At 60.7% G+C, this 112,914-nt stretch carries 103 protein-coding genes, 1 rRNA gene and 2 riboswitches (1 of these 106 only partly in view); of the genes, 49 read left to right on the top strand and 55 right to left on the bottom strand.

The annotated features are described in order from the left end of the window. A protein-coding gene (locus B6S08_RS14820; RefSeq protein WP_094201585.1) for a methyl-accepting chemotaxis protein crosses the window boundary here: on the bottom strand, positions 1–1,465 show its 5' portion. It extends 89 nt beyond the left edge of the window; only the first 1,465 of its 1,554 coding nucleotides appear in the window; its start codon is at positions 1,463–1,465; the stop codon falls past the left edge of the window. Between the two features lie 348 nt (positions 1,466–1,813). Here B6S08_RS14820 and B6S08_RS14815 point away from each other — a divergent pair, with 348 nt between their 5' ends. The 6 genes from B6S08_RS14815 (at position 1,814) to B6S08_RS14790 (ending at position 8,794) form a co-directional block, all read left to right on the top strand. Next, complete coding sequence (locus tag B6S08_RS14815; RefSeq protein WP_094201584.1) at positions 1,814–4,045, top strand: NADP-dependent isocitrate dehydrogenase; 2,232 nt, start codon at positions 1,814–1,816, stop codon at positions 4,043–4,045. 150 nt (positions 4,046–4,195) lie between these two features. Continuing rightward, positions 4,196–4,951 (top strand): MipA/OmpV family protein, encoded by a 756-nt coding sequence (locus tag B6S08_RS14810; protein ID WP_094201583.1) that lies wholly within the window; start codon positions 4,196–4,198, stop codon positions 4,949–4,951. A 372-nt stretch (positions 4,952–5,323) separates the two neighbouring features. Then, positions 5,324–6,352: a TRAP transporter substrate-binding protein gene (locus B6S08_RS14805; protein ID WP_094201582.1), complete on the top strand. Its 1,029-nt coding sequence runs from the start codon at positions 5,324–5,326 to the stop codon at positions 6,350–6,352. A gap of 70 nt (positions 6,353–6,422) precedes the next feature. Further along, a complete protein-coding gene (locus tag B6S08_RS14800) occupies positions 6,423–7,019 on the top strand; it encodes a TRAP transporter small permease (protein WP_094201581.1) in 597 nt (198 codons plus the stop codon). A 12-nt stretch (positions 7,020–7,031) separates the two neighbouring features. Continuing rightward, positions 7,032–8,318 carry a TRAP transporter large permease gene (locus tag B6S08_RS14795; protein WP_094201580.1) on the top strand — a complete coding sequence of 429 codons (1,287 nt, stop codon included), beginning with the start codon at positions 7,032–7,034 and terminating at the stop codon, positions 8,316–8,318. 32 nt (positions 8,319–8,350) lie between these two features. Further along, positions 8,351–8,794: a universal stress protein gene (locus B6S08_RS14790; protein ID WP_094201579.1), complete on the top strand. Its 444-nt coding sequence runs from the start codon at positions 8,351–8,353 to the stop codon at positions 8,792–8,794. 43 nt (positions 8,795–8,837) lie between these two features. Here B6S08_RS14790 and B6S08_RS14785 read toward each other — a convergent pair whose 3' ends face one another. From B6S08_RS14785 to B6S08_RS14770, 4 genes are all read right to left on the bottom strand, one after another. Next, positions 8,838–9,692: an ABC transporter substrate-binding protein gene (locus B6S08_RS14785; RefSeq protein WP_094201578.1), complete on the bottom strand. Its 855-nt coding sequence runs from the start codon at positions 9,690–9,692 to the stop codon at positions 8,838–8,840. Positions 9,693–9,882: 190 nt separating this feature from the next. Beyond that, positions 9,883–11,103, bottom strand: coding sequence for a serine/threonine transporter SstT (gene sstT / locus B6S08_RS14780; RefSeq protein ID WP_094201577.1), 1,221 nt, complete (start codon positions 11,101–11,103; stop codon positions 9,883–9,885). Between the two features lie 232 nt (positions 11,104–11,335). Further along, positions 11,336–11,920, bottom strand: coding sequence for an HD domain-containing protein (locus tag B6S08_RS14775; RefSeq protein ID WP_094201576.1), 585 nt, complete (start codon positions 11,918–11,920; stop codon positions 11,336–11,338). Further along, the gene (locus tag B6S08_RS14770; protein WP_094201575.1) at positions 11,914–13,014 is read right to left on the bottom strand and encodes a TauD/TfdA family dioxygenase; all 1,101 of its coding nucleotides are present in this window, start codon (positions 13,012–13,014) and stop codon (positions 11,914–11,916) included. Before B6S08_RS14770 ends, B6S08_RS14775 begins: the two co-directional genes overlap by 7 nt. A gap of 198 nt (positions 13,015–13,212) precedes the next feature. Here B6S08_RS14770 and B6S08_RS14765 point away from each other — a divergent pair, with 198 nt between their 5' ends. From B6S08_RS14765 to B6S08_RS14715, 11 genes are all read left to right on the top strand, one after another. After that, a complete protein-coding gene (locus B6S08_RS14765; protein ID WP_094201574.1) occupies positions 13,213–14,124 on the top strand; it encodes a LysR substrate-binding domain-containing protein in 912 nt (303 codons plus the stop codon). Positions 14,125–14,276: 152 nt separating this feature from the next. Continuing rightward, positions 14,277–15,755 carry an ABC transporter substrate-binding protein gene (locus B6S08_RS14760; RefSeq protein ID WP_094201573.1) on the top strand — a complete coding sequence of 493 codons (1,479 nt, stop codon included), beginning with the start codon at positions 14,277–14,279 and terminating at the stop codon, positions 15,753–15,755. Between the two features lie 56 nt (positions 15,756–15,811). Next, positions 15,812–16,969, top strand: a complete 1,158-nt coding sequence (locus B6S08_RS14755) for an alkaline phosphatase family protein (protein WP_169716415.1) — start codon at positions 15,812–15,814, stop codon at positions 16,967–16,969. Beyond that, positions 16,950–17,888 (top strand): ABC transporter permease, encoded by a 939-nt coding sequence (locus tag B6S08_RS14750; RefSeq protein ID WP_094201571.1) that lies wholly within the window; start codon positions 16,950–16,952, stop codon positions 17,886–17,888. Before B6S08_RS14755 ends, B6S08_RS14750 begins: the two co-directional genes overlap by 20 nt. Before the next feature lie 2 nt (positions 17,889–17,890). Beyond that, positions 17,891–18,766 (top strand): ABC transporter permease, encoded by an 876-nt coding sequence (locus tag B6S08_RS14745; RefSeq protein ID WP_094201570.1) that lies wholly within the window; start codon positions 17,891–17,893, stop codon positions 18,764–18,766. 9 nt (positions 18,767–18,775) lie between these two features. After that, the gene (locus tag B6S08_RS14740) at positions 18,776–20,842 is read left to right on the top strand and encodes an ABC transporter ATP-binding protein (RefSeq protein WP_094201569.1); all 2,067 of its coding nucleotides are present in this window, start codon (positions 18,776–18,778) and stop codon (positions 20,840–20,842) included. A gap of 65 nt (positions 20,843–20,907) precedes the next feature. After that, complete coding sequence (locus B6S08_RS14735; RefSeq protein ID WP_094201568.1) at positions 20,908–24,915, top strand: patatin-like phospholipase domain-containing protein; 4,008 nt, start codon at positions 20,908–20,910, stop codon at positions 24,913–24,915. A 74-nt stretch (positions 24,916–24,989) separates the two neighbouring features. Then, complete coding sequence (gene osmF, locus B6S08_RS14730) at positions 24,990–25,901, top strand: glycine betaine ABC transporter substrate-binding protein OsmF (RefSeq protein WP_094201567.1); 912 nt, start codon at positions 24,990–24,992, stop codon at positions 25,899–25,901. A gap of 208 nt (positions 25,902–26,109) precedes the next feature. Continuing rightward, positions 26,110–27,246 carry an ABC transporter permease gene (locus B6S08_RS14725; protein ID WP_094201566.1) on the top strand — a complete coding sequence of 379 codons (1,137 nt, stop codon included), beginning with the start codon at positions 26,110–26,112 and terminating at the stop codon, positions 27,244–27,246. Then, on the top strand, positions 27,243–28,181 hold the full coding sequence (locus B6S08_RS14720; protein WP_094201565.1) for an ABC transporter ATP-binding protein: 939 nt from the start codon (positions 27,243–27,245) through the stop codon (positions 28,179–28,181). The genes B6S08_RS14725 and B6S08_RS14720 overlap by 4 nt, the downstream gene beginning before the upstream one ends. Continuing rightward, positions 28,178–28,906 carry an ABC transporter permease gene (locus tag B6S08_RS14715; protein WP_094201564.1) on the top strand — a complete coding sequence of 243 codons (729 nt, stop codon included), beginning with the start codon at positions 28,178–28,180 and terminating at the stop codon, positions 28,904–28,906. Before B6S08_RS14720 ends, B6S08_RS14715 begins: the two co-directional genes overlap by 4 nt. A gap of 127 nt (positions 28,907–29,033) precedes the next feature. Here B6S08_RS14715 and B6S08_RS14710 read toward each other — a convergent pair whose 3' ends face one another. Both B6S08_RS14710 and B6S08_RS14705 read right to left on the bottom strand, forming a co-directional pair. Continuing rightward, on the bottom strand, positions 29,034–30,332 hold the full coding sequence (locus B6S08_RS14710) for an LLM class flavin-dependent oxidoreductase (RefSeq protein WP_211284243.1): 1,299 nt from the start codon (positions 30,330–30,332) through the stop codon (positions 29,034–29,036). Continuing rightward, entirely contained in the window at positions 30,332–31,105 is a 774-nt protein-coding gene (locus B6S08_RS14705) for a 3-oxoacyl-ACP reductase (protein WP_094201563.1), read from the bottom strand. Before B6S08_RS14705 ends, B6S08_RS14710 begins: the two co-directional genes overlap by 1 nt. Positions 31,106–31,154: 49 nt before the next feature. Then, positions 31,155–31,251: riboswitch (TPP riboswitch) on the bottom strand. Between the two features lie 197 nt (positions 31,252–31,448). Here B6S08_RS14705 and pyrC point away from each other — a divergent pair. Next, the gene (gene pyrC / locus B6S08_RS14700; protein WP_094201562.1) at positions 31,449–32,480 is read left to right on the top strand and encodes a dihydroorotase; all 1,032 of its coding nucleotides are present in this window, start codon (positions 31,449–31,451) and stop codon (positions 32,478–32,480) included. A gap of 52 nt (positions 32,481–32,532) precedes the next feature. Here pyrC and B6S08_RS14695 read toward each other — a convergent pair whose 3' ends face one another. Next, positions 32,533–33,435: a LysR family transcriptional regulator gene (locus tag B6S08_RS14695; protein WP_245849874.1), complete on the bottom strand. Its 903-nt coding sequence runs from the start codon at positions 33,433–33,435 to the stop codon at positions 32,533–32,535. Positions 33,436–33,527: 92 nt separating this feature from the next. Here B6S08_RS14695 and B6S08_RS14690 point away from each other — a divergent pair, with 92 nt between their 5' ends. From B6S08_RS14690 to B6S08_RS14670, 5 genes are all read left to right on the top strand, one after another. Beyond that, positions 33,528–34,130 carry a nitroreductase family protein gene (locus tag B6S08_RS14690; RefSeq protein ID WP_094201561.1) on the top strand — a complete coding sequence of 201 codons (603 nt, stop codon included), beginning with the start codon at positions 33,528–33,530 and terminating at the stop codon, positions 34,128–34,130. A 37-nt stretch (positions 34,131–34,167) separates the two neighbouring features. Further along, a complete protein-coding gene (locus tag B6S08_RS14685) occupies positions 34,168–35,088 on the top strand; it encodes a DMT family transporter (RefSeq protein WP_211284242.1) in 921 nt (306 codons plus the stop codon). 45 nt (positions 35,089–35,133) lie between these two features. Continuing rightward, a riboswitch (TPP riboswitch) is annotated at positions 35,134–35,240 on the top strand. 79 nt (positions 35,241–35,319) lie between these two features. Beyond that, positions 35,320–36,759: a sodium:solute symporter family protein gene (locus B6S08_RS14680; protein ID WP_094201560.1), complete on the top strand. Its 1,440-nt coding sequence runs from the start codon at positions 35,320–35,322 to the stop codon at positions 36,757–36,759. A gap of 181 nt (positions 36,760–36,940) precedes the next feature. Beyond that, on the top strand, positions 36,941–38,599 hold the full coding sequence (locus B6S08_RS14675) for a GGDEF domain-containing protein (protein ID WP_169716414.1): 1,659 nt from the start codon (positions 36,941–36,943) through the stop codon (positions 38,597–38,599). Positions 38,600–38,658: 59 nt separating this feature from the next. Continuing rightward, on the top strand, positions 38,659–39,084 hold the full coding sequence (locus B6S08_RS14670) for a hypothetical protein (RefSeq protein ID WP_094201558.1): 426 nt from the start codon (positions 38,659–38,661) through the stop codon (positions 39,082–39,084). A gap of 181 nt (positions 39,085–39,265) precedes the next feature. Here the strand turns inward: B6S08_RS14670 and B6S08_RS14665 are convergent, their stop codons facing one another. Continuing rightward, the gene (locus B6S08_RS14665; protein ID WP_094201557.1) at positions 39,266–40,879 is read right to left on the bottom strand and encodes a BCCT family transporter; all 1,614 of its coding nucleotides are present in this window, start codon (positions 40,877–40,879) and stop codon (positions 39,266–39,268) included. Between the two features lie 239 nt (positions 40,880–41,118). On the opposite strand from B6S08_RS14665, the gene B6S08_RS14660 reads away from it, so the two are divergent. After that, on the top strand, positions 41,119–42,000 hold the full coding sequence (locus B6S08_RS14660; RefSeq protein ID WP_094201556.1) for a pirin family protein: 882 nt from the start codon (positions 41,119–41,121) through the stop codon (positions 41,998–42,000). Positions 42,001–42,108: 108 nt separating this feature from the next. Further along, the gene (locus B6S08_RS14655) at positions 42,109–43,092 is read left to right on the top strand and encodes an NAD(P)/FAD-dependent oxidoreductase (RefSeq protein WP_094201555.1); all 984 of its coding nucleotides are present in this window, start codon (positions 42,109–42,111) and stop codon (positions 43,090–43,092) included. Here the strand turns inward: B6S08_RS14655 and B6S08_RS14650 are convergent. The 4 genes from B6S08_RS14650 to B6S08_RS14635 are packed head-to-tail and all read right to left on the bottom strand — an operon-like array spanning position 43,087 to position 46,939. Continuing rightward, complete coding sequence (locus B6S08_RS14650; RefSeq protein WP_094201554.1) at positions 43,087–43,902, bottom strand: ABC transporter ATP-binding protein; 816 nt, start codon at positions 43,900–43,902, stop codon at positions 43,087–43,089. The two genes, B6S08_RS14655 and B6S08_RS14650, sit on opposite strands and share 6 nt — an antisense overlap. Further along, positions 43,899–44,960 (bottom strand): FecCD family ABC transporter permease, encoded by a 1,062-nt coding sequence (locus tag B6S08_RS14645; protein ID WP_169716413.1) that lies wholly within the window; start codon positions 44,958–44,960, stop codon positions 43,899–43,901. The genes B6S08_RS14650 and B6S08_RS14645 overlap by 4 nt, the downstream gene beginning before the upstream one ends. A gap of 18 nt (positions 44,961–44,978) precedes the next feature. Further along, the gene (locus tag B6S08_RS14640; RefSeq protein ID WP_094201553.1) at positions 44,979–45,995 is read right to left on the bottom strand and encodes a FecCD family ABC transporter permease; all 1,017 of its coding nucleotides are present in this window, start codon (positions 45,993–45,995) and stop codon (positions 44,979–44,981) included. Next, the gene (locus tag B6S08_RS14635) at positions 45,995–46,939 is read right to left on the bottom strand and encodes an ABC transporter substrate-binding protein (protein ID WP_245849873.1); all 945 of its coding nucleotides are present in this window, start codon (positions 46,937–46,939) and stop codon (positions 45,995–45,997) included. Before B6S08_RS14635 ends, B6S08_RS14640 begins: the two co-directional genes overlap by 1 nt. A gap of 220 nt (positions 46,940–47,159) precedes the next feature. Between B6S08_RS14635 and B6S08_RS14630 the strand changes: the two genes are divergently transcribed. Further along, entirely contained in the window at positions 47,160–47,573 is a 414-nt protein-coding gene (locus B6S08_RS14630) for an arsenate reductase/protein-tyrosine-phosphatase family protein (RefSeq protein WP_094201551.1), read from the top strand. Continuing rightward, entirely contained in the window at positions 47,567–47,923 is a 357-nt protein-coding gene (locus tag B6S08_RS14625) for a metalloregulator ArsR/SmtB family transcription factor (protein ID WP_094201550.1), read from the top strand. Before B6S08_RS14630 ends, B6S08_RS14625 begins: the two co-directional genes overlap by 7 nt. A gap of 16 nt (positions 47,924–47,939) precedes the next feature. On the opposite strand, the gene B6S08_RS14620 is transcribed toward B6S08_RS14625, so the two are convergent. The 11 genes from B6S08_RS14620 to B6S08_RS14570 form a co-directional block, all read right to left on the bottom strand. Then, entirely contained in the window at positions 47,940–48,839 is a 900-nt protein-coding gene (locus B6S08_RS14620; RefSeq protein ID WP_094201549.1) for a LysR family transcriptional regulator, read from the bottom strand. Positions 48,840–49,027: 188 nt separating this feature from the next. Continuing rightward, a complete protein-coding gene (locus B6S08_RS14615) occupies positions 49,028–51,103 on the bottom strand; it encodes a TonB-dependent receptor domain-containing protein (RefSeq protein WP_094201548.1) in 2,076 nt (691 codons plus the stop codon). A 201-nt stretch (positions 51,104–51,304) separates the two neighbouring features. Next, on the bottom strand, positions 51,305–52,090 hold the full coding sequence (locus B6S08_RS14610; RefSeq protein WP_094201547.1) for a hypothetical protein: 786 nt from the start codon (positions 52,088–52,090) through the stop codon (positions 51,305–51,307). Beyond that, positions 52,087–52,965 (bottom strand): metal ABC transporter permease, encoded by an 879-nt coding sequence (locus B6S08_RS14605; RefSeq protein ID WP_094201546.1) that lies wholly within the window; start codon positions 52,963–52,965, stop codon positions 52,087–52,089. Before B6S08_RS14605 ends, B6S08_RS14610 begins: the two co-directional genes overlap by 4 nt. Continuing rightward, positions 52,965–53,660 (bottom strand): metal ABC transporter ATP-binding protein, encoded by a 696-nt coding sequence (locus B6S08_RS14600; protein WP_094201545.1) that lies wholly within the window; start codon positions 53,658–53,660, stop codon positions 52,965–52,967. The genes B6S08_RS14605 and B6S08_RS14600 overlap by 1 nt, the downstream gene beginning before the upstream one ends. Beyond that, positions 53,660–54,541: a metal ABC transporter solute-binding protein, Zn/Mn family gene (locus tag B6S08_RS14595; RefSeq protein ID WP_094201544.1), complete on the bottom strand. Its 882-nt coding sequence runs from the start codon at positions 54,539–54,541 to the stop codon at positions 53,660–53,662. The genes B6S08_RS14600 and B6S08_RS14595 overlap by 1 nt, the downstream gene beginning before the upstream one ends. 2 nt (positions 54,542–54,543) lie before the next feature. Continuing rightward, positions 54,544–55,020: a DUF6162 family protein gene (locus tag B6S08_RS14590; protein WP_094201543.1), complete on the bottom strand. Its 477-nt coding sequence runs from the start codon at positions 55,018–55,020 to the stop codon at positions 54,544–54,546. Further along, positions 55,007–55,306: a hypothetical protein gene (locus B6S08_RS14585; protein ID WP_094201542.1), complete on the bottom strand. Its 300-nt coding sequence runs from the start codon at positions 55,304–55,306 to the stop codon at positions 55,007–55,009. Before B6S08_RS14585 ends, B6S08_RS14590 begins: the two co-directional genes overlap by 14 nt. Before the next feature lie 10 nt (positions 55,307–55,316). Then, a complete protein-coding gene (locus B6S08_RS14580) occupies positions 55,317–56,126 on the bottom strand; it encodes a DUF4198 domain-containing protein (protein ID WP_094201541.1) in 810 nt (269 codons plus the stop codon). Position 56,127: 1 nt separating this feature from the next. Further along, entirely contained in the window at positions 56,128–56,613 is a 486-nt protein-coding gene (locus B6S08_RS14575) for a DUF2271 domain-containing protein (RefSeq protein ID WP_094201540.1), read from the bottom strand. 12 nt (positions 56,614–56,625) lie between these two features. Next, positions 56,626–57,246: a PepSY-associated TM helix domain-containing protein gene (locus B6S08_RS14570; RefSeq protein ID WP_094201539.1), complete on the bottom strand. Its 621-nt coding sequence runs from the start codon at positions 57,244–57,246 to the stop codon at positions 56,626–56,628. Positions 57,247–57,417: 171 nt separating this feature from the next. Here B6S08_RS14570 and B6S08_RS14565 point away from each other — a divergent pair, with 171 nt between their 5' ends. The 4 genes from B6S08_RS14565 (at position 57,418) to B6S08_RS14550 (ending at position 62,939) form a co-directional block, all read left to right on the top strand. Then, positions 57,418–58,254, top strand: coding sequence for a putative metalloprotease CJM1_0395 family protein (locus tag B6S08_RS14565; protein ID WP_094201538.1), 837 nt, complete (start codon positions 57,418–57,420; stop codon positions 58,252–58,254). A gap of 173 nt (positions 58,255–58,427) precedes the next feature. Continuing rightward, positions 58,428–59,582: an efflux RND transporter periplasmic adaptor subunit gene (locus B6S08_RS14560; RefSeq protein WP_094201537.1), complete on the top strand. Its 1,155-nt coding sequence runs from the start codon at positions 58,428–58,430 to the stop codon at positions 59,580–59,582. Further along, positions 59,582–61,510: a MacB family efflux pump subunit gene (locus B6S08_RS14555; protein ID WP_094201536.1), complete on the top strand. Its 1,929-nt coding sequence runs from the start codon at positions 59,582–59,584 to the stop codon at positions 61,508–61,510. The genes B6S08_RS14560 and B6S08_RS14555 overlap by 1 nt, the downstream gene beginning before the upstream one ends. A gap of 4 nt (positions 61,511–61,514) precedes the next feature. Further along, positions 61,515–62,939 carry an efflux transporter outer membrane subunit gene (locus tag B6S08_RS14550; RefSeq protein WP_094201535.1) on the top strand — a complete coding sequence of 475 codons (1,425 nt, stop codon included), beginning with the start codon at positions 61,515–61,517 and terminating at the stop codon, positions 62,937–62,939. Here the strand turns inward: B6S08_RS14550 and B6S08_RS14545 are convergent. Further along, positions 62,842–64,290 (bottom strand): aminotransferase-like domain-containing protein, encoded by a 1,449-nt coding sequence (locus B6S08_RS14545; protein WP_094201634.1) that lies wholly within the window; start codon positions 64,288–64,290, stop codon positions 62,842–62,844. The two genes, B6S08_RS14550 and B6S08_RS14545, sit on opposite strands and share 98 nt — an antisense overlap. A 153-nt stretch (positions 64,291–64,443) precedes the next feature. Between B6S08_RS14545 and B6S08_RS14540 the strand changes: the two genes are divergently transcribed. The 3 genes from B6S08_RS14540 (at position 64,444) to B6S08_RS14530 (ending at position 66,781) form a co-directional block, all read left to right on the top strand. Then, positions 64,444–64,965: a M48 family metallopeptidase gene (locus B6S08_RS14540; RefSeq protein WP_094201534.1), complete on the top strand. Its 522-nt coding sequence runs from the start codon at positions 64,444–64,446 to the stop codon at positions 64,963–64,965. A 132-nt stretch (positions 64,966–65,097) separates the two neighbouring features. After that, the gene (locus tag B6S08_RS14535) at positions 65,098–65,712 is read left to right on the top strand and encodes a c-type cytochrome (protein ID WP_094201533.1); all 615 of its coding nucleotides are present in this window, start codon (positions 65,098–65,100) and stop codon (positions 65,710–65,712) included. 1 nt (position 65,713) lies between these two features. Then, positions 65,714–66,781 carry a c-type cytochrome gene (locus tag B6S08_RS14530; RefSeq protein WP_094201532.1) on the top strand — a complete coding sequence of 356 codons (1,068 nt, stop codon included), beginning with the start codon at positions 65,714–65,716 and terminating at the stop codon, positions 66,779–66,781. A 63-nt stretch (positions 66,782–66,844) separates the two neighbouring features. Here the strand turns inward: B6S08_RS14530 and B6S08_RS14525 are convergent, their stop codons facing one another. The 8 genes from B6S08_RS14525 to B6S08_RS14490 form a co-directional block, all read right to left on the bottom strand. Continuing rightward, the gene (locus B6S08_RS14525; protein ID WP_094201531.1) at positions 66,845–67,828 is read right to left on the bottom strand and encodes a transporter; all 984 of its coding nucleotides are present in this window, start codon (positions 67,826–67,828) and stop codon (positions 66,845–66,847) included. Positions 67,829–67,830: 2 nt separating this feature from the next. Next, positions 67,831–69,078, bottom strand: a complete 1,248-nt coding sequence (locus B6S08_RS14520; protein WP_094201530.1) for a VpsR-related response regulator — start codon at positions 69,076–69,078, stop codon at positions 67,831–67,833. A gap of 218 nt (positions 69,079–69,296) precedes the next feature. Continuing rightward, entirely contained in the window at positions 69,297–69,740 is a 444-nt protein-coding gene (locus B6S08_RS14515; RefSeq protein WP_094201529.1) for a hypothetical protein, read from the bottom strand. Positions 69,741–69,755: 15 nt separating this feature from the next. Next, positions 69,756–70,430, bottom strand: coding sequence for a C39 family peptidase (locus B6S08_RS14510; protein WP_094201528.1), 675 nt, complete (start codon positions 70,428–70,430; stop codon positions 69,756–69,758). A gap of 1 nt (position 70,431) precedes the next feature. Then, the gene (locus B6S08_RS14505; RefSeq protein ID WP_094201527.1) at positions 70,432–70,749 is read right to left on the bottom strand and encodes a hypothetical protein; all 318 of its coding nucleotides are present in this window, start codon (positions 70,747–70,749) and stop codon (positions 70,432–70,434) included. Positions 70,750–70,799: 50 nt separating this feature from the next. Continuing rightward, entirely contained in the window at positions 70,800–71,639 is an 840-nt protein-coding gene (locus tag B6S08_RS18305) for a hypothetical protein (RefSeq protein ID WP_141202205.1), read from the bottom strand. Between the two features lie 567 nt (positions 71,640–72,206). Continuing rightward, on the bottom strand, positions 72,207–73,469 hold the full coding sequence (locus B6S08_RS14495; RefSeq protein WP_094201525.1) for a mechanosensitive ion channel family protein: 1,263 nt from the start codon (positions 73,467–73,469) through the stop codon (positions 72,207–72,209). 57 nt (positions 73,470–73,526) lie between these two features. Further along, positions 73,527–74,204, bottom strand: a complete 678-nt coding sequence (locus tag B6S08_RS14490) for a glutathione S-transferase family protein (RefSeq protein ID WP_094201524.1) — start codon at positions 74,202–74,204, stop codon at positions 73,527–73,529. A 149-nt stretch (positions 74,205–74,353) separates the two neighbouring features. On the opposite strand from B6S08_RS14490, the gene B6S08_RS14485 reads away from it, so the two are divergent. Further along, positions 74,354–75,811 carry a DUF3360 family protein gene (locus tag B6S08_RS14485; RefSeq protein WP_240919704.1) on the top strand — a complete coding sequence of 486 codons (1,458 nt, stop codon included), beginning with the start codon at positions 74,354–74,356 and terminating at the stop codon, positions 75,809–75,811. Between the two features lie 105 nt (positions 75,812–75,916). On the opposite strand, the gene B6S08_RS14480 is transcribed toward B6S08_RS14485, so the two are convergent. After that, on the bottom strand, positions 75,917–79,315 hold the full coding sequence (locus B6S08_RS14480; protein ID WP_094201522.1) for an AAA family ATPase: 3,399 nt from the start codon (positions 79,313–79,315) through the stop codon (positions 75,917–75,919). Next, complete coding sequence (gene sbcD, locus B6S08_RS14475; RefSeq protein ID WP_094201521.1) at positions 79,312–80,526, bottom strand: exonuclease subunit SbcD; 1,215 nt, start codon at positions 80,524–80,526, stop codon at positions 79,312–79,314. Before sbcD ends, B6S08_RS14480 begins: the two co-directional genes overlap by 4 nt. A 122-nt stretch (positions 80,527–80,648) precedes the next feature. Here sbcD and B6S08_RS14470 point away from each other — a divergent pair, with 122 nt between their 5' ends. Next, positions 80,649–81,545, top strand: a complete 897-nt coding sequence (locus B6S08_RS14470; protein WP_094201520.1) for a DMT family transporter — start codon at positions 80,649–80,651, stop codon at positions 81,543–81,545. A gap of 7 nt (positions 81,546–81,552) precedes the next feature. Here the strand turns inward: B6S08_RS14470 and B6S08_RS14465 are convergent, their stop codons facing one another. Together B6S08_RS14465 and B6S08_RS14460 are read right to left on the bottom strand one after the other, a co-directional pair. Continuing rightward, positions 81,553–82,173, bottom strand: a complete 621-nt coding sequence (locus tag B6S08_RS14465) for a glutathione S-transferase family protein (RefSeq protein WP_094201519.1) — start codon at positions 82,171–82,173, stop codon at positions 81,553–81,555. Positions 82,174–82,344: 171 nt separating this feature from the next. Continuing rightward, a complete protein-coding gene (locus B6S08_RS14460) occupies positions 82,345–82,878 on the bottom strand; it encodes a MarR family winged helix-turn-helix transcriptional regulator (protein ID WP_240919703.1) in 534 nt (177 codons plus the stop codon). Between the two features lie 160 nt (positions 82,879–83,038). Here B6S08_RS14460 and B6S08_RS14455 point away from each other — a divergent pair, with 160 nt between their 5' ends. Next, entirely contained in the window at positions 83,039–83,500 is a 462-nt protein-coding gene (locus tag B6S08_RS14455; RefSeq protein ID WP_094201518.1) for a c-type cytochrome, read from the top strand. A 104-nt stretch (positions 83,501–83,604) separates the two neighbouring features. On the opposite strand, the gene rep is transcribed toward B6S08_RS14455, so the two are convergent. Beyond that, complete coding sequence (gene rep / locus B6S08_RS14450; protein WP_094201517.1) at positions 83,605–85,620, bottom strand: DNA helicase Rep; 2,016 nt, start codon at positions 85,618–85,620, stop codon at positions 83,605–83,607. A gap of 122 nt (positions 85,621–85,742) precedes the next feature. Between rep and B6S08_RS14445 the strand changes: the two genes are divergently transcribed. Together B6S08_RS14445 and csdE are read left to right on the top strand one after the other, a co-directional pair. Then, positions 85,743–86,957 (top strand): aminotransferase class V-fold PLP-dependent enzyme, encoded by a 1,215-nt coding sequence (locus tag B6S08_RS14445; protein WP_094201516.1) that lies wholly within the window; start codon positions 85,743–85,745, stop codon positions 86,955–86,957. After that, the gene (gene csdE / locus B6S08_RS14440) at positions 86,957–87,379 is read left to right on the top strand and encodes a cysteine desulfurase sulfur acceptor subunit CsdE (protein WP_094201515.1); all 423 of its coding nucleotides are present in this window, start codon (positions 86,957–86,959) and stop codon (positions 87,377–87,379) included. The genes B6S08_RS14445 and csdE overlap by 1 nt, the downstream gene beginning before the upstream one ends. A gap of 455 nt (positions 87,380–87,834) precedes the next feature. Here csdE and tcdA read toward each other — a convergent pair whose 3' ends face one another. After that, entirely contained in the window at positions 87,835–88,626 is a 792-nt protein-coding gene (gene tcdA / locus B6S08_RS14435) for a tRNA cyclic N6-threonylcarbamoyladenosine(37) synthase TcdA (RefSeq protein WP_094201514.1), read from the bottom strand. A 365-nt stretch (positions 88,627–88,991) separates the two neighbouring features. Between tcdA and B6S08_RS14430 the strand changes: the two genes are divergently transcribed. The 4 genes from B6S08_RS14430 (at position 88,992) to B6S08_RS14415 (ending at position 93,459) form a co-directional block, all read left to right on the top strand. Next, on the top strand, positions 88,992–90,614 hold the full coding sequence (locus tag B6S08_RS14430) for a BCCT family transporter (protein WP_165661970.1): 1,623 nt from the start codon (positions 88,992–88,994) through the stop codon (positions 90,612–90,614). Between the two features lie 145 nt (positions 90,615–90,759). Further along, positions 90,760–92,136 (top strand): NAD(P)/FAD-dependent oxidoreductase, encoded by a 1,377-nt coding sequence (locus B6S08_RS14425; RefSeq protein ID WP_094201512.1) that lies wholly within the window; start codon positions 90,760–90,762, stop codon positions 92,134–92,136. Positions 92,137–92,263: 127 nt separating this feature from the next. Then, positions 92,264–92,641, top strand: a complete 378-nt coding sequence (locus B6S08_RS14420) for a nuclear transport factor 2 family protein (protein ID WP_094201511.1) — start codon at positions 92,264–92,266, stop codon at positions 92,639–92,641. A gap of 215 nt (positions 92,642–92,856) precedes the next feature. Further along, positions 92,857–93,459: a helix-turn-helix domain-containing protein gene (locus tag B6S08_RS14415; protein ID WP_094201510.1), complete on the top strand. Its 603-nt coding sequence runs from the start codon at positions 92,857–92,859 to the stop codon at positions 93,457–93,459. An 88-nt stretch (positions 93,460–93,547) separates the two neighbouring features. On the opposite strand, the gene ilvC is transcribed toward B6S08_RS14415, so the two are convergent. After that, positions 93,548–95,032 (bottom strand): ketol-acid reductoisomerase, encoded by a 1,485-nt coding sequence (gene ilvC, locus B6S08_RS14410; protein ID WP_094201509.1) that lies wholly within the window; start codon positions 95,030–95,032, stop codon positions 93,548–93,550. 135 nt (positions 95,033–95,167) lie between these two features. On the opposite strand from ilvC, the gene ilvY reads away from it, so the two are divergent. After that, complete coding sequence (gene ilvY / locus B6S08_RS14405) at positions 95,168–96,067, top strand: HTH-type transcriptional activator IlvY (protein ID WP_094201508.1); 900 nt, start codon at positions 95,168–95,170, stop codon at positions 96,065–96,067. Between the two features lie 48 nt (positions 96,068–96,115). Beyond that, a complete protein-coding gene (gene ubiK, locus B6S08_RS14400; protein WP_094201507.1) occupies positions 96,116–96,382 on the top strand; it encodes a ubiquinone biosynthesis accessory factor UbiK in 267 nt (88 codons plus the stop codon). 63 nt (positions 96,383–96,445) lie between these two features. Here ubiK and fre read toward each other — a convergent pair whose 3' ends face one another. The 4 genes from fre to trxA all read right to left on the bottom strand — a co-directional run bounded on the left by fre (position 96,446) and on the right by trxA (position 100,532). Then, positions 96,446–97,141, bottom strand: coding sequence for an NAD(P)H-flavin reductase (fre, locus tag B6S08_RS14395; RefSeq protein ID WP_094201506.1), 696 nt, complete (start codon positions 97,139–97,141; stop codon positions 96,446–96,448). A 2-nt stretch (positions 97,142–97,143) separates the two neighbouring features. After that, positions 97,144–98,643, bottom strand: coding sequence for a 4-hydroxy-3-polyprenylbenzoate decarboxylase (gene ubiD, locus B6S08_RS14390; RefSeq protein WP_094201505.1), 1,500 nt, complete (start codon positions 98,641–98,643; stop codon positions 97,144–97,146). 115 nt (positions 98,644–98,758) lie between these two features. After that, positions 98,759–100,024 carry a transcription termination factor Rho gene (rho, locus tag B6S08_RS14385; RefSeq protein WP_094201504.1) on the bottom strand — a complete coding sequence of 422 codons (1,266 nt, stop codon included), beginning with the start codon at positions 100,022–100,024 and terminating at the stop codon, positions 98,759–98,761. 181 nt (positions 100,025–100,205) lie between these two features. Continuing rightward, entirely contained in the window at positions 100,206–100,532 is a 327-nt protein-coding gene (trxA, locus tag B6S08_RS14380) for a thioredoxin TrxA (RefSeq protein WP_094201503.1), read from the bottom strand. Positions 100,533–100,648: 116 nt separating this feature from the next. On the opposite strand from trxA, the gene rhlB reads away from it, so the two are divergent. From rhlB to B6S08_RS14360, 4 genes are all read left to right on the top strand, one after another. Further along, positions 100,649–101,953 (top strand): ATP-dependent RNA helicase RhlB, encoded by a 1,305-nt coding sequence (gene rhlB, locus B6S08_RS14375; protein ID WP_094201502.1) that lies wholly within the window; start codon positions 100,649–100,651, stop codon positions 101,951–101,953. A gap of 7 nt (positions 101,954–101,960) precedes the next feature. Then, positions 101,961–103,442 (top strand): guanosine-5'-triphosphate,3'-diphosphate diphosphatase, encoded by a 1,482-nt coding sequence (gene gppA, locus B6S08_RS14370; RefSeq protein ID WP_094201501.1) that lies wholly within the window; start codon positions 101,961–101,963, stop codon positions 103,440–103,442. Between the two features lie 130 nt (positions 103,443–103,572). After that, the gene (locus tag B6S08_RS14365) at positions 103,573–104,829 is read left to right on the top strand and encodes a D-serine ammonia-lyase (RefSeq protein WP_094201500.1); all 1,257 of its coding nucleotides are present in this window, start codon (positions 103,573–103,575) and stop codon (positions 104,827–104,829) included. Positions 104,830–104,831: 2 nt separating this feature from the next. After that, on the top strand, positions 104,832–105,713 hold the full coding sequence (locus B6S08_RS14360) for a LysR substrate-binding domain-containing protein (protein WP_094201499.1): 882 nt from the start codon (positions 104,832–104,834) through the stop codon (positions 105,711–105,713). Here the strand turns inward: B6S08_RS14360 and hemB are convergent. The 11 genes from hemB to rrf all read right to left on the bottom strand — a co-directional run bounded on the left by hemB (position 105,704) and on the right by rrf (position 112,909). Further along, the gene (gene hemB / locus B6S08_RS14355; RefSeq protein ID WP_094201498.1) at positions 105,704–106,717 is read right to left on the bottom strand and encodes a porphobilinogen synthase; all 1,014 of its coding nucleotides are present in this window, start codon (positions 106,715–106,717) and stop codon (positions 105,704–105,706) included. The two genes, B6S08_RS14360 and hemB, sit on opposite strands and share 10 nt — an antisense overlap. Before the next feature lie 2 nt (positions 106,718–106,719). Then, positions 106,720–107,505 carry a 3'-5' ssDNA/RNA exonuclease TatD gene (gene tatD, locus B6S08_RS14350; protein WP_094201497.1) on the bottom strand — a complete coding sequence of 262 codons (786 nt, stop codon included), beginning with the start codon at positions 107,503–107,505 and terminating at the stop codon, positions 106,720–106,722. Continuing rightward, positions 107,502–108,248: a twin-arginine translocase subunit TatC gene (gene tatC / locus B6S08_RS14345; RefSeq protein ID WP_094201496.1), complete on the bottom strand. Its 747-nt coding sequence runs from the start codon at positions 108,246–108,248 to the stop codon at positions 107,502–107,504. The genes tatD and tatC overlap by 4 nt, the downstream gene beginning before the upstream one ends. After that, positions 108,245–108,598 (bottom strand): Sec-independent protein translocase protein TatB, encoded by a 354-nt coding sequence (gene tatB / locus B6S08_RS14340; RefSeq protein ID WP_094201495.1) that lies wholly within the window; start codon positions 108,596–108,598, stop codon positions 108,245–108,247. Before tatB ends, tatC begins: the two co-directional genes overlap by 4 nt. 3 nt (positions 108,599–108,601) lie before the next feature. Further along, positions 108,602–108,850 carry a Sec-independent protein translocase subunit TatA gene (gene tatA / locus B6S08_RS14335; protein WP_094201494.1) on the bottom strand — a complete coding sequence of 83 codons (249 nt, stop codon included), beginning with the start codon at positions 108,848–108,850 and terminating at the stop codon, positions 108,602–108,604. A gap of 83 nt (positions 108,851–108,933) precedes the next feature. Next, positions 108,934–110,571, bottom strand: coding sequence for a ubiquinone biosynthesis regulatory protein kinase UbiB (gene ubiB / locus B6S08_RS14330; protein ID WP_094201493.1), 1,638 nt, complete (start codon positions 110,569–110,571; stop codon positions 108,934–108,936). Further along, on the bottom strand, positions 110,568–111,188 hold the full coding sequence (locus tag B6S08_RS14325; RefSeq protein ID WP_094201492.1) for a ubiquinone biosynthesis accessory factor UbiJ: 621 nt from the start codon (positions 111,186–111,188) through the stop codon (positions 110,568–110,570). The genes ubiB and B6S08_RS14325 overlap by 4 nt, the downstream gene beginning before the upstream one ends. After that, a complete protein-coding gene (gene ubiE / locus B6S08_RS14320; protein WP_094201491.1) occupies positions 111,188–111,943 on the bottom strand; it encodes a bifunctional demethylmenaquinone methyltransferase/2-methoxy-6-polyprenyl-1,4-benzoquinol methylase UbiE in 756 nt (251 codons plus the stop codon). Before ubiE ends, B6S08_RS14325 begins: the two co-directional genes overlap by 1 nt. Positions 111,944–112,001: 58 nt before the next feature. Next, a complete protein-coding gene (gene crcB, locus B6S08_RS14315) occupies positions 112,002–112,388 on the bottom strand; it encodes a fluoride efflux transporter CrcB (protein ID WP_094201490.1) in 387 nt (128 codons plus the stop codon). A gap of 71 nt (positions 112,389–112,459) precedes the next feature. Then, on the bottom strand, positions 112,460–112,675 hold the full coding sequence (locus B6S08_RS14310) for a tautomerase family protein (RefSeq protein WP_281254941.1): 216 nt from the start codon (positions 112,673–112,675) through the stop codon (positions 112,460–112,462). A gap of 119 nt (positions 112,676–112,794) precedes the next feature. Next, positions 112,795–112,909, bottom strand: a 5S ribosomal RNA gene (gene rrf, locus B6S08_RS14305). Between the last annotated feature and the right edge of the window lie 5 nt (positions 112,910–112,914).

The following is a 112,914-nucleotide window of genomic DNA, read 5'->3' as shown; positions in this document are numbered from 1 at the left end:
ACAGGCCCGCGTCCGACAGGCTGGCCATGTTCACCGCCTGCTGATTGATGTCTTCCGCCACCCGCGCCTGCTGCTCTACCGCCGTGGCCATCTGCATCGACATGTCGGCGATGCGGGACACCGCCGAGGCGATGCCACTCAGGGTGTTTTCGGTTTCCACTACCCGCGCCAGTCCCGACTCGGCACTGATCTTGCCCTGCTCGGCCACGTCCACCGACGAGCTCGCCCTGTCGGTCAGGTCCGCCACGATGCGCTGAATCTCCCCGGTGGATTCCCGCGTGCGTCCCGCCAGCTGGCGTACCTCATCGGCCACCACCGCAAAGCCCCGGCCCTGCTCGCCGGCACGGGCGGCCTCGATGGCGGCATTAAGCGCCAGCAGGTTGGTCTGCTCCGAGATCACCTCGATCATATTGGCCACCTGGGCAATGCCGGCGGTCTTCTCCGCCAGCCGCTGCACCTCACCACTGATGTCGTCGACGGTGTTCTTCAGCTCGGCAATGGCTTCCCGGGTCACCCCGGCCACTTCCAGGCCTTCACGGGCCATGCGGCTGGCGTTGTCGGCCTGGCTGGCGGTTTCCTGCACATGGGCGGTCACGTCATTGATGGTGGCGCTCATCTCATTCATGGCGGTGGCCACCTGTTCGGTTTCCTGACGCAGGCTGGCCATGCCCTCCCGTGCCTGGCGGGACTGCACATGGCCGTTGTCGGAACGGCTACTGACCCTGGCGGCGGCGTCTTCAATACGGGTGATAATGGCCATCAACCGCGCCTTTTCACTGCGAATACCCACCTTGAGCCGACCCAGCATGCCCAGATCCCGGCTGTGGGTATGCATGGCCAGTTCATGGCGAAAGGCGCCCCCCAGCAGCACATCGAGGCGCTTCAGGGCCTGGCCGTGCAGGTAACTCACCCAGCCGCCAAAGGCGGCCAGCGATAACAGCTCCAGGGCAATGCCCTCATTGCGGTAACCGCCCAGCAACAGGCCCGCCACCAGCACCTGCGCCGCCACCAGCCAGGGCCAGGGCCGGCTCAACAGACCCTTTCCGGGCAAGGCCTTGCCCGCCCGCAAACGGGCATACAGCCGTTCGGCCCGGGCCACGTCTTCCCGGTCGGGACAGGAGCGCACCGACTCAAAGCCAACCACGTTGCCATCCTTGGTGATGGGCGAGACATAGGCATCAACCCAGTAATAGTCGCCGTTCTTGCAACGGTTTTTCACCAGTCCCATCCAGGGCTGTCCCGTCTTGAGGTGCTCCCACATGATTTTGAACGCCAGGGGAGGCATGTCCGGGTGACGCACCAGATTGTGGGGCTGACCAATCAGTTCCTCGCGGGTATAACCGCTGACGCTCACAAAGGCATCGTTGCAGTGAAGGATGGTGCCATGCACATCCGTGGTGGATATCAGCCGCTCGGCGGCATCAAAGGTACGTTCGTTGCTGGTGACGGGAAGATTTTTTCTCATGCCAAATCCTTGCCTGATGCTGATACCACAAACCGAAACAGGGTGAACCCGCGTGAATTGTAAGGCATAACGACATCAATCCCTTCCGGCTTGACCGCAAATTACCGGGCCTCTGACCTGGCCCCGCCGAAAGGAAGCAACCGATTTAGTATGGTTCCAAACAGACCATTGTGCCGACTATTTCTTTCTTATTTGAAGTTGAACACTTAAGTCCCGGCGCCCAAGTGTCATACAATGAGCGCCTGAAGTTCCGCGCGGCGGATTCAAGTCCAGCGCCAGTACCGGTTATCCTTCGGTACCAGGTGCAACCGCTGCTCCCCCAACATCAACCTGGGAAATAGGGAAATAATGACCACCAAACAATCGACCATCGTCTACACCCTCACCGACGAAGCCCCCGCTCTGGCCACCTACTCTCTGCTGCCCATTATTCGCACCTTTACCGACGCCGCCGGCATTGATGTCACCCTGAGCGACATCTCCCTGGCCGGCCGTGTACTGGCTGCCTTTCCCGAGCGTCTGACCGACGAGCAGCGCGTGGCCGACGGCCTGGCCGAGCTGGGTGAGCTGACCCAGGATCCGCACGCCAACATCATCAAGCTGCCCAACATCAGTGCCTCCGTGCCCCAGCTGCGTGCCTGTATCAAGGAGCTGCAGTCCCAGGGTTATGACGTGCCCGATTTTCCGGAAAATCCCAAGACCGATGAAGACAAGGCCATTCGCGAAGCCTACACCAAGGTGTTGGGCAGCGCCGTGAACCCGGTGCTGCGTCAGGGTAACTCCGACCGTCGCGCTCCGGCCGCGGTCAAGGCCTTTGCCCGCAAATACCCCCACTCCATGGGTGCCTGGAACAAGGCGTCCCGCTCCCACGCCGACTACATGAACGGCGGTGACTTCTTCTCCAGCGAGCAGTCCGTCACCATGGACAAGGCCCAGACCGTGCGCATCGAGTTTATCGGTCAGGACGGCAAGCCCCAGCTGAAAAAAGAGCTGGCGCTGCAGCAAGGTGAAGTGCTCGACAGCATGTTCATGAGCGCCAAGGCGCTGGAAAGCTTCTTTGAGCAGACCCTGCAGGAATGCAAGGAAGCCGGCGTGATGTGGTCCCTGCACGTCAAGGCCACCATGATGAAGGTGTCTCACCCCATCGTGTTCGGTCATGCGGTCAAGGTGTTCTACAAGGAAGTGTTCGACAAGTACGGCAAGCTGTTTGACGAGCTGGGGGTCAACCCCAACAACGGCATGAGCAGCGTGTACGACAAGATCAAGAGCCTGCCCCAGTCCACCCAGGAAGAAATCGAAGAAGCCATTCACGACTGCTACGAGCACCGGCCGGAGCTGGCTATGGTGGACTCCGTAAAAGGCATCACCAACCTGCACGTACCGAGCGACGTGATCGTGGATGCCTCCATGCCCGCCATGATCCGCAACTCCGGTCAAATGTGGGGTCGCGACGGCAAGCTGAAGGACACCAAGGCAGTAATGCCCGAGTCCACCTATGCCCGCATCTATCAGGAAGTGATCAACTTCTGCAAGACCAATGGCGCCTTTGATCCGCGCACCATGGGCTCGGTATCCAACGTGGGCCTGATGGCGATGAAGGCCGAAGAATACGGCTCTCACGACAAGACCTTTGAACTGACCGAAAACGGCACCATGCGCGTGCTGAACGAGGCCGGCGAGGTGCTGATGCAGCACGACGTGGAAAAGGGCGACATCTGGCGTGCCTGCCAGACCAAGGACGCGGCCATTCGCGACTGGGTCAAGCTGGCAGTGAACCGCGCCCGCAACTCCGACACCCCGGCGGTGTTCTGGCTGGACGACGAGCGCGCCCACGACAACGAGCTGCGCAAGAAGGTGGAGCACTACCTGCAGGAGCACGATCTGAACGGCCTGTCCATTCACCTCATGTCCTACAACGAGGCCATCCGCTTCTCCATGGAGCGCATGAAGCGCGGCAAGGACACCATCTCCGTGACCGGCAACGTGCTGCGTGACTACCTCACCGATCTGTTCCCGATCATGGAACTGGGCACCTCCGCCAAGATGCTGTCCATCGTGCCCATGCTGGCCGGCGGCGGCATGTACGAAACCGGTGCCGGCGGCTCCGCGCCCAAGCATGTGCAGCAGCTGATGGAAGAAAACCACCTGCGCTGGGACTCCCTCGGTGAATTCCTGGCCCTGGCGGTGTCGCTGGAAGAGCTGGGCATCAAGGAAGGCAACGACCGCGCCAAGGTGCTGGCTGCCTGCCTGGACAAGGCCACCGAGCAGTTGCTGGACAACGGTAAGTCGCCTTCTCGCCGTGCCGGTGAGCTCGACAACCGGGGCAGCCACTTCTATCTGGCCATGTACTGGGCCCAGGAACTGGCCGCCCAGGGCGACGACGCCGAGCTGGCCGCCCACTTCGCGCCCCTGGCCAAGTCCCTGGCCGATAACGAAGACAAGATCGTGAGCGAGCTGAACGCGGTGCAGGGCAACTCTGCCGGCGTACAGGGCTACTACCACGCCGATCCGGCGGCGCTGGAAAAGGTAATGCGCCCCAGCGCCACCCTGAACCAGACCCTGGCCCAGCTGAACGGCTAATCCGCTCTGCAATGCCTTCATGCAAACCCGGCTTCGGCCGGGTTTTTTATTTCTATTCTCGGCCCGCCCAATCTGGACGCTCACCCTGACGACAATGGCGAACGGCATGCTAGACTCATACCGGCCTTAATCTCAGGAGGTGAGCCCTTAATGTGCAGATCCCTTGTGTATTGTTCTCTCGCCGCCCCGTTCCTGCTGGCCACTTCGGCCATGGCTCAAACCCTGAACGGCAGCATAGGCGCTTCCGTTATTCAGGCTCCCGACTATCTTGGCAGTGACGATGACGAGGCTAGGGTGCTGCCGGATCTCAACCTGCGCTATGGCGATCAGCTTTACCTCAACCTGAGAGACGGCCTGGGCTGGAATCTTTACCGGCAGCGGAACTGGACCCTGTCTCCCTTTCTGGGGTACCAGCCCGGCCGCGACAACACCGGTGATCTGAGCCGTTTTGACGAGGTAGACGACAGCCTCACCGGCGGCCTGCGACTGAGCTACCAGCCCGCCCCCTGGAACCTGAGCCTACAGGCGGAAACCCCGCTCAGCGGTGATGTGGACGGCTACAAGCTTACCCTGCGGGCAGGCTGGCGTGGCCAGCCTGCCCCGAACTGGTCTGCCGGCATAGGCCCCAGCCTGGTATACAGCAGCAAGGCGTGGACTCAAAGCTTGTTTCGAGTGTCGGCCCGCGACGCCGCCCGCAGCGGCTTCAGCCGCTATGAACCCACCGACGGTTACTGGCGCCTGGGACTGAGCGGCAACCTCAATTACCGTTTTGCCGCCCGGTGGTCGGTGACCGGCCTGGCCGGCATCACGCAACTGACCGGCGATGCCAGAGACAGCCCCATAGTGAAAAATGCCGGCGACGCCACTCAGAGCTTGGCCGGCATGGTGCTGAGCTACCATTTTTGATCTTTTGGCCGGCAGACCGCTAGGTATGTCGGCCTGATTACGTCATGCGAAGCAACAGCAGGGTTGCCTGTTTGGCTTGATGACGACTAGTCTGCTGTTGGGGCCAGGGCGAACGCTTTAGTTACCACTGTAATATTTAGCCCCCAACCCTTTAGCAGTGCTCACCCAACTTAGCCCACCACCATCAAAAACACACAAAAGTCACAAAAACACCAAAATTCACACAACACATGCCGGGATATGGCGTCACTCCTTTCTCGATGAATCATCAAAACAGATATAAACGAGCCCATCTTCTTGCGTCTTTTTTCTTATTTTGCCAGTCTATAAGCGGATTTAAAGTTAGAACACGAAACCATAATGGAGCACCAAATGGATATGCAAAAGGGATTCAAGTTCAGGCTCAAGCAACTGGCCGGCGTCTCCGCCCTGGCCCTGTTCACCTGCGGCGCCGTCCAGGCCGACACCTGGCGCTATGCCCACGAGGAGTACGAAGGGGATGTGCAGGATGTGTTCGCCCACAAATTCAAGGAATACATCGAAGACAACTCGAATCACCAGCTGCAAATCTACCGCTTTGGCGAGCTGGGCGAGTCCGATGACATCATGGAGCAGACTCAGGCAGGTATTCTGAATTTCGTGAATCAGTCCCCCGGCTTTACCGGTGCCCTGATCCCCGAAGCGCAGATCTTTTTTATTCCCTACCTGATGCCCACCGACATGAAGGACGTGGTGAGCTTCTTTCGGGAAAGTGAGGCCATCAACGAGAAGTTCCCGGCACTGTACGCGGAAAAGGGACTGGAACTGCTGCAAATGTACCCGGAAGGCGAGTTTGTGGTCACCCTGGACGAGCCCATCACCACTCCCGAAGAGCTCAAGAACAAGAAGGTACGGGTGATGACCAACCCGCTGCTGTCGGAAACCTACTCCGCCTTTGGCGCCACCCCTACCCCCCTGCCCTGGGGCGAAGTCTATGGCGCACTGCAGACCAACATGATTCAGGGCCAGGAAAACCCCATCTTCTGGATCGAATCCGGCGGCCTGTACGAGGTGTCGCCCAATCTGATCTTTACCGGTCACGGCTGGTTCACCACCGCCATGATGGCCAACCAGGACTTCTACAACGGCCTGTCTGACGAAGACAAGCAGCTGGTGCAAAAGGCATCCGATTACGCCTTTGAAGAGATCCTCACCCACATCGACGGCCTGGCCGAACGCTCCCTGGAGAAGATCACCAGCAGCAGCGACGAGGTGACTGTCACCCGCCTGAACGAAGAGCAGATTGCCGCCTTTCGCGAGCGCGCCCCCCAGGTGGAAGCCAAATTCATCGAGATGACCGGTGAGCGTGGCCAGGATCTGCTCAACACCTTCAAGCAAGACCTCGACGCCATTACCAACTAACCACACGGGGCGCTCACCGCCCCTTTCTTCTTACCCTGGCCGGCGATCCATGCCGGCCAAGGAGCACGGAATGTCTGATAAATCCAAGGAAACCGTCGAAGACGACACCGCCAGTTACCACTCCGGCCTGCCCGGCGTACTGGGCTGGGTCGACGAAGGAATAGCCCGCCTTGAGGCGGTGCTGCTGGCCGCCGGCGTGCTGCTGATGGCGGTCAATACCTGCGCCAATGTTATTGCCCGCTTTGTGTTTGGAGAGGGTTTTTTCTTCTCCGGCGAAATCAACCGTATCCTGATCATCCTCATCACCTTTGCCGGCCTGGGCTACGCCGCCCGCCACGGCCGTCACATTCGCATGTCGGCGCTATACGACTCACTTTCGGTCGGGCCACGCAAGGTGCTGATGGTGCTGATCGCACTGTTCACCTCGATAGTGATGTTTTTCCTCTGTTACCACGCCTACGGCTACATCGAAACCCTGTACAGCCGCGGCCGCATTCTGCCGGCGCTGGGGTTCGAAATCTGGTGGATTTACCTGTGGGCGCCGGTGGGCTTTGCCATTACCGGTATTCAGTATTTTCTGACCGCCGTCAAAAACATCACCAGTCGCGGCGTGTATCTCTCAACCGGTGTGCCGGACGGCTACGACGACACCGAAACCGAAGTGTAAAGGGCTGATTCCATGGCAACACTGTTAATGTCGATCATGATTGGCCTGCTGCTGCTGGGCTTTCCCATGATGATTCCGCTGATCACCGCCGCCGTGGTTGGCTTTGTAATGATGTTCGACGGCTTTGGCCAGATGGGCACCTTTATTCAGCAGATGATGGGCGGCATTCGCCCGGCCTCGCTGATTGCCGTGCCCATGTTTATTCTCGCCGCCGACATCATGACCCGGGGCCACTCCGCCGACCGGCTGATCAACATGGTGATGGCCTTTATCGGCCACATCAAGGGCGGGCTGGCCATCAGCACCGCCACCTCCTGCACCCTGTTTGGCGCCGTGTCCGGCTCCACCCAGGCCACCGTGGTGGCGGTGGGTTCGCCACTGCGGCCCAAGATGCTCAGGGCCGGTTATTCCGATCCCTTTACCCTGGCGCTGATCATCAACGCCAGTGACATCGCCTTTTTAATCCCCCCCAGCATCGGCATGATTATCTACGGGGTGATCTCGGAAACCTCCATCGCCGAGCTGTTTATTGCCGGCATCGGCCCGGGACTGCTGATCCTGTTTATGTTCTCGCTCTACTGCCTGTATTACGCCCACAAGAACGAGGTGCCTACCGAGCCCAGGGCCAGCTGGCGTGAACGCGGCCGGGCGGTGCGCATGGCGCTGTGGCCGCTGTTCTTTCCGGTGATCATTGTGGGCGGCATTTACGGCGGCATTTTCAGCCCTACCGAGGCCGCCGCGGTGTGTGTGCTCTACGCCTTTTTGCTGGAGTTCGTGGTGTTCCGCTCGCTGAAACTGCCCGACATCTACCGCATTGCCAAGTCCACGGGTCTGATCACCGCCGTGGTGTTTATTCTGGTGGCGGTGGGCAACGGCTTTTCCTGGATACTGTCGTTTGCCCAGGTGCCCCAGACCATTCTGGAATCGGTGGGCGTGAACGAAGCCGGCCCGGTGGGCGTGCTGATCGCCATTTGCGTGGCCTTCTTTATCGCCTGCATGTTTGTGGATCCCATCGTGGTGATCCTGGTGCTCACCCCCATTTTTGCCCCGGCCATTCAGTCCACCGGGCTGGATCCGGTACTGGTGGGGGTGCTGATTACCCTGCAGGTGGCCATTGGCTCGGCCACGCCCCCCTTTGGCTGTGACATTTTCACCGCCATCGCCATTTTCAAGCGGCCCTATATGGAAGTGATCCGCGGCACGCCCCCCTTTATCTTTATGCTGGTGGTGGCCGCCGGGCTGATTATCGCCTTTCCCGACATCGCGCTGTACTTTCGGGATCTGGCCTTTGCGGACTGACTCCCGTTTGCCGCACACAGAAAGGAGGCTATGTGTTTCAACGAATCGTGGTGGCCGTGGACGGCTCCGACACCGCGCTCAGGGCGGTAGACAAGGCGGTGCAGCTGCAACGGCTGCTGCCCGAGGCCGAGATATTGCTGATTTGTGTGTACAAGCATCACAGCCTGTTTGAGGCCAGCCTGTCCATCGGTCGTCCGGTGGAGATGGACATTCCCGACAAGGTGCTGTCGGAGTACGCCCGTGAAGTGGTCAACTTCGCCAAGACTCACGCCCGGGAACGGGGTGCCACTCATCTGCGTGGTTTTGTGCGCGGCGGCCGCCCTTCAAAAATCATCGTGAAGTTTGCTCGGGAAAAGGAGGCGGACCTGATTGTGGTGGGCACCCGCGGCACCCATAGCGACAAAGAAGGCATGCTGCTTGGCAGCGTCTCTCACCGGGTCACCAGCGCCGCCAAATGCCCGGTACTGGTTGTGTAACCGGACAGCTATGCTCCGGCGGCCAAGCCGCCGGAGCATGGACTCAGAGAACCGCCGCCACTTCTTCCGCCTGCAGGCGCACGCTTTGCAGGCCACCGCCGGAAAGGTACCAGAGGGCGGGGCTCAGGTAGCCCAGGCGAATGTCCTGACCACCGGCCGCGTCCAGGGCCTGACGCAGGTTGGCCTGCTCCAGCGGCTCACCGCCAATGGCGGCGCTGCGATCCACCACCAGCACGGCGGCGGGTTGCATTTGGGCCATCAGGGCCGGCGTGAGCGGAGTAAAGCTGCGGGCACCATGAGTGACACTGTCCACGCCGTCCGGCAGTTCGGGTGCCTTCAGCTTCAGCAACTGCTCGACCACGGCCTCATGGCGCAGGGAAAACTTGCCCTCGTTATGGGTCACCACCAGTACTTCAGGGTCGCCGTTAATGCCGGCCCTGAGTTCGGCCAGCCGCCGCTCCAGCTGGCCCAGGGCCCGTTCGCCCCCGTCGGCGGCACCCAGCTCGCCGGCCAGGCTACGCACCCTGGCGCTGAAGGCTGACCAGTAGTCGTCTCCCTGCAGGGTCACATCGCGCACCGGAGCCACCGTTTCCAGCTGTTCTCTACTGCCACCCTGCCGGCCTGTGATCAGGATCAGGGACGGTTCGGCCGCTTTGAGGGCATCAATATCAGGCTCTTTCAGACTACCCGCATCGTTGAAGGCGGCACCGGTGTAGGCCGACAGGTAGGCGGGCATGGCCTGTTTGGGCACGGCCACCACCTGCTTGCCAAGGCCGAGGGCGTCGAGCGTATCCAGGCTGCCGTGGTCAAAGCTAACGATACGGGCCGGTGCGGCGGCCATGGCCAGCTGGCTGGCCAGCACCAGGCCGGCGGCCGACAAGACGGTTGCCAATTTCATCAGAATCTCCTTTGCGCGCTGTTTGTTATCAATAATAATTCTCATTATTGCATGATTAACAGGCTCCGTTTGCGCCTGAATGTGGCACTGTTCGTTGCAAAAACAGCAACGGCGAAACCGAGTACCCATACGGGCAATAAAAAAGGCCGGTGAGTTTGCACTCACCGGCCTTTTCCGTTCAGGAGGTTATTTAGCCTCGTTGCTCGTCGGCAATGCAGGCCGCGGCGGTAAACAGCACGTCGGTGGAGCTGTTCAGGCCGGTTTCGGCAGAGTCCTGCAGCACGCCAATAATAAAGCCCACGGCCACTACCTGCATGGCCACCTCATTGGGAATGCCAAACAGGCTGCAGGCCAGGGGGATCAGCAGCAGCGAGCCACCGGCCACGCCCGAGGCGCCACAGGCCGACACCGCCGCCACCACGCTCAGCAACAGGGCGGTCATGATGTCCACCTCAATGCCCAGGGTATTGACCGCCGCCAGGGTCAGCACGGTAATGGTGATGGCGGCCCCACCCATGTTGATGGTGGCGCCCAGGGGAATGGACACCGAGTAGGTGTCTTCGTGCAGCTTGAGCTTTTTGCACAGCTCCATGTTCACCGGAATATTGGCGGCGGAGCTGCGGGTGAAGAAGGCGGTCACGCCACTTTCACGCAGGCACTGCAGCACCAGCGGATAGGGGTTACGTCCAATCTTCAGGTACACCAGCAGCGGGTTCACCACCAAGGCAATGATCATCATGGCGCCAAGCAGCACCGCGAGCAGCTGGGCATAACCCCAGAGCGCGTCAAAACCGGTGCTGGCGATGGTATTGGCCACCAGGCCAAAAATGCCCACCGGTGCCAGGCGAATAACAAACTTGACGATGGCCGACACGCCCATCGACAGGTCGCCCAGCAGGGTCTTGGTGCTGTCGCCGGCATGGTGAAATGCCAGTCCCAGGCCCACGGCCCAGGCCAGCACGCCGATAAAGTTGCCGGTCAGCAGGGCATTTACCGGATTGTCGACAATGTTGAACACCAGGGTCTGCAGCACTTCGCCAATGCCTTCGGGGGGCGACGCTTCGCCGCCATGGCTCACCAGCACCAGCTCGGTGGGAAAGGCAAAGCTCAGCAGCACGGCGGTGAGTGCGGCGGCAAAGGTGCCCAGCAGGTAGAGATAGAGAATGGGCCGAATGCTGGTCTGCTCGCCTTTCTTGTGATTGGCGATGGAGGACATCACCAGCACGAACACCAGCACCGGGGCCACGGCCTTGAGCGCGCCCACAAACAGGCTGCCCAACAGGCCGGCCGACTCGGCCGCAGAGGGAGCCAGCACCGCCAGCAGGGCACCGGCCACAATACCGATCAAAATTCGAGTTACCAGGCTGCCGCCATAGACCATGCGCAGCATCAGAGGTTGGGTTTGGTTCATAGTCATCCTTTGTGGCCTGAGAGCCATCTTATATCCTAAAAACCACGCAACTCTATAGCATGACCGCTCACAAACAAACCAAAAATGCAATATTTTGCAATACATGACACAGTTGTAGCGCCTGCTGCCCGGCTTTATCAACACCCCCATCGAATCGATTTTCTTCGCTTGAATCCCTCATGCCCCATAGGCGACCCCTTGGGACCGCGCGGCACAAATAAGTGCCAGACAATTATCGCTCGGGGTCACCGGGCAGCAGCCAGCGGGCCAGCCTGGGTTTGAAATGGCCGAAGTCCGGCGTGGTTAACTCCGGATCCTTGCCCTGATCATCCAGCCGGCGCACGCGAATGGCCATGTCCAGGTAAGGACTGGCTTCCATTTGCTCCACCTCTGCCGCCGACATGTTGCCGCCCTGCAGGATCAACGAGTCCAGGGATGCCTGTGACAACTGTGCTCGATAGTCCGGGTCCACCGTGACCAAATATCGCTTGGCAGCCACATGCAGGCGAATGGGCTCGATGATCTCGGCGGGAAAAAACGGGGCCAGCCAGGCCGAGGCCGACTCCTGATGACGATTGTCCGTTCCCGACATCAGCACTTCCGGCGGCAGCTTGTTGGCATAGTGGCCCACATCATGGAGCAGGGCCGCCAGCACCACGGCCTCACTCTCTCCCTGCCGCTCGCCCAGCCAGGCCGCCTGCAACATATGCTGGGCCATGGTCACTTCTTCGCCCAGGTAGGAGTCGGCGCCATGGAGCGTGAAGATAGCTTCGATCATGTCGAGAATATTCTCCCGGGTCGGGGCCTGGTTCAGCATGATTGGGCTCCTGACTGATACAGGGAGGAGTAGAGCCCGTCCAGATCGCTGTAGGCGCCCTGCAGATGACGGCGACCGCCATCGGTAAAGGCGGTGCGGGCATGCATCACTCGCGTGTTGTCAAACACCAGGCAGTCGCCGGGCTCCAGGCGAAAGGTGAGCGCCAGCTCCGGGTCAGACAGGACTTCCGCCCAGAGCCGATAGGCCTGGTAGAAGGCCCGCTGCTCATCAAACGGCAACATAAAGGGAGCAATGGAGCGGTTGTTGTAACGCACCTTGAGCACATTGCCGGCCTGGTCGGTTTCGATAAAAGGCACTCGGCTGCGCAGATCGGCCTGGCCATCGCTGAACCGATAGGGCAGTCGAACCTGAGTCAGCAACTCAAATGCCTCGGGGTACTCTTGCCGCAACATGGCAGCCGCCTGAAAGCCGTCGACCAGCAGATTCTCGCCGCCGTCCACCTCATTGGCCAGGCAATGCAGCAGCTGTATGCCGGGCACCGGATCCCGGTAGGGGTTGTCGGTATGCGGGCCCAGTCCCAGGTTGCTGAATGCCAGGTTGCTGGGTGAGACCACGGTCTGCACGTCAAACAGGCGGCCATAATTGGTTTCCCGCACAAAGCCAAAGGTCTCGATGACCTTTAATACCTGTCCCGGCTCACAGGGCACGCCCCGCAGCAGCACCAGTCCGCTGTCGGCCACGGCGGCCAGCGCCCTTCGGCGCGCGTCATCCTGACTCTGATAGGCCTGCCAGTCGACGGTGGGCACTTGAAAGTCCTCCCCTCGCCACAGGGTTTTTCCAGACCAGCCTCTGTCGTCCTGCTGGCTCACCAGGCCGTCCTGGTGCAGTCGTGCCAGCGAATAATGCAGCCGGCGGTCATTGCTCAGCCGAATCACCAGTTCGTCGTCCTGCCGCTCCACCGACTGGATGGTGGCCTGCCAGTCCAGATCCAGCACCGAGATCAGCCGCTGGCCATTGGCATGCCGTCCGGCAGGATCATGATCCTGCAGCCACAAAACATCGAGCCGGGTCACCCGGCCGTCATGCCAGTTCAGGGTCAGGCTGTTCTGCTCAAATTCGAAGTCGTTCAACATATGGTCGCTCCCTTTGGTTTGTCGCTACTCTAGCGACGCGGCAGCGTCGGCAACATCGATCATTTCTGTGGCTTGGCCTTAGAAATGCTGAAGCCCATGTCATCAAAACGTCACTCATTCCGGGTACTAGGGAGTAGCCCCGAGCACGCCCATTTGGCCGTGCCTTGTCCGTAACAACTGATTCAGGTCTGAAAGGTGATGCAATACAAAACCAACCGTTTACCTCCCCTCAATGCCCTGCTGGCCTTTGAGACTGCCGCCCGCTATCAAAGCCTGACCCGGGCCGCCGAAGAACTGTGCGTAACCCAGGGCGCCATCAGCCAGCGGGTAAAACAGCTTGAAGACTTTCTGAATGTCAGGCTGTTCATTCGCAAGGGCAGCCGCATCGAACTCACCGACGAGGCCCGGTCCTATCTGCCGCTGTTAAGCTGGCTGTTTGAATCCCTGAAGAAGGGCACGGACGATCTGTTTCACGGCGAGCAACAAACCCAGCTGACCTTGCGGGTGGCCCACAGCTTTGCCGAGCACTGGCTGATCCCTCGGCTGGCCCGTTTTCGCGAGGCTTACCCGGGCATACTGCTGAGGCTGCTGGCCACCAACCATGCCATACCGGACGAACCGGGCGAGGTGGATGCGGAAATCATCAATGGTTACGGCAACTGGCCGGATCGGGACGCCGAGCAACTGACCAACGACGACTGGGTAGTAGTGGCCAGTCCGTCACTGCTGGTGCACTACCCCGCCGATGCCCCGCTGCATTTGTTGTCTTCCTACCCCAAGCTGGGATGCTACGGCTACCGTGAAGGGTGGCGGGACTGGTTTCGGCAGCAGGATCCTCAGCAGGGCTATACCATGCCGCCGATGGAATTTAGCACCTCCAGCCTGGCCATTGCCGCCGCCCTTCAGGGGCTGGGCCTGCTGCTGGTGCGCTACCCACTGGTCAGGCAGTTGCTGGCCCGCCGCGAACTGATCCAGGCCCATGCCTACCGCATGCCGAGCCAGAGCAACCACTTTCTGCTGATTCCGCCCCACAAGCGGGAGCTGGAAAAAATTCGAGTGTTCAGACACTGGCTGCTGCAGGAGCTGGAGCAGGAAAATGCCGCCAGGTAGGAAATCGTTCGAGTCTTGCCCCGGTTTTGCTAAGGCTCTCCCTTAGCAACCCTGCCTGCAAACTCGAAAAAAGGGCGTACCTGCATCAAAAAACCGTCACGGCCCCCGGTTAATCTCACTGGCAATCCCCATACCGTTAGTGAGACGTCGATATGAACTGGAAGCACAGCCTGGCCGGATTACTCCTTATCTCCGGCACCACCCTGGCTCAGGCCGAAACCCTGAAGACCCCCTACTGGCTGGAATATAACGGCAAGGAATCCCTCGACCCCATCTCTACCACCCGCTATTACGATGCCGTGCAGGTGCTGTACAACCGGCTGGTGCGCCAGGGCGAACAGGGCGAGCCGGTCGCCTCCCTGGCCAGCGGCTGGAGTGCCAATGACAGCGCCGACCAGTGGACCTTTACCCTGCGCCCAAATGTCAAATTCCACAATGGCAACATCATGACCGCGGAAGACGTGGTCTACAGCTTCAACCGCATTCTGGATCCCCAGCGTGACGCACCGGCCCGCGCGGCCCTGTCGATCATCAAGCAGGTCACCGGCACCGAAGACGGCAAGGTGATTTTTACCCTGAACCAGGCCCATGCCGACCTGCCCATCCTGCTGATGGATTACCGCGCCAAGATAGTGCCGGTAGGCTTTGATGAGGATCCGGCCCTGATGGGCGTGGGTACCGGTCCTTTCAAGCTGACCAAATTCCAGCCCAAAGGCACCACCTCCTTTGATGCCTTTGCCGACTACTGGGAAGGCAAACCCAGGCTGGATGGCATGGAGCTTATCGCCATTGCGGATGAAAACGCCCGTACTCAGGCGTTGCTGGCGGGCCAGGTCGACTGGGCCGGCTGGAACGGCGTTAACGGCCAGCAGCTGCGCATGTTTGAGGGCAACAAGCACTTTCATTACGACGCCATTCCCACCGGTGACTGGCGCGGCATTGTATTTCGCAACGACGACCCGGCCCTGCAGGATCCCAGGGTCAGAAAGGCACTGCGCCTGGTGGTAGATCGCCAGGAAATGATTCAGCTGCTGTTTGGCAAGGGGGGCGCCACCGTGGCCTGCGACAACCCGGTATGGGCCGGAGATCAGTACCGACTGGAACAAACCTGTGAGCAGGACATCGACGGAGCCAGGGCACTGCTGAACGAAGCCGGCTACCCAAATGGCCTGACCCTGGATCTCTATACCAGCACCGTTGACGGTTACTTTCGACCGATGTCGGAAATTTATCAGCGTCAGGCAGCCCAGGCCGGCATCACCATCAATATTCACACCGTGCCCGCCTCCGATTACTGGAACACCATCTGGATGAAAAAGCCCGCGTTCAATACCGCCTGGGGCCAGCGTCCTGCCGATCAGGTGCTGAGTGAAATTTTTGGCAGTACGGCCCCATGGAATGAATCCGGCTTTAACAATCCGGCCTTCGATCAACTGCTGACTCAGGCCCGGCAGGAGCTGGACAAGGACAAGCGCGCCCGCCTCTATCAGGAGGCCCAGACCATGCTGACCGAGCAAAGCGGAACCCTGATCCCCTTCCACCTGAACAACAACCGGGTGATGCGGGCCAATGTATCAATTCCCGCCGTTGAGCACTTCGCCATTCGCTGGCACCTGGTGGACAAGTCCTGAGCCCTGCGCTTTCCCCCATGCGCCCGAGTGGGCGCATGGCCATTTCGGAGATAACCATGTCCGGTAAATTGATTGTTGTTCTGCTGGATGGTGTCGGTGCCAGCCTGTTCGCCCACTATCGCCATCGCCTGCCCCACCTGCATCACCTGGCCCAGGAGGGCTGCCTGGTGCAACGGCTGGGGGCCGATGCCAACGCCAACTCCATGCCCGCCCGGGCCGGCATGCTGACCGGGGTGAACGCCTCCCGGCATGGCATTTACGCCAACAACCTGTGGAATGGCCAGCACTTTCCACCGGCCTGCGCCGAAGACCTGTGTGCACCCACCCTGGCCGAACTGGCCCGGCGGCAGGGTAAAACCGTCGCCTCCGTCGGCTTTGGCATGGTCGGTGCCGATGATTGCGACTGGTATCTGTCTCCCTGGTGGGAGGATGGCTGCCGGCGGGCCAAGGCGCTGGAGCGGCCCGACATGCATGCTCTGAGCGGTGCTGCGGAATCCCTGACCCGGGTCGCCGCCAATGATCACCGGCTGCTGCAGCAGGCCTGGCAACTGCTTGAACGGCACCAGCCCGACCTGCTGTTACTGGAACTGAACAGCCCGGACTACTGCCAGCACATTTTGGGTGACGACCGGGAGCTGGTGGCCTGGTCGCTGGAGCTGGTCGATGCCCAGCTTGGCAGCCTGCTGACCCGGTTGCGTGAAAGCGGACTGGCCGACCAGTACCGCCTGGCCATCGTCAGTGACCACGGCCATGCCCCGGTGCAAACGGCGCTGGTGATAGAGCACATTATTCCGGGCGCCAATGCCCATTGTGACGGGGGCCTGCTGTTTGTCGCCTACCGCAGTGCCGCCGAGCTGGATGACATCGGCAGCAAACTGCTCGCCCATGGCGTGACGCGGCTGGATGGCTCGCAATACCTGCCGGCAGCCCACACCGGCCAGCTGGCCGTATTTGTTGCCCCGGCCCACACCAGTTTTGAGCCCGCCGCCAAACACACGGGGAATGCCGCCGTGGCCAGGCCGAAATACGTGTCCACGCACGGCATGGGCCCGAACCATGCCGAAGACGAGCGCATCGCTATCTTTGCCGGGCCCGGAGTACCGGCCCGGCACATTCCCTGGGCGGATTCGCTGAGCGTGACGCCGACCCTGGCCCGGCTGCTGGGCATCACTTATCAATTCGCAGAGAACACCCATGTTGATGCTGTGCTTTAAACGGCTGCTTTACGCCGTGTTCACCCTGGCATTTGTCGCCTGCCTGGTTTTTACGGTCACCGAGGCACTGCCGGGGGATTTCTGCACCGGCTACCTCGGTCGCAGCGCCACCGACAACAACCTGGCCCTGTGCCGGGACAATTTCGGCCTGAGCCAGCCGATGCAGGAGCGCTTCCTGTCCTGGAGCAGCCACCTGGCCGAGGGCAACTTCGGGCTTTCCCTCTCCAGTGGCCGGCCAGTCAACGATGAACTGCTGCCCCGCCTCGCCAACACCGCCCTGCTGGGCGGACTGGCGGCCGTGCTGGCGATTCCGCTGGCCCTGCTGCTGGGCATGGTCACCGCCATCTATCGGGACTCCTGGCTGGATAACCTGGTGTCCGGCACCACCCTGCTGGCCATGACCATTCCCGAATTTATCACCGCCACCCTGCTGACCCTGGTATTTGCCGTCTGGCTGCCCTGGTTTCCGGCCATCACCCTGGCGGATGCCCATGCCGGGCTGGATGTACTTCTGCCCAATGCCTGGCTGCCGGCCCTGACCCTGGTGCTGATCAGCACCGCGCACATGATGCGCATGATGCGCAGCAGCACCATAGACGTGCTGTCGGCAGGCTTTGTCAGGATGGCCCGTATTCGGCGCATTCCCACCGCCAGCCTGCTGCTGCGCCATGTGCTGCCGGCCGCCGTATTGCCGACCATCACCCTGTCGGCCATGACGGTCGCCTGGCTGCTGGGCGGAGTGGTGATCATCGAGCAGGTCTTCAACTACCCGGGCATTGGCACCCTGATGATCTCCGCCGTTTACGACCGGGATATTCCCGTGGTGCAGGCCTGTGCCCTGACCCTTTCGGCCATTTATATCGCCTGTAACCTGCTCGCCGATCTCGGTGTTGCACTGCTCAATCCAAAGCTGAGATAACCATGTCATTCGCCCAACGCTTGTCCGGCAGGCCGACCTGCCCTGCCATTCTGTCCCGCCTGCTTAATACTCGAGCGGGCCAAATCGGCCTGTTACTGCTGACCCTGCACCTGCTGGTGATGCTGTTTGCGCCCTGGCTTGTCCCTTATGATTTTGCGGCCGCCGACAGCCTGGCCACGCTGCAGGCGCCCAGTACCGAGCACTGGTTCGGCACCGATCAAATGGGCCGGGATGTATTAAGCCGCACCCTGATGGGCGGGCGCGAGGCCATGATCACCACCTTTCCCGCCGCCCTGTTGGCCGTCGCCTGGGGCTCGCTGGCCGGCCTGTTTATCGCCCTGCGTGGTGGCCGGCTGGAGGATCTGACCCTGCGCCTGGTCGATGCGCTGCTGTCCATTCCCTGGCTGCTGTTCATGCTGCTGATCATCAGCCTGGCCGGCCCCGGCCCCCTGGTGTTTATCATCACCCTGGGTTTTTTCTATGGCATTGCCGTGATTCGCGTGGTGCTGACCGCCGCCAGGGAGGTGCTGTGCCGTGACTTCGTCACCGCCGCGCGCCTGCGGGGCGACGGTGACTTCACCCTGCTCAGGCGCGAAGTCATTCCCAATGTCATGGACGTGATCCTGGTGGAAATCGCCATGCGCTGGTCCTGGATGCTGCTGGCCTTCAGCTCTCTTTCCTTTCTCGGCTTTGGCGTCTCCCCGCCGACACCGGACTGGGGCCTGATGATTGCCGACTCCCGCGGCTTTATGTCCATTGCCCCCTGGGCGGTGCTGGCGCCCATTATCGCGCTCAGCAGCCTGATCATCGCCATCAACCTGACCTCAGACGCCCTGGCCAAGACCCTGGGTATTGATAAGTCTTCCGCTGTTCATTAAGGAGCCATCATGCCCAATACGTTACTGACCATCAAGGATCTGCAGCTCGGTTACCAGGATCGGCAAGGCGATTATCGCGCCGTCCTGCGCGGCGTCAGCCTGACGCTGGCACCGCGGGAAATTCTCGGCGTTGTCGGCGAGTCCGGCTGTGGCAAGAGCACCCTGGCCATGGCCATGCTGGGCCTGCTGCGCGGCGGCAGCCAGGTCACCGCCGGTGAAGTCAGGGTGAACGGGGCCCCGCTCACCCTTAATGAGCATCGCCCGGACACGCTGATTCACCGACACGGTATCTGCCTTATTCCCCAGCAGGCGGGGCAGGCCCTCACGCCTCACCTGACCATTGGCAGCCAACTGCAGGAAATGCTGCGCCTGCACCAGGGTTCCGGGGACCACAAGGACGGCGCCATTGCCCTGCTGGAACAGGTGCGGCTGCCCGCGCCGGCCAGCCTGCTAAACCGCTACCCGCACCAGCTCTCGGGCGGACAGCAGCAACGGGTAGTGATCGCCATGGCCCTGGCGGCCAAGCCCCGGCTGCTGCTGATGGACGAGCCCACCACCGGGCTCGATGCCACCACCCAGGTGCATGTGCTGCATTTGCTGCGGCAACTGCGTAACGAACTGAACACCAGCATCGTCTTTATCAGCCATGATCTGGGCGCCGTCTCCAGCCTCTGCGATCGCGTCGCCGTCATGTATGCCGGCCACCTGGTTGAAATCGCCGACAAGGATGCCCTGATCGCCCACCCTCGCCACCCCTACACTCACGCCCTGCTCGCCGCCTCTCCCGGATATCGGAACCAGGGACTGCCTCCCGAACTGCCCGGTGCCCCGCCCGCCGTCGGCAGCCGGTTCGAAGGCTGCCCCTTTGCCGGACGCTGCGCGAGCGTTCAGCCCAAGTGCCGGCAACACATGCCCTCGCTGTCGGCACGGGAGGGGGTGGCCTGCCATTTTCCCCATCAGGTCACGACGGATCTGCCGGCCACCGGGCACACACCGCCGAGGCCGGACTTGAGCCAGGACACGCCCCTGTTGCAGGTCAGTGAGCTGGCCATTCGTTACCAGCGTCCCGGCTGGCTCGACAAGTGGCGGCGGCACACCGTCATCAATACCGTGGACGATGTCAGCTTCAGCCTGAGCCGGGGACAAACCCTGGCCCTGATTGGCGAGTCCGGCAGTGGCAAGTCTTCCATCCTGAAGGCCATCGCCGGCATCAATCCAATTCAGGCCGGGCAAAGCCTGCTCAACGGCGACGTGCTTGGCGCAGGAATAGAGACCCGAACCCGAGCGCAAAAGCGCAATATTCAGCTGATTTTCCAGCACCCGGATGCCGCCCTGAATCCACGGCTGACCCTGTTTCAAAGCCTGGCCCCGGTGCTGCAGACCTGGTTTGGCCTGCAGGGGGACGAATGCCGAAGGCAGGCGGGCCGGCTGCTGCAGGAGGTCAAACTCAACCCCGACTACCTCGACAGGCTGCCGGGGCAGCTGTCGGGCGGAGAGCTGCAGCGCGCCGCCATCGCCCGGGCCCTGGCGGCCAGGCCCGGGCTGCTGCTGTGCGACGAAGTCACCTCGGCACTGGATGTGTCGGTACAGGCGGCCATTCTGCGGCTGCTGGCCCGGCTGCAGCGGGACAGAAATATCGGCATTCTGTTTATCACCCATGATCTCAGCCTGGTCAGGCATTTTGCCGACAAGGTCGCCGTGCTGTACAAGGGCAGGCTGATGCAGCTTTGCAGCACTCGGCAACTGCAATCGGGCCCGCTGCACCCCTATACTCGCCTGCTGCTGAATGCCACCCTGACCCCGGGCACGCCGCTGCCGGCCGCCGACGCGGACGTCGCCCAGGAGCCGGGCCTGCCGGCGCGAGGGTGCGCCTTTCAGGGCCGTTGCCCCCATGCCAGGCCGGGCATCTGTGATCAACGATTGCCACCGATTCAATCCGGCGAAAATGGCTGGCTGCGCTGTCACCTGCCACCGGAAACACTGGCAGCGGAGGCTCCGATGACCCAAGAAGTTTTGCCTGAGCCCGTGACCTTGGGCTTCCCTGAGCGGAAATCGGCGCCATTGAATGTCGTTTGACTCCTTTCTTGCCGGGCCTGCTAGGATAGAGACACGCCGTTTTCGCCGCCATGAAAGGACTCTTGATGCGCCCGTTTCTTTGCCTACTGCTGTTGTGTGTTGTGCCGTCCGTGGCGGCTCAGCTTTCGCCCTCAAAGCAAGTGCCCGCTTCGCTGCAACCCTGGGTAGAGTGGGCATTGCACGGCGAAACCCAAGCCCGCTGCCCGCTGCTGTACCGGCAGCACACCGAGCGCCGCTGTGCCTGGCCGGGACGGCTGGTGCTCGCACTCACCAATGACGGTGGTCGCTTTGAGCAGGGCTGGCAGCTGGATGACGCCGCCAGCATTCCCCTGCCCGGCGACCGCGAGCACTGGCCCCAGGGCGTGACGGTTAACGGCGAGCCCGCCGCCCTGACCGAGCACAAGGGCAGGCCGGCGCTTTTTCTGCCTGCCGGTGAGCACCGAGTGGCAGGCCACTGGCAATGGGCCCGGCTGCCGGTCAGCCTGCAACTGGACGCCGGCACCGGCCTGCTGGCACTCAGCCTGAATGGCCGGGACATTGCCGCCCCCGAGCTGGATCAACGGGGCCGGCTGTGGCCGGCGCGGCGCGATCTGGCCCAAACGCCCGCGGCCAATACCCTGGATATCAACGTATACCGCCATATCGACGACGACATTCCCCTGCGGGTAAATACTCGCATTGAGCTTAGCGTGGCCGGGGAGCCCAGGGAGTTACTGCTGGGCCCGGCACTGCTTGAGCACCATATACCGCTGACGCTGAACAGCCCCTTGCCCGCCCGGCTGGAGCCGGATGGTCGCCTGCGCATACAGGCACGGCCGGGCCGCTGGCAACTGCAACTGGCCAGCCGGCATCCCGGCGAGGTCGGTGCCCTGACATTGCCGGTCATTCCCGCCCCCTGGCCCGAGGAGGAAGTCTGGGCGGTACAGGCCTACCCGACATTACGACTGGCTGAGATCACCGGCCCCCCGGCAAGGGATGCCAGCCAGAGCGGCCTGCCGCCCGAATGGCAGTCACTGCCCGCCTTTCGCATGATACCGGGCAGCACCATGAATTTTCGCGTGCTGCGCCGGGGCAACCCTGAATCCGAACCTGCCCAGCTGGCCCTGCGTCGGGAGCTGTGGCTGGACTTTGACGGTGGCGGCTACACCCTGCAGGACGAATTCACCGGTACCCTTGGCCACCACGCCCGGCTGAGCACGCCCCTTGCCCTGGGGCGAGTGTCGGTCAATGGCGAGCCCCGACTGGTGACCGAGCTTGAGCAGGGCCAGCCCGGTGTTGAACTGCGCCCGGGAACACTGAGCCTGATGGCCGACAGCCGACTCGGCCATCACACCGGCACGTTGCCGGCAGTAGGCTGGGATCTCACGGTGCAACGCTTGAGCAGCCGGCTGCACCTGCCGCCGGGCTGGAGTCTGCTGGCGGCCTTTGGCATGGACAACACACCCCATACCTGGCTGCAACGCTGGACCCTGCTGGACTTGTTTCTGGTGCTGATCGCCGCCGTCGCGGCATTTCGGCTGTGGGGCTGGCACTGGGGCCTGCTCACCCTGCTGACCCTGGGGCTTATCTGGCATCAACCTTCGGGGCTGGGACCACCGCGCTGGGTCTGGCTACATCTGCTGGCGGCCTGCGCCCTGCTCAAGGTGCTGCCGGTGGGCAGGCTGCGCCACTGGGTGGCAGGCTACCGGTTGCTGGCATTGTCAGTGCTTACCCTTATTGCCGTTCCCTTTATGGTGGACGAGCTGCGCACCGCCCTCTATCCGCAGCTGGCACGGCCGGGTGCGGTGGCGCCCGCCGCCGTGGCCGGCAGTCCGCGCCAGGCCAAAACCGAGGCGGAAGCAGTGGCCGATGAGATGATGTCGTTAGCGGATGCTCCCGTTCGCGAGCCCCTTCCCCGGCTGGATCCGAATGCCCTGGTGCAGACCGGCCCGGGGCTGCCGGACTGGCAGTGGCGCAGCGTGGAGTTCGACTGGAACGGCTCGGTCACGCCTCAGCAACAACTGCGGCTGGTGCTGTTGTCGCCCACGATCAACACCCTGCTCAACCTGTTGCGAGTGGCATTACTGTGCCTGTTGGTGCTGCGCATGGCGGGCGTGAGTGTCGGCCGCGGCAAGGGCCTGTATTGGCAACAAAAACTGTGGAGCTGGCTGCCCGCCCTGCTGGTGCTGCCGCTGTTGGCGCTGCCCCAGCAGGCCAGGGCGGAATTTCCCCCTGCCGAGCTGCTGGCGGAGCTTAAAACCCGCCTGCTGGCCCCTCCCGAATGCCTTCCCCAGTGTGCACTCACTAGCGAGATGACGCTTACCGCCACACCACAGTGGCTGACCCTGGCCCTTGAGATTCACACTCAGACCGGCATGGCCATCCCCCTGCCGGCGCAACGGGATTCGTGGCAGCCACAGCGAGTACGACTGAACGACAGGCCCGCGCGCGGTTTGTGGCGCAACGCCGAAGGTGTATTGCATCTGCCACTGCCGGCGGGCATTCACCACATCGAGCTGAGCGGTCCGCTGCCGCCCCAGAGCCGGCTGCAGTTGCCCCTGCCATTACCCCCCAAGCGGGTGAGTGCTCGGCTGGACGGCTGGCGGTTACAGGGCCTCAACGACAATGGTGTGCCCGAGGGCCGGCTGCAGCTCACTCGCCTTGACGCCGATGGCCGACCGGATAACACAGGGTTAAAACCCGGGGCGCTGCCCGCCTTTGCCCAACTGAGCCGCACCCTGCAATTGGGGCTGGACTGGCGGGTAGACTACCAACTGGTTCGCCAGAACGGGCTGGAGCAGGCCCTGCGCCTGGACATACCACTGCTGCCCGGTGAGTCGGTGCTTACCGACGGCATCAGGGTGGTAGACGGCAAGGCACAGATCAGCCTGGCCGCCGGCCAGCGCCAGCTGAGCTGGCAGTCGGCGCTGGATCGCGCAGGCACCCTCACCCTTGAGGCACCAGCCACTCAAGGCTGGACCGAAACCTGGCGGCTGAATGCCAGCCCCATCTGGCATATCAGCAGTCGAGGGCTGGCTTCGGTGCATCCTCGGGGCAGCCCCCTGCCCGAGTGGCGGCCCTGGCCCAGCGAGCGGCTTACCCTGGCCATTACCCGACCCGCCGCCGTGCCCGGCCAGACCCTTACCCTGGACGCCAGCACCCTTCGAGTACAGCCCGGCAAACACGCCACCGATGCTCACCTTGAGCTTATTCTGCGCAGCAGCCAGGGAGGACTGCATACCCTGCAATTGCCCGAAGGCGCCGAGCTGCAGTCGGTCGCCATTAATGGCCGTAACCTGCCGCTGCGCCTGAGTGAGCGCACGCTTACCCTGCCGGTATCACCGGGCACGCAAAACGTACGTGTGCATTGGCGGCAAGCGCCGGGCATCGGCACCTTGTTTACCACGCCACAGGGGCAGCTCAATGTCGACAGCGTCAATCACCGCCTTGAACTGACCCTGGGCCAGGATCGCTGGGTGCTGTTTGCCGGCGGCCCCCGGCTGGGGCCGGCGGTGCTGTTCTGGAGCCTGGTGGCCATTACCCTGTTGCTGGCGGCGGGGCTGGCCCGGCTGCCGCTCACGCCGCTGCGCTTTCATCACTGGCTGCTGCTGGGCCTCGGGCTGACTCAGATTCCGCTGTGGATGGCCGCCACCGTGGTGCTCTGGCTTGTGGCCCTGGGGCTGCGCCAGCGCTGGCAACACCAGCAGGCCGGCGCCTGGTTCAATCTGGCACAAATAGGCCTGGTACTGTTGACTCTGGTGGCGCTGGGCTATCTGTTCACCGCCATTCAGCAAGGGCTGCTGGGCCTGCCTGACATGCAGATTGCCGGCAACGGCTCTTATGGCAATCACCTGAGCTGGTATCAGGATCGCAGCGGCGGCAGCCTGCCTACCGGCTGGGTGCTGTCGGTGCCGCTGCTGGTCTACCGGCTGCTGATGCTGGGGTGGGCGCTGTGGCTGGCCTTTGCCTTGCTGGGCTGGCTGCGCTGGGGATGGCAGGGCTTTACCCGCGGTGGCCTGTGGCGACCGCTACAGTTAATGAAAGCCAGACAAGCCGACAAGGAGCCCGGTAAAACACCAAAAGCACCTGAATAGGGTTCAGATGAGATATGCCATGGGGTACCCTTAAACTAGGTACCCCCGAATTTTGCCGAACGAGGATTCGCTCCATGAAAACGCTGCTGGCTTCGGCCATGTTTACCCTGTCTGCCGCCCTTGCCCTGCCGGCCATGGCGGCAGATCCCATTGTGGTCTCTTCCAAAATTGACACCGAAGGCGGCCTGCTCGGCAACCTGATTTACCAGGCCCTGAACAACGCCGGGCTGGAAGTGGAAAACCGCAGCCAGCTGGGTGGCACCCCCATAGTGCGCAAGGCCATTATCGCCGGTGAAATCGACATCTATCCGGAATACACCGGCAACGCCGCCTTTTTTCACCAACAAGAAGACAGCGACGCCTGGAAACGTTTTGACGATGGCTACGCCCTCGCCAAACAGCTGGATTTTGACGCCCACCAGTTGGTGTGGCTGGCCCCGGCCAACGCCAACAACACCTGGGCCATTGCCGTGCGCCAGGAAATCGCCGATGCCAACGCCCTGGTCACCATGTCTGACTTTGGCCGCTATGTCAGCGAAGGCGGCGAGCTCAAGCTGGCGGCATCCGCCGAGTTTGTGTCGAGCCCCGCCGTGCTGCCCGCCTTTCAGCAGACCTATGGCTTTGCGCTGAGCGACAGCCAGTTGCTGGTGCTCTCCGGTGGCAACACCGCCGCCACCATCAAGGCCGCCGCCCTGCAAACCGACGACACCAACGCCGCCATGGTCTATGGCACCGACGGCGCCATCGCTTCCGTGGGGTTGGTGGTGATGGACGACGACAAGGGGGTGCAGCCGGTATACGCCCCCGCCCCCATCGTGCGGGCGAGCATACTTGAGGCACACCCGGAAATCGCCGGCATTCTCGAGCCGGTGTTTCAGTCTTTGGATATAAAAACCCTGCAACAGCTCAACAGCCGCATCGCCATCGGCGGTGAAAGCGCCGAGGCGGTGGCCGCCGACTACCTGGCCGGACTGACCCAGGACTGAGGGAGTATCATGGGAATGAGCATTCAGGGCGTAGGTTGCCGATGAGCGCAGCGAATCGCAACGTGAAGCCAGCTGCGGAATGTTGGAATTAGCTACGCTCATTCGCAACCTACGGCACTAAAGCGGCGACTACATAAACACAGCGCCGTTTGCTACATGGACCCCCGCCTTCGCGGGGGTGACGGCATTCAGCCATTAAGGAGTATGTTTGACCTTACCCAAACCCGACAAGGTCGGTGGCCTGCTGGCCACGGCGCTGGTGGCCAGCCTGCTGGCACTGCCTTTTGTCGGCCTGCAACCCAACCGCATTTTGCCCGGCGAGGCCCTGGGGCTGCTGAGCGCCGCCGGCGTCACCGGATTATGGCCGCTGCTGTTGCTGCCGTTATGCCTGTTTAACCGCGCCCTCCCCCTGCGACTGACGCTTACTGCCGCCGCCCTGCCCCTGCTGCTGTACAGCGCCGGTCATACCGCCAGCGCCTTGCTGGATAATGCCGGCCCCCTGGCCCGGGTCTCCCTGGGGGCGGGTTTCTGGCTGGGCATGTTCTGGCTGAGCCTGCTGATTACCGACACCGCCCTGCGACTGAAACTCGGGCCCTCGGCCCGGTTGGCGCTGGTGGCTGTCCTTACCGGTGCGGTGCTGGCCCTACTGGCTTCGGGTGGCTGCGACGATCTGTCGTTGCTCAGGGAGTTTCACAACCGCAGCGACTTCTGGCAACAGGGTTTACGCCACCTGCAGCTGGCACTGGGCAGTATTATTCCCGCGGTGCTGGCGGGCATTCCGCTCGGAATCGCCTGCCATCGCTCGCCGGGACTACGGGCGGCGCTGTTTCCGGTGCTCAATATTTTGCAGACCGTGCCCAGCCTCGCCATGTTTGGCCTGCTGATGGTGCCGCTGAGCCTGCTGGCGACCGCATACCCCTGGCTGGGTGAGCTTGGCATTCGCGGCATCGGCGCGGCGCCGGCGGTGATTGCCCTGTTTCTGTATTCACTGTTGCCGATCGTCAGCAATACGGCGCTGGGTTTTGACCGGGTCAGCCCGCCCGTGCGCGAGGCGGCCACCGCCATGGGCATGAGCCGGCGCCAGCGGCTGTGGCAGGTGGAATTTCCGCTGGCGCTGCCGGTGATCCTGAGCGGCCTGCGGGTGGTGGTCACCCTTAATATCGGCCTAGTGGCGGTGGCGGCCCTGGTGGGCGGTGGCGGCTATGGCACCTACATCTTTCAGGGACTGGGGCAAACCGCCACCGACCTGGTGATCCTCGGCGCCCTGCCCACCCTGCTGCTGGCGTTTTTGTTCGCCATGCTTATCGATACCCTGATCGCCCTGCAACAAGGCTTTCGCGAATGATTGAAGTAAAAAACCTGAGCAAGCGCTTTGACACCCAGCTTGCGGTAAACGACCTGTCGTTCCGAGTAGACGGCGGCAAGGTCTGCGCCCTGGTAGGCACCTCCGGCTGCGGCAAATCAACCACGCTGCGCATGCTCAACCGGCTGATTGAACCCAGCGAAGGCGAGATCTTTATTCAGGGGCAAAACGTCACCACGGTTCCCGCCGAGCAGCTGCGCCGGCGCATTGGTTACGCCATTCAGGGAGTGGGGCTGTTTCCGCATCAGACCATCGCCCGCAACATCGCCACCGTGCCGCGCCTGCTGGGCTGGAGCAAAACCGACATCGACGCCCGGGTAAGCGAGCTGCTGACCCTGTTCCGGCTCGACCCCGCCACCTTTGCCGGCAAATACCCCCATCAGCTTTCCGGCGGCGAGCAACAACGGGTGGGCGTGGCCCGGGCCCTGGCGGCGCGGCCCGAGCTGCTGCTGATGGACGAACCCTTTGGTGCCCTGGATCCGCTCACGCGGGAGCACCTGCAGGACGAGCTGCTGCATATACAACGACTGCTGGGCATCACCATCATCATGGTGACCCACGATCTGGAAGAGGCCATTAAAATGGCCGATGTGATTGCGGTGATGGACAAGGGCGAGATGCTGCAGATGGACTCTCCGGAGGCACTGCTGCGCAATCCCAAGCCGGGCTTTGTGCAGAGCCTGGTGGGCGGTCAGGACAGGGCCCTGCGGCTGCTGGCCACCCAAACCCTGGCCGATATCATGACGCCGGTCACGCAGCCCGTCGATCCTGTCATGGCGGCCGGCACCAGCCTGCGGGATGCCATGGCCGAGCTGCTCTGGCAGGGCGCCGACCGGCTGACCGTGGTCAATGACGCCGGCGAGCCCGTGGGCGAAGCGACCCTGAGTGCGCTACTGAAACGGGGGGCCGGCGCATGAGCCAGGCCCTTGGCTGGCTGGTGCCGGCGCTGCTGCTGACGCTGCTTACCCTCAACATGGAGGCACTAACCCCGCTGTTTCGCCCGCTGGTGGATGAGCCCGCTCCGGCCATCTACGCCCGGGACAGCTTTGCCAGCCTGCTGGGCTGGCATATGCTGGCGGTGTTTACCGCCATTGGCGCCGCCACCCTGCTGGCACTGAGTGCCGCCGTGGCCGTCACCCGGCCCTGGGGGCGAGCCTTCTTTCCCCTGGCCCGGGCCGTGGCCAACCTGGGCCAGACCTTTCCGCCGGTGGCGGTGCTGGCGCTGGCGGTGCCAGCACTGGGGTTTGGGCTGATGCCCACCCTGGTGGCGTTACTGCTGTACGGCATGCTGCCGATTTTTGAGAATGCGGTCACCGGCCTGCAGCAAATTCCCCCCAGCGTGCGCGAGGCGGCCAGAGGCATGGGCATGACCCCCTTGCAGCAATTGTGGCGGGTGGAGCTGCCCCTGGCCCTGCCCACGCTGGTGGCGGGCATTCGCATTTCACTGATCATCAGCATCGGCACCGCCACCATCGGTTCCACGGTGGCGGCCAAGGGCTTTGGCGAAGTAATCATTGCCGGCCTGCTGACCGACAATCTGGCCTTTGTGCTGCAGGGGGGGATGATGGTGGCGCTGATGGCCATGGTGCTCGACGCCCTGCTTCGCCGCCTGGAGCAACGGCTGACCCCACCGGGCGGGTGAGCCCCCATCGTCACTCCGGCGAAGGCCGGAGTCCATGGCGGGTTGCACCATAACCTGCAAAATAGACCCCCGCCCTCGCGGGGGTGACGATTTTGGGGTTTCGCGGGGTGACGAACGACGAACCGCCTTACGGATTCGCCAGCCCCAAATGCTCCCGCAAGGTGCTGCCTTCATACTCGGTGCGGAACAGGCCGCGCCGTTGCAGCTCGGGCACCACCTGATCCACAAAGTCCTCGATGCCGGCGGGCAGTGACGGCGGCATCAGGTTAAAGCCGTCGGCGCCTTCGTTGCGGAACCACTGCTCCATGCGATCGGCAATCGACTCGGGCGTGCCCACCATGGTGCAGTGGCCGCCACCGGCGGCGAGCCGTCCCAGCAGCTGGCGCACCGTGGGCTGCTCGGTCTCGATAATGCGCAGCACGGTGGCGTAACGCCCCTTGGGACCGGTAAACACCTCTAAAGACGGCAGCGCCGGCACCGGTGCATCCAGCTCCCAGCCGGAGCAGTCCTGGCCCACATAGGTTCCGAGCTGACGCAGGGAGGCATCGGCGGGCAGCAGCTCGTCCAGCTCCCGTTGCTTGGCCTTGGCTTCGGCCTCGGTAGAGGCCACATAGGTCACCAGCCCGGGCATGATGGGCACGTTCACATTGCGGCCGGCGTCCTTCACTCGGCGCTTGATGTCGCGGTAATAGTCCTGGGCCGCCGGCAGATCATAGGCCACGGCGTAAATGGCTTCGGCACACTGGGCCGCCAGGGTACGGCCCTGCTCGGAGGCACCGGCCTGAAACAGCACCGGATGCCCCTGAGGCGGGCGCGGCACATTGAGCGGGCCGTCCACCAGAAAGAACTCGCCCAGGTGATTGATGGGATTCACCTTGTCGGGGTCGGCATAATGGCCGGCACGATCCATCACCAGGGCGTCTTGCTGCCAGGAGTCCCACAGCTTGAGCACCGCATTCACAAATTCCTCGGCCCGGCGATAACGCTCGGCGTGGGCCGGCATGGTCTCGTAACCGTGGTTACGGGCTTCCACGTCAAACATGGAGGTCACCACGTTCCAGCCCATGCGGCCGTTGGAGATATGATCCAGCGAGGCCATCATGCGGGCGGCGTGAAACGGCGTGAAAAAGGTGCTCGACACCGTGCTGATAAAACCGATGCGGTCCGTGGCCCGGCTCATGGCCGCCATGGCGGTGAGCGGCTCCAGAAACCAGTAGCTGCCGTCCGCCACATTGCCGGTAGACTGGCCGTCGGCAAAGAACACCGCGTCCAACTTGCCCCGCTCGGCGGTTTGCGCCAGCCGCTCGTAATAGCGAATGTCACCCAGCTGCTCTACCGCCGAGTTGGGATGACGCCAGGCCGCCCTGTGATGGCCACAGCCGAACAGAAACAGGTTCAGGTGCATCATGCGTTGATTCATGTTCATCAGTTTTTCACCAGGCCGCCGTCCACCACCAGGTTCTGGCCGGTCACCGAACGCGACCAGGGCGAGGCAAAGAACAGGGTCGCGTCGGCAAATTCCGCCGGCGTGGTCACTCGGCGCAGCGGGGTATTGGCGGCAATGTAGTCAAACACCGCTTCCGGGGTGGCGGCAGAGGCATCTGTGGTGCGCAACAGGCCGCCGGAGACCATGTTGACGGTAATGCCGTCGGGGCCCAGATCCTGAGACAGGGTGCGGGTCAGCGACAGCAGCGCGGCCTTGGCGGCGGTGTAGTCGTGATAGGGCACCACCGGGTTCTGGAACAGGTTGGTGCCCACGTTGACGATACGGCCAAAGCCGGTTTTACGCATGCCGGCCAGGGCCGCGCGGGTGGTGTTGATGGCACCGCCCACCACGCCTTCCAGCTGCTGATTCAGGTGCTCCCAGGCCAGCTCCTGGGCGTGAGTGCGGGCGTCGCCATTAAAGGAAAACGCCGGCAGGGCGTTGTTGATAACCGTGGTCACCGGGCTACCGAAATGGGCCTCGGCCTGATCAAACATGGCCTGCACCGCGGCGGCATCGGTCACGTCGGCCTGAATGGCCAGGGCTTGCTGCGGCGCCTCGGCCGCCAGTGCTTGCGCCGCGTCGGCGCTGCTCAGGTAGTTGATCACCACCCTGGCACCTTCGCGCAAAAAGGCGCGCACCAGATGTTCGCCCAGGCCACGGGCCCCGCCGGTGACCAGCACCAGTTGTTCGTTTAACGGAATGGATGTTTGCATTCTCTACCTCGAAGCTGAGGCGAAGGCATGATGAGGCAGCAATGGCGCAAGGCCGGCAGGCTGACATCCCTTCGCCAGTATGAACTGGATCAGGTTCAACGGGTGTTATCTCAGCCCTGCATTGCAGGACACCCCGTGTCTCGGCAAAGACCATAACATACCCCTGCGCCCAAGAGCGAGAGGCGTGAGGGGGAAGGCGTGAGGAGAAAAAACTCCTTACCAGGCCGTCTGTTTTTCACCTCTCCCTTCACGCCTCACCCCTCACATTTTCAGAAGTTTGGTGAAAAAGGCCCGTGGGTGGATAATAAAGGCCTCGAAAGCAATGGATAACGCCGAGCCGACTATGACCACACTGACCATTACCCGCCCCGACGACTGGCACCTGCACCTGCGCGACGGTGAGCAACTGAAAGACACCGTTCGCGACGCCAGCCGCTATCTGGGCCGCGCCCTTGTGATGCCCAACCTGGTGCCCCCCGTGACCACCACCGAGCTGGCAAAGGAATACCGCGAGCGCATTCTGGCGGTGCGCCCCGAAGGCAGCCGGTTTGAGCCGGTGATGAGCCTGTATCTCACCGACAACACTCAAGCCGAGGAAATTCGCAAGGGCCGTGCCAGCGGTGACATTGTGGCCTGCAAACTGTATCCGGCCGGCGCCACCACCAACTCCGACTCCGGCGTGACCGATGTGAAAAACATCTATCCGGTGCTGGAAGCCATGCAGGAGACCGGCACCCTGCTGCTGGTGCACGGCGAAGTCACCGACTCCCGCATCGATATCTTCGACCGTGAAAAAGTGTTTCTGGAAACCGTGCTGCCCGACGTGGTGCGCGACTTTCCCGACCTCAAGATCGTACTGGAACACATCACCACCGAGCATGCTGTGCACTTTGTAGAGCAGGCCGGCGACAATGTGGCCGCCACCATTACCGCTCACCACCTGCTGTTCAACCGCAACCACATGCTGGTGGGCGGCATTCGTCCGCACTACTACTGCCTGCCCATTCTCAAGCGCAATACCCATCAAGCGGCGCTGGTGCGCGCCGCCACCAGCGGCAGCAAAAAGTTCTTTATGGGCACCGACTCGGCACCGCACTTTCAGCACCGCAAGGAAGCCGCCTGCGGCTGCGCCGGCGCCTATACCTCGCACGCCGCCGTGGAGCTGTATGCAGAAGCCTTTGAAGAGGCCGGCGCCCTGGACAAGCTGGAAGCCTTTACCAGCTTCAACGGTCCCGACTTCTACGGCCTGCCCCGCAACGAAGACACCATCACCCTGGTGAAAGAGTCCTGGACCGTGGGCGAAACCCTGCCTCTGGGCGGCGATAAGCTGGTGCCCATTCGCGCCGGCGAAGAAATTGGCTGGATGGTGAAATAACCCGTTCTCGCCTTGCAAAAACGCGGCTTCGGCCGCGTTTTTTTATGGCGTTTCAGTCCGGTATAAAGTCGGTCCGGCGCTCGGCGATGCGATCCTTGAGAAAGCGGGTAAAGGCCTGCACCTTGGCCGAGCGGTGCATGTCGCCATGGCTGGTCAACCAGAGGTCATGGGCCCATTCCTTCGGGGGCGGCAGCATCGGTTGCAGCTCGGGGGCCAGGGTGGCGTGCCAGCAACTCAGCGCCCCGCAGCCCAATCCGGCCTGCAGGGCAGGAATGAAGCCGGTAAAGTCCTGCACGCGATAGAAAACCTGCTCCGCCGGTACCTTTTGCTCCATCCAGCGCATATACATGCTGCCGGGCCGAGGCTGGGTGGTGCCGATAAAACGGTGTCCGGCAATGTCCTCCAGGGTCGACATGGGACCATGACGACGCAGGTAATCGCGACTGGCGTAAAGGGTGCCCGTGGCCCGGGTCAGGTGCTGTACCACATAATCGGGATCCTTCGGCCTGGATACCGAGCGTATGCCCACATGGGCCTCACCGCGTTCCAGCCGAAAGATTCGGCTGTCGGCGGCGTATTCCAGCCGAATGTTGGGATGCAGGCGCTGAAACTCGGCCAGCAAGGGCGTCAGGTAGGGCACCAGGTTATTGACCGAGGTGAGGATCAGGGTGCCCGCCAGGGCCTCGCTTTCGTCGACCCGGGCCCGCATCACCCCAAAGGCGGCTTCGGCCTGGGCGGCGGCGGCCATCAGGACTCGCCCGGCCTCGGTGGCCACATAGCCCCTGGGGTGGCGATGAAACAGGCGCGCGCCCATTCTCGCCTCCAGGGCGTTGATCCGCCGCAATACGGTGCTGTGATGCACCTCCAGCTGCTGGGCGGCGGCGCTCAGGGAGCCAAGCCGGGCCACCTGATAGGCGGTATAGATTTCGTGCCAGTCATCCACCTGTGCGTTCATGCACATATCCTCTGCACTCACTCTGTTTTTCTTCATTTTTGCACATGGAATACTGAGTTCCAAACCAAGCCCATTCTCTCAGGAGCCAGACCATGCATACCCTAGACGCCATCATGACCCGCCGGGCCATCAAGCATTACGATGCCACCTTTCACATGCCCGAGGCCGATGTGGAACGGCTGTTTCGGCACCTGCTGCAGGCGCCCACTTCCTACAACCTGCAGCACTGGCGCTTTGTGCAGGTGGAAGATCCACGACTGCGCGCCGAGCTGCGCGTTGCCGCCTGGGATCAGGCGCAGATCACCGACGCCTCGTTGCTGCTGGTGCTCTGCGCCGACACTCAGGCCTGGCAAAATGATCCCGGCCATTGCTGGCGCGACGCCCCCGCCGACACCCGCGACCTGATGCTGTCGATGATTCACGACTTTTACGCCGGCAAGCCGCAACTGCAGCGGGACGAGGCGATCCGCTCCGTGGGCATAGCGGCGCAAACCGCCATGCTGGCCGCCAGCGCCATGGGCTACGACAGCTGCCCCATGATCGGCTTTGATGCCGAACGCGTGGCCGAGCTAATTCGACTGCCCCCCGGCCATGTGATCGGCATGATGCTGACCATCGGCAAGGGCACCAGGGCAGCCCATTCCAGGCCGGGGCAACGCTCCCTTGACGCGGTGCGGATCCTGAACCGTTTCTGACCATACGGGGTCGCTGGCCGGCCCGGGGAGAGCAACCATGAACACTCAACACTGGCACGCCCACGGACGCGTGTTACTCGCCACCTTGCTGGTGGCGGGATCCTTCATCATCTCGGCCCGGCTGGCGGCGGTGGCCCCGGCGGCCTCCCTGACGCTGCTGCGCTTTGTGCTGGCCGCCGCCCTGCTGCTGCCCTGGGTACTGCGCCGGGCCGACCGGCGTCGCCAGTTGTGGCGGGCCATGCCCCGCGGCCTGACCATCAGCCTGTTTTATGCGCTGTTTTTCATTTTGATGTTCGAGGCGCTGCACAGTACCACGGCGCTCAATACCGGCACCCTGTTCACCCTGGTGCCGGCACTGACCGGGATCGCGGGCATCTGGCTGCTGCGCACCCGGGTCTCCGCTCGCCAGGGGCTCAGTTACCTGCTGGGCATGCTGGGCGCGCTCTGGGTGATCTTTGAGGGCAGTCCGGACCGGGCGCTGGCGTTGCAGCTCAATGCGGGAGACCGGCTGTTTCTGCTGGCGGTATTCTGCATGTGCGCCTATTCCCTGTGCATGAAGCTGCTGTATCGCAACGACTCGGTGGCGGTGCTTACCTGCGCCACCCTGCTGGGCGGTGCGATCTGGATGGGACTCATGGTCTGGCTGACCGAGACACCACTGCAGTGGCAGGCGCTGGCGCCGGCCGACTGGCTGGCCATGGTCTACCTGGTGGTGTGCGCCACCCTGGCCAGCGGTTACCTCTTTCAGGGAGGCAGCATTCACCTCGGCCCGCAGCGGGTGATGGCCTACACCTACCTCAACCCGGCGGCGGTCGCCCTGCTGCTCTGGCTGTTTGGCGGCGAGCCGGTGGCGGCCTGGCTCTGGCCCGGCATACTGCTCTCCTGCATGGCAACCTGGTGGCTGCAACAACATGCCTCTTCCCGGCCCATGCCCGCTGCACAGAGGGCCGAGCACTGAGCACCGCCACATTGACAACCACGCCGCCGGCCCTTACTCTCGATTCGCTATTCCTGGGGGAGCCCAAACGGGCTGAGACTCCGCCACACCGGCGGTAACCCTTAGAACCTGATCCGGATAATGCCGGCGAAGGGAAGGAAACGAACGATCCCGCACAACCCCGATCCGTCCCGCCTTCCCTTCACCCGTGTTTCCGGCCATTTAGTGCTCTCGGGAGCAAAGGGAGAACACATGCTGGACACTACCACCGCCATTTTATGGCTCTGTTTATTTGCCGCGGTTTTCGCCATTCCCGGCCTGCTTTACGCCCGCCGGCAAAATGACAAACCGGAAGACTTTATCGTGGCCCGCAACAGCCAGGGCGGCAGCGCCACCATGCTGACCCTGCTGGCCACCACCATGGGCACCTGGATTCTGTTTGGTCCGGCCCAGGCCGCCACCTGGGGCGGCATTGGCGCCATTACCGGCTACGCCCTTGGGGTGCTGGCACCCCGCCTGGTGATGATTCCGCTGGGCAAGCGCATTCGCGAGCTGATGCCGGAAGGTCACACCCTCACCGAGTTTGTGCTGGGCCGCTATGGCCGCGGCATGTACGGCTTCGTGCTGGTGATCATGCTGTTCTACATGTTCATCTCCCTCACCGCCGGCCTCACCGCCATCGCCCAGATGGTGGCGCTGCTGGCGCCGGTGCCGCTGTGGGCCACCGCCGGCATTGTGATGGTGGCCACCCTGCTTTACACCCTCTATGGCGGGCTGCGGGTCACCATTTTCACCGACAGGGTGCAAATGCTGGTGATACTGCCGTTTTTGCTCACCCTGATCGTGCTGGGCTGGCAGGCCACCGGCGGCCTGGCCCCGGCCCTGACCGGCCTGCAGGAAAAGGCTCCCCACCTGCTTGATCCGCTCGACACCACCGGGCTGAAATCGGGTCTGACCTTCTTTCTGGCGGTGGTGCTGACCGGCCTGTTCTATCAGGGCACCTGGCAGCGGGTGTTTGCCGCCCGGGACAACAAGGTGATTCGCAACGGCTTTATTCTGAGCGGTGTGCTCAGCTTTCCCATCATCTTTATCATGGGTTTGTTCGGCCTGGCCTTTGTGGGCCTGGGCCTGCCCGGCGACGGCTCGGTGGCGCTGTTTAGCGTGCTGATGCCCAACATGCCGCTGTGGTTTGCCATTGGCCTGTTGCCCTTTGGTCTGGCACTGATCATGAGCAGCGCCGACTCCACCATCAGCGGCCTGACCAGCATGCTGGTGGTGGACCTGCGCCGGCTGTTGCCCAACACCAGTGTGCACCGCCTGCTGGGGCTGTCGCGCTGGTTGATCGTGCTGGTGTCCATTCCGGTGCTGTATGTGGCCTCTCAGGGCTTCAGCGTGCTCTATCTGTTCCTGCTGGCGGATCTGCTGTGCTGCGCCGCGGCCTTTACCGTGTTCTTTGGCTTTTACAACGCCCGCTACCAGGGCTGGAACGCCATGCTCAGCACGCTGGGGGGCCTGGTGGCCGGCCTGATGCTGTTCCCCGCCCCGGGCGAAGCCGCCACTCACCTGCTGGAGTCCTTCCTGCTGGCCACCTTTGTGCCGGTGGCCATCTCCGCCCTGCTGCTGCTGGTGCCCGCCCGCCAGCCCTTTGACTTTGCCGCCCTGGCCAGCCGGGTACGCAGCCTGGAAAGCTGATTTCGTTTCGTTGCAACCGTTTCGTCGAAAAAATCACCGGCGCGCCGTCAGGCCGCCGGTTTTTTGTGTCTGAAATAGAGGTGCTGCCACCAACAAACGCCGGTACCCGCTGTTACCTGAAGTCCAACGGGCATAAACTTGTTTGATCGACAAACAGGCTCCGTCAGGGATGAAAATAATAATGCACTTGGTCTGCCGGCTGATGCTGGCGCTTTGGCTTATGGCCGGAACCGCCATCGCCTCCCCCGTGGTATTAACGGACCACACAACCACGTCGCCGGCAGAAGCCAACCTGTGGCGGGCCCTGCCCACAGGCAGCACCATCACGGATTTTAACCAGTTGCGTGCCGCCATCTTGAGCGCCGGCACCGTGGCCAGCACCCTGGGAGGCGAAGGTGCCTTTGGCCTGCGCATGCAAGTCACCTCGTTGTCAGAGCAGCCGGGCACCTGGTTTGTGCGCCTGCCCGCCAACTATCTTGATCGTGGCCAGGCCTACTGGCAGAGCGACAATGGCCGCACTGTACCCTTGCCTGGTTTTGGTCAGCGTACGGGGCAAAGTGTGCGGCTGCTGCATCAGCAGGCATTCCCACTGACCCTGAATGCCGGTGAAACCGGCGTGCTGTGGCTGATGATTGATGCCAAAAAATTTCCGGCACCGGTTCAGCCTCACTTTGTGCCGCAATCCCGCTTTTACCAGCAGCAGTTTTTAACCAACGCCGCCACACTACTGGGCACAGGAGTGATGTTCACCCTGGGGCTGATTGCCCTGTTTGCCTACTTTCGCACTAAAACACCGGTCACTCTGGCCTGTGCCGGCTATGTGGGCCTGCACGGCATTGGCTGGTTTGCTGCGTCCGGCGCCTGGGGCTTTATCTGGGGGGAGGGAAACAGCAATCCGGCCTACTGGGGCATGCTGCTGTTTCCCTTTGCCATTGCCTGTGCCAGCCAGTTTACCCGTCTGCTGTTTAACTGCCGGCTGCGACATTCGCGCCTGAACCACTTCTTCCACGGGCTCTCTGTGCTGTGCCTGGGGCTGGGCCTGCTGATGCCCTGGCTGCCCTTTGTGTGGGGCTATCAGGTCTCTCATGCCATCGCTTTGCTGTGGGTGCCCACCGCCATTGTCACCGGCATAATGATGCTGAGCAAAAAGGACTTTCGCGCCAAGTATTACCTCACCGGCAACCTGCTTTACGGCGTGGCCCTGCTGGCCTATATGCTGCTGCACGTTGGCCAGCTCGATCTGGCCGGTTATGCCGAAGGCATGGTGGTGATCGCACTGGCACTGGACTGCTTTTGCATTTTGCTGTCGGTGGCCGAATGGCTGAGCCTGCAGCAACAGGAATACCGCCGCAGTTATCTGATGTCGCGCCGGGACACCCTTACCGGCATTGGCAACCGCCACGCCTTTCATGAGCAGATTGACGAGCTAGGCGACCAGCCTTATGGCCTGGTGTTTATTGATGTAGACGGCTTCAAGGCCATTAACGACACCCATGGTCACGACCAGGGCGATCGCTTTCTGGTGTTTGCCGCCGAGCAGATGCAGACCCACCTGGGCAGGCTGGGCACCGTGTATCGCACCGGCGGCGACGAGTTTTTGTGGCTGGTGCCCATTTGCCACCCCGGGCAGTTGGCCGGCCTGCCGGCGCAGCTGGCACAGCGCCTGCAACAATCCGAAGCGGCATTTCACAGGGCCGGCTGGAAAAATGCCGGTCTGAGCCACGGCATGGCCACCAGCCTGGAAAGCGACAGCCTGTCTCAGTGCCTGTCACTGGCCGACGAGCGCATGTATCAGCACAAACAGGGGAAAAACCATACCCTGGTTCGCCGCCCGTCCTGAATGGTGCCGGTTACCGCGCTGTTTAGCAGGCATGTTTACGTTAAAGAGCCAGTGTATCCGTGAATGAACTTTTTGAATTATTCAGCAATCCGGCCCTGATCTGGGCACCGGGCGTCTCCAGAGGTGTGTGCTTTATCGGCTCGCTGCTGGTGATCCCCTGGCTGGTGTTGCGCATTCCGGAGAATTATTTTTCCGATGACTCTCGCCATCGAGTGCCCTGGGCCAGACGGAATCCGCTGCTGCGCTGGTTGCTGCTGATCCTGAAAAGCCTGCTGGTGCTGGTGTATCTGCTGATGGGCATTGCCATGCTGGTGCTCCCCGGGCAGGGACTGCTGACCATACTGATCGCCTTGGTGCTGCTGAACTTTCCGGGCAAATATCGGCTGGAACGCCGCCTGTTTATGGTGCCCACGGTGCGCAACACCGTGAACTGGCTGCGCAGAAGAGCAGAGCGTCCACCCCTGATATTTGATGGTGAGGCATAACCGACCCTCTTTCTTACAAAAAACGCGCCCCTGATTCGAAGCGCGTTGTTGCTGACCTTCCTGAACAAACGGCCGCGAATGCGGCACCGAGACCTAATTATCACTAATTAATATGTTGGCAAAACCTTCGTCAATTTCGTTATAAAATGACGCTGCCGTTTGAGTGTTGTCGAACCGCTTCCTAGCGTGGTTCGCTACGCAAGCCTTGAAAGATCGTATAACACATGACCAGCATGAGGGCAGAGAATGGCAGCCCGGTTGCGGTTACACCCGCTTGTAGCGCCGTTAACCCCCCTCCAATCAAGAGCACAATCGCAATCAAACCTTCGATCACACACCAGAATATACGCTGGGGCACCGGTGCATCAATTTTGCCTCCAGCCGTGATGGTGTCGACGACAAGTGATCCCGAATCCGACGAGGTAACGAAGAACACAAGCGCCAGAAAAATGGCTATCGTCGATGCTGTCTTGGTGAACGGCAATTCGTTGAGCATGCCGAAGAGAGAGAGCTCGGGCGAGTAGTTGTCGATCACATTGGCTTTCACCAGCGAGGTTTCCGGACTGACGAGGATCTGATCAATCGCGATGCCGCCGAATACTCCCATCCAGATAAAGATGATCAGGGACGGGATCAGCAATACACAGATGATGAATTCACGCACGGTGCGGCCGCGCGAAACACGGGCGATGAACATGCCCACAAAAGGCGCCCATGACACCCACCACGCCCAATAGAATGCGGTCCAGCCTTGGCGGTAGGCGTCATCGGTACGGCCAAAGGGGTTTGATAGCGGAATAATGTCTCTAGTGTAGGCGACAAGTCCCGTCCAGAACCCATTCAAACCAATCAGTGTCGGCCCGGCCAAGAGAACGAAAAGGAAGAAAAGTACCGCGATCCCCATGTTGATTTCAGAGAGGATTTTTACGCCGCCATCAAGACCACGCCAAACCGAAACCAAGGCCACCGCCGTCACCAGAATGATGATAATAACCTGAGCGTTGGTCGAGATTTCCAGCCCGAAAGCAAAGCTGAACCCCGCATTGGCTTGCTGTGCTCCCAGCCCCAAAGACGTTGCCAGACCGAAAAGAGTGGCAAAGACCGCCAGAATATCAATCACATGGCCCCACCACCCCCAAACACGATCGCCCAGAATCGGGTAAAAGCAGGAACGGATCGAGAATGGCAAACCCTTGTTGTAAGTGAAAAGTGAAAGCGCCAGGGCCATAATGGCATAGACGGCCCAGCCGTGCAGGCCCCAGTGATAGAAGGTTGCAGCCAGTCCCATAGCGCGTGCCGCCTCGACGTTTTCGCCGATAATACTGCCGTCTGCTGCAATGGGTGAGGCAACGCCCAAGGGCCCCGAAACGTTCATGTGATAAACGGGTTCAAGCACACCGAAAAACAAGAGCCCAATCCCCATGCCCGCGGCGAAAAGCATCGCAAACCATTCGAGGTAGGAATAGTCAGGCTCGGCGTCTCTCCCGCCCAGCCTCACCTCTGAGATTGGCATGAAAATCAACGCAATACAGAAAACCACAAAGAAATTCACGATGTGCATGAAAAACCAGTCAAGTTTGGTGATCGTGAAATCACGCACGGCCACAAAGGTGGCTCCTGCCTGGTCTGGGAAAATCAATGTTAGGAACACAAAACCGACAGCGGTCAATCCGGAAGTAGCGAATACCGGATTATGGATATCGTACCCAATCGGGCCGAGCTTACCGTCGATGTTGTCCTGTCCAACCTTATAATCCGTTTCGATTTCACCACTGCCGAGTGATGGCTCTGTCATGATTTTTCCTGTCTCCGGGCCTCGGCCGAGCGATGGCACCACAGGCCGACGTTATTGTTGATGGTGATGTAACTTCATAAGCCCCTTGGAATATGAAAATTATAGGCAAGGGGTCAGGTTTTGCCTTCTGCCTTACCGAACAATCCGGCTCACCCGCGACTAGACTAGTGCAGGTTGAAAGTCTCGTGTCAGCGGTGATAGGGCTGGCATGATTGAGCACGCCCCAGCAAGGAGTGATCATGAGCGAATTTGAACGGTTACCCGCCCGCATGGCGGACGTGGGCGGCATTCCGGTGGCCCGCTTGCTGCCGGTGCGCCAGCGCCGGTTGATCGGAGCCTGGTGTTTTCTCGATCACGCCGGCCCCTCGCAGTTTGCCGCCGGCGAGCCGGGCATGCGGGTGGGGCCGCATCCGCATATTGGCCTGCAAACCTTTACCTGGATGCTCGCGGGCCAAGTGTTGCACAAAGACAGCCTGGGCCATGAGCAAATCATTCGCCCCGGCCAGGTCAACCTGATGACCGCCGGCCGGGGCATCGCCCACAGCGAGGAATCGGTGGCCGGAGAACGCACACTGCACGCGGCCCAGCTGTGGATTGCCCTGCCCGTGGCCGACCGGAACACACCGCCCCGCTTTGACCATTACCCCAGGCTGCCAATGTGGTCACAACAGGAGGTGTGTTTTACCCTGCTGGCGGGCGAATACGCGGGCCACAAGGCGCCAACCCTGCTGTTTTCGCCCCTGGTGGGGCTGGATTTACATGCGCGCGAAGCCGCCGATCTTACCTTGCCGCTACGGCCGGATTTTGAATACGGCCTGCTGGCACTGGAAGGCGGCATCACGCTGGCGGGAGAGCACATTGACGCCAACGAATTAATCTATCTCGGCGCGCAGCGTGAACGGCTGGAACTGGCCCTGGAAGCAAACACGCGCGTACTGTTGCTGGGAGGCGAGCCCCTTGCCGAGCGCATTTACATCTGGTGGAACCTGGTGGGTCACAGCGAGGCCGAGATTGCCGAGGCACTGGCCGACTGGCAGGCGGGCAGCCCTCGCTTTGGCACCGTCGAAGGTTTTGACGGTGAGCCCATGCCGGCGCCGCCGCTGCCGGGCGGGTTGCGCTGACCAAGATCACGCCATGGTGTCACTACCCCGCCGCACCGTGAAAGCATTCCACCTTCACGGCGGTCTCACACGGCATCATTCAGACCCATCTCACCATAAAGGATCGCAATGAAGCCAAACATCGCCATTATCGGCGCCGGCCTGGCCGGCCTTACCCTGGCCCGGGAGCTGGCCGACCATGCCAACATCACCCTGTTTGAAAAGGCCCGGGGCCTGGGCGGACGCATGGCTACCCGCCGCCGCGACCGGCACCGCTGGGATCACGGCGCCCAGTTTTTTACCGCCCGCTCCCGCGCCTTCAAAACTCTGCTCAGACCCTTTATCGACAACGGCACCGTGGTGGAGTGGCGGCCCAATATCACCACGCTGAGCCCCCGGCAACCGCCCTACAAGCGGCCCTGGTTCGAACCGCATTACGTTGCCACACCAGGCATGAACGGCCTGCTCAAGGCCATGAGCCCAGGCCTGAACATCGCCCTGCAAACCCGGGTGGATACCCTGAAGCAAGAGGCCGGCAAATGGCGGCTGTTTGATGATCAGAGAGCAGAGCTGGGAGAGTTCGACTGGGTGATCAGCTCGGCGCCGCTGCCGCAAACCGAGGTGCTGCTACCCTTGGCCGCCGACACTTACGCAGGCTTTGGCATGCGGCCCTGCTACGCCCTGATGCTGACGGTGAACGACGGTGATCTGCCGGCGTGGGATGCGGCTCAGGTGAACGACTCCCCCCTACGCTGGATTGCCTTTAACCATCGACTGCCCGGCCGCGACCGCAACTTTGGCGCCGTAGTGGCCCACAGCACCGCCGACTGGGCCGACGCCCATCTGGAAGACCATCAGGAACAGGTGAAACACACCCTTACCGAACAGTTCTGCACACTCACCGGCGTGAGCCCGAATGCAGTGCAGGACGCACAACTGCACCGCTGGCGCTACGCCCAGGCCAACGCCGTGGAAAACGACCCCGAGGGCTATGTGCTCGACGCCGAACGCAAGCTCGCCGCCTGCGGCGACTGGTGCCTGGGCGGCCGGGTAGAGGCGGCCTTTACCAGTGCCCACCGGCTGGCAGCACAACTCATACGGCAAGGGCTATAAACGGCGCACATTTACCAGCATGGGACTGCCGGTGGCCGGATCGGCCATGATGTCGCAGTCCACCTGATACAACTGGCGCACCAGGGCCGGCGTCAGCACCTGCTCCGGGGCGCCGCACGCCACCACCCGGCCCTGGTGCATGGCCACCAGCTCATCTGCATAACGGCAGGCGTTGATCAGATCGTGCACCACCATCACCACCGCTTTACCCCGGTTGGCCAGCCGCCGAATCAGCTCAAACACTTCAATCTGGTGGCCCAGATCCAGCGCCGAGGTAGGCTCATCCAGCAACAGCAGAGGCGTGGACTGGGCCATGGCCATGGCAATCCAGGCCCGCTGCCGTTGGCCGCCCGACAGTCGGTCCAGCTCCCGGTGCTGCAACTCCAGCAAATCCGCGGCGGCCAGGGCCTCGGCCACCACCGCCTGATCGTCTTGCGACCATTGCTGCAGCCAGCCCTGATGGGGCTGGCGGCCAAAACGCACCAGATCGAGTACCGTCATGCCTTCCGGGGCCGAGGTGTGCTGAGGCAACAAGGCCAGCTCCCGGGCCAGCTGTTTTCCGGACTTTTGCCGAATGTCATCGCCTCGCAGCAGCACCTTTCCGCCGACGGGGCGCAGCACCCGCCCCAGGGTATTCAGCAGGGTCGACTTGCCGCAGCCATTGGGACCCACAATGGCGGTTACCCGGCCCGGGCGCAGTTGCAGGTTCAGGCCGTCAAACACCAGGGTACGATCGTGCCCGGCGCTAAGCTCCAGGGCTTCCAGCACCGGCTCGGCGGCCAGCGCGACAGAGGGAGTAAAGGCATTCATGGCCGGCTCCGTTCAGGGGTTAACAACATCCACAGCAGGTAAGGGCTGCCCACCACGGCGGTAACAATGCCCACCGGAATTTCCAGCGGCGCCAGCAGCAGGCGCCCGGCCAGATCCGCCAGCAACATCAGCAGGCCGCCGGCCAAGGCCGAGGCCAGCAGAGGCACACCGCGATGGCGGCACAGCATGCGTGCAATTTCAGGGCCCAACAGCGCCACCAGCCCCACCGGGCCGGCTACCGCCACCGCCAACCCGGTCAGCGCCACCGACAGCAACAGGGTCATGCCCCGCACCCGCCGCAGGTGAACACCCAGGCTCTGGCTGACCGAGGGCGGTAACTGCAGCAAATGCAGCGGGCGGGACAGGCGCAACGCCAGCAGCAGCCCGAGCAGCAAACCAAACATCAGCAACCGGGTGGCCTCGGGGGAACGGGCATTCAGGCTGCCCACCGTCCACGGAAAGGCGGCATTGGCGTCATCAATGGCCACCATGCTCAGCATCAGCTGGGTCAGGGCGCCGGCCACGGCGCCCACCCCCAGCCCCACCACAATAAAGCGGTAACCGCGGGTGCCGCTGCCGCCGGCCAGGGCAAAGACCAGGGCGGTGGCCACCACGGCACCCACCAGCGACATGGCGGACGGAACCAGAGCAGAGGCCATGCCCACCACCGAGGCCACGGCAAAGGCGGTGGCGGCATTGTCGATGCCAATGATGCCCGGGGTGGCCAGGCGGTTGCCGGCCAGGGTCTGCATCAGGCAACCGGACAGTGCAAAGGCGGCGCCGCTGGCCAGCCCCGCCAGCACCCGCGTCAGCCGCAGGTCACGTACCACCAGCTGGTTGAGCGCAGCGCCTTCGCCCCATAACGCCTGCCACACCTCCAGGGGCCCCAGCCGCACCGTGCCCAGCCCCAGGCTGGCGGTAACCGTGGCCAGCAGCAGCACCAGCAACACCGCATTCACGGCCACCGCCCGCCGCGACACCGGCAGGCTGATATCGTGCCGGCCCAGGCTGATAATCCAGTAACCGGGCAGTGGCAAAGACACGAAAGGAGAGTTCATAACGCCTCGGGATTTACATTACAGGGTGGGCAGGCGGCGGCCGCGCACCACGGCGATCAGCACGGGAGCGCCGATAAGGGCGGTCAGCACCCCCAGCGGCAACTCCGCCGGGGCCACCAGCAGGCGCGATACCGTATCGGCGGCAATCACCATCACCGGTCCCAGCAGGGCACTCAGCCACAGGCTGCGGCGAATATCAGGTCCGGCCAGGGCCCGGGCCGCAAAGGGCACCACCAGCCCCACAAAGAGCACGGGGCCGGCCACGGCGGTGGCCGAGCCGGTCAGCAGGGCCACCACCAGCACCGTCAGCAGGCGCACACGCCCGGGATGATGACCCAGCCCGGTGGCCACGCTTTCTCCCAGCGCCAGGGCCGCCAGCGGCCGCGCCAACAACAACATCAGCAACAGCGCCAGCAACAGCGACGGCAGCACCTGCATCAGGGTGGCCAGATCCCGTCCGGCCACGCTGCCGATGATCCAGAAGCGGATTTCATCGGCGCTGCGCTGATCAAATAACAGCACCAGCGAGGTCAATGCCAGCAGCAGGCTGGACAGGGTGGCACCGGCCAGCACCAGCCGCACCGGATCATTGCCGGCACCCTGCAGCCGGGCCGCACTCAGCACCAGCAGGCAGCCGGCCAGGGCGCCGAGCTGGGCCACGTGCACCGACAGGGTGACCGAGCTGGCGCCCAGCAACAGCGCCAGAGTCACGGCAAAGCCGCTGCCGGCACTGATGCCCAGCAAGCCCGGCTCGGCCAGGGGGTTGCGCGCCAGGGTCTGCATCAGGGCGCCGGCGCAACCCAGCGCCATGCCCGTGACCAGCCCCATCAGGGTGCGGGGGCCGCGCAGCTCGGCAAGCACAAATCGGGCCTGCTCATTGCCACCGCCAAACAACACCGCCAGCGCCTGCCCCGGCGTTACTTCGCCCGCCCCCAGCATCAGGCTGGCCACGCATACCGCCAGCAGCAACAGGCCGCCGCCGAGCACCAGCACCGGCAGCGAGCGCCGGGCAGGCGCCCGGGCCAGAGTGTGCATCAGTTTTCGGCCTGTTCCAGAATACGCTCAATGTCATCGAGAATGACTCCGGCGGCCAGCGGTCCGGAGGCACTGGTCCAGACCTGTCCGTCGACCGGCATCACCCGGTTTCGCGCTACCGCCGACAGGCGGGCAAAAGCGGGAGAACTTTCGGCGGCCGCCATGGCGGCGCGGCCATCCTCATTCAGGGTGGCCATGAAAATCCAGTCCTCATCCATCAGCGACAGGTTCTCCAGGCTCAGTGGTGAGCTGTGCGGACGCCCCGCCTTGACGATGCCACCGTCTTGCACGTCAAAGCCAGCGGCGGCCAGCAGGCTGGTGGAAAACAGTCTGGTTGACATCATCAGCGCCCCTTGAGGCATCCAGCGTGCCAGTACCGCTTGACGATCCTGCTCCGGCAGTTGCCGCTGCACCCGCTGCTGCAGGCCTTCGGCACGTTCGTCCAGCCCGGCCAGAACCCGCTTCATGCGCGCTTCCCGGCCCAGGGCCCGGGCATAGGCCAGCGCCTCATTTTTCCAGGTATCGGGCTGATAATATTCAACGTCGGGCACCAGGGTGGGCGCCACCGCCGACAGCAGCCGGTACTGCTCTTCGGGCAGGGTGGAAGACGCCAGGATCAGATCCGGCTGCAGCGCGATCACCGCTTCCAGGTTGGTTTCTCGAGTGGTGGCCACCATGGCCACATTTTCCACCTGCTGCTGGATGTAGCCGGCAACGCCGTCACCGCCCCGAGTGGCAACCGCCCCGACCGGCGTGATGCCGACCGCCACACTGCTGTCGAGGGCACCCTCATAGAGGGTGACCACCCGCTTGACCTCGCCATTCAGGGTAAGGGGTCCATAACGGGTTTCCAGCGTGCGTTCCCCCGCATGGGCCTGGGCGGCCAGCAGGCCGGCAAACATGACAAGGGCACGCAGGGTGCGGGTTACAAACATTGCTGACATAACACATCTCCGGCTGTAGCACGACGAATAGGCCATTCAAAACCGAATAATGATAATGGTTTGCGTTACCGTTTTTCAGGAAAAATGCTGAACATCTGGTTGCATTTTGTGGAACAACACTGGCCCGGTTGGCGTTTTTATGACAGTGGCATGACAGCAAGATTGACATGCGAAAGTCCATATATAAGATGAGCGCATTAATCAGGAAACAGACGTTGCCATGACTTCCGTGCTTTTTGTCTGCCACAGCAATGGGGTGTGTTCACTCATCGCCGAGGCGCTGCTCTGCCATCTGGCGGCCGATCGCTACCGGGTAATGAGCGCCGGCGTACAGCCAACCCAGGCCGACCCCAATGCCCTCGCCGCCCTGCACAAACTGGGCGTCAATACCGAAGGGCTGAACTGCAAGGGGCTGGATGCCGTGGCCGGAGAATATTTCGATATTGTCGTCAGCCTGTGTGAGCAGGCAGAAGCCACCGCCGCCGCCCTGCCCGGCGACCGCTTTATGGCCTGGCACTTCGAGGACGAGCCCTGTTGCTCCCAGGCCGATGCCACCAAGGTGGTTCAGGAAATTTACGAGCGCATCAAACTGCTGGTACTGGTACAGGATCGGCAGGAAAAAAGCCTGTGGTAACCGCCTCCTCTCCCCTTTCCCTGTTCAAGGCGCTGGCCGACGACACGCGGCTGCAGCTGGTGATGCTGATCATGGTCGAAGGCGAGGTCTGCGTGTGTGAAATGACCCACGCCCTGAACGAAACCCAGCCCAAGATCTCCCGTCACCTGGCACTGCTGCGCCGGTGCGGCCTGCTCGCCGACCGCCGCGATTGCCAGTGGGTTTATTACCGGTTGTCGCCGTCTCTGGACGACGCGGCCCTGGGCCTGCTGCAACTGACTCAGGACCGGTATCGGCACTATATTGCACCGGCCCTGGAGCGACTGGTGAACATGGGCAACCGCCCCGTGCGACAGCGCCTGTACTGCTGATCGACCGGGCCGATATTCAGCGCCAGTCGTGGGGCAGGCTATGGCGCAGGTGCGCCAGCAGGGCGGTCACTTTTTTGGGCTGGCGTCCGAACGAATACAGCAAACCCAGCGGCAAGGCCGGCGGCTGCCATCCGGGCAGACAGGCCAGCAGGTTGCCGGGGTGGGCTTTCAGATGCCCCTCGGCAAAGCGCACCGGCAATACCCCTATGCCCTGCCCCCGCACCAGGGCGTCCAGCTGCAGCATGTAATTGTCTACCGTCAGCCGTGAAGGCGGTGGCTGAAAGGCATATTCCCCTTCGGTGTCATGACGCAATATCAGGCCTTCGGCCGCTACTCCCAGCCAGTCTACCCAGGGGTGCGCCGGCAACTCGCTCGGGTGCGCCGGCAATTCACGCCCGGCCGCATAGCCGGGGCTGGCATACAGGCCGCAGGGCCAGCGACACAGCACCTCATGGCGCAGGCCGCAGTCCGGATCCGATCCTAGCCACAGCCAGATCTCTCCCTGTCCCTCATCGGCCCTGGGTGGCCGGGTTTCGGTATGCAGGCTGATGCGCACACCGGGGTAATCGGCCAGAAAACGCTCCAGCGCCAGGGGAAACCAGCCTCGAATAAAGCTGCTGTGTACCCGCACCACCAGTTCACCGCTCACCTCTTCGCGCAGATCGTCCATGGCCTGGCGGCCCTGCTCGGCCAGACGTAAAATCTGCCGGCTGTAGCGCTCAAATAACAGCCCCGCCTCGGTGGCCTGCAGCCGGTTGCCCCGGCGGTGCAACAGCGGCTGGCCAAGGCGGGACTCGAGCTGGCTCAGCCGCCGGCTCAGGGTAGACTTGGGCAAGCCCAGCCGGCGGGCGGCCTCGGTCAGGCTGCCGCAGGCCATGACGGTGGCAAAGCCTTCCAGCTCCAGCAAATCCTGCATGCAAACCTCCACGCAACAAGGAAACAAGCTCCACACGCCAATCCTATCCCAACCGGAAAGGAGGCTAAAAGAAGTGAGAACCGTTCAGGCCAAAAGTGTGAAATTGACACAAGAAAAAGCGGAGTGGCCGGCGCAGTGCCGACCACTCCGAATATCAACGCTCGGCGCACCCCGCGCGTTGCACTACCTCAGAAATCGATGCTGATGCCAAGGTTTACCCTGCGGCCGTCGAGCACGGCGCCATAGGTATCATTGGTCACTTCCTTGTCGGCAATGTTGTAAATGCCGGCGGTCAGATCGGTAGACGGGGTGAGCGCATAGACCAGGCCCGCGTCAAATAAGGTGTAACTCGGCGTGCCATCGCCCATGCTGGTGCGGCTCAGGTAGTCGCTGGTTTCGCCCCGGTAGTTGGCCTGGGCCCACAGGTTGAGCCTGTCGGTGCTCTGCCAGTCGAGGCTGGCATTGGCCATGTGCTCGGGGATTTTATTCAGCGGCTCACCCGCAAACTCACCGGTCTTCTGCTCCGACTCGGTGTAGGTGTAGCTGGAGCTCAGGTGCAGATTCCGAGTCAGGTCATAGTCAAGGCTCAGTTCAACCCCCTGCATCATGGCTTTACCGATATTTTTACGGGTGCTCAGGAAGTAGTAATCGGTTCCCTGAAAATTACAGTTCCAGGCCGACACATTGTTCCTGTTGGTCGTGGAACCATCCGTATCCGTTGAGCACAAGCGGTCTTCCGCAATCTTGTCCTTGAACTCGGTGCGGAACACCATCAGGCTGGAATTCAGTCCCAGTTCCTGGCTCTGATAGACAAAACCGGCCTCGTAGCTGGTGCTCTGCTCCGGCTGCAGATCCGGGTTGCCGATGATCAGTGCCCGCGGGTGAGGCGCAGGTGAACCACCGCCACCGGTGCCACGGCCAAAGCCTTCGGTGGCCTCGGCCAGCCCGGGCTGCTTGTAACCGGTAGACACGCCGCCCTTCAGGGTCCACTCCGGGGTCAGGTGATAGGTGGCATAGACCCGGGGAGACAGGTGTCCGCCAAACAGCTCGTCATCATCGTAACGCAGGCCGGTGGTGAGGTTGAGATCGTCGGTCAGCGACCACTCGGCTTCGGCGTACAGGGCTGCAATCCAGCGATCCACCTGGGCCACGGCGCCGGGCACGCCGGTAGACAGCAGGCCATTGGTTTCGTCGGTAAAGTCTTCAAACTTGTACTGTCCTCCCAGGGTCAGCACATGCTCACGCCAGAAATAGCTGCCTTGGGTGTTGAAAATGGTGACTTTTTCACGCTTGGTCAGATCCTGAACCCGCTCCGACACGTCGTGCTGCACATAGCTGCTGAGCTGCAGATCGCCATAATGACCATCGTGAGACAGCACATAGACGTCCTTGTGAAAGGTGGTTTCGGAGCCGGTGTCGGTGGCCGCCACACTCTTGCCCGGGGTCGTGGTTTCATCCAGGGCGGCGGTATCGTAACTCAGGCCGAATTCGTTGGTATCATCGGGGGTCAGTATCAGTTTGACGCCGCCCTTTTTACGCTTGCTTTCCGGTGTGCTGGCGGCGCTGTCGTCGCCGCCGGCAAAGTCGCTTTCATCCGCCCCCTGCCAGCTGCCGTTGACCTGGGCGCCGAGCAGCCCCGGGATCAGCGGGCCGCCGGCAAACAGGCTGACCTGCTGGGCATCGTTGCTAACGTCATTAAACGACTTGGTGTAATCGGTGCTGATGGTGCCGCTCCAGGTGTCGGCGGTTTTGCGGGTAATGATGTTGATCACGCCGCCCATGGCCTCGGAGCCATAAAGGGACGACATCGGGCCGCGAATTACCTCGACGCGCTCTATCATCGAAATCGGCGGCAGCCCGATTTGCTTGCCGCCGTCGCTGCCGTTGGTATTGACTGCACGGCCCGCCGACACCGGTCGGCCATCCACCAGATACAGGGTGTAGGCCGGCGACATGCCGCGAATGCTGATGTCCTGCGCCTTGCCGCCGCCGGTCACGTAGACGCCGGGAATGTTGTTCACCGCATCGGTGATATCGGTGTAAGCCTTCTTCTCCAGCTCTTCCCGGCTGATCACCGAAATGCTGGCGGGCGCATCGGCAATGTTCTGCTCAAAGCCGGCGGCGGTCACCACCACGGTATCCAGGGCGGTAAACTCCTCGGCCACCGCCGTGCCACCCAGACCCAGCAATGCCAGGCCCAGCGCCTTGCTGAGCGCATTGCGGGTAAAGGGAGCGGGAGCGGGAGCGTTGAAAGGCTCGGACATGTCGTTGACTCCTTGATAACAACCTGATTGTTTTTCCATGATGGGGCGTACCCGACATTGGGCGTACACCACGAAGGAAGCCAATGATAATGGTTATCATTGAGTTTCAAAGAGCAAGTTTGGTAACAACATGTTCCGAAAAATGGAACAGAGAAAAGAAAGGCGCCGGTGCCCGCGGACGACGGGCGCCGGCAATCGAGGTCAGGGGGAGACGGTCAGGGCCTGCTCCAGGCTGGCGGTGAGCCCGCTCAGCCAGGCGGCCAGATCCTCCTTGCCGGGCCGGGCCAGGGGCTCAAGCCGCCACTGGCCCGGCTTGCTACCGCCCTTGCCGGCATCCAGGCGCAGATCGGCCCGGTCGCCACTTACCTGTGGCAACGCCAGTCCCATCACCAGCGGCACCAGCCGGTCGTCCTCGGTGGCCAAGGCGCCGATATTGGCGTTGAACAACAGCTCATCCATGGCCAGTGCCTGGCGCTGAATATGCCGTTGCAGCGCCCGGCGGTTGGCCTCGATTTGCTCGGCCTGCCCGGGCCAGATGCGGGCCAGATCCCGCGCCGCCACATTGCTCATCAGCAGCAGGTTGTTGCTGTCGAGCCAGAAATAATCGGGCTCGGAGAGGTTCGGCCGCAGGGTCACTCGAGCACCACTCGGCGCCAGCTCTTGCGCCACGTCCACCGGAATCACCGCGATATTGCGCTGGCGCAACAGCGGATAGGTCGATAACGCCGGCCATACCGATTCTATGGTCAGCAGCGCCGCGGCGTCGGGCAATGTGGCGGCATCGGCTTTGCCCAGCCAGCCGGGAATACGGTTCACCGGCAGGCGCCGGGGCGGCAGATAAACCACCTCGACACCGGTGTCCTGCATCAGCGACAGCCCCAGGGCATGGAGTACGGGCACGGCGCTTGCCAGCACCGGGCGGGGTTCGGCGGCCTGGGCGCCAAACCCCAGACACAACAGCAGCAACAGACAGATTTTTTTGATCATTCGATGTTTCTCCAGCGACGCAGCACCAGTGCCAGCACAAAGCCGACGGCGGCAAACAGAACAATGGCCGCTCCCGAGGGAATGGGCAGGGCACCGGCCATGGGCACCACTATGCCCAGCAGGCAGCTGAGGGTGGAAAACAGCACCGACAGCCAGAAAAACTGGCGGCCGTTGCGGCTGATCAGCCGCGCCGTGGTGGCGGGGATCAGCAGCAGGGCGCCCACCAGAATGGCCCCCACCACCTTGACCGAGGCCACCGTCACCAGGGCGATCAGCAGCACGAACAGGTAGTCATACAGCCGCACATTGATGCCCCGGGTCTGTGCCAGCTCCGGCGACAGGCTGGCCAGCAGTGCCCGGTTGGCGCCCCGCCAGATCAGCCACAGGGCCAGCGCAGCAATCACCGCCAGCACCAGAATGTCGGTGTCCTTGACCGTGAGAATGGAGCCGAACAACACGTTTTCCAGAATGTGCACGTTCACCTTCTTGGCCACATAAAGCAGCAGCGCCGCCCCCAGGGCGATGGCAAACGACAGAAACACCCCCACCAGGGCGTCGTAGGGCACCTGAGTGCGGCTTTTTACCCAGTGCAGCAGCAGGGCGAACATCAGGCAGAAGCTGAACAGTGCCACCAGCGGCTGGGTGGCCGGCTCGCCCAGCAGAATGCCGAGCGCCACCCCGGTAAGGGCACCGTGGCCCACCGCCTCGGAGAAAAACGCCAGTCGCTTGACCACCACCAGGGGACCCAGCGCCCCCAGCAGCGGACCCATCACCAGGGCCGCCACCAGGGCATTGGTGAGAAAGGCATACTGAAACATGTCGGGCAGCACGCCGCCCTGATAAAGGGCCAGCACCCCCTGTCGTAGGGTTTCCATCAGGCGCAGTCCTCCAGTCCGGGTTGAGCGTATTGAGGAAGCACTTGCAAAGGGCTGCCGTGGGCACGCAGGCCGCCGTCAATCAGCCACACCTCATCGGCAAAGCGGCGCACCCAGTCCATGTCGTGGTGGATCACCAGCAGGGTGGCGCCGGCCGCTTTAAGGGCCTGTATTTCTCGGTTGATCAGGCCTTCGGCTTCGCTGTCGAGGCCGGTCATGGGCTCGTCCAGAAACCAGAGCCGGCTGTCACGCTCCAGCCCCTGGGCAAACAGCAACCGCTGGCGCTCACCGCCGGACAGCTGGCCCAGGCGCAGATGCAGCTTGTGCTCCAGCCCCACCCGGGTCAGCAGCGCCTCGATGCGCGCCCGGCAGCGGCGGCGAGAGCGACCAAACAGTGGCCGCCGGCTCAGGGTGGTGAGCATGAACTCTTCGATGGTAATGGGCAGCGAAGGCTCAAAACGGGCCAGCTGGGGCACATAGGCCAACCGACCTGGGCGCCCGGGCCAGTGCCGAATGATCTCGCCCTGATGGGGTTGCAGCCCCAGCAGGCACTTCATCAACGACGACTTGCCGGCGCCGTTGGGGCCGATAATGGCGTGCAGTCGGCCCGCCGCCATGTGGCCGGACACCGGCGCCAGAATTTGCACCCGATTAAGGGACAGTGCCAGTCGCTCAAGGGTAATGCCCGGTCCCATCAGGCCTCCTCGGCGGCAAAACGCAGCGCCTGCACCAGGGTTTGCAGGTTGTGTTCCATTTCCCGGCCAACCAGCTCGGGGTCATAGTCGCCGTGGGTCATATGGGAGAAATGATAAATGCGAATGCCGGTGGCCTGTTCGATGGTGTCGACATAACGATTTTCCATGTCGAGCTCGGTAAACAGCAGGTGAATGTCGGCCTCGCGAATGCGGTCGATGGTTTTCTGCAGCTGGCTGGCGCTGGGCTCCACGCCGTGGGCCGGCTCGATCACGGTGTCGATGCCGATGCCGAATTCCTGCAGCAGGTAGCCATAGGCGTTGTGGGTGCTGGCGATGCGGATGCCGGACAAGTCCAGCTCCAGCAGCTCGCGCCGGTAGCGGTTTTTCATGGCGCGCAGCTCGCGGCCGTAAGCCAGGGCGTTGGCCTGAAAGGCGTCGGCGTTATCGGGATCGAGCCGGCCCAGCTCCCGGGCAATGGTATACAGCTGGCGAATGGCGGCGTCGATGGACACAAAGGTGTGCGGGTTGTAGTTGTTGTCGCCGTTGCCGCCGCCGAGCAGGGGCAGATCCTGGTTGGCCTGGATCAGCGTCAGGTTCGGCAGCGCCAGCCCCTGCAGGGCGTGCATGGCGAATTCGTCATGGCCGATGCCGTTGAGCACCAGGGCATCCATGCGACCAAGGCGCTTGAGATCCGAGGGTTGCAGCTCGTAGCTGTGGGGGTTGAAGCCGCTTTGAATCAGCGGCAGTACTTCGCCCTTGTCGCCCAGCACCTTGCTGACATAGCTGTAGTAGGGGTGCAGGGTAATGCCCACCACCAGGTGTTTGGCCGAGGCATTAAAGGCAAGCAGCAGGCCGGCGCAGAGCAATAGCCATGTTTTCATTGTTATTTATCCATTTTGGTCCAGTGGGCCAGATCCCGGCAGTGGTGCAGCGCCTCACCACCGGGGTGGTAAAACAGGCCGCCTTCCGGCGCCAGCCAGAGCGTAAAGGCCGCACCCGTGGTCGGCTCTGTGGTGCTGTAGCAGGCCGCTTCCGGCTGCTGCCAGACAAGCTCAGGGCGGTCAAAGGGGGGCACGCCCAGTTCGGCCAGCCGCGTCACTGTGGGCCAGGCCTCGCCCTCCGGAGTCATAAAGCGAATCTCCTCGGCAGCGATGGCCAGCTCGGTGAGCAACCGGCTGCCCGGAGTGCTAAGGGCGGTGTGCGGAGCGGCGGTGAGGGTGACCTGCTGGCGCCAAGTAATGCCGGCGGCGCCAGCCAGCAGCACCAGCGCCAGGGTGAGCATGACCCAGAGGGTTTCGCGCCGGCCGTCATTGGGCGGCACCCGCTCCAGACTCTCCACGCTCAGTTCAGAGCTCGACATAATCAAATTCCGCCGGCTGCTCGTGGCCGGCGTCGAACTGAATGTAGAACTCCTGCTCACTCCAGGGGAAGTGCACCTCGGAGCGGGCATCGGCCTCGGCCCGGGCGATTTCGTCGTCATCGTAGCTGAACATCACCACCTCGGCGCCTTTGGCCAGGGTGCCGTCGCTGTAACCGACGCGACAGTCCACGCTGTCGCCGTTTCGGCTGCAGTCCATCACCGGATAGTGGGCCGAGGCCGGGGCGGCCAGCCCCAGCCCCGCACACAGCAGCAGGGCTCGCAACATGGTGGTCTCCTTATTCGGGCATGGCTTCAAAGGTAAGCAGGTAATTCACCCCGGCCTGATCCGCCAGCGGGCTGTCGACGGGCTGACGCAGGCCGGTACTCAACAGGTGCGGGCCACCCTGTTCGGGGGTGAAATGCACCTCGCCGTTGGCGTCGGTCATCAGTTCGGTCTGGCGGCGGTCATCCCGGTAGTTGGTGCCGTAAGGCACCACTTCCACCTTGAGATCCTTGACCGGCTCGCCATTGAAGGTGAAACGGAACCCGGCCTCTTCGCCCACGACAATGTCGCTGGGGTGGGTCAGGGCGTCGAGCTCAAAGCCCTTGCCGGTGGCGGCCAGCACCTCACGGGACGGGGCCTGCTTGGTCACATAAAAGGCGCTGATGCTCTGCACCGCATAGGTGGTCACCTCGCGGGCGGCCTCGGGCAGTTGCTCCTGCACTTCCTGCTTGTTGCCGAAAATACGGCGCTGGGTGTTGCGCTTGCCAATCACATAGTTGGTGATGTAACGCTCGGGGGTGCGCAGCTCCACCTTGTAGGTGCCGCTGTCGGTCAGCTCCAGATCAAACACGCTGCGGCGCTGGCCCTTGAAGTAAGAGCCGATACGGCCGGGCTCGTTGGCCGGGTTGTAGACGGTGACGTAATCAAGGCCAACCGGCTTGTCAAAGCTGAACACACCGTGGGAAGCGGTGGCGTCCACGGTGATCCATTTCGCTTCTTCAACAGACAGGCTGAATTCGCTGGGCAGCATCCACAGCGGGTGGGCGCTGACGCTGCCGGCCAGCAGGGCCAGGGCGGCGATAGAGGCCTTTATTTTTTTCACGTTATTGTGCTCCTGTGCTGATAATGACGTCGCCCAGCTCTTCCGTGGGCTTGAGATGATACCGGGCGGGCTCGCCGCCGAGTTCGATAACCTGGCGCACCAGGCTGCGGTTGCCGTGTTCCCGGGCCGCTTCCACGTTGAGGCGGTACTTGCCCGGGGCCACCGGTTCACCGGCCTGATCGGTGCCATCCCAGCTCAGCCGGTATTGCCCCGGCTTGCGGGTGGCGGAGGTGACCGCATCCAGTTCGCCCTGATCGTAGCGACCGGCCTTGCGCCACCAGCGGCGCATGTCTTTGAGCCAGTCGCTTTCCTTGCGCCACACCGCCAGGGTTTTGACCGGTTGCTGCCGGTCGTTTTCCACCCAGACGGCCACATAGGGCCGGTAGTGGCCGCCGCCGCTGCCTTCGGGCAGGGAGATCTCGATGTTCACCGGTTGTGCCATGGCCGGGGCGGCACACAGCATCAGGGCCAGCAGGGGCTTTTTCATGACAATCTCCACTCAGTAAAGGATCAGCAGATACAGGCCGGCCATCAGCACACAGCCCAGGCCGGTGGCCGCCAGCAGGCGACCGCGCTTGCGCCGCATGGGCAGCACCAGCCAGAAGCCGGTCAGGGTGAACAGCAGCATGACGGCGGCGGATACATCGATAAACCAGCTCCACGCCGGGCCGGCGTAGCGGCCCATGTGCAGATCGTTAAGCACCGCCATCCAGCCGAAACCGCGCTGGGTGACCAGCACGGTGCCCTCTTCCGGAATCACTTCCGCCAGGCTGTAACCACCAGGGCGCTTGACGTCGATAAAGAGCACACCTTCGTCGGCGGTCCAGTCGAAACGCACCTCACCGCCGGCCAGTTGCTGCTCGGCCTTGAGCCATTGCCACACCTGGCCCGCCGCCAGCAAGGGATCCTGTTGCCACAGCGCCGTGGTGGCGAACGACTCGGGCAGGACCAGCTCGGTTTCCTGCTCGGGCACGGACTCGGGCAGCCACTGACGATTGTTGAGGGTCAGTCCGGTGGCGGTAAAAAACAGCATAATCAACAACATAAGCATTGAGCTGTAGGTGTGAACCGGGCGCACCCAGCGAGGGAGCTGGCTGGCACGGGAAGCAGGGCCGAACATGAGAAAAGGAAGGCTCCGGTCAACGAAAACCGGCCGAATATTCCACCATTGAGAATCATTGTCAACATCACTTGCATTTTCAGGCGGCGATGAATTTCTGCCGCTCGCTTTCCTGTTTGGCCGTAATGGTGAATAATCAAACAATTCATTTGAGTCATTGGATGAGGCGCCATGAACATCGACAACCGGCTCAACGACGCCCTGTTTGCCCCCGCCCCCACCGTTGGCAGCCAGCCACGCCAGGACAATGAACAGCGCGAACGGGTGCCTCCTGCCGAGCAGGCCGATGCCTTTGCCGGCCGCGATCCGCGCCGGGAGCGCGGCAATGACGAAGTGGCCCTGTATGACGCTCAAGGCCGAAAAACCGGTAATGAGGCGGCACCGGCCGAGGACGAAAACGTCGACAACGCAGAAAGCGCCGACGCCGACAACGAACGGCAGTCCGTCGAGGACACTTCCCGCCCCACTAAGCCGTCCGGCGAACCCATGTCCGAGGAGGAGGTGCTGGAGCTGAACGATCTCAAGCTGCGGGATCAGGAAGTGCGCACCCATGAACAGCAGCATGCCGCCGTGGGCGGCCAGCATGCGGGCTCACCCAGCTACGAGTACGAAACCGGCCCCGACGGCAAACGCTATGCGGTGGAAGGTTCCGTTCAGGTGGACATGTCACCGGTGCCCGGCGACCCGGAAGCCACCATTGAAAAAATGCGGCAAATCAAGGCCGCCGCCCTGGCGCCGGCGGAGCCGTCCCAGGCCGATCGCAGCGCCGCGGCCCAGGCCGAACAACTGATTGCCGAGGCCCGCAGCGAGCTGAGAGAGCAACAACGCGGCGGCACCGATAACCGCGCCACCGGCGACGAACCGCGCGACGCCGGCACAACGGAAACCGCCGAGACGCCATTGGCTTTGAACACTGCCAGCCCCATGCAGCAGCGTAATGACGTCATCGCCGGTGTCTACGGCCGCGCCGCCGAACAACAGGCCCGAGCCCTGATCGGCCTGGCCTGATTCCCCCTTCCCTCCTGACTTCGCGACCGTCGGCCATACTCCCGGCGGCCGCGCTCACGTCGCATTTGTAACCCGCTGACAAACTTTGGTGACATTTAGCGGTTTCAATGGCCGCCCTTATTCACTTGCCGTCCGGCTGAGCATCACCGGGGCGTATTGCAACTGCGAACAAGATGAAAAAATCCTTCTCGATTTGGGTAGTGGCGTTGCTGGTGCTCGCCTTGGCGGGCACGCTGGGTTATGCGCAATGGTTTGGCGACCAGACCCCTTCGGCGCCGGTTACGGCCGAGGTGCAGCGGGGTGACCTCAGTAGCCTGGTCACCGCCACCGGCATTCTGCAACCCAGCGACCATGTGGACGTGGGGGCCCAGGTATCGGGCCAGCTCGAGGTGATCCATGTGGAAGTGGGCGACCAGGTCAAAGCCGGCGATCTGCTGGCGGAAATCGACCCCACGGTGTATCTGGCCCAGGTAGATGCCAGCCGGGCTCAGCTACGCAACCAGCAGGCCCAGCTCAAGGACCGCCAGGCCCAGCTGACCCTGGCCCGCATTCAGCACCAGCGCCAGCAACGGCTGATGGCGGAAAACGCCACATCACGGGAAGCGGTGCAAAGTGCCGAGGCCGGGCTGCACTCGGCACAAGCCCAGGTGGAGGCGCTCAAGGCCCAGATCAGCCAGACCGAGTCCAGCCTGCGCGCCGACGAAGCCAACCTGGACTATGCCCGTATCTATGCCCCCATGGACGGCACAGTGGTAAGCATCGACTCCCGCCAGGGACAAACCCTGAACACCAACCAGCAGGCCCCCACCCTGATGCGTATCGCCAACCTGGCCACCATGACGGTGCAGGCGCGAGTGTCGGAAGCCGACGTCAACCGGCTGACCCCGGACATGAAGGTGTACTTCACCACCCTGGGGGATGCTCGCCGACGCTGGCACAGCCGGCTGCGCAAGGTTGAGCCGACCCCGGTAGTGGAAAACAACGTGGTGCTCTACAACGCCCTGTTTGATATCGACAACCCGGAAGGGCGGCTGATGACACAAATGACCACTCAGGTGTTTTTTGTGCAGGCCGAGGCGCACGATGTGGTGCTGGTGCCGGTGTCGGCGTTGCGCTTTGCTTCACCGGAACAGGTCGATCGGGCCCGGGTCAAGGTGCTGAATGCCGATGGCCAAACTGAGCCGCGCACGGTGCAGCTGGGGGTCAGCGACCGCATTCAAGCCGAAATCATCAGTGGCCTTGAGCCGGGTGAGCGCGTGGTGCTGAACCTGGCCGCCGGCACCGGCGATCAGAGTGAACGCCGCCCCCGAATGAGGATGCGTTTCTGATGAGCACGCCACTGATCTCCTTGCGCGGCATAGTGCGGGAATATGGCAGCGGCGAGCTGACCACTCGCGTGCTGCACGGCATTGACCTGGATATTTACGCCGGCGAATTCGTCGCCATCATGGGCAGCTCCGGCTCGGGCAAGTCGACCCTGATGCACATTCTCGGCTGCCTGGACCAGCCCGACGACGGTGAATACCGGCTGCTGGGCCACGATGTGGCCAGCCTTGACCCCGACGAACTGGCCGCCCTGCGCCGGGAGACCTTTGGCTTTGTGTTTCAGAGTTATCACCTGCTGGGCGGGCTGAGCGCGCGGGAAAACGTGGAAGTGCCGGCCATTTATTCCGGTCTGCCGCGGGCGGCGCGGCGGCAGCAGGCCGCCGGTCTGCTGGCCAGGCTGGGGCTGGAGCATCGACTCGACAATCGCCCGGGGCAACTTTCCGGCGGCCAGCAGCAACGGGTATCCATTGCCCGGGCGCTGATGAACGGTGGCGACATCATTCTGGCCGACGAGCCCACCGGCGCCCTCGACAGCAAAAGCGGCGCCGAAGTGATGGCGCTGCTGACCGATCTGGCCCGCCAGGGCCATACCGTGATCCTGATCACCCACGATGCCGGCGTGGCGGCCCAGGCCGATCGGCGCATTGAAATCAGTGACGGTCGTATAGTGGCAGATTCTGAGCCGGCGACGGAGCGCCCGGTGATGCCGGCAAGAAGCCGGCATCAGACCGGCGGCTCGCTGGCCAACGAACTGCAGGAAGCGGTGCGCACCGCCTTTCGCTCCCTGCAAAGCAACCTGTTTCGCGCCGCCCTCACCCTGCTCGGCATCGTGATTGGCGTGGCCTCGGTGATCACCATGCTGGCCATTGGCAACGGCTCCCAGCAACAGGTGGTGCAGAGCATCAGCGCCATGGGCAGCAACCTGCTGGTGGTGCGCCCCGGCGCGCCCAACCAGTGGGGACGGCACGCCACCTCCACCCTGGTGCCCGCCGACATGGAGGCGATAAAGGGACTCGATAACGTTACGGCGGCGGTGCCCGAGCTGGGAGGCAGCGCCACCCTGAGAGTGGGCAATCGGGATCACAGCCCGGAGATCAACGCCACCTCCGCCGACTTTACGCTGGCCCGGCAGTGGAGTCCGAGCGCCGGCACCTTCTTTACCGCCGAGGATGAACGCAACTACGCCACCGTCGCGGTGCTGGGGCAGTCGGTGGTGGATGCGCTGTTTCCGGGGCAGGATCCCCTGGGACAATACGTGATGGTCAACAACATTCTGTTTCAGGTGATTGGCGTCATGGAAACTCGGGGGGCCTCGCCCTGGGGCCAGGATCAGGACGATGTGGTGTTTGTGCCCTATACCACCGGCGGGTTGCGGCTGTTCGGCCAGCAGTTCCTGCGCAACATAACCGTGTCGGTACAGGAGGTGGCGACCATCAATGACACCGAGGCCGACATTCACCGGCTGCTGCTGGCCCGCCATGGGGTGGAAGACTTTCAGATTCGCAACATGTCTTCCCTTATCGATACGGTGTCGGCCACCACTCAAACCTTTACCTGGCTGCTGGGCTCCATTGCCGCCATTTCGCTGTTGGTGGGGGGGATAGGAGTAATGAACATCATGCTGGTGAGCGTGACCGAGCGCACCCGCGAAATCGGAATTCGCATTGCTACCGGTGCCCGCGGCCGCCATATACAGCAGCAGTTTCTGACCGAGGCACTGGTGGTGTCGGCCCTGGGTGGTGCCATTGGCGTGGTACTGGGCTTGAGTGCCGCCGCCCTGGTGAGCCGCTTTGACATTCCGGTGCATTTCTCACCGGCACCGGTGCTGCTCGCCTTTGGCTGTGCCTTTATTACCGGCCTGATCTTTGGCTGGCTGCCGGCACGCAAGGCCGCCCGCATGAACCCCGTTGTGGCCCTGGCTTCGGAGTAACACCATGACCGTTTTTCGCCCCCTAACCCTGCTGGCACTGCTGACCCTGAGTGGCTGCGCCCTGCATGACGATCCGATACTGCCCACGCCGACGCTGGCCGATCACTGGCTGAGCCCGAGTAAGGCCACCACGGCGCCGGATCGACAATGGTGGCAAGGCTTTGGCTCTCCAACCCTGAACCAGCTGGTAGAGCGGGCACTGACCAATGCGCCTGATTTGCGCATTGCCGCCGAACGCATTAGCCAGGCCGAAGCCGGACTGGCCGCCAGCGGCGCCTCCCTGTTCCCGACCCTGAACGCCAGCGGCAACAGCAATCGCGACTGGTCACAGCCAGGCTCCCCGAGTGAACGCAGCAACCTGGGCCTGAACCTGAACTACGAGCTGGATCTGTGGGGTAAAAACAGGGCGGTCCGGCTGGCCGCCGGTGCCAACCTGGCCGCCAGCCGTTACGACTTTGAAAGCGCTCGGCTGACGCTTATCGGCGCCGTGGCCAACACCTGGTTTCAGCAGCTGGCCAACGAAGAGCGGCTGCGCATCAACGAGCGCAACCTGGCCATCGCGCAGAACAACCTGAGCATAGTGGACGCCAAATACCGTAACGGTGCCGCCGCCCTGAGCGAAGTGCACCGCCAGCGCACCGCCGTGCTGACTCAGGAGGCCAGCCTGCTGCCGCTGCGGGAGCAGGCCCGCCAGGCTCAGTCCGCCCTGGCCATTTTGCTGGGTGAGACACCCCAGGCCTTCGCGCCGGCGGCGGGTGAGCTGATGGCACTGTCGGTGCCTGCGGCCGGCCCCGGACTGCCATCGGAACTATTGCTGCGCCGCCCCGATCTGGCCAGCGCCGAGGCCGGCCTGCTGGCGGCAAATGCCGATCTGAGTGCGGCCCGTGCCGCCCTGTTACCCTCGGTGCAGCTTGCCGGCAGCGGCGGTCTGGCCAGTGCGGCCCTGCTATCGCTGGCGGATCCCAGCCATACCCTGAGCCTGGGCACGTCACTCAGCCAGGTGTTGTTTGACGGCGGCCAGCGCCGGGCCGAGATAAGGCTGAGCGAGTCCCGCCGGCGCGAGCTGGCCGAGACCTACCGTCAGGCGGTGCTGACCGCCCTCAAGGAGGTGGAAGACGCCCTGGGTAACGGCGCCCTCTATCAGGCACAGGAAGCCCGCCAACTGCGCATTGTGACCGAAGCCCGGGAGACCCTGCGCCTGAGCGAAGTCCGTTACCGGGAAGGCGCCGACGAGCTGCTGACCCTGCTGGATGCCCAACGTACCCTGTTCAGTGCCGAAGAGCAGCTGGCCAGCCTGCGCCAGAATCGGCTCGACGCCGCCGTTAACCTGTTCAAGGCGTTGGGCGGTGGCTGGGAGGTGCCTGCTGACATTGTGCCAGCAGGCGCTCCAGTTGAGGCCACAATGAATCCGGGCAGTGCGCCGGGTTGATACGCATATAACTGTCGGCCTCGGCCTGATGGCTGAAGTAACGCCCCGGAGCCAGCAGAATGCCCTCTTCCGCCGCCCGCCGGCTGAGATCGGCGGCGCTGATCTCGCCAGGCAGTTTCAGCCAGCAGAAAAAGCCGCCCACCGGCCGGTGTTCCACTCCGAACCCCAGTGATTCAAAACGGGCCAGCACGGGCTCACGCACTTCATCCAGTCGCCGACACAGCTGCTCCACATGGCGGCGGTAGCGGCCACCGGTGAGCAACCGGTACATCAGATCTTCGGTGGCCATGGAGGTGGACATGCCGGTGATCAGCTTGATGTCGGTCAGTTCGGCGATCAGCGCCGGGTTGCTCACCAGAAACCCCACCCGCAGATCCGCCGACAGGGTTTTGGACAGGCTACCGGTGTAGATAAGTCGCTCAAACCCGGCCAGGCTGGCGAAACGCAGGCTGTGCCGAACGTCAAAGTCGGCGTAAATATCATCCTCCAGCAGCCAGCACTGGCGCTCACTCAGCAGGCTGAGTACGCGCAGCGCCCGTTGGCGGCTGACGCCGGCGCCGGTGGGATTGCTCAGCACCGAGTTGGTGAGATAGAGCACGGGCCCGTGCTGCTCCAATGCCAGGCGCAGGGCCGCCGGCACCGGCCCTTCGGCGTCTCTGGGCACGGCCACCGGTACGGCGCCGTGCAATCGAATCAGGGCCTGAAAGTTGTAAAATCCCGGATCGTCCACCAGCACCCGGTCTCCGGGCCGGACCAGAGCGCGCATCACCATGTCCAGGCCGTGAGAAGCACTACCGGTCATCAGGATCTGGGCCGGATCGGACTGAATGCCATACCGCTCCAGCCTGAATCCCAATTGCCGGCGCAGCGCCGGATGTCCCTGGACGGAGCCATATTCGGTGAGCGGGGCCGGCTGGCGCGCCAGTTCACGCAGGGCCGAACGCAGATCGGCGTCCCCCAGCCAGTCGGCGGGCAGGCAACCGCTGCCGGGTTTGAAAGGAAACGTTTCGGTATCCATCACTCGCCGCAGCAGTGCCACCTCCTGGGCCATGGCACTGGCCGAGGCATCCACCTCCCGCACCAGCCGGCGAGCCTGGGTGCTGCGGGCAACATAAACGCCGCTGCCACGGCGGCTGACCACCAGGCCGGCGGCGGCTAGCCGCTCGTAGGCGTCGGTGACGGTAAAGCGACTGACCCCCAGCGCCTCCGCCAGTTGCCGAATGGAGGGCAGCCGCTCTCCCGGTTGCCAGCGCCCATCACCCACCGCCTGGGTGGCATGGCGCACCAGTTGCTCGACAAAGGGAAGGCTGCCGGCCTTGTCAAAGGCCCAGTCGGCGGCAGAAATGGTCATGATCATATTCCCCATACAATGGAGTCAATACTGCAACAAGTGTCTTGATTGTCTGCCAGTAAAGCGAGGATGCTCCGCGATGGCAAGCGCGTTCCCGCTGCGCGCACGGGCGGCTTCGTCATATAATGATGGTTATTTGGTACGGAGATTGCCTTGATCGTTCCGAATTATCTGGCCGGTTATCCGGCGTCCCTGCAACAGCAGGCCGCAGAGCTGTTGGCCAGTGGCCGTCTCGGCCTCTACCTGCAGCGCAAATACCCCAAGCCGCACGCGGTGCAGAACGACAAAGCCCTGTACGATTATGTGAGCGGGCTGAAAAGTCGCTACCTGAAAAAAGCGGCGCCGCTCAGCCAGGTGCGCTACGACAGCAAGCTCAATGTGGTGAAACAGGCACTGGGGCTACACACCTACCAGGCCCACCTGCAAGGCAGCAAGCTGAAAACCCGCAACAGCATCACGGTGGCAGCCCTGTTTCGCGAAGGGCCACCGGAATTCCTGCGCATGATAGTGGTGCATGAACTGGCCCATTTTCGCGAGAAGGAGCACAACAAGGCCTTCTATCAGCTGTGTTTCCACATGGAACCTGATTATCACCAGCTGGAATTGGATACTCGTTTGTGGCTGCTCTGGCGGGATCAGAGCCAGGGGCATGAGGCGAACGACTCGAATGGATGAGACCTTGTTGTTTTTTCTTTAAAAAACAATAAAACACCTGCTTTTTATGTGGGAAATACGTATATCTGGCTCTGGCGTCGAGTTCTAAAATGAGCTCCCAGTAACACGACCTCCAGACGAGGATAATAACAAATGACCAAAACCATACTACTGGGAGCCTTGCTGAGCGCTACCGCCGCCCCGGCGCTGGCGGAAATGCCACCACAGGCGGCCGTGTGCATCAGCTGCCACCAAGCCAGCGGCCTGGGCATGGCCAACCTGGCCCCATCCATTGCCGGCATGCCGGTGCCCTATCTGGCCGAACAACTGCGCCATTTTCAGAGCGGCGCGCGCGACAACGCCATCATGAAGCCCATGGCCATGATGCTGGACGATGCCGGTGTTGAAGCGGTGAGCCAGTGGTTTGCCAGCCTGCCGGTGAGCCTGCCAGAGCGTCCGGCCTTCAGGGGCGAAAAACCTGCCCCCCAGAACATGGCCACCGGCGAAAGGCTGGCCTACCAGGGGGACTGGCAGCGAGACATTCCCAGTTGCGTCTCCTGTCATGGCCCGGAAGGCGTGGGCGCGGGCGAGGCCTTTCCCCGCCTGGCCGGCCAGCACGCCGATTACATTGAGGGGCAGCTCAAGGCCTGGCAAAGCGGTAGCCGAGCCCCCGATACTCACGGCTTGATGGCGCCCATCGCCAAACGTCTGAGTGCGGAAGACATTTCCGCCGTCGCCAGCTACTTCGCCAGCCTGGGAGGCCAGTAACATGTTCAGAATTTCCGCCATGACGCTTGGCCTGTCTCTGGCCGTTACCGGCCTGGCCCATGCCCAGGACACCGCTCAGGCCGCGCACCTTGAGAAACTGGCCATTCAGGAAGAACTGCCGGTGGGGAAGGCCGCCGGGACATACCCTTCCCCTCCGGGCTGGGACAAACTGCCCGACGGTGAGTTTGGTGAAAAGGTGGTTCGGGGTTACAACTACTTTGTTAACTCCCAGTCCATGTCACCGGAGTTTGTGGGCAACGGCCTGAACTGCGTTAATTGCCATATGGATGGTGGCAAAAAGGAAAACGCCGCGCCGCTGTGGGCCGCCTATATGAGTTATCCAGCCTATCGCAAGAAGAACGACCGCATCAACAGCTATGAGGAACGCATTCAGGGTTGCTTCCTTTATTCCATGAACGGTACGCCGCCCGAGCATATGAATCCTGTGCTGGTGGATCTCTCCGCCTACGCCTACTGGCTGGCCCAGGGCACCCTGACCGGGGAGCAGTTTGATCCGGCCGAAATGGCTATTCCCAGCGACGAAGAGTTACTCAAGGGCGGCAAGCGCGACGACTTCCCCTTTATGCAGGCCTATCTGGATGCAGGCGGCAGCACCGAACCCAAGACCCCGGGCCGAGGCTACCCCAAGCTGGCCGAGCCGGAACTGCCTCCCGCTTTTGCCCGCGGCAAGCAGGTCTATGAACAGGAATGCGCCGTGTGTCACGGGGCCAGCGGGGAAGGCCGGCAGGTTAATGACCGCTACGTGTTCCCGCCACTGTGGGGGCCGGACACCTACAACTGGGGCGCGGGCATGCAACGGGTAAACACCGCCGCCTACTTCATCAAGCAGAACATGCCCCTGGGACAGCCGGGCAAGCTGACCGATCAGCAGGCCTGGGATGTGGCCATGTTCCTCGACTCCCACGAGCGTCCGCAGGATCCACGTAACCACGGTTCACTGGAAGAGACCGTCAAGAAATATCACGGTGGATTCAGCCAGTACGGCAAGGAAGTCAACGGCAGCGTGCTGGGCACCGCCAGTCACCCGAACCATCCGAACAAACCGTAATAACAGGCTCGGAGTAATAAAAGGCCGCAAATGCGGCCTTTTTAATGTGTCGAATGGACGTCATCAGAAGGTGATCGGCAGACTGAAGGACACTTCCACATCCGGTGCGTCCTCGGTCAGGCCCGCCTGCAGATTCAAATTGAGTGAAGATTTCTCGGTCAGAGCCAGGGAGAAACCGGTGGACAGACTGTCCAGCTGCAATACCTCGCCCACTTTGCGGCCGTTAATGCTGGGTTTAAATACGGTCCTGTGATTCACCCCCAAGCTGAATGAAAGACGATTATTGACCGCAAAACCCATGCCCATACCCAGAAAGAAACTGTTGCCCAGGTTAAATTTATCGTTTGCTTCCCCGTCATCATCGAGGTCTCTTCCCGCATCATCTCCCAGGTTCCAGCTATAACCTGCAGTACCAAAGAGCACCGCAGGATCTGTTGGATAAATCAGTGTCATGCTAGGTTCAATTGACCAGGTACCGGAACCGGTGGGCGGGTCTCTGAAGATATCATTTTCGTCAAGTTCATTATCAAAAGGTGACTCGCCTGTATCTGATTTAATCCTCACCCCACCGATCCAAAAGGGAGCAGACTCCAGGTTAAATTGGTAACGAATAGCACCTTCAATATCACCCAATGCTCCCCCTTTCGAAGTGAAGGTTCTGGGTGCCTCTGAAGCCTGTCCATTGCCCACACGCTTGCGAAACGTGTCGTATCGATAAACCCAGGGAACCCTCAGTTCCAGTTCAATTCTTTCTGTAAGACCATAGCGGGCCGCCAGGCTTGTTGTGAAGGTTGCCTGATCGGCATCTTCCAGCTCGATAATGCCCACCAGAAATGCTGGCACTTGGGTAAATCCCAGTATGGAAATACGGTTAGAGGTGTTTTGCGAATAACTAACGGCAGGCTCTATTTCAAACGTTCCCTTGGGAGTCAACAAGCCACGGGTTTCAAGGGTGTTGGCGATGGAATCAACCACCTGCTTGTCTTGGGCATGGACAGGTATAGCCAGCGAGAATAGCAAGCCAGTGAAAAATATCCCTTTTTTCATAACTATCTCCTTATTCCATATCTTGCTATCAACCTGTGTAACGATGACTTGGATATACACAACAACTCGGCTGCTCTCCCGGTTCTACCAGGCACCATATCCAGTACACGCTTGATTGCGTATGCTTCGGCCTTTTCCCTTGCCTTTTTCAAGCTTAGATCATGATGAACTTCAGTGACAAAATTATCGCTCAGTCCCATCATGGATGCTTCCAGGTAGTCACTTTCACAACGTGAGACTCCAACCATCACCCTATCATTTAACTCTGAAATATTTCCCGGCCAGCTGTAGTCAAGAATAGTCTTTTCCGCACCGGCGGAAAATCCTAGAATATTTTTATTCCATTTACGTGTTGTTCTTTGCAAAAACACCCTTGCCAAAAGTACACTATCCTGTCCTCTTGCCCGAAGAGAAGGTATTGATATCCACTCCTGCTTTAGATATGAAAGCAACTCTGGAGTGATTGATGAACACCCGTTCAGGCCTTCAGAGTCCATGCTGCAACTGAAGACAAAGTGACACCCTTCCACATTCATGGATAACAAGGAACATATACTTGACTGAACTTCTTCAGGCAGTTCAACAACATCCTGAATAAAAACACACACGTTATTTGACTTGTTCTTTAAAAATGAAAGCTGCTGGGTGATTTTAGCATTAGAAAAACTTGAACTCAGGCTGGAGAAATCGAGTAACGATATATTATGCAAGTCCGCCCAGCGTCCGGCGAGAAATCGTTTGCCGACGCCGGCCTCACCTGACAGAGTTAAGCATTTACTCTCACAAGCATACAGCTTGCTCAAGGACTCTCTAAAACCATCGCTTTTGCCAATGACCTCCCCCTTCTGAAAGGGTAAGCACAACATATTTCTTAATTCATTCATGCCATAGGCACGGCCAAGAGTGACTAATAAACGATCATCATGTACAGGCACGGTATGATAATCGTAACAATATGTTACAACAAATATGCTCCATTCCTTCTGGGACAGCTGCTCCTTGGACAACAAGGCAACCCAGCAGATACCGCTGTATCTCGTCATGAAACATTTAAGGGCTGATGAGGGCTCCGCTTCTCCTACACAATCCAGCAAGGCCACCGTTGTATCACTGCTGTCGAGGTATGCCGATGCCGACTCAAGGTTGGTATACCTGATGATTGACCAGTAATTAGACTGATCGCTTAGTGACTTCACACTCGCCATGCAACTGGAGCACTGAAGCAGCAAAATCTCCCTTTCCAAGATCATGAACTATCACCACAATCATCATCCTATGATTGAAAAAATATAGTTCATAAACCACACTCAGTGTCACCCATCGCCCCCAAAAAAGTATAAGGCATTGATTGAACTTACTTTTTAATGATAACTCCCCTCAATCTGACACCTATTTTTCACAGCAAAGAAAACCTGGCAAAATTATGCATTTCACCAGGCTGCCACTTAATAAACTCTACCAAAGCCTGTTAATAGCCAAGCCTTCTGGTAGCCGCCCTAATTCTGGACTCTACATTTCGTTGTGCTTTATAACTATGATAGTTAACAGGTGATTTAATGTTCACGTCAAGAGTCGCATTGGTTTTTATATTGCTGGCTGAGCTCTTGAGAATAAGGCCTACTTTCCCTGCATCCAAAACCGGAGTAATACTCACACCAGTGACATCAATCAGCTCCTTGTTTGCCTGGCCATTTAAAAGTCCATAAAGATTGCTATTAAAAGCAAGCCGATTGTTTATCATTACCTTCATACTGAGACCAATGGAATAATGTGTGTCAGCGGTAAAAAAGCCTCCTCGCTGCTGCTCCAATACACTTTCCTGCAGCGCCGACATGCTGCTAAATACAGCCGTTTCGTTATTAAAAGCCTCTGCGGAAGCAGTCAGCGCCAGTGCTACCACCACCCATTTCATAACGGCATACCTCCATCAATAATCGTACTCAGATGGCAACATCAAATCAGTTAGGTGTGGAAGTCGCTGCATGAGTGCAGTTCTGGTCGGCGCATCAGCCACCGAGTGCTCCCAGTCTTCACGCTGATTAAAGCTCGCCTTGGCCAGCTCAACATTGTCTCTAATAAATAAAAACACTCCGTTACTGGCTTTATCAAACTCATCCACATTGATAACGTGTAGCCCGAGCGAAGGGTCTCCGATCAGCACCTTGCCATCCTGAACGCCTTTAACAACCACAAAGTGGTTATAACCATTATAGTTAACCAGTGCAATTGATGGCATGGCAAGCTCTCTGAGCTTATTTACATCAACTTTAAAGCCGTCTGATTTAAAACCTCTCCTAGTCAAAAAATTTTTCATGTCAAGCATGGAAAATCCTTGCTTTTCAATTATGGACTTATCACCATACCTGAACATTTCTTCAAAAATCACTTCTTCAGTCATCGGGGTGTTATAGTGATGACTCAGAAGAGATGCAAGTGCCGCAGATCCGCAGCTAAAATCATATTTTTGCTTTACAACCTCCCCAAATTTTATATCAGAAAAAGATTGCACCGGAATCCTTAACCGGCTCCCTCCGGCACCAGGCAGGTTAATTGCCAAACTCACAGCCGGAATAAAAGCAACTATCCATAGTAACTTTTTCATGTCATTTAGCCGAAATAATGTTCACGTTAGTGTTCATGTTGGTAACATTATTGTTCCCTGAGTTCATATTGACCATCATGACGCCATGGGCACCCGCAAAAGAGCCGGATGCAATATTGTTATATCCAGTTATACTCTTCTCTACTTTACCAAATACCGCACCAGCCTGTGAGGTAGTATTGTCCTGATCATCATTAACCAGATACATGCCTCTTTTATCATTCAGATCTTGCTCTTCTATTATGGAGAGCTGATCAAGTGTGGTATTGGCGTAGACCGAAGAAGCCATTAATACCGTTGCAAGCATTAAACCTTTCATGGTTCCCTCCGGTTTATATGCCGACCCCTCGGGGCCGGCACCTTCAACAGTTAAAACTGAGCACTACCGTTCACGTTAATGGACTGGTTACCCACAGAGCCGTGACCAGAAATGGCGTTCTGCTGGCCCATGCCATAAACAGCCCCCATATTGCTCAGGTTGTTGTTACCAGAAGTAATCATGGAAACAGAAGCGGCAGCAGCGGCAGCGTTAGCACCTGCAGTTTGAGTCAGGCTCTGAGTCGGAGTAAGTACTGCCAGACCAGCACCAGCACCCATACCAGCACCCAGGCCAGTACCAATACCGGCACTGTTACCACCGGCTCCACCATCACCACCGTCCGCGCTGTTGACATCCAGAATACCCAGAGTCAGCAGCCCCAGATCCCAGATATAGCCTCCATTACCACCATTACCACCATCGTTACGGCTCACATTACCTACGCCTGCGCCCAGACCGAGGCCAAGACCAAGACCAGCTGCCAGGTTACCGCTGTGCTGATTCATGTAAGCACCGTTGTAAGCATTGGCGTCGGCTGAATTACCATATACACCCGCATTGGAATTGGTGTAGCCACCGTAGCCACTTTGGGTGCTGTAGTTGCTCTGATAATTCTTTTTCACAGTGGTGGTGTAAACGTCATTATCCGGCGACCATACCCAGTATTTGCTTACATCATGATCGATGTAGATGCTGTTATCACTGTTATCACTTTTATCGATGTAACCGCCTTTAACAGCTTGCAGGCCTTGATTATTAGTAATGTCACCGTGATCTTTTTTCTTGCTGTCGTAGCCATAGCCGTAGCCATAACCGTTAGCGGCAGCACCAAATGAAATTCCCAGTGAAGCGGCAACAATCACAGCCAGAGTTTTCTTTTGAATAGACATGGTAAATTCCCTCTTTTGTTTTTCGTCTACCTTTGAACGCCACTGCAGTAAGGTAATTTAGCTCGATAGTAATTACCTTGACATCTCGGCGAATACAGGGTCTTTCTGCTTAACCCTGACATTAAGATTAGCGGAGGGATTTTTTAGAGATGTACCAAAAGCGAGTACTGGTAAATCAAGTTTTAATATTTGTTGAAAAAAGGGTGCAGACGCAGAATAAAAATTCTTATTTTTGAGACACCGAGCTCAAACGAACCCCTTTTTATGTTACAAACCCACACCCTGTAACACGCATTACAAGTTCCAGTTTTAATCATATCGAAACAAGCACCAAAGGGGACTCAAAAAAATCCATAAAACAACAAAAGGGGAACCTATTGGCTCCCCTCTCTCAGAGTTTTAAGTTCACTTATTCCTAAAGCTTATTTGCAGTATTAGCTTATAACAGTGTCTGCTCACCAGCCGCTTAAGCACCACGATTCATTCAGAACCACAGGACGCTAACCAGGCACAAAAAAGCGTGCCTGGCAGCGCACTCAAGGTGTATGAACGCGCGGATGATGAATGTCACGGGGAGGAAGCCATCTGACGCAGATCATATCCGGTGGGGCTTTGGTGCACGCGTAAATCGAACTCGGGCAGTACCGCAAAAATGTGGTCGAAGATGTCGGCCTGTATGCCTTCGTAGTCGGCCCACCTGGTGGTATTGGTAAAGGCATAGATCTCGATGGGAATGCCGTCGCTGCCGGTTTCCAGCTGACGCACCATCAGGGTCATTTGCTGATGAATGTGCGGGTGCTGGCGCAACATGACCGCCAGGTAGGCCCTGAAGGTGCCCAGGTTGGTCAACCGCCGGCCATTCACCAGCGAGCTCATGTCGACGGGCTGCTCGCTGTTGTAACGCCCAATCTCCTGCAGTTTTTCATTGAGATAGCCGTCAAGCAGACGTGCCTTTTGCAGCCGGCGAATGTCCGCCTCATCGAGAAAACGCACGCTGCTGGCATCCAGCCGCAGGCCACGCTTGATACGCCGGCCGCCAGACTCGCTCATGCCACGCCAGTTCTTGAAGGAGTCCGAGATCAGCGCATGGGTGGGAATGGTCGTAATGGTGTGATCCCAGTTTCTGACCTTGACCGTGGTGAGGCCAATATCGATAACCTCGCCATCGGCGCCGTAACGCCCCATTTCCAGCCAGTCACCCACCGTCAGCATGTCGTTGGCTGAAAGCTGAATGCCGGCCACCAGCCCGAGAATGGGATCCTTGAACACCAACATCAGTACCGCCGTCATGGCGCCCAGTCCGCTGAGCAGAATGATCGGTGACTTGCCGATAAGGGTGGCGACGATCAACAGACCAATAAAGATGCTGGCAATCAGCTTGATGCTCTGAAAAATGCCCCGCAACGGAAAGGCACGCATGGCCGGACGCTGGCGAAAAATGTCGAGCAGGGCATCAAGCAGGGAATAAAGCGACAACAGGGCATAAAGCAATATCCACAAGTTGGCGGCGGTCTGAATGGCGGGCAGCAACAGGGTATCGCGTTCCAGCCAGAGGCCGGCCTGCAGGTAGATGATGACTCCCTGCAGGGTCAGCGCGACCCTGCCAAACAGCTTGCGTTCAAAAAAGGCCCGTCGCCAGATGCGTTGGGTACTTCTGGCCCGCCCTTCCACCCAGCGCAGCACTACCCGGTGCAGCACAAAGTGAATGCCCAGGGAGATGACCACGATCAGCGCCAGCGCGATGACGGTGTAGGCCAGGCTGGCAAACTCGGGCAGGTGGGCGTTGAGCCAGGGCATCAGCCAGGCTTCCAGATCCTTTACCTCGTTCATTGTTGTTATCCGCATGCATGAGAGAAGCCTTCATGCTACCGGCTGCAACAGGTGTCATCAATTGGTCGGACCATAGCGATAATCACCGCCGGCCTGTAACGCCTTGCGATAGGCCGGCCTGGCCTGCAGGGCGTTCACATAGGCGCGCAAGCGGGGAAAGCTGTCGGCCAGGGCCGGATTATGCATGGCGGTTTCCAGCGGAAAGCTCATCTGAATGTCGGCGGCGGTGAATTGTGAGCCGTTGATCCACTCGTGACAGGACAGGTGATCCGCCACAAAATTGAGGTGGGTGCGAATCTGTTCATCGAGAAAGGCCCGGTTCACTCCCGCCACGATTTTGCCCACCAGCGGTTTTATAAAAAACGGCATGGGTGCCCGTTTGACCCGCTCAAACACATAGTGCATCAGCAACGGCGGCATCAGCGAACCCTCGGCGTAATGCAGCCAGTACACATATTGCCACCAGTCATGCCCGTCACGGGCAGGCAGCAGGGTAGCGGCACCGTAACGCTGACTCAGATAATCGATAATGGCCCCCGACTCGGCCAGGGTAAAGCCGTCATCGGTGATCACCGGTGACTTGCCCAGGCCGTGGATTTTTTTCAGGCTGGCGGGCGCCAGCCCGGTAGCATCATCACGCCGGTAACGCACCAGCTTATAGTCCAGCTTCAGTTCTTCCAGCAGCCACAGAATCCGCTGGGCACGGGAATCCTCCAGATAATGCAGGGTGATCATCATGCTCTCCTTTCCGTTACATGGCGTCGTTCAAACCCCATATGTTACGAGAATGTTTTAATACTTATGTCCAATGGTGACACTCATTAACAAGCTCTAGGATAGGGATCGCTTGAACAGGGAAAGTATTATTCATCGAGGAGATGATCATGTCTGAATCCCAGACCTACCGCTCCCAGCGCAAGCCCCGTCGTCACTTCGACAACAGGGCCGCCTACCTGGAGCATGAGCTGTCCATCATGTCACCCCGCCGCTGGGGCATTAACCTGCCCTTTCGCGACTACCGTTTTGAGCTGGAAGATCTGGTGCCGGCCCTGGCGGCCACTATTGGCAAAATCGTCATGGTGGCGGCCGTGGTCGCGGCCTTTGCCGGCCCACTCGGCCTGAGTGACGCCTTTGTGGTGGAAAACGTGCGCTTTGAAATGCTCATTGCCGCACTGCTGTTCGTCATTTTGTTTTCCGGCTTTATCAATCCCAACGCCAACCTGGCCGGCACCCATGGTCCCATGATTCCGCTGATCCCGCTGATTGTGGCGTCCGGTGGGCACCCACTGGCACTGGGGCTGCTGGTCGGCCTGTTCGGCCTGTTACTCAGCATCAGTAAAGGCGGCAGCAAGCTGATGGCGCTGACCAGCGACGGCGTGCGCGGTGGCCTGCTGATCTATCTCGGCGCCATGGGACTGCTCAGCCAGATCAAGGCGCTGACCGCCTGGGCCAACGGCCTGGACATGGGCCATATCGCCTTTGTGGTGATCCTGGCCACCATCATCATGTATGCCCTGTTGGCCCGGCTGGAAATGCGCTGGCTGTCCATTCCGCTGGGCTCCGGCATCGCCTTTTTTATTGCCATTGCCCTGGGCGCACCGTTCGAGTTCGTTACCGAGCCGGGCATGCCGCACCTGAGCCCGTCCTACTGGTGGGGCGAGAACAGTGGCTGGCAGATGGGCTGGCCCGAACTGCACCACTTTATCAGCGTAGCGCCCTTTGCCGTGCTGGCGGTGGCCATGTGGTCTCCCGACTTTATGGGCCATCGCGTGTTTCAGGAGCTGAACTACCCGAAAAAGGCCGACAAGGTGCTGATGAACGTGGACGATACCATGGGTGTGGCCTCGGTTCGTCAGGCCGTGGGTAGCCTGCTGGGCGGCGGTAACCTGACCTCGTCCTGGGGCACCTACATGATTCCGGCAGCCATTGCCAAGCGCCCCATTCCCGCTGGCGCCGTGCTCACCGGGGTGTTCTGTGTGGTGGCCGCACTCTGGGGCTATCCCATGGATCTGGCGGTGTGGGCCCCGGTACTGCGGGTGGCCCTGATCGTGGGTGTGTTTATGCCACTGCTGGAAGCCGGCATGCAGATGACCCGCAATACCACCAGCAGCCAGTCTGCGGGCATAGTGGTATTCGCCTCCGCCTTCGTCAATCCGGTGTTTGGCTGGTCGATGACCATGCTGCTCGACAACCTGGGCCTGATTGGTGACAAGGAGCGAGGCAAGAAACTGCGCATGATGGATCGCTGGGTCATTCCGGGCGCCACCTTTGTGGTACTGCTGAGCATCATGGCCGCCGTGGGCATGCTGCCGGGCATACCGGCGCTGATCACCGGCGAGTAACCTCTCGCACTACGCAAAAAGCCGGAGCACTACTCCGGCTTTTTTATTGCTTGCTTCGTGAGGAGTGAGGGGTGAGGAGCCCCTCACTCCTGTCTCCTCACGCCTTTACCCCTCACCGTTAAAGGCGAATTCCAGCGCCAATCGACTCAGCCCCAGCCCCTGACCCTTGCTTAACCGAATCTGCACCGGCACCCGCTCCTTCAGCGCCTCGATGTGGCTGATCACCCCTATCATTTTGCCGCTGGCATTAAGGGCATCAAGCGCGTCCAGCGCCACTTCCAGGGTATCGGCATCCAGGGTGCCAAACCCCTCGTCCAGAAACAGCGAGTCGATACGGGTCTTGCTGCTCACCAGATCCGATAGTGCCAGTGCCAGCGCCAGACTCACCAGAAAGCTCTCACCGCCGGACAGGGTTTGCGTATCCCGGCTCACATCCGCCTGCCAGGTGTCGATCACCGCCAGCTCCAGCTCGGCAGCATGATTGCGCGCCAGCCGGTAGCGGCCGTGCAGCCGCTCCAGCCGGCGGTTGGCCAGATACACCAGGTGCTCCAGGGTCAGGCCCTGAGCAAAGCGACGATAACGGGCGCCGTCGGCGGCACCGATCATGCTGTTGAGCTGCTCCCAGCGCTGCAGTTGCTGGCGGTCCTGCTCAATACGCTGCAACAGGCTTTGTTGACGCTCACGCTGAGCGGCATCGTGAGCAAGGCGCTCTTCCAGCCGGCCCAGTTGCTGCTGCGCCATGTTTGCTGCCTGCTGCTGGGTTTGTTGCTGCTGCTCCAGCTCGGCCAACGCCGGCGGCGCTGTGTCACCCAGTTGCCGGCGGGCCTGCTGTGCCTGTGCCAGCCGGTCTGCTGCCAGCGCCAGCGCCTGCTGCAGACCCTGCAGCCGTGTTTGCAGCTGCCGACGCTGGTCATCGGGCAGCAGTGCCGCCAAAAAGGCCGCTTCATCGGCAAAGGGGCTGTCGGTCAGGGCCTGTTGCCAGCCGGCTTGTGTCTCGCTCAGCGCTTGCTGCAGACTGACTTTTTGCTGTTGCTCCTGCTCCAGCAGCAGGCGCTGACGCTGCAACGCCTCTTTGAGTTCAGCCAGTTGGATTTCAGCCTCGCTGGCTGCCGCCTCAGGCTCGACGGCAGTCACCGGTTCACCTTCGGGCAGGGCAAGCTGATCCCAACCCTGCTGCCAGTGCTCAAGCCGGCGCTTTGCCTCCCCAAGGGCTGCGGCCAGCTGCTGGCGTTGTTCATTAAGCTGTACGGCCATTTGCTGCTGTTGTTGCCACTGCTGCCATTGCTGCTCGGTTTGCATCAACCAGCGTTGCCAGTTGTCGGGCTGGTGGCCCACACTGGCGCTCAACTGCTGCTCCAGCTTTCGGCGCTGCTGCTCACAGGCAAGAGCCTCGTCGTTCAGCTGCTGTTGCACCTGTTGCAGGGTTTGCTTTTGCTGGGCCAGCAGCTGTTGTTGGTGGGTCAGTTCACTGGCCTGCGCCATGGCGGCCTGACGGGCCTGCTCTGCCTGATTAAGCGCAGCTTTGGCGGCGTCAAGCTGCTCCGCCTGCTGCTCAAGCCCGGCAAGCTGTCGGCGGCGCGCATCCAGTAACGGCTGCCAGCCGGCGGCCTCAAGAGACAGAGTCTGCAACAGACTGTTCTGCTTGCTTTCCAGCTCGGCAATGGCCGAGCTTAACTGCTGCAACCGCTGGCAGATATGGTCCAGCTCGGCCTTGCATCTGGCCTGCTGATCACGCAACTGAGCCCCGGCCTGCTCGGTTTTTTCCAGCTCATGGCGCTTTTGCTGCAGCTCGGCGGCGGTGCTGTTATCCAGACTTTGATAAGCGGCAATGGCCGGGTGAGACTCACTGCCGCAGAGCGGACAGGCCTCGCCGGGCTGCAGCTGCGCCCTGTGCTGCTCAAGAGAGCGAATAAGCTGCTCCTGCTCCAGCAAACGGGCTTTGTCCTTGATTTGCTCCTGCAACTGACGGTATTGCTCCCGGGTTTGCATCAGCTGCTGCTCGCCCTGCTGCCACTGAGGCTCAAGCCGGACTCTGGCCTGCTGCAGCTTCCCTTGCTCCTGTTGCAGCTCCTGCAGGCGCTCGGCGTTTTGCTCCAGTGCCAGCCAGTGGGGCTGCTGGCCGCGTAACTGCTGCCACTGTGCTTTCAGCGCCGGCTCGGTGGTATGGCCAAGCACCGCTGCCAGTGCCTGCTGTTGCTGCCGGTATTCGGCTTCGGCCTGCTGCTCACTCTGGCCGGCCTGCTGCTGTTGCTGCTGCAATGTCTGCTGCTGTTGGGCCAGCTTTTGTTGCTGCTGGCTGTGTTGCTGCTGTTGAGCCTGCACCCTGGCGAATTGCTGATGCAGTTGTTCAAGCCGTTTAAGGTCGCCGCGCCAGCCGGCCAGTTGCTCACCCAGGCGTTCGCCGGCGGCATTGACCGCCATGGCCTCGGTGATCTGCTGTTGTTGTTGCTCCAGTTGCTGATCCTGCGCCAGCAGCCCCTGATAATGCAGCCGGCTGAAGCTCAGTCCTTGCCAGCGGCATTGCTGTTCTTGCTTCGTCAGCTGCTGCAAACCGGTTTCCCGTTCGGTAATCTGCCGGCTCAGAGCCTGCAGGGCGGTATTCTGCTGTTGCAGTTGCTGCCAGTGCGGCTGCAGCCGGGCCGCCGGTTCACTGCGCTCCAGCGTCCGTTGCTCAGGGGCGGCTTCGTTCAGCGCGGCCTGCGCCTGCTGGTGAGCCATATTTGCCTGAGCCAGCTGCTGCTCACTTCGATCCCATTGCTGCCGCTGCGCCAGCGCGGTCCGGGTTTGTGTCAGCGACTGCTGCGTTTCGCTCAGTTGACGAGCGGTCTCGGTGCGCTGCCGCCCAATCTCGCCGCGCTCTTCCTCGCCGAGCAGGGCCACGCCTTTTACTTGCGCTTGCTGCTCGGCCAGCCCCTGCTTGTGCTCCCGAGTCTGTTCAAACACCCGCTGGGAAATGCGGGCGTAAATGTCGGTACCGGTGAGCTCTTCCAGCAACTCGGCGCGCTCGTTGGCATCGGCGTGCAAAAAGGCGGCAAAGCCGCCCTGGGCCAGCATCATCGACTTGGTAAAGCGGCCAAAGTCGAGGCCGGTGAGGGTTTCCGTCAGCTTGAGCTTGTCGTTGATTTTGTCGGTGAGGATCTCGCCGTCCCGCCTGGCCAGCTCCACACGCGGCGCCTGCAACTTGCCGTCGGTCTTGCCCCGGGCCCGGCGCTGACTCCAGAAGGCCCGGTAGCCATCGCCCTTCACCTCGAACTCCACTTCCGCCAGACAGTCGGCGGTGTGCCGGGTCATCAGCTCATTGCTGCCGGCCGACACGGTTTTCATACGCGGAGTCTGATGATAGAGCGCCAGGCAGATGGCATCCAGCAATGTGGTCTTGCCGGCGCCGGTGGGCCCGGTAATGGCAAACAGGCCGTTGTCGGCAAAGGGAGCCCGAGTAAAGTCGATTTTCCACTCCCCCTGCAGGGAGTTGAGGTTTTTCAGTCGCAGACTCAAAATTTTCATGCCTGCTCCCTCAAACTTGCCAGCACCTGCGCATACAGTCGATCCAGCTCGCGCTCATCGCCTTCGGCCAGCTCCTCCATGGCCAGCCGCCGTTCAAATACCTGCTCGGGCGTGAGCTCGCTCAGGGTTTCTTTTTGCTCCGCCAGCAAAGCGGCACTGCGCCCCTGGCGCTCCCGACGCACCAGCAGTACCTCTGCATTCAGCCCCTCACACAGGGCCTGCACCCTGGGCTGCAAGTCACTCAGGTAGTCCTCTTCGGTCACGGTCACCTCCAGCCACACCGGCCGTGTCGGTGTGCCCGCCGCCGCGGCCTCGGGCAAGGCCGCTGCCAGTGCCTGCAGACTGCCCTTGACTCGGGCCAGGGGCTGAAACACCGGCACCGGCAAGGGCGTCACCGTCTGCAGGCCGAATGCGTTCAGCTCCACCAGCAGTATCTGCTTTTGCTGGCCGGTTTCATCAAAGCCCAGCGCCAGCGGCGAGCCGCTGTAACGAATGTGCTCGTTCCCCCCCACCTTTTGCGGCCGGTGAATATGGCCGAGGGCGATGTAGTCGGCGGGCGGAAAGGCACTGGCGGGAAAGGCTTCCAGGGTGCCGATGTAAATGTCCCGCACCGAGTCGCTGCTGCTGGCCCCGACCGTGGTGAGATGACCGGTGGCGATAATGGGTAACTCTCCCAGTTCGGCGCGCCGGGCCCGAGCCCGCTCAAACAGCGCCTGATAATGGTCGGCAATGGCCTGCTGCAGTGCGCGGCCCTTGTCGTCCGCGCTGTCGCCGGCCCGGCTTTCCAGCAGATCCCGCGGGCGCAGAAAGGGAATGGCACAGAGCAGTGCGCCCGGCGCGCCGTCACTGTGGTGCAGGGTGATCAATTGCTGTTCCGGTTCGGCCAGCCTGCCGGGGATCACACTCACATGCAGCGCCTGCAACAGCGCCCGGGATTCGTTCAGCATGGCCACCGAGTCGTGGTTGCCTCCCAGCAGCACCAGGCTGGCGCCGGTGCGGCTCATGGTCACCACAAAGTTGTGGTATAGCTCGCGGGCATAGCTGGGCGGGGTACCGGTGTCAAAGATGTCGCCGGCCACCAGCACCGCATCCACTCGATGCTGCTCCACCTGCTGCACCAGCCAGTCGAGAAAGGCGGCGTGTTCGTCCAGCCGGGTTTTGCCCATGAAATGCTGACCCAGATGCCAGTCGGAAGTGTGCAGAATGCGCATGCCATCCCTCAAAGGTGCGATGAATGGCCGTATTAAAACCGCTATTGAAAGCGCTGGCAAACGGCCTTGGCCATGGCAGAAAACTTGTTAGACTGGCGCTTTCGCTTTCAGATGTCGTTTCCATGCCATTTTCCTATGATTTTCTCGCCCTGGCCGCCGCCGCCTGCTGGGCCGTGTCCAGCCTGCTGTCGGCCAGTGCCGCCCGTCATCTGGGGGCCTTTGCCTACTCCCGCTGGCGCATGTTTTGCGTCAGCCTCATGTTGTGGGCCGCGGCCCTGGTGACCGGGGGCTGGGCCAGCCTGGACTCCCCTGCCCTGGGAGTGATGGCGGCCTCCGGGCTTATCGGCATTTTTATCGGTGACACCGCCCTTTATGCCGCCATGAACCGGCTGGGACCGCGCCGGGCCAGCGTGCTGTTCGCCACTCATGCACTGTTTTCGGTGGTGCTGGGCTATGCGCTGTTCGACGAACGCATTGGCGGTCAGGCGCTGGCCGGCGGTGTGCTGCTGGTAGGCGGCGTCATGACCGCCATTTTCTTTGGCAAACGCAGCGGTGAAGGGCACGCCTGGGAGCAGGACAATGGCAGCCCCTGGCCCGGCATTGCGTTGGGGCTGCTGTCGGCCCTGTGCCAGTCGGTGGCCACCCTGATGGTAAAACCGGTGATGGAAGGCAACGTCGATCCGGTCGCCGCCTCGGCGGTGCGCATGACCACCGCCTTTGCGGCTCACCTGGCCCTGTTGTGGTGTGGGCTGGCCGTGGCCAAGCCATTGCAGCGTATCAACTGGCCGGTGTTTGGCATGGTGGCACTGAACGCCTTTCTGGCCATGGGCGTGGGAATGACACTAATCCTGCTGGCGCTGCGCCATGGCGAGGTAGGTATGGTGGCCATGTTGAGCTCGGTAAGCCCGGTGCTGGTGCTGCCGCTATTGTGGCTGGTGATGAAACGCCGGCCCGCCGGCGGCGCCTGGATTGGCGCCCTGGCCACCGTGATTGGCACGGCGTTGATTGTCACCCGCTGAACGGAGGCTAAACGGTCAGGCCTTCTTCATCGAGGGCACGACGTACCCCTTCGTCTTCCTTCATGTCCTGAAAGTGACGGGCCAGGTGGGGGTAGGCATTCAGCCCCTCGGGCAGCACACGGGTGGCCCAGAGTTCAAAACCAAAGGCGCAGGCATCCACTATGCTCTTGTGTTCGTCCATATACCAGGTGCGGCTGGCAAGGTGGTTGTCCATGCGCTGCAGCAGCGGCGCCACTCGGCCGGGCACCGCCGCCTTGATGGCCTGCAGCGCGGCATCGCTGCGGTCGGTAGTGTATTTGCGCGGGGCGAAGTAGGGCACAAAGGCGTTGTACAGATCGGCGTTGAGAAAGCTCATCCAGTAGTCGCACTGATATTGCAACACGGGATCGCTACCCGGCCCCAAATGTTCCCCTTCCGGCAACCGGGCCAGATAGCGAAGAATGGCGCTGCTCTGGTAGAGGGCGCCCATTTCCTCGGTAAACAAGACCGGCACCGCCGCCATGTAATTGATTTTGAGAAAGGCCGGATCCCTGGTGTCTGCCTGTTCCAGCTCGTAGGGCAGCCCCAACCAGGACAGCACAATGTGCGGGGCCAGAGAGCAGGCGCCCGGCTTGTAAAACAGCTTCATCAAAAGCCTCCTTTAACCATGAAATAAGCGGCAGGGCGATGGAAGACCGGCCTGAAGGCCCGTGCTGTGATGCCGCCGGTGACTCAAGCACAAGTATCAGCAGGAAATGGAAAATTGGCGATCTTCGACGCCAAAAAACATCGTCAATTGGATACTTGTTGACCGGCCGGCTTAATCCTCAATCGCCAGCAGCATTTTTTTCATCAGGCCAGCCAGCTGTTGCTGCTCATCCGTCGTCAGGGTGGCGGCCAGCTCCGCTTCGGCGGCCAGGTGGTATTTGACCGCTTCTTCCACAATATTGAAGCCGGCTTCGGTAAGGGTGACGATCACGCCACGCCGGTCGTGATCGGCCTGGGCCCGGGTCACCAGGCCACGGCTTTCCAGCCGGTTGATGCGGTTGGTCAGGGCGCCGGACGAGATCAGCACCATGGCCTGCAGTTGATTGGGAGACAGCTGGTAGCTGGGCGGATGCCGGCGCAGGGCGGCCAGCACATCGAATTCGCCCACGTTGAGTTCGTAACGGGCCAGATCCTGCATCACCCGGCGGGTAATGAAGTATTCCAGCCGCACCACCCGGCCGACCACCTCGGTGCTGTCAAAACTCAGATCGGGGCGGGCCCGTTGCCAGAGGGTTACGATGCGGTCGATCTGATCCATCATGTCATGGTCCTGGGATGTGGCGTGCTGCGTGTGATTATCGTTCATTATGTCAGGTTCTTCCTGGAGCCATTTTGATATCAAGATAATCCACATCATACCATAAAGCCCAGCCCGTAAACCCCGCTACGATATCGGGATATTCGCCGGCCGGCGCATTTAATGACCATGATTCTTGGGGTATACTCGCCGGGTTTAACGGAAAACAATGAAAGCCAACTGGGAGAATGAAAAGGTGAGCCTGTTTAAAAACCTGTTGCTTGCCGGTGTTGCCGCTGCTTCGCTGAGTGGTATGGCCTACGCCGCCAATGATATGTCGCCTGAAGCCATTGCCGAGCGCACCAAGCCGGTGGGCAGCGTGTATACCGCCGCCGATCTGGAAGGCATTGTCGACACTGCCGCCGCCGGCGACAGCGGCGAGCCCGCCGCGCCCCGCAGCGGTGAAGCGGTCTACAATGCCGCCTGCTCCGCCTGCCACGGCACCGGCGCCGCCGGCGCCCCGGTAAAGGGTGATGCCGCCGCCTGGGGTCCCCGCGCCGAAAAGGGTCGAGACACCCTGCTGAGCCACGCGCTGAACGGCTTTAACGCCATGCCCGCCCGTGGTGCCTGTGGCAACTGCTCCGACGAAGAAATCGCCAACGCCGTTGACTACATGCTGGACGCCATTTAAGCGCGCCCGCTTTCGTAGTGAAAAAGCCGCAGCAATGCGGCTTTTTTATTGCCTGATTAGCGAGGGGGGAAGTGAACGGTTTTCTCCTCACCCTGCACGCCTCACTATTTCTTATTAAGCATGGCCCGCAGGCTGGCCACGCCGGCCTGGCCCTTCTGCATGCGTTCGCCTTCGCTCTGGGGCTTGCGATTGTGCTCCCAGTCCAGATCCTGCTGGGGCAGCTCCAGCAGAAAACGGCTGGGCTCGGGCCTAACGGTTTCACCGTATTGCCGCCGCTCCCGGCACAGGGTAAAGGTCAGCGCCTGCTGGGCCCGGGTAATGCCCACATAGGCCAGCCGCCGCTCTTCCTCGATATTGTCTTCGTCAATGCTGCTCTGATGGGGCAGCAAGCCTTCCTCCATGCCCACCATAAACACAAAGGGAAACTCCAGCCCCTTGGAGGCATGCAGGGTCATCAGTTGCACCTGCTCGCCGTCATCTTCGTCCTCTCCCCGCTCCATCATGTCGCGCAAGGTCAGCCGGGTCACCACCTGCGGCAGGGTCATGGCCTCTTCCAGCTCGGAGCCTTCCAACATCTGGCTGACCCACTTGAACAGGGTGGAGACGTTCTGCATACGCATCTCGGCGGCCTTGGGGCTGGGGGAGCTTTCGTACAGCCATTCTTCGTAGTGAATGTCCTTGATCATGTCGCGCACCGCTTCCACCGCATTGCCCCGGGCGGCTTCATCTCCCAACCGCACCAGCCAGTCACTGAAGGCCCGCACCGCCACCAGGCCTCTGCCCGACAGGGTCTGCTCCAGCCCCAGCTCAAAGCTGGCGGCAAACAGGCTTTTGCCCCGAGTATTGGCATAGGTGCCCAGCTTCTCCAGGGTGGTGGGGCCGATTTCCCGCCGGGGCGTGTTCACCACCCGCAGAAAAGCGTTGTCGTCGTCCGGGTTCACCAACAGCCGCAGGTAGGCCATGATGTCCTTGATTTCGGACCGGGAGAAAAACGAGGTGCCGCCGCTGATCTTGTAGGGAATACGGTTGGTCATCAGCGCCTTTTCCAGCAGCCGGGACTGATGATTGCCCCGGTAGAGAATGGCGTATTCGCCGAACTTGCTGGCATTCATAAACTTGTGGCCCATGATCTCGGCCACCACCCGCTCCGCCTCATGCTCCTCGCTCTTGGCGAACAGCACTCTGACCGATGCCTCGTATTCCATTTCCGAGAACAGTTCTTTCTCGAATACATGGGGATTGTTGGCAATGAGGATATTGGCGCACTGCAAAATGCGCCCTCGGGAGCGGTAGTTCTGCTGCAGCTTGATGACCTTGAGGCTGGGAAAGTCTTCCTTCAGCAGCACCAGGTTCTGAGGCCGGGCACCGCGCCAGGAATAGATGGACTGATCGTCGTCGCCCACCACGGTAAAGCGGGCGCGCTCGCCGGCGATGAGCTTGACCAGCTCATACTGGCTGGTGTTGGTGTCCTGGTATTCGTCCACCAGCAGGTAGCGAATTTTGTTTTGCCAGTAGGCGCGTACCTCGGCGTTGGTCTTGAGCAGCAGGGTGGGCATCAGGATCAGGTCGTCGAAGTCCAGGGCGTTGTAGGCCTTCATGTGCCGCTGGTAGCGCTCGTAGCACTGGGCAAACAACACGGTCTCGGCGTCGGTAGCCAGGCGGGCGGCGCGGGAAGGCAGCACCAGATCGTTTTTCCAGTTGGAAATGGTCGAGAGCAACCGGGAGATTCTTTCCTTGTCACCCTCAAGCTCCTTGTCGGTGAGCTCCTTTATCAGCGCCAGCTGGTCCTGATCATCAAACAGCGAAAAACCCGACTTCAGCCCCAGGGTCTTGTGCTCCCGCCGAATAATGTCCAGCCCAAGGGTGTGAAAGGTGGACACCATCAGGCCCCGGGCCTCCCGCTTGCCCAGCGTTTGCGCCACCCGCTCCTTCATCTCCCGCGCCGCCTTGTTGGTAAAGGTCACGGCGGCAATGTGCCGGGCCTGATAGTCACACTGACGCACCAGATAGGCAATTTTGTTGGTGATCACCCGAGTCTTGCCGGAGCCGGCACCGGCCAGCACCAGGCAGGGTCCGGCAATGTAGCGAACGGCTTCATCCTGGGCGGGGTTCAATTTCATGGCGGCTCCTCGGGCATTAAACGGTCGGTGATTTTACCGTCATGGCCGCCCGGGGTGAAGGGTGCCTTGTCATCGGCTTTGGTTTGGCTCATGATCCCGAGAGTTCTTTCTTATGGTTATGCATGATCGTGGATATTCGAGTACTCAGACGCGACTTCCCTACCCTGGCGCAAATCGTTAACGGCCATCCGCTGGTGTATCTCGACAACGCCGCCACCACCCAGAAGCCTCAAGCCGTGCTGGATGCACTCAATCATTACTACCGGGACACCAACGCCAATGTGCACCGGGCGTCCCATGCCCTGAGCGGCCAGGCCACCCGCGCCTTTGAGCTGGCCCGGGAAAAAGTGGCGCGCTTTATTCACGCGCCCTCGGCCAACGAGATCATCTGGACCCGGGGCACCACCGAAGCCATTAACCTGGTGGCCTTCAGCCTGGGCCGGCATTTTCTGCAACAAGGCGACGAAATGCTGGTATCCACCTCGGAGCACCACGCCAATATTGTGCCCTGGCAGCAGGTGGCCGCCACCACCGGCGCCATACTCAAGGTTATTCCCCTCACCGACAATGCCGAGCTGGATATGGCCGCCGCCGAGCGGCTGATTACCCCGCGCACCAAACTGCTGGCCGTGGGCCATGTGTCCAACGCCCTCGGCCAGGTCAATCCGGTAGTGAAGCTGATTGCCATGGCGAAAGCCGTGGGCGCCGTTACCCTGATTGACGGCGCCCAGGCGGTGGGTCATTTTCCGGTGGATGTGCAGCGGCTCGGCTGTGACTTTTACGCCTTTTCCGGCCACAAAATGTTTGCCCCCACCGGTATCGGCGTGCTCTACGGCAAAACCGAGTGGCTGGAAAAAATGCCGCCCTGGCAGACCGGCGGCGAGATGATCAAGACAGTAAACTTTGAACACACCCGCTTTGCCGCGCCGCCCTTCAAGTTTGAAGCGGGCACGCCCAACATTGCCGGCGCCATTGCTCTTGGGGCGGCGGTGGACTACCTGCAGGGGCTGGACAGGGCCGTACTGCAGCGCCACGAGCATGGGCTGCTGACGCAACTGCTGAATGGCCTGGCCGCCATGGACGACATTCGCGTCATTGGCCGGCCTCAGGCCGGATCGGTGTCGTTTACCATGGACGAAGTGCATCCTCAGGATCTGGCCACCCTGCTCGACATGCAGGGCATTGCCGTGCGCACCGGCCACCACTGCGCCATGCCGCTGATGCAGGCGTTAAAACTGAAGAACGGCACGGTGCGGGCCTCATTTTCCTTCTACAACACCAGCGATGACGTGGCCGCCCTGCTGGCCGGCATCAACAAGGCCCGGGAGCTGCTGTGATGACCCACCCCTTTGGTACCGAGATCACCGACACCGAAGTGCGCGCCCTGTTTACCACCGCCCACGGCTGGGAGGCCCGCTACAAACAGCTGATCACGCTCGCCAGGCAACTGCCGCCCCTGACCGACAAACACAGGGTAGACGCCAACGCCATTCACGGCTGTGAAAGTCAGGCCTGGCTGGTGGCCGAGCAGGATGCACAGGGCCGCTGGCAGTTTCACTGCGACGCCGACGCCCGCATCGTAAAAGGCCTAATGGCGGTGGTACTGGCCGCCCTCAGCAACAAGACCAGTGCCGAGATTGCCGCCTTTGATATGGAGGCCTATTTCGAGGAACTACAACTGCTCAACCACCTGAGCCCGTCCCGGGGCAATGGTTTACGAGCAGTCGTTTCGGCAATCAAAGCCAAAGCGGAAAGCTGAACCGGCTACAACGCCGCAAAGCGACACATCAGCGCGGTTGCACTCCGCCGACACGCTTCAAGTACCTCCCTGTAACGCTCGAAAATGCCATCCATGGCATTTTATGGTCGGCTACGGCAATCCCCATTGCTGCTTCGTGCAACTCTGGCGCTGCCTGTTTACCAACAATCAGCTTCTGAATGCTCCAAGGAGGGCAAAGGGTGTCTGCTTCGCCGTGCCCTTTGCGCCAGGGCCGAAAATTGCTCCTGCATGTTCGGCATTCCCGCCATCCATGGCGGTCAGATGCGCGACGGAGCCTATATGGGGCGAGCTTGCTCGCCGTGACGAAATATTTCTACCCGACCGAACATTCAGTATGTTCGCAGCGGGTTGAAACATTGAGTGGCATGTCCCACGGCGTGCCGGAGAAGCAGTGCGCTTTGACCGACGAAATGGCACAAGCTAGCAAACGGCAATTAGGCTGATTCAGAGTTAGCCTGAGCGGCAAGCCGGGAAAGCACCCGGCTGACCATAAAGAAGCCGAAGGTGGCGGTGATATGAGTGACGGCGCCAAAGCCTGAAGCACAGTCCATTTTCATGGTGCCGTCCGATTCCTGCTTGGCGCTGCAGATGCCGCCCTCGCCGTCCGGGTAACGGGGCTGCTCGGTGGAAAACACACAGTCGACGCCAAATTTGCGCTTGGGGTTCTTGCTGAAGTTATAAAAGCGGCGCAATTCGCCCCGCACCTTGGCCGCCAGGGGATCCTGAATGGTCTTACTGAGATCCTTTAACTGGATCTGCGACGGATCTATCTGGCCGCCGGCGCCACCGGCGGTAATGACCGGAATCTTGTTGCGCTTGCAAAAGGCAATCAGCGCCGCCTTGGCCCGCACCGAGTCGATGGCATCCACCACGTAATCAAAGCCCGTCAGCAGATGCTCGGCCAGGTTGTCGGCGCTGATAAAGTCATCCACCACTGTCACTCGGCAGTCCGGGTTAATCAGAGCAATGCGCTCGGCCATGGCTTGCGTCTTTTCCGCGCCGATCTGGTTACTAAGGGCATGGATCTGCCGGTTGGTGTTGGTAATGCAGATGTCGTCCATGTCGATCAGGGTGATGGCACCTATTCCTGAACGCGCCAGGGCTTCCGCCGCCCAGCTGCCCACGCCACCAATGCCAATCACACACACATGGGCCTCGGCAAAACGGGCCGAAGCCCGGACACCATAGAGGCGGGCAATGCCCCCGAAACGCTCGTCAAAACTCATTAAATTCTCCATGCCGCCTTACTATTGCTTATCCCGATAAAAAGCAGAACATGGCGGTAAATGTGCCGCCAACGGCCGTAATTTATCGACTTCAGTGCATCCAGAGCGGAATAAGCGTGCTACCTGTCTGGGCAACATTATAAAACCGCCACAATAAAAGGCATACACGCATCGTGGGTCCCACGCCGTTGCGCCGCAGGGTGCGACGGCACAGACCGAATCGCCCCATGTTAAACAAATGAAAAAATATTGTTTTTTTTCATTGAAAAAATAAAAGCCGGTGATATTTTCATCTGTGTAGGGAGAGATAACGTGGCTATCCGTCAGATAACCACCCGCCATACAACTACATGGAGGTACACCTGGTGAACGATACAGCTATAGGCAAAGTTGGCAGTTTTTCGCATAAAAACCCCCTGTCGCCCCGTAATGGCATCACCACTCGGCTGCTGGGCGAGTACGACAGAACCTTGTTCTGGCCGGTGCTAACGATATATGCCTTTTTGATGCTTTACGCTTTTCTATTTCCCGACGCCATGGGGAATACACTGTCCTCTATCAGGGACTTTCTGATTTTCAACTTTGGCTGGAGTGTGCTGCTTGGCGTGGGCGCTACCCTGGTGTTCTGTCTGTACCTCTTTATCAGCCCTTATGGCGATCTGAAACTCGGCACGGAGAATACGGTTCCCGAGTTTTCTTTTGGCTCCTGGGTGGCCATGATGTTCAGCTGTGGCCTGGGCATTGGCTTTGTGTTCTTCAGTGTTGCCGAGCCTCTGACCCACCTGTACGAGTCACCCCATGTGATCGACATGGGGCAGGCCGGTCAGGCCGGCGGCGTAGCCAAGGCGGTGCAGATCACCCTGCTCGACTGGGGCATGCATGGCTGGGCCCTGTTTGCCGTGGCGGCCTGGGCCATTGCCTACCCAGCCTACAAATACGGTCAACCACTTACGGTGGCAACCGGGCTGTACGGGATTCTCGGAGAGCGCTGCAACACCAGTTTTTGGGGACGCCTGGCCAACGGCCTGGGCATTATCGGCACCATAGGCGGCAATGCCACCATGATAGGACTGGGCGTCGCCTCCATCAGCTATGGCCTGAATACCCTGTTTGGGCTCGAACTCGGCGCCCTCGGTCAGGCGCTGGTGATGATAGTGGTCATCATCGCCTATGTGATCTCGGCGGCGACCGGCGTTGAACGTGGCATCAAGCTGCTCAGCCAGGCAAACATGATCATGGCCGGCATCATACTGTTTGCCATTCTCTTCTTTGGTCATGCACCGGCCCAATATCTGTTGAACCTGACCACACAACTGGTGGGCGATTACTTCGGGCAGGTGTTTTCGCTGCAATTCTGGTCCGATGCCAGCAACTTTGAACAGCGAGAATGGCTGGGCTGGTGGGTGGTGTTCTACTGGCTGTGGTACATCTCCTACATTCCCTTCTGCGGTGGCTTTATTGCACGTATTTCCAAGGGCCGGACCCTGCGGGAGTTTATTTTCGGCGTGATCCTGGTTCCCATGGTGCTGACCATTGGCTGGTTCAGCATCTGGGGCGGCTCGGCCGGATATATCGAGGTCAATGACATTGCCCCGCTGTGGGAAAGCGTGCAGGAGAAACCCGAGTCCGGCATTTACATGCTGCTGGACAGCATGCCCGGCGGCTGGTGGCTCGGCCTGATGGTGCTGTTCAATATTGTCATCTTCGCCGTCACCACTTCCGACTCGGCCTCTTTCTTCGCGGCCATGCAGGTCTCCAATGGCAATGAGAACCCGAAAGTTTCCATGCGTTTGCTGTGGGGCGTCATTATCGGCTTTACCGGCATCATGTTTCAGTTATTCGGCGGTTTTTCCGCAATAAAAAGTCTCGCCATTGTCGTGGGGGCGCCTTTCTTCTTTGTCGGCATCGCCTATATGTTCTCCGTTTACCGCATGCTCAGACAGGGAAAGGAAAAAAGGCATAAGCATATTTACCAGCCGGAAAGTTAACGTCAGTTCCGCCCTGATTTATGTGCAAGCAGGGCGATGTTTACAAAGCATGTGGGGAACCTGTCGGCGAGCATCACGATTCGGCGACACCCCGTGAGTTTTACATGGCAGTTTGGTTTATCTATCAGCATGGAGTGACAAGATTATGCCTGCAACCCAGCCTTATTACCCTCATTACGATCCGCTGCATGACGCTTCTCCGGGCACGGCCATGGACTATCCGCCCAGTTACTGGCGCTTTCATGCCGGCGAGCCGCCGCAGGACGACGGCCCGGTCAATGGCGACATGGAAGCCGATGTAGTACTGATTGGCGGCGGCTTTACCGGGCTGGCCACGGCCATGTTTCTGGCCCGGGAACACGGCATCAAGGCGGTGGTATTGGAGGCCAATCAAATCGGTTGGGGCTGCTCCGGCCGTAACGGTGGCCAGGGCCATCTGGCCTGGGGCCGGCTGAGCCGCAGTCAGTGGGTACGAAAATGGGGGGTGGACGTAGCCCGCCGCCTGCATGCCAACAGCCTGGAAGGTTTTGAGGTGTTTCAGTCGCTGGCAGAAGATCCGGACATTGACTGCGAACCCCAGAACCTGGGCAACCTGCTGATCGCGCACAGTAAACAGGCCCTGGAAGGCCTGCATCAGGAATCCCGGCTGTGTAATAAGGTGCTCGGTTACCAGACCCGCATACTCGACCGGGATACCGTACTGAACCAGTATGTGGGCGATCAGGAATGTCATGGCGCCATGCTTGAGCCGGTAGGCATCGCCGTGCAGCCACTGAAGCTGGCCTATGGCTACGCGCGAGCGGCCCGCAGGCTGGGGGCGAAGATCCACACCGGCAGTCCGGTTCAACACTGGACCACCGATGGCAAAATGCACTATTTGCAGACACCGGGCGGCATGGTGCGGGCACGCAGCGTGGGTATCGCCACCGCAGGGTACACCAGCCCCAACCTGAACAAACTGACTGCCTATCGGAATATGCCCATTATGGCCAACTCGGTATGGACCCGCCCCCTGACCGACGACGAGATAGAAGCCTGTGGTTTTCACTCCACCATCTTTATGACCGACACGCGCAAGTTGCGCTATTACTATCGTTTTCTGCCGGAAAAACGGCTGCAAATAGGCAGCCGCAGTGCCATCAGCGGGGCCGATGCCCAGAACCCAAAGCACCTCAAAATTGTGCAGGAAGCCATTGCCCGCAAGTTTCCGGCGCTGGCCGGCATAGATACGCCCTTCTTTTCTCATGGCTGGATGGATATCTCTCACGACATGATGCCGCGTGTGGTGCAGCCTGATCCGAAGCAAAGTGTGTTCTATGCCCAGGGTTACAGCGGCAACGGGGTATCCTTTTCGGCCTATGCCTCCAGGCAGATGGCCACCCTGATTGCCGGCGGAAAAATAAAGGAGGCGGATCTTCCCATTTTCTCATCACCGCTCCCCAGTCACCCGCTGCGTCCCTTGCGCCGCTTCGGGCAGCGGGCGCTTTATAAATACTTTCAGGTGCTGGATACAGTACGTTGAAAAAACGGCTGCGGGCAAACCGCCAACCTTCCCGCCGCGGCTAAAGGCTCATGTTTACCGTCACCAAGGAAAAATGCTGCCCCGATATGCTTTTCAGGGCAGCCCAAACACCAAAGGAGTAAGGACAATGACCAATCAGGAAATGCTTAACCTTTTCGATGCATTCAATCGCCACGATATCAACGAAGTCATGTCATATTTTGATGACGACATCGTCTTTGAGACCGTTGCCGGCAATGAAGCGCACGGCTCCCGTATCGTGGGTCACCAGGCCGTAAAGGCGCGGTTCGAGGAGACCTGGGGTACCATGCCGGATGTACAGTGGCTTAATGGCCATCATTATTCTGCCGGTGATCGGGTTATCTCGGAGTGCACCTTTGTGGCAACCCAGCCCGACGGCAAACGTATTGAAGCCGACAGCCTGGATATCTTTACCTTTCGCGATGGCAAGATTATCGGCAAGCGGGCCTTTCGCAAGCAGCGCCCTCCCTTTGACCCGGCTTAACGCCACCTGATAATACCAGCGCCGGCCCTGCACATTCCTTTATGGCCGGCGCTGGGCATGTTCGGCCACCCTTTCGAACACCAGCTACTGTTACCGCCTTTTTCATGCATTCCCTGTTTTTTCGCCCTGAGTGAAAAAATAAAAACTTATTTCAAATACTCCACACGCGTCTGTTAGGCTTGGTCGAAAAGACTGAAACCAGGTGAAGATAAGTGATGCCAGCCTCAAAACACAGCCATACCCAGGCCGCTGACAATGACGGTTTGCGTATCGGGCAGCAGATCCGAGACCTGCGCAAGGCCAAGAAAATGACGTTGTCGGAGCTGGCGACGAAGGTAAACAAATCGGTCGGGTACCTGAGTCAGGTGGAACGGGGCGTGTCTTCGCTGCCCATCGGGGTGCTGCAAACCATCAGTGATGCGCTGGATGTGCGTGTCAGCTGGTTCTTTCAGCCCGACGCTGATCTTCCCGATCAGGAGCGGGACTATATAGTGCGCGCCGGCCGGCGGCGGGCCATGACCTTTTCCGGCATCGGCGCCAGAGAGGAGCTGCTTTCTCCCCGGCTCAGTGGCCAGTTAATTCTCATTATGACACGACTGGAGCCCGGTGGTAGCGGTGGAGAAGAGCCCAGACAAAGAAAGGGGGAAGAGGCCGGATATGTTGAAGCAGGTCAGCTGGAGCTGACCATTGGCGAGCAGACCTTTCTGCTTGAGGCCGGTGACAGCTTTTCCATCACGGGCAATGAACCACATCTGATACACAACCCGGGCCAAACCGAAACCCGCATCGTCTGGGTGATGGCGGGCGTGGACTACTGAGCAGGGCCGAGCCCTTCTCTGGTATTCTTTCCATAAAAAAGGGAGACCGAAGTCTCCCAGTTACAGCTCTGTTTATTGTTTTGTTTGTTTAACCGCCAACGGCGATGTTTTTCATGTCGGTCATGTAGGCGCGCAGGGTCTTGCCGATGGTCTCCACCGGGTGGTTGCGAATGGCCTCATTCACGTCAATCAGGCGACGGTTGTCAACGGAGTTGGACTCAACGCTGATGGTCTTGCCAATCACGTCGGTGCCCACTTTCGGCATGAAGTGCTCGCGCAGCAGCGGTACCGCGGCATTGGCGAACAGGTAGTTACCGTATTCGGCGGTGTCGGAGATTACTACGTTCATCTCGTACAGACGCTTGCGGGCCACGGTGTTGGCGATCAGCGGCAGTTCGTGCAGAGACTCGTAGTAGGCAGACTCGTCGATAATGCCGGAGGCGGTCATGGCTTCAAACGCCAGCTCAACACCGGCCTTGACCATGGCAACCAGCAGAATGCCGTTGTCGAAATATTCCTGCTCGTCAATCACGGCGTCGGTGACCGGATACTGCTCAAAGCTGGTGCCGGCAGTTTCTTCACGCCAGGTCAGCAGGTCGTGATCGTCGTTGGCCCAGTCGGCCATCATGCCGGCGGAGAAGTTACCCTGAATGATGTCATCCATGTGCTTGTTGAACAGCGGACGCATCAGCTCTTTCAGCTCTTCGGCCAGGTCGAACGCCTTGATCTTGGCGGGGTTGGACAGGCGATCCATCATGTTGGTGATGCCGCCCTGCTTCAGGGCTTCGGTGATGGTTTCCCAGCCAAACTGAATCAGTTTGCCGGCGTAGCCGGCGTCGATGCCGTCGGCCACCATCTTCTCGTGGCATACGATGGCGCCGGCCTGCAGCATGCCGCACAGAATGGTCTGCTCACCCATGAGGTCGGACTTCACTTCGGCCACGAAGGAAGACTCCAGCACGCCGGCACGGTCGCCGCCGGTGGCGGAAGCCCAGGCCTTGGCGATGGCCAGGCCTTCACCCTGAGGATCGTTCTCCGGGTGAACGGCGATCAGGGTAGGTACACCGAAACCACGCTTGTATTCTTCGCGCACTTCGGTACCCGGGCACTTGGGCGCTACCATCACGACGGTGATGTCTTTGCGGATCTGCATGCCTTCTTCAACAATGTTGAAGCCGTGGGAATAACCCAGGGCGGCGCCTTCCTTCATCAGCGGCATAACGGCGTTAACGGCAGAGGTGTGCTGCTTGTCGGGAGTCAGGTTCATCACCAGGTCGGCGGTGGGGATCAGCTCTTCATAGGTGCCTACCTTGAAGCCGTTCTCGCTGGCCTGAACGAAGGACTTGCGCTTCTCGGCGATGGCTTCGGCACGCAGGGCGTAAGACACGTCCAGGCCGGAATCGCGCATGTTCAGACCCTGGTTCAGACCCTGGGCGCCACAGCCAACGATGACTACCTTCTTGCCTTTCAGATAGTTACAACCATCGGCGAATTCCTCGCGGCTCATAAAGCGGCATTTGCCGAGCTGTTCGAGTTGCTGACGCAGGTTCAGGGTATTGAAATAGTTAGCCATGACCTTTTGCTCCAATTAGTCCGTTACTTTTGAATAGTTGCACCGTGACCGGTGACGACTCCAGCACTATACCCCAGGCCATTCATTGCCGGAAATGATATATTCGAAACAGAGCATTTCATTTGGTGCAATACAATGGAACTTCGCAATCTCGAACTCTTCGTCCATCTCAGCCAGAGCCTGCACTTTGGCCGCACCGCCGACGCCATGGCGGTCAGCCCGTCCACCCTGAGCCGGGCCATTCAGCGTCTGGAGCAGGAAGTAGGCTGCGAGCTGCTGATGCGGGACAACCGCAGCGTCGCCCTGACCCCGTCGGGACTCAAGCTGCAACAGTTTGCCGAAGGCTGGCTGGCCGACTGGCAAAGCATGCGCGATCAACTGCGCCACAGCGACAGCCCGCTACAGGGGCGGCTTCGCTTGTTTTGCTCGGTGACCGCCAGCTACTTTCTGTTGCCCGACATTCTGGCCCGCTTTCGTACCCGCTACCCGCAACTGGAACTGCGCCTGGAAACCGGTGACCCGGCCCAGGCCATTGACCGCATGCTCAATGACGAGTCGGACTTGGCCATTGCCGCCCGCCCCGACGCCCTGCCCGCCAAGCTCGAATTCATTCGTTTGCAAACGGTGCCGCTGGTGTTTATTGCCCCGCGCATTCCCTGCCTGGCCAACGAGCTGCTGCAACAAAGTCCGGCCGACTGGAGCCGTATTCCGGTCATTTTGCCGGAGCAGGGCGTGGCCCGGAAACGGACCAACCAGTGGTTTCGCAACAAGGGCATCAGCCCTCATATTTACGCCGAGGTGGCCGGCAACGAAGCCATCGTCGGCATGGTAGCACTGGGCTGCGGCGTGGCCCTGGTGCCCACGGCGGTGATTGAGCACAGTCCCATGGCCGACAAGATTCGCCGGCTGGCGGTGACCCCGGATCTCAAGCCCTTTGAGGTGGGCGTATGCCTGCTGAAAAAGCGGTTGGAGGATCCCCTGATTCGCGCCTTTCGCCAGATTGCCCTGCAACAGGCCAATCCCGGATCCCCATGAGCCGCGGGATTGGGTTACAATGGCGGCAATATTTCAAGGAGAGCGACCATGCTGGACCCGAAAAAACTGGAAGAGATCGCCAAACAGATTCAGAGCAACATGCCCGCCGGGCTGAAAAACATGGGTGAGGAAGCGGAAAAGCGCATTCGCACCGTACTGCAGGCTCAGCTGGGCAAGCTGGACGTGGTAACCCGGGAAGAATTCGACGTACAAACCAAGGTGCTGCTGCGCACTCGGGAAAAGCTGAACGAGATGGAAACCCGCCTGGCGCAGCTGGAGCAACAGCTGGCCGATGGCCGCAGCGAGCAGGAATAATCCTCACAAGCAAAAAAATAATGCCGGGCAAGCCCGGCATTATTTTTAGCCAACGGTACGCGTTTAAATAAACTCGTAGGCGTCGCCAAACAGGCGCTCGGCGTCCACGCCCTTTTCCTTGAAGGCTTCCCGGGCCACACCCGCCATTTCAAAGCGGCCGGCCACGTAGATGTCGTAGCCGGTCAGGCTGGGGAAGTCCTCCATAATGGCTTCGTGCACCAGGCCGTCCCGGCCCTGCCAGTGCTCGTTACCGGTCTGCACCACGGGCACATAGGTCAGCTCCTTGTGCTCGGCAGCCCAGGCAGTCAGCTCGTTATGGGCATACAAATGCTCTTCGTGGCGCACGCCCCAGTACAGAAACACCGGCTTATGCAGGCCGTCGGCCAGCATTTGCTGCAGGATGGAGCGGGTATAGGCAAAGCCGGTGCCGCCGGCCATCAGAATCACCGGATGGCGCGATTCGCGCAGGTAGGCCTTGCCCGCCGGCAACTGCACCTCGATTTGACCCTGCTCCTGCATGCGCTTGAGCACCTGCATGGCATAGGTGTTGTCGGGCGAGGCACCGATGTGCAGCTCGATTTCACCGTTTTCCTGGGGCATGTTGGCGATGGAAAAGGGACGCTTGTCGTCATCCGCCATCACCACCAGCAAATACTGACCGGGGTGGAAGTCCACCGGCTGCTCCGGCTTCAGCCGCACATACCAGAGGGTGTCGGCCATTTCATGAAGCGCTTCGACATTACAGCTAATTTTTTGCATGACTATCCTTTGTTCTCACTCTGTTCTGCACTCGCGTTCAGGATCCCGAGCTGATCCCAGATCGCATCGACCCGTTGTTTGACCTCGTCCGTCATCACGATGGGCTCGCCCCATTCCCTATCGGTTTCGCCCGGCCACTTGTTGGTGGCGTCCAGCCCCATTTTGGAGCCCAGGCCCGATACCGGTGAAGCGAAGTCCAGGTAGTCGATGGGAGTGTGCTCGATCAATGTGGTATCCCGTGCCGGGTCCATTCGGGTCGTAATGGCCCAGATCACATCGTTCCAGTCTCTGGCATTGATGTCGTCGTCGCACACGATAACGAACTTGGTATACATGAACTGTCGTAAAAACGACCAAACGCCCAGCATGACACGTTTGGCATGGCCGGGATAGCGTTTTTTCATGGTCACCACCGCCATGCGGTAGGAACAACCTTCCGGCGGCAGGTAAAAGTCGCTGATCTCCGGAAACTGCTTTTGCAGTATGGGCACGAACACCTCATTCAGTGCCACGCCCAGCACCGCCGGCTCATCGGGCGGGCGGCCGGTGTAGGTGGAATGGTAGATGGCATCGCGCCGGCGCGTGATCCGCTCCACGGTAAACACCGGAAACTCGTCGATTTCGTTGTAGTAGCCGGTGTGGTCCCCGTAAGGACCTTCCGGGGCGTTTTCGCCCGGATAGATATGGCCTTCCAGCACGATCTCGGCGCTGGCCGGCACTTCCAGATCGGAGCCGATGCACTTCACCACCTCGGTGCGGCTGCCCCTGAGCAGCCCGGCAAAGGCATATTCCGACAGGGTATCGGGCACCGGGGTGACGGCGCCAAGAATGGTGGCCGGATCGGCACCCAATGCCACCGCCACCGGATAAGGCTTGCCCGGATTGGCCTCCTGCCATTCACGAAAGTCGAGGGCGCCGCCGCGGTGACTGAGCCAGCGCATGATCACCTTGTTTTTGCCCAGCACCTGCTGGCGGTAAATACCCAGGTTCTGGCGCTTTTTATAGGGGCCGCGGGTGATGGTCAGGCCCCAGGTGATCAGCGGCGCCGCGTCGCCGGGCCAACAGTGCTGCACCGGAATCCGGGTCAGATCGACTTCGTCGCCTTCCTGAATCACTTCCTGACAGGGGGCACTTCTCAGCCGCTTCACCGGCATGTTGAGCACCTGTTTGAAGATGGGCAGCTTTTCCATCAACTCTTTCAGGCCCTTGGGTGGCTCGGGCTCTTTCAGGTAAGAGAGCCAGCGGCCCACTTCGCGCAGGGCGCCGACGTCCGGCTGCCCCATGCCCATGGCCACTCGCTTGGGAGTGCCGAACAGGTTGCCCAGCACCGGCATGTCATAACCCTTGGGATTTTCAAACAGCAATGCCGGACCGCCCGCCTTCAGGGTGCGGTCGCAAATCTCGGTCATTTCCAGGTAGGGATCAATCTCCTGGTGAATGCGCTTCAGCTCCCCCTGGGCTTCGAGTTGCGCGATAAAATCTCGTAAATCCTTGTATTTCATAGGTTGTTCCGAGTGTATCGAGTGGCAGCGGGATTATACCCGCTTCGCTTTCCGGTGGCTTGCATTCCAATAAAAAACCGCGGCAAGCCGCGGTTTTTTTCGTGCTGGGTAACGGTTACTTCTGCTGGCGCTTCATGGCCTCGAAGAACTCGTCGTTGGTCTTGGTCATGGCCAGCTTGTCGATCAGGAACTCGATGCCGTCGATCTCGCCCATGGGATGCACGATCTTGCGCAGAATCCACATCTTCTGCAGCTCTTCCGAAGTGGTGAGCAGCTCTTCGCGGCGAGTGCCGGAGCGGGTGATGTCGATGGCCGGATATACACGCTTTTCGGCGATCTTGCGCGACAGGTGCAGTTCCATGTTACCGGTGCCCTTGAACTCTTCGTAGATGACATCGTCCATCTTGGAGCCGGTGTCGACCAGGGCGGTGGCGATAATGCTCAGGCTGCCGCCTTCTTCCACATTACGGGCGGCACCAAAGAAGCGCTTGGGGCGGTGCAGGGCGTTGGCATCCACACCACCGGTCAGTACCTTGCCGGAGCTCGGCACCACGGTGTTGTAGGCACGGGCCAGACGGGTGATGGAGTCGAGCAGGATCACCACGTCCTTCTTGTGCTCCACCAGGCGCTTGGCCTTTTCGATAACCATGTCGGCCACCTGCACGTGACGGGCCGCCGGCTCGTCAAAGGTGGAGGCGATCACTTCGCCTTTGACCATGCGCTGCATCTCGGTCACTTCTTCCGGACGCTCGTCGATCAGCAACACGATCAGCACACACTCGGGGTGGTTGTAGGCAATGCTCTGGGCGATGTTCTGCAACAGCATGGTCTTACCGGCCTTGGGCGGTGCCACAATCAGGCCACGCTGGCCCTTGCCGATGGGAGACGCCAGATCCAGCACCCGGGCGGTAATGTCTTCGGTAGAACCGTTGCCCCGCTCCATCTTCATGCGCTCGTTGGCATGCAGGGGGGTCAGGTTTTCAAACAGGATCTTGTTGCGGGAGTTTTCGGGCTTGTCGAAGTTGACCTGGCTGATCTTCAGCAGGGCGAAGTAGCGCTCACCTTCCTTCGGAGGCCGAATCTTGCCGGAAATGGTGTCACCGGTGCGCAGGTTGAATCGACGGATCTGGCTGGGGGAGACATAGATATCATCCGGGCCGGCCAGATAGGAGGAGTCGGCGCTGCGCAGAAACCCGAAGCCGTCCTGCAGAATTTCGAGAACGCCGTCGCCGAAGATATCTTCACCACTTTTGGCATGGGCTTTGAGGATAGCAAAGATGATGTCTTGCTTGCGCAGACGGGCGAGGTTTTCCAGGCCCATGTTTTCCCCAAGCTTTATCAGCTCAGATACAGGGGTATTCTTGAGTTCAGTCAGATTCATAGTGGTGAGTGTCTATCAACCAGGAATGTCAAATGGTCAGAAAAATCTGCCGGATTGATGTTTGGTATAAATGAAGAGCCCGAAGGCACGAATAGGCTAGCAATCGAACAACAAACTAGCACCAAAAAGGAAAAGCGTCTAGCAAAAACCACAAGGGGCGCCTTGCGCACCCCTTGTTGCATTACAGGTTGGCGTCCAGGAACTCTTTGAGCTGAGTCTTGGACAGGGCGCCGACCTTGGTGGCAGCCACTTCACCATTCTTGAACAGCAGCAGGGTGGGAATGCCACGAATGCCGTACTTGGGAGCGGTTTCTGCGTTCTGGTCGATATTCAGCTTGGCGACGGTCACCTTGCCTTCATATTCTGCGGCCACTTCATCCAGAATGGGGGCGATCATCTTGCAGGGACCACACCATTCAGCCCAGAAATCCACCAGTACCGGACCTTCCGCCTTGATGACATCGGCATCAAAGCTGGCATCGGTCAGCTGAACAATTTTGTCACTCATCTCCAACTCCAGTCAGTGTTTGCCCTTCAAAAACATACAACGCCAGGGCAATTTAGTTGCCCTATTTCAAATGATCCTGTTTATTATTGCAAGCCTAACCTGATAATCTGAACGCTATGAGCAAGACACATCTCACCGAGACCAAATTCGACCAGCTGGGCCTGCATCCGCAGGTGCTGGCAGGCCTGGAAGCCAAGGGATTCCATAACTGCACGCCCATTCAGGCGTTGTCGCTGCCCCATCTGCTCACCGGCCGGGACATCGCCGGCCAGGCCCAGACCGGCACCGGAAAAACCATCGCCTTTCTCGCCGCCACCTTTCATCACCTGCTGACCAAGCCTGCTCCCGCCGAACGCAAAACCAATCAGCCCCGTGCCATCATCATGGCCCCGACCCGGGAGCTGGCGGTGCAGATCCACAATGACGCCGATACCCTGAGCGAGCACACCGGCCTCAAGCTGGGCCTTGCCTATGGTGGCGACGGCTATGAAAAGCAAACCCAGGTGCTGAACGAAGGCGTGGACATTCTGGTGGGCACCACCGGCCGCATCATCGACTTCTTTAAACAGAAGGTCATCAGCCTGGACGCCATTCAGGTGGTGGTACTGGATGAAGCGGATCGCATGTTCGATCTGGGCTTTATCAAGGACATCCGCTTTCTGTTCCGCCGCATGCCGCCTGCCACCCAGCGCCAGAATATGCTGTTTTCCGCCACCCTGTCGCTCAGGGTACAGGAACTGGCCTATGAGCACATGAACGACCCCGAGCACGTGCAGGTGGAGCCGGAGCGCAAGACCGCCGGCCGCATCAAGGAAGAGCTGTTTTACCCAGCGCAGGAAGACAAGATGCGCTTGCTGCTGACCCTGATGGAAGAAGAGTGGCCCGACAAGGCCATCGTCTTTGCCAACACCAAGCACAGCTGCGAAGAAGTCTATGCCTGGCTCAAGGCCGACAACCACAGGGTGGGCCTGCTCACCGGTGACGTGCCCCAGAAAAAACGACTCAAGATCCTGGAAGATTTCACCGGCGGCGTGCTCGACATTCTGGTGGCCACCGACGTGGCCGCCCGCGGCTTGCATATTCCCGATGTCAGTCACGTGTTTAACTACGACCTGCCCGACGATGCCGAAGACTATGTGCACCGCATCGGTCGCACCGGCAGGGCCGGGGCCAGCGGCAGTTCCATCAGCTTTGCCTGTGAGGAGTATGTCTTCAACCTGCCGGCGGTAGAAGCCTATATTGAGCACGAAATTCCGGTCAGCAAATATGACAGCAACGCCCTGCTCGACGATCTGGCGCCGCCCAAGCGTATTCACCACCACAGGGCCGGCGTAAACCGCAATGTGCGAGATCGCCAGGGCGGCGGCCAGCGTCGCTCCTCGGGTAATCGCCGGCGCCGGCACCAGGACAGCCGAAGCTGAGGCCTGCGTGAAAAACCCTTCCCTGTATGCGGCCATCGACCTCGGCTCCAACAGCTTTCACATGCTGGTGGTGCACGAGGTGGAGGGTGCCTGCCGTATCCTGGCCAAGGTCAAGCGCAAGGTGCGCCTGGCCGCCGGACTGCAACCCGACGGCAGCCTGGATGAGGCCGCCATGGAGCGCGGCTGGGATTGCCTGCGGCTGTTCGCCGAACAGCTGCAGGATGTGCCCGCCGACCAGGTGCGTATTGTTGGCACCGCCACCCTGCGCCTGGCCACCAACATCGACCGCTTTATCGGAAGGGCCGAGGCCATACTGGGACATTCCATTCGCATCATCTCCGGCGAGGAGGAAGCGGCCACCATCTATCAGGGGGTAGCCTGGACCTCATCGGGCACCGGCCGTCGGCTGGTAATCGATATTGGCGGAGCCAGCACCGAACTGGTAATTGGCGAAGGCACCTCGGCCGAGCTGCTGCACAGCCTGCACATGGGCTGTGTTACCTGGCTGAAGCGGCACTTTCCCGACGGCGAACTGAGCGAAGCCCACTTTGAACAAGCCATTGCCGCCGCCCAGCACGAGCTGTCACCGGTGGCCGCCGGCTACCTCACCCAGGGCTGGCAACACTGCATCGGCGCCTCGGGCACGGTGCAGGCCATTCAGGAAATCATGATGGCCCAGGGGGAAAACGAACAGATCACCCTGGCCAAGCTGCATCGGCTCAAGGCACAGGCCATTGCCTGTGGCCGGGTGGAGCAACTGCAGCTGCCTGGCCTGACCCCGGAGCGGGCACCGGTGTTTGCCTCGGGCCTGGCCATTCTTATCGCCCTGTTCGACACCCTTGCCATCGAGCACATGGTGCTGGCCGGTGGTGCCCTGCGTGAGGGGCTTATCTATGGCATGCTCGGCACTCGCCAGGAATGCGACGCCCAGGACAGAACCATCGACAGCCTGATCGCCCGCTATCAACTGGACAGAGAGCAGGGTGAACGGGTGCGCAACACGGCACTGCAGGCCCTGAAACAGCTGCAGCCCGACACCGACAGTGATGCCGCCCGCATGCTGGCCCGAGCAGCCATGCTCTATGAGTTGGGCCTGTGCATCGAGTACAAGCGTGCCCCCGAGCACGCCGCCTATATTATTCGCCATATCGATTTGCCGGGTTTTACCGCGCCCCAGAAAGGCCTGCTGGCCGCCCTGCTGCTGAACCAGCGAGACGACTTTCAGCTGGAGGCGCTGCAGGCGCAATGTGCCCTGGATGGCGAACGGGCCGTATTGCTGGCCCGGTTGCTGCGCCTGGCCATTATTCTGTGTCTGCGCCGCACCCGCGGCACCGTGCCCGCCTTTGCGTTGCAGAGAGATGGCAACCGTCTGATCCTCACCCTGCCCGCCGGCTGGAGCACCGGTCATCACCTGCGCGCCAGTGAGCTGTTCGCGGAAGCCCGTCGCCAGAGTGCGCTGGGCTGGCAGCTGGACATCGTCGAAGCATAAGTGTGCGGAATGGCCTGCCCATGCTGCGAAATAGCATGAATTTCCTTCACCTCTGACATGTAATCATTCCTTTTGTGGTGCTGATCACCCGAGGCTAAGCTGAAAGCCAGACAGCGAAAGGAAACATCTAATGACATCCCTGGATACCCGATTACGCGCAGCCCACCCCTGCTTTTGGCACAACCCCGACTACTACCCTAGTGCGCCCGTCAATGACGCGGTTGGCATTCGCCAGGCCGCCGAACGCCTGACCCGATTCGCCCCATGTATTCGCGCCCTGTTTCCCGGTACCGGCGATGGTATTATCGAATCCCCGCTGAGCCGGGCCGACAATTTTGCCCGGGCCCTGGAAAATTACTGGGGCATGCCGGTGACCGGCACCCTATGGCTGAAACGGGACAACGAACTGCCCATTTCGGGATCCATCAAGGCCAGGGGCGGTATTCACGAAGTGCTGAAATACGCCGAGGATCTGGCGCTGAGCGCCGGCCTTCTGCATCAGGAGCAGGATTACCGGTGCCTGCTGGATGAAAAGGTCCGCGCCCTGTTCGCCCGCCACACCCTGGCGGTGGGCTCCACCGGCAACCTTGGCCTCAGTATCGGCACCATGGCAGCCCACCTGGGCTTTCAGGTGGATGTACACATGTCCGCCGATGCCCGTCAATGGAAAAAAGACCGGCTAAGGCAGCTGGGTGTCCGGGTCCATGAGTATGAAGATGACTACAGCCGGGCAGTGGCCGAGGGCCGGCGCCTAGCCGAGCAGGATCCCGATTGCCATTTCGTCGATGACGAACACTCGCTCGATCTGTTCACTGGCTACGGCGTGGCGGGGCGCCGTCTCAAGGCTCAGTTGGATGCAAAGGGCATCATCCCCAGTGCCGAACACCCCCTCATTGTCTATCTGCCCTGCGGTGTCGGAGGCGGCCCCGGTGGCGTGGCTTACGGTCTAAAGCAGGAGTTGGGACCCCATGTTCACTGCTTCTTTGTCGAACCAGTCCAGTCTCCCTGCGTGCTGCTGGGAATGATGACCGGCAAGGGGGCTGAGCTCACGGTAGAGGAGTATGGCCTAAACAATCGCACCGCCGCCGATGGCCTGGCGGTCGGGCGTCCCTCGGCCCTGGTCTGCCGGCTGATGCAGCCGATACTGGCCGGCGCCATGACGGTGGAAGATCAACAGCTGTTCCGGCTGCTGACGCTGTTGCAAGATAGCGAAGGTATCAAAGCCGAGCCCTCGGCCATGGCCGGTGCCGGTGGTATGCACCAGCTGCTACAACAGACCGAGTGGCAGCAGCTGGCCACTCAGGCGCATCACCTGCTGTGGCTGACCGGCGGCAGCATGGTCCCCACGGAAGAACACCGGGCCTACTATCGCAAAGGTCAGGCTTAGGCATGCGCCTGCAAGGAGGCCGGCTCGCCGCCCTACATTGTTTCCTGCACTGTGCCCGGCAACTGAGCTTTGCCCGTGCAGCCGAACTGCTGCACTTGTCGCCCAGCGCCGTCAGTCATCGTATGCGCAAACTGGAAGAAGAGCTGGGTTTTCCCCTGTTCCAGCGCCGGCCCCGAGGGCTAGTGCTGACCGAGCGGGGCGAAACCCTCTACCACACCTTGGCCCAGAGCCTGGGACAAATCGACAGCGTACTCACTCAGCTGGAACAACCAGGCCCCTGTGGCCAGCTGCGGCTTCATGCCATGCCGGGCTTGGCGCAGGGCTGGTTGCTTCCACGCTTGGCTGACTTTTACCACCGCTATCCCGGGCTCGGACTTAGCCTGGTCACCGGCAACAGTCAGGTGGACTTCGGTGCCAGCCGCTGGGATGGCGCCCTCTATTACTTGCCCGCCCCGCTCCCCGGTCTGGCCCACGATTCGTTGATGACGGAAGACCTGATCCCCGTCTGTAGTCCGGCCTATTTCCAGGCCCTGGACTCCGGCTCACTCCGGCAGGCCCGGCTACTACACGATGCTAGTGCCTGGTTTGGTTGCCGTCCCGAGGCGGAATGGCAATACTGGCTGGAGCGACACAAACAACCCATCGGAGAGCATCATCTGTACTTTGACCAGACCGAACTGGCGGTGCAGGCCGCCCTGGCCGGGCTTGGTGTGGCCATGGGCCGCGGTCACCTGGTCGCCGCCAGACTAACCGCTGGCACGCTGATTGCTCCTTTTGGCCCGGCCGTGACCGCCCCCTGCCGCTACTGGCTGACATACCCGGCCGAACAAAAAAAGGCCCCGGTGTTCGGGGCCTTTCGTGACTGGCTGCTGGCTCAGCTCTGATCCTTAAGCCACTGGGCAACCCGTTTGGCGAAGTAGGTAAGAATGCCGTCGGCGCCGGCGCGCTTGAAGCACAACAGCGACTCCATGATGCATTCCTTTTCCTTGAGCCAGCCATTCTGAATCGCGGCCATGTGCATGGCATATTCACCGCTCACCTGATAGGCAAAGGTGGGCACACCAAACTGATCCTTGACCCGACGCACCACGTCCAGATAGGGCATGCCCGGCTTCACCATCACCATGTCGGCACCTTCTTCAATGTCAAAGGCCACTTCCTGCAGGGCTTCATCGGTGTTGGCGGGATCCATCTGATAGGTGGCCTTGTTGCCGCCCTTGAGGTTGCCGGCGGAGCCGACCGCATCGCGGAACGGGCCGTAGTAATTGGAGGCATACTTGGCGGAATAGGCCATGATCTGGGTATTGATAAAGCCATTCTCTTCCAGTGCCCGACGAATGGCGCCGATGCGGCCGTCCATCATGTCGGACGGCGCCACCATATCGGCGCCGGCGGCGGCATGGCTCAAAGCCTGCTTGACCAGCACCTCGGTGGTCACGTCGTTGAGCACATAGCCGTCGTCATCGAGAATGCCGTCCTGGCCGTGTACCGTATAGGGATCCAGGGCCACGTCGGTCATGATGCCAAGCTCAGGGAAAGCCGCTTTCAGTGCACGCACCGCTTCCTGCACCAGGCCGTCGGGGTTGTAGGCTTCTTCCGCCAGCAAAGACTTCTCGGCGGCATTCACCACCGGGAACAGGGCCAGCAGGGGAATGCCCAGGGTCACCAGCTCGGCGGCCTCCTCCAACAGCAAATCGATGGACAGGCGCTCAACACCAGGCATGGAGGCCACGGCTTCCCGGCGCTGAACGCCCGGCAGCACGAACATGGGGTAGATCAGATCGTCCACGGTCAGGGTGTGCTCGCGCACCAGGCGACGGCTGAAATCGTGCTTGCGCAGACGGCGCAGACGGCGGCCGGGAAAGCCACCCATCACTTGTTTGGTCATGTTCACTCCTGAAGTTGGAAAAAGGCCCGGCTGGTCGCGGTGGTGGCGGCGATCAGGCCGGCGGCGTGCTCACCCCGACAGGCGGCAATGCGTCCGGCGATATGAGGCAAATAGGCGGGCTCATTGCGGCGGGAAGCCGGCCTGGGCGACAGATCCCGCGGGATCAGATAAGGGCTGTCGGTTTCGATCATCAGCCGCTCGGCCGGGATCAGCGCTACCAGCCGCTGCAGCTCGCTGCCGCGACGCTCATCGCAAATCCAGCCGGTAATGCCGATGTGCAGATCCAGTGCCAGGCAGTCTTTCAGCTCATTCTCGCTGCCGGTAAAGCAGTGCAGCACCGCCGCCGGCAGCCGGTCCCGCCAGGGCGCAAGAATGGCCATAAAGCGCTCGTGGGCATCGCGGCAGTGCATAAACACCGGCTGCTGCAGCTCCGCGGCCAGGGCCAGCTGGGCTTCAAAGGCAGCCTCCTGTTGTGCCCGGGGCGAAAAGTCCCGGTTGAAGTCGAGGCCGCACTCACCCACGGCCACCACCTGAGGCAGTGCCGCCAGCTCACGCAGCTCACTCAAGGTGGCATCGTCAAAGGTGCTGGCTTCGTGAGGGTGCACTCCGGCGGTGGCATAACACAGCCCGGGGTGGGCGGCGGCCAATTCCGCCACCGCCCGGCTTTCCGCCAGATTGGTGCCGGTAAGTACCAGAGCATTAACGCCGGCGGCCTGAGCCCGCTCCAACACGGCCTCCCGGTCTTTATCAAACTGGGAACTGGTAAGGTTGACCCCGATGTCGATCACGCCGTGGGCTCCTGTTCGTCGTCCTTTTCTTCTCGCACATAGAAACGGCCAAAAAAGACGCCGATCTCGAACAGCAGCCACATGGGAATGGCCAGCAGGGTCTGGGAGATCACATCCGGCGGTGTGAGCAGCATGCCGACGATAAAGACAATCACCACCACATAGGGCCGCTTGGCGGCCAGCTCCCTGGGAGTAGTCACTCCGGTCCAGCACAGCAAAATGGTGGCGATGGGGATCTCAAAGGCGATGCCAAAGGCGATGAACAACCCCAGCACGAAGTCCAGATAGCTGGCAATGTCGGTGGCAATGGTTACCCCTTCCGGCGCCATGCTGGTGAAAAAGCCGAATGCCAGGGGAAACACCACAAAATAGGCAAAGGCCGCACCGGCGTAAAACAGCAGGGCGCTGGAAAACACCAGGGGGGCGATCAATCGCTTTTCGTGCTTGTACAGGCCCGGTGCGATAAAAGCCCACACCTGGTAGAGCACAATGGGAATGGCGGCAAAAAAGGAGACGATCAGCGTCAGCTTGATTGGCGTCAGAAAGGGCGTGGCCACGCCGGTAGCGATCATGCTCGCCCCTTCCGGCAGTTGCTTCAGCAAGGGCGTCGCCAGCAGGGTATAGATGTCGTTGGCAAAATAGACCAGGCCCAGGAACACCACCAACACGGCGGCAAAGGCACGCAACAGACGCGACCTCAGCTCCACCAAGTGGCTGATCAGGGGCTGCTGTGATTCAGTCATTCAGAAGGTTTCCGGGACTCAGTACTGGAGGGTTCATCCGTATTCTGCTCGGGGCGCTTTTCATAGGGCCGGTTAACCGAGGCGGCGGCGTCTTTCAGTTGATCGATGGATTGCTGCAGCTCGGGGCTGAGATCCTTCATGCCGAGCTGCTCAGCCTTTTTCAGATCCCGGTGCAGCTCTTCCATTTTCAGCTCCTGGGCCAGTTCGGTTTTCACCGCATTGGCGGTGTTGCGCACCGTGCTGAACAGGCGGGAGACGGTGCGAATGGCCACGGGTAGGCGCTCGGGGCCGAGTACCACCAGGCCAATGACCGAAATCACCACCAATTCCCAAAAACCGATATCGAACATGGCTTATACCCGATCTTTGTCTTTGGCCTTGTCCTGCTCGTTCAGTGGCTCGCCCTGTTCCTTTTTGTCGGCCAGCTTTTGCTGCTCGAAGTCCGCGTCCTTCTTGCCCTGCTCCTCGTCACTCATGGCCTTTTTAAAGCCCTTGACCGCCGAGCCCAGATCGCTGCCCATGCCACGCAGCTTCTTGGTTCCGAACAGCAGCACCACGATGAGCACCACGATAAGCAGTTGCCAAATACTGATTCCACCCATAACTCATTTTTCCTTTGCAAACAGAGAACGATAAAGGCCCATTATATTGCAGCCAAATGACGAAAATCTGACACCAGATCAAACTATCGGGCAATACGCCGCCAGCCCAGCCACCATACAACCAAAGTCAGCAGCAGGCCAGACATGGCCAGCCGGCTTTCATCCATGCCCAGCAACAGGGTGCTGGCCAGCAGGGTACTGGCCCCCATGGCCAGCAGAAACCGCCCCTGGCCCTGGCGCTTGTCGTGACCGGCGTAGCGCTCGTACAGGCCCGTCATCTGTCGCTGCTGCAGCTTGGCCTGGCGCAGGGCATCGTAGATAAGCTCGGGAATCTCCGGCAGTTTCTCGGCCCAGAACGGGGCATTTTCCTTTACCCCGTTGATCACCGCCTTATAGCCCACCTGTTTCTGCATCCAGTCTTCCAGGAAGGGCTTGGCGGTTTTCCACAGATCCAGCTGGGGATAGAGCTGGCGGCCCACCCCTTCCACGTAGAGCAGGGTCTTCTGCAACAACACCAGTTGGGGTTGCACCGCCATGTTAAAGCGGCGGGCAGTATTAAACAGATTCAGCAGCACATGGCCAAAGGAGATTTCGGACAGGGGCTTTTCAAAAATGGGCTCAAGCACGGTGCGAATGGCCGATTCGAACTCTTCCACCTTGGTGTCGGCCGGTACCCATCCCGACTCCACGTGCAGCTCGGCCACCTTGCGGTAGTCCCGGTTGAAAAAGGCCAGAAAGTTTTCCGCCAGATAGCGCTTGTCGTCCCGGTTGAGGGTACCGACGATGCCGCAGTCGATGCCGATCCACTGAGGATCTTCCGGATGGTCGTAAGACACAAAAATATTGCCCGGATGCATGTCGGCATGAAAAAAGCTGTCACGAAAAACCTGGGTAAAGAACACCTCCACACCCCGCTCGGCGAGCAGCTTCATATTGGTGCCGTTGGCTTCCAGGGCATCGGTGTCCGACACCGGAATGCCGTAAATGCGCTCCATCACCAGCACATTCTCGTGGCAGTAGCTGGAATAAATCTCCGGCACATAGAGGGTACGAGAACCCTCGAAATTGCGCCGCAGCTGAATGGCGTTGGCCGCTTCCCGCAGCAGATTTAGCTCGTCGAGCAGGGTCTTGCGGTATTCCTCCACCACTTCCACCGGCCGCAAGCGGCTGCTGCGCTCCGGCACCAGCCGGGCAATCAGGGTGGCCATAGAATGCATCAGGCTGACATCGGCCTCGATCACCCGCTCGATGCCGGGCCGAATCACCTTGATGACGATCTCCTGTCCGGTCTTGAGCCGGGCGGTGTGCACCTGGGCAATGGACGCCGAGGCCAGGGGTTTTTCGTCGAACTCATCAAACAGGGTTTCAATGGGTTGGCGCAGGCTGTGTTCAATCTGCTGGCGGGCCAGTTTGCCGTCAAAGGGCGGCACTCTGTCCTGCAGCAGGGCCAGCTCTTCGGCGATGTCCGGCGGCAGCAGATCGCGGCGGGTGGAGAGCATCTGGCCGAACTTGATAAACACCGGGCCCAGGCTCTCCAGGGCCAGGCGAATGCGCTTGCCCCGGGACAGGTCCGGATGTCTGTTTTTCAGCCAGAACAGGCTTTTTCGAGCCATGCGCGCCGGCCAGATCTGTAGCCGGGAAGGAATCAGCTCATCCAGGCCATAGTCAAACAGGGTACGGCCAATCTGGTAAAGGCGGCGCAGCTCCCGCAGTTTTCTCATGAATGGGTCACCTTGTCGGTCAGTGCCGCCAGGCGTCCCTGCAGGCGGTTCAGTCGTTTGTTCAGCGCTTCCACTTCGTCACCAAAATCGGCCAGCTCCAGCGGCCCTACCGCCAGCCGGGCTTCTTCACGGACAAACTCGCCCAAGTGTTGCAGTGCATCGCTCAGCCGGGCGCCAAGGCCGGTCCGAATCTCGCGGCCATGCCGGCACAACAGGTGAGCCAGGGCATCACCGGTGTAGGGCACCAACCACTCTTCAATGTCGACGGGATTGTCCCGCATCAGTGCACTCAGATCCTGCCAGGGCTGCGGATCGCCCTCGAGATCGATGCGGCCGTCGCGAATGTACTGCATCAGCAGGCCCTTGTCCCTGAGCAGCCCAAGGGCACCGATCGACAGGCTGAGGTGGCTGTCGACCCGGCCTTCGTAGTTGCCCAGTAACTCCACGTGGCCCGGGCCGAACACCAGGTAAAAACTGGTGAAGTCTATCAGGGTCAGCTGTAGCACTCGGCCATGCAGAGGCTGCAGCCCTCGGCTGAGCGCAGGACTCTGCCGCAGCAGCCGGTTGATGGCGGTTTCCAGGGTGCCGTTCAGCAATGGCAACAGCAGTGACTTCATCAGAATTTGAATCCGCGGTGCAGTGCCACCACGCCGTCGGTCAGGTTGAAATACTCCACCTGCTCCAGGCCAGCGTCTTCCATCATTCGCTTGAGGGTGTCCTGATCCGGGTGCATGCGAATAGACTCAGCCAGATACTGATAGCTTTCGCTGTCCTGGGCCACCAACGCGCCCATCTTGGGCAGCACATTAAAGGAGTAGAAGTCGTACAGCTTGCTCATGATCTCATGCTGAGGCTTGGAAAACTCCAGCACCAACAGCCGGCCGCCCGGCTTCAGCACCCGCTGCATGGAGGCCAGTGCCTTGTCCTTGTTGGTGACGTTGCGCAGGCCAAAGGCGATGGTGATTAGATCAAAGTGATTGTCGGGAAAAGGCAGCGCCTCGGCATTGGCCTGCACATAGGAAATATTGTTGCCCAACCCCATGTTGCGCAGCTTGTCGCGGCCCACCTTGAGCATGGAGTCATTGATGTCGGCCAGTACTACCTGGCCCTGCTCGCCGACCATGCGGGAAAACTTGGCGGTCAGGTCGCCGGTGCCACCGGCCAAATCCAGCACCTTGTGGCCCGGACGCACGCCGGAACAGTCGATGGTAAAGCGTTTCCACAGGCGATGAATGCCGAAAGACATCAGATCGTTCATCACGTCGTACTTGGCCGCCACCGAGTGGAAAACGCTGGCCACCATGTGCTCTTTTTCATCGGCATTTATGGTCTGGTAACCAAAATGGGTCGTCGACTTGTGCTGTTCTGACATTCTCAAGACACCTGTAAAAATCGAAGTAAGGCAGTGTACTGCAAATGCACGGGCCGGACTAACGGGAAGCCAGCAGGCTGTGGGTGATCTGCATTCCCAGAAAAGTGAATATCATACAGCAAACCACATTCAGGAACACATTCAGCCCGGCCTTGACCCACTGGCCGTGTTCCAGCAACAGCACCGTATCCAGAGAAAAGGAAGAAAAAGTGGTCAGCGCTCCCAGCATGCCCACCATCATAAAGGGCCGCCAGGAGTGCGCGCTTAACGCCTGCTGTTGTACCAGCACAAAGATAATGCCCATTAGCAGGGAGCCAATCAGGTTGACGGTCAGAATGCTGTAGGGAAAGGAGCGGCCGAGCAGACGGCCCATCACATCGGTGATGACAAAACGCAGCACGGCGCCGATGGCGCCGCCAAGGGCAATAAACATCAGGGTTTTCATGACAAACCGGCGTAAACAAGAAATGGCCTCAGTTTACGCCGGTCGGACTCAAAAACCCATGCTCGAAGGGATCAGGCCTGACGTTCCCGTTTGGCCCGCACCGACTCACCAGCCACGCCGAAGTCCTGAGTGGCGATGTCCTGCAGCAGAATACGTACGGTCTCGGGCTTGACGTCCAGGGCACGTACACAGGCGTCGGTCACTTCGCTGATCAGGGCTTCTTTCTGCTCGTTACTACGGCCTTCGATCAGGGCGATGTTAAGAATCGGCATGATTTTTTCCTTTATATGTCTGAAAAACGAGCCGACATTAGAGTAAAAAATGTGACTTGAGTCAAATTTGGTGGGGTCGTGCGAAGAAACGAAAAAAGCCCGACACTTTCGTATCGGGCTTTTCGGTATTGGGTGCCTGGCAGTGACCTACTTTCACATGGCAGCTGCCACACTATCATCGGCGCGGGTGCGTTTCACTACTGAGTTCGGCATGGAGTCAGGTGGTTCCACAACGCTATGGCCGCCAGGCATAA

The sequence above is a fragment of the Oceanimonas doudoroffii genome (genome assembly GCF_002242685.1).
Classification (GTDB): domain Bacteria; phylum Pseudomonadota; class Gammaproteobacteria; order Enterobacterales; family Aeromonadaceae; genus Oceanimonas; species Oceanimonas doudoroffii.
The sequence above is the reverse complement of the archived record's forward strand: the minus strand, read 5'-3'. Positions and strand labels throughout refer to the sequence as shown.

What these genes read in the sequence shown, in the direction of transcription:
- B6S08_RS14815 (WP_094201584.1), top strand. Translation starts at nt 1,814, where the DNA reads ATGACCACCAAACAATCGACCATCGTCTACACCCTCACCGACGAAGCC.
- B6S08_RS14810 (WP_094201583.1), top strand. Translation starts at nt 4,196, where the DNA reads ATGTGCAGATCCCTTGTGTATTGTTCTCTCGCCGCCCCGTTCCTGCTG.
- B6S08_RS14805 (WP_094201582.1), top strand. Translation starts at nt 5,324, where the DNA reads ATGGATATGCAAAAGGGATTCAAGTTCAGGCTCAAGCAACTGGCCGGC.
- B6S08_RS14800 (WP_094201581.1), top strand. Translation starts at nt 6,423, where the DNA reads ATGTCTGATAAATCCAAGGAAACCGTCGAAGACGACACCGCCAGTTAC.
- B6S08_RS14795 (WP_094201580.1), top strand. Translation starts at nt 7,032, where the DNA reads ATGGCAACACTGTTAATGTCGATCATGATTGGCCTGCTGCTGCTGGGC.
- B6S08_RS14785 (WP_094201578.1), bottom strand. Translation starts at nt 9,692, where the DNA reads ATGAAATTGGCAACCGTCTTGTCGGCCGCCGGCCTGGTGCTGGCCAGC.
- sstT (WP_094201577.1), bottom strand. Translation starts at nt 11,103, where the DNA reads ATGAACCAAACCCAACCTCTGATGCTGCGCATGGTCTATGGCGGCAGC.
- B6S08_RS14775 (WP_094201576.1), bottom strand. Translation starts at nt 11,920, where the DNA reads ATGCTGAACCAGGCCCCGACCCGGGAGAATATTCTCGACATGATCGAA.
- B6S08_RS14770 (WP_094201575.1), bottom strand. Translation starts at nt 13,014, where the DNA reads ATGTTGAACGACTTCGAATTTGAGCAGAACAGCCTGACCCTGAACTGG.
- B6S08_RS14765 (WP_094201574.1), top strand. Translation starts at nt 13,213, where the DNA reads ATGCAATACAAAACCAACCGTTTACCTCCCCTCAATGCCCTGCTGGCC.
- B6S08_RS14760 (WP_094201573.1), top strand. Translation starts at nt 14,277, where the DNA reads ATGAACTGGAAGCACAGCCTGGCCGGATTACTCCTTATCTCCGGCACC.
- B6S08_RS14755 (WP_169716415.1), top strand. Translation starts at nt 15,812, where the DNA reads ATGTCCGGTAAATTGATTGTTGTTCTGCTGGATGGTGTCGGTGCCAGC.
- B6S08_RS14750 (WP_094201571.1), top strand. Translation starts at nt 16,950, where the DNA reads ATGTTGATGCTGTGCTTTAAACGGCTGCTTTACGCCGTGTTCACCCTG.
- B6S08_RS14745 (WP_094201570.1), top strand. Translation starts at nt 17,891, where the DNA reads ATGTCATTCGCCCAACGCTTGTCCGGCAGGCCGACCTGCCCTGCCATT.
- B6S08_RS14740 (WP_094201569.1), top strand. Translation starts at nt 18,776, where the DNA reads ATGCCCAATACGTTACTGACCATCAAGGATCTGCAGCTCGGTTACCAG.
- B6S08_RS14735 (WP_094201568.1), top strand. Translation starts at nt 20,908, where the DNA reads ATGCGCCCGTTTCTTTGCCTACTGCTGTTGTGTGTTGTGCCGTCCGTG.
- osmF (WP_094201567.1), top strand. Translation starts at nt 24,990, where the DNA reads ATGAAAACGCTGCTGGCTTCGGCCATGTTTACCCTGTCTGCCGCCCTT.
- B6S08_RS14720 (WP_094201565.1), top strand. Translation starts at nt 27,243, where the DNA reads ATGATTGAAGTAAAAAACCTGAGCAAGCGCTTTGACACCCAGCTTGCG.
- B6S08_RS14715 (WP_094201564.1), top strand. Translation starts at nt 28,178, where the DNA reads ATGAGCCAGGCCCTTGGCTGGCTGGTGCCGGCGCTGCTGCTGACGCTG.
- B6S08_RS14710 (WP_211284243.1), bottom strand. Translation starts at nt 30,332, where the DNA reads ATGAACATGAATCAACGCATGATGCACCTGAACCTGTTTCTGTTCGGC.
- B6S08_RS14705 (WP_094201563.1), bottom strand. Translation starts at nt 31,105, where the DNA reads ATGCAAACATCCATTCCGTTAAACGAACAACTGGTGCTGGTCACCGGC.
- pyrC (WP_094201562.1), top strand. Translation starts at nt 31,449, where the DNA reads ATGACCACACTGACCATTACCCGCCCCGACGACTGGCACCTGCACCTG.
- B6S08_RS14695 (WP_245849874.1), bottom strand. Translation starts at nt 33,435, where the DNA reads ATGAACGCACAGGTGGATGACTGGCACGAAATCTATACCGCCTATCAG.
- B6S08_RS14690 (WP_094201561.1), top strand. Translation starts at nt 33,528, where the DNA reads ATGCATACCCTAGACGCCATCATGACCCGCCGGGCCATCAAGCATTAC.
- B6S08_RS14685 (WP_211284242.1), top strand. Translation starts at nt 34,168, where the DNA reads ATGAACACTCAACACTGGCACGCCCACGGACGCGTGTTACTCGCCACC.
- B6S08_RS14680 (WP_094201560.1), top strand. Translation starts at nt 35,320, where the DNA reads ATGCTGGACACTACCACCGCCATTTTATGGCTCTGTTTATTTGCCGCG.
- B6S08_RS14675 (WP_169716414.1), top strand. Translation starts at nt 36,941, where the DNA reads ATGCACTTGGTCTGCCGGCTGATGCTGGCGCTTTGGCTTATGGCCGGA.
- B6S08_RS14665 (WP_094201557.1), bottom strand. Translation starts at nt 40,879, where the DNA reads ATGACAGAGCCATCACTCGGCAGTGGTGAAATCGAAACGGATTATAAG.
- B6S08_RS14660 (WP_094201556.1), top strand. Translation starts at nt 41,119, where the DNA reads ATGAGCGAATTTGAACGGTTACCCGCCCGCATGGCGGACGTGGGCGGC.
- B6S08_RS14655 (WP_094201555.1), top strand. Translation starts at nt 42,109, where the DNA reads ATGAAGCCAAACATCGCCATTATCGGCGCCGGCCTGGCCGGCCTTACC.
- B6S08_RS14650 (WP_094201554.1), bottom strand. Translation starts at nt 43,902, where the DNA reads ATGAATGCCTTTACTCCCTCTGTCGCGCTGGCCGCCGAGCCGGTGCTG.
- B6S08_RS14645 (WP_169716413.1), bottom strand. Translation starts at nt 44,960, where the DNA reads ATGAACTCTCCTTTCGTGTCTTTGCCACTGCCCGGTTACTGGATTATC.
- B6S08_RS14640 (WP_094201553.1), bottom strand. Translation starts at nt 45,995, where the DNA reads ATGCACACTCTGGCCCGGGCGCCTGCCCGGCGCTCGCTGCCGGTGCTG.
- B6S08_RS14635 (WP_245849873.1), bottom strand. Translation starts at nt 46,939, where the DNA reads ATGTCAGCAATGTTTGTAACCCGCACCCTGCGTGCCCTTGTCATGTTT.
- B6S08_RS14630 (WP_094201551.1), top strand. Translation starts at nt 47,160, where the DNA reads ATGACTTCCGTGCTTTTTGTCTGCCACAGCAATGGGGTGTGTTCACTC.
- B6S08_RS14620 (WP_094201549.1), bottom strand. Translation starts at nt 48,839, where the DNA reads ATGCAGGATTTGCTGGAGCTGGAAGGCTTTGCCACCGTCATGGCCTGC.
- B6S08_RS14615 (WP_094201548.1), bottom strand. Translation starts at nt 51,103, where the DNA reads ATGTCCGAGCCTTTCAACGCTCCCGCTCCCGCTCCCTTTACCCGCAAT.
- B6S08_RS14610 (WP_094201547.1), bottom strand. Translation starts at nt 52,090, where the DNA reads ATGATCAAAAAAATCTGTCTGTTGCTGCTGTTGTGTCTGGGGTTTGGC.
- B6S08_RS14605 (WP_094201546.1), bottom strand. Translation starts at nt 52,965, where the DNA reads ATGGAAACCCTACGACAGGGGGTGCTGGCCCTTTATCAGGGCGGCGTG.
- B6S08_RS14600 (WP_094201545.1), bottom strand. Translation starts at nt 53,660, where the DNA reads ATGGGACCGGGCATTACCCTTGAGCGACTGGCACTGTCCCTTAATCGG.
- B6S08_RS14595 (WP_094201544.1), bottom strand. Translation starts at nt 54,541, where the DNA reads ATGAAAACATGGCTATTGCTCTGCGCCGGCCTGCTGCTTGCCTTTAAT.
- B6S08_RS14590 (WP_094201543.1), bottom strand. Translation starts at nt 55,020, where the DNA reads ATGTCGAGCTCTGAACTGAGCGTGGAGAGTCTGGAGCGGGTGCCGCCC.
- B6S08_RS14585 (WP_094201542.1), bottom strand. Translation starts at nt 55,306, where the DNA reads ATGTTGCGAGCCCTGCTGCTGTGTGCGGGGCTGGGGCTGGCCGCCCCG.
- B6S08_RS14575 (WP_094201540.1), bottom strand. Translation starts at nt 56,613, where the DNA reads ATGAAAAAGCCCCTGCTGGCCCTGATGCTGTGTGCCGCCCCGGCCATG.
- B6S08_RS14570 (WP_094201539.1), bottom strand. Translation starts at nt 57,246, where the DNA reads ATGTTCGGCCCTGCTTCCCGTGCCAGCCAGCTCCCTCGCTGGGTGCGC.
- B6S08_RS14565 (WP_094201538.1), top strand. Translation starts at nt 57,418, where the DNA reads ATGAACATCGACAACCGGCTCAACGACGCCCTGTTTGCCCCCGCCCCC.
- B6S08_RS14560 (WP_094201537.1), top strand. Translation starts at nt 58,428, where the DNA reads ATGAAAAAATCCTTCTCGATTTGGGTAGTGGCGTTGCTGGTGCTCGCC.
- B6S08_RS14555 (WP_094201536.1), top strand. Translation starts at nt 59,582, where the DNA reads ATGAGCACGCCACTGATCTCCTTGCGCGGCATAGTGCGGGAATATGGC.
- B6S08_RS14550 (WP_094201535.1), top strand. Translation starts at nt 61,515, where the DNA reads ATGACCGTTTTTCGCCCCCTAACCCTGCTGGCACTGCTGACCCTGAGT.
- B6S08_RS14545 (WP_094201634.1), bottom strand. Translation starts at nt 64,290, where the DNA reads ATGACCATTTCTGCCGCCGACTGGGCCTTTGACAAGGCCGGCAGCCTT.
- B6S08_RS14535 (WP_094201533.1), top strand. Translation starts at nt 65,098, where the DNA reads ATGACCAAAACCATACTACTGGGAGCCTTGCTGAGCGCTACCGCCGCC.
- B6S08_RS14530 (WP_094201532.1), top strand. Translation starts at nt 65,714, where the DNA reads ATGTTCAGAATTTCCGCCATGACGCTTGGCCTGTCTCTGGCCGTTACC.
- B6S08_RS14525 (WP_094201531.1), bottom strand. Translation starts at nt 67,828, where the DNA reads ATGAAAAAAGGGATATTTTTCACTGGCTTGCTATTCTCGCTGGCTATA.
- B6S08_RS14520 (WP_094201530.1), bottom strand. Translation starts at nt 69,078, where the DNA reads ATGATCTTGGAAAGGGAGATTTTGCTGCTTCAGTGCTCCAGTTGCATG.
- B6S08_RS14515 (WP_094201529.1), bottom strand. Translation starts at nt 69,740, where the DNA reads ATGAAATGGGTGGTGGTAGCACTGGCGCTGACTGCTTCCGCAGAGGCT.
- B6S08_RS14510 (WP_094201528.1), bottom strand. Translation starts at nt 70,430, where the DNA reads ATGAAAAAGTTACTATGGATAGTTGCTTTTATTCCGGCTGTGAGTTTG.
- B6S08_RS14505 (WP_094201527.1), bottom strand. Translation starts at nt 70,749, where the DNA reads ATGAAAGGTTTAATGCTTGCAACGGTATTAATGGCTTCTTCGGTCTAC.
- B6S08_RS18305 (WP_141202205.1), bottom strand. Translation starts at nt 71,639, where the DNA reads ATGTCTATTCAAAAGAAAACTCTGGCTGTGATTGTTGCCGCTTCACTG.
- B6S08_RS14495 (WP_094201525.1), bottom strand. Translation starts at nt 73,469, where the DNA reads ATGAACGAGGTAAAGGATCTGGAAGCCTGGCTGATGCCCTGGCTCAAC.
- B6S08_RS14490 (WP_094201524.1), bottom strand. Translation starts at nt 74,204, where the DNA reads ATGATCACCCTGCATTATCTGGAGGATTCCCGTGCCCAGCGGATTCTG.
- B6S08_RS14485 (WP_240919704.1), top strand. Translation starts at nt 74,354, where the DNA reads ATGTCTGAATCCCAGACCTACCGCTCCCAGCGCAAGCCCCGTCGTCAC.
- B6S08_RS14480 (WP_094201522.1), bottom strand. Translation starts at nt 79,315, where the DNA reads ATGAAAATTTTGAGTCTGCGACTGAAAAACCTCAACTCCCTGCAGGGG.
- sbcD (WP_094201521.1), bottom strand. Translation starts at nt 80,526, where the DNA reads ATGCGCATTCTGCACACTTCCGACTGGCATCTGGGTCAGCATTTCATG.
- B6S08_RS14470 (WP_094201520.1), top strand. Translation starts at nt 80,649, where the DNA reads ATGCCATTTTCCTATGATTTTCTCGCCCTGGCCGCCGCCGCCTGCTGG.
- B6S08_RS14465 (WP_094201519.1), bottom strand. Translation starts at nt 82,173, where the DNA reads ATGAAGCTGTTTTACAAGCCGGGCGCCTGCTCTCTGGCCCCGCACATT.
- B6S08_RS14460 (WP_240919703.1), bottom strand. Translation starts at nt 82,878, where the DNA reads ATGAACGATAATCACACGCAGCACGCCACATCCCAGGACCATGACATG.
- B6S08_RS14455 (WP_094201518.1), top strand. Translation starts at nt 83,039, where the DNA reads ATGAAAGCCAACTGGGAGAATGAAAAGGTGAGCCTGTTTAAAAACCTG.
- rep (WP_094201517.1), bottom strand. Translation starts at nt 85,620, where the DNA reads ATGAAATTGAACCCCGCCCAGGATGAAGCCGTTCGCTACATTGCCGGA.
- B6S08_RS14445 (WP_094201516.1), top strand. Translation starts at nt 85,743, where the DNA reads ATGATCGTGGATATTCGAGTACTCAGACGCGACTTCCCTACCCTGGCG.
- csdE (WP_094201515.1), top strand. Translation starts at nt 86,957, where the DNA reads ATGACCCACCCCTTTGGTACCGAGATCACCGACACCGAAGTGCGCGCC.
- tcdA (WP_094201514.1), bottom strand. Translation starts at nt 88,626, where the DNA reads ATGAGTTTTGACGAGCGTTTCGGGGGCATTGCCCGCCTCTATGGTGTC.
- B6S08_RS14425 (WP_094201512.1), top strand. Translation starts at nt 90,760, where the DNA reads ATGCCTGCAACCCAGCCTTATTACCCTCATTACGATCCGCTGCATGAC.
- B6S08_RS14420 (WP_094201511.1), top strand. Translation starts at nt 92,264, where the DNA reads ATGACCAATCAGGAAATGCTTAACCTTTTCGATGCATTCAATCGCCAC.
- B6S08_RS14415 (WP_094201510.1), top strand. Translation starts at nt 92,857, where the DNA reads ATGCCAGCCTCAAAACACAGCCATACCCAGGCCGCTGACAATGACGGT.
- ilvC (WP_094201509.1), bottom strand. Translation starts at nt 95,032, where the DNA reads ATGGCTAACTATTTCAATACCCTGAACCTGCGTCAGCAACTCGAACAG.
- ilvY (WP_094201508.1), top strand. Translation starts at nt 95,168, where the DNA reads ATGGAACTTCGCAATCTCGAACTCTTCGTCCATCTCAGCCAGAGCCTG.
- ubiK (WP_094201507.1), top strand. Translation starts at nt 96,116, where the DNA reads ATGCTGGACCCGAAAAAACTGGAAGAGATCGCCAAACAGATTCAGAGC.
- fre (WP_094201506.1), bottom strand. Translation starts at nt 97,141, where the DNA reads ATGCAAAAAATTAGCTGTAATGTCGAAGCGCTTCATGAAATGGCCGAC.
- ubiD (WP_094201505.1), bottom strand. Translation starts at nt 98,643, where the DNA reads ATGAAATACAAGGATTTACGAGATTTTATCGCGCAACTCGAAGCCCAG.
- rho (WP_094201504.1), bottom strand. Translation starts at nt 100,024, where the DNA reads ATGAATCTGACTGAACTCAAGAATACCCCTGTATCTGAGCTGATAAAG.
- trxA (WP_094201503.1), bottom strand. Translation starts at nt 100,532, where the DNA reads ATGAGTGACAAAATTGTTCAGCTGACCGATGCCAGCTTTGATGCCGAT.
- rhlB (WP_094201502.1), top strand. Translation starts at nt 100,649, where the DNA reads ATGAGCAAGACACATCTCACCGAGACCAAATTCGACCAGCTGGGCCTG.
- B6S08_RS14365 (WP_094201500.1), top strand. Translation starts at nt 103,573, where the DNA reads ATGACATCCCTGGATACCCGATTACGCGCAGCCCACCCCTGCTTTTGG.
- B6S08_RS14360 (WP_094201499.1), top strand. Translation starts at nt 104,832, where the DNA reads ATGCGCCTGCAAGGAGGCCGGCTCGCCGCCCTACATTGTTTCCTGCAC.
- hemB (WP_094201498.1), bottom strand. Translation starts at nt 106,717, where the DNA reads ATGACCAAACAAGTGATGGGTGGCTTTCCCGGCCGCCGTCTGCGCCGT.
- tatC (WP_094201496.1), bottom strand. Translation starts at nt 108,248, where the DNA reads ATGACTGAATCACAGCAGCCCCTGATCAGCCACTTGGTGGAGCTGAGG.
- tatB (WP_094201495.1), bottom strand. Translation starts at nt 108,598, where the DNA reads ATGTTCGATATCGGTTTTTGGGAATTGGTGGTGATTTCGGTCATTGGC.
- tatA (WP_094201494.1), bottom strand. Translation starts at nt 108,850, where the DNA reads ATGGGTGGAATCAGTATTTGGCAACTGCTTATCGTGGTGCTCATCGTG.
- ubiB (WP_094201493.1), bottom strand. Translation starts at nt 110,571, where the DNA reads ATGAGAAAACTGCGGGAGCTGCGCCGCCTTTACCAGATTGGCCGTACC.
- B6S08_RS14325 (WP_094201492.1), bottom strand. Translation starts at nt 111,188, where the DNA reads ATGAAGTCACTGCTGTTGCCATTGCTGAACGGCACCCTGGAAACCGCC.
- ubiE (WP_094201491.1), bottom strand. Translation starts at nt 111,943, where the DNA reads ATGTCAGAACAGCACAAGTCGACGACCCATTTTGGTTACCAGACCATA.
- crcB (WP_094201490.1), bottom strand. Translation starts at nt 112,388, where the DNA reads ATGAAAACCCTGATGTTTATTGCCCTTGGCGGCGCCATCGGCGCCGTG.